This window comes from Enterobacter sp. SCRI0065, assembly GCF_059766475.1.
Genome location: NZ_JCBAJB010000001.1, coordinates 1 through 115,343, shown reverse-complemented (window position 1 = coordinate 115,343; position 115,343 = coordinate 1). Strand labels below are relative to the sequence as shown.

106 protein-coding genes and 2 pseudogenes (1 of these 108 running past the window's edge) are annotated in these 115,343 nt (G+C 51.6%); 46 read left to right on the top strand and 62 right to left on the bottom strand.

Features of this window, described 5'->3' with window-relative positions; all coding sequences use genetic code 11:
* From cyoA to AC6EMZ_RS00515, 6 genes are all read left to right on the top strand, one after another.
* Positions 1–397, top strand: the end of a protein-coding gene (gene cyoA, locus AC6EMZ_RS00540) for a cytochrome o ubiquinol oxidase subunit II (RefSeq protein ID WP_498400426.1). The gene continues 551 nt to the left of window position 1, outside the view; 397 of the gene's 948 nt are visible here — the last part of the coding sequence; its start codon lies off the left edge, out of view; the stop codon is at positions 395–397.
* A gap of 16 nt (positions 398–413) precedes the next feature.
* Entirely contained in the window at positions 414–2,405 is a 1,992-nt protein-coding gene (gene cyoB / locus AC6EMZ_RS00535) for a cytochrome o ubiquinol oxidase subunit I (protein WP_498400424.1), read from the top strand.
* Positions 2,395–3,009, top strand: coding sequence for a cytochrome o ubiquinol oxidase subunit III (locus tag AC6EMZ_RS00530; protein ID WP_498400423.1), 615 nt, complete (start codon positions 2,395–2,397; stop codon positions 3,007–3,009). Before cyoB ends, AC6EMZ_RS00530 begins: the two co-directional genes overlap by 11 nt.
* Positions 3,009–3,335, top strand: a complete 327-nt coding sequence (locus AC6EMZ_RS00525; protein WP_498400422.1) for a cytochrome o ubiquinol oxidase subunit IV — start codon at positions 3,009–3,011, stop codon at positions 3,333–3,335. Before AC6EMZ_RS00530 ends, AC6EMZ_RS00525 begins: the two co-directional genes overlap by 1 nt.
* An 11-nt stretch (positions 3,336–3,346) precedes the next feature.
* A complete protein-coding gene (cyoE, locus tag AC6EMZ_RS00520) occupies positions 3,347–4,234 on the top strand; it encodes a heme o synthase (protein WP_498400420.1) in 888 nt (295 codons plus the stop codon).
* Positions 4,235–4,382: 148 nt separating this feature from the next.
* Positions 4,383–5,744, top strand: a complete 1,362-nt coding sequence (locus tag AC6EMZ_RS00515; RefSeq protein WP_498400419.1) for an MFS transporter — start codon at positions 4,383–4,385, stop codon at positions 5,742–5,744.
* A 32-nt stretch (positions 5,745–5,776) separates the two neighbouring features.
* On the opposite strand, the gene AC6EMZ_RS00510 is transcribed toward AC6EMZ_RS00515, so the two are convergent.
* A complete protein-coding gene (locus AC6EMZ_RS00510; RefSeq protein WP_498400418.1) occupies positions 5,777–6,268 on the bottom strand; it encodes a YajQ family cyclic di-GMP-binding protein in 492 nt (163 codons plus the stop codon).
* A 128-nt stretch (positions 6,269–6,396) separates the two neighbouring features.
* On the opposite strand from AC6EMZ_RS00510, the gene panE reads away from it, so the two are divergent.
* The 5 genes from panE (at position 6,397) to AC6EMZ_RS00485 (ending at position 11,493) form a co-directional block, all read left to right on the top strand.
* The gene (gene panE / locus AC6EMZ_RS00505; RefSeq protein WP_498400417.1) at positions 6,397–7,308 is read left to right on the top strand and encodes a 2-dehydropantoate 2-reductase; all 912 of its coding nucleotides are present in this window, start codon (positions 6,397–6,399) and stop codon (positions 7,306–7,308) included.
* Positions 7,271–7,864, top strand: coding sequence for a protein deglycase YajL (gene yajL, locus AC6EMZ_RS00500; protein WP_498400416.1), 594 nt, complete (start codon positions 7,271–7,273; stop codon positions 7,862–7,864). The genes panE and yajL overlap by 38 nt, the downstream gene beginning before the upstream one ends.
* Before the next feature lie 309 nt (positions 7,865–8,173).
* Positions 8,174–9,442, top strand: coding sequence for a PTS sugar transporter subunit IIC (locus tag AC6EMZ_RS00495; RefSeq protein ID WP_498400415.1), 1,269 nt, complete (start codon positions 8,174–8,176; stop codon positions 9,440–9,442).
* Between the two features lie 12 nt (positions 9,443–9,454).
* Positions 9,455–10,774 (top strand): 6-phospho-beta-glucosidase, encoded by a 1,320-nt coding sequence (locus AC6EMZ_RS00490; protein ID WP_498400414.1) that lies wholly within the window; start codon positions 9,455–9,457, stop codon positions 10,772–10,774.
* Positions 10,771–11,493 carry a glucosamine-6-phosphate deaminase gene (locus AC6EMZ_RS00485; protein WP_498400413.1) on the top strand — a complete coding sequence of 241 codons (723 nt, stop codon included), beginning with the start codon at positions 10,771–10,773 and terminating at the stop codon, positions 11,491–11,493. Before AC6EMZ_RS00490 ends, AC6EMZ_RS00485 begins: the two co-directional genes overlap by 4 nt.
* Before the next feature lie 27 nt (positions 11,494–11,520).
* Here AC6EMZ_RS00485 and AC6EMZ_RS00480 read toward each other — a convergent pair whose 3' ends face one another.
* Positions 11,521–12,255 carry a GntR family transcriptional regulator gene (locus AC6EMZ_RS00480; protein ID WP_498400412.1) on the bottom strand — a complete coding sequence of 245 codons (735 nt, stop codon included), beginning with the start codon at positions 12,253–12,255 and terminating at the stop codon, positions 11,521–11,523.
* 67 nt (positions 12,256–12,322) lie between these two features.
* Positions 12,323–13,771: a tRNA uracil 4-sulfurtransferase ThiI gene (gene thiI, locus AC6EMZ_RS00475; protein ID WP_498401447.1), complete on the bottom strand. Its 1,449-nt coding sequence runs from the start codon at positions 13,769–13,771 to the stop codon at positions 12,323–12,325.
* Between the two features lie 198 nt (positions 13,772–13,969).
* On the opposite strand from thiI, the gene xseB reads away from it, so the two are divergent.
* The 4 genes from xseB (at position 13,970) to AC6EMZ_RS00455 (ending at position 18,039) form a co-directional block, all read left to right on the top strand.
* Positions 13,970–14,212 carry an exodeoxyribonuclease VII small subunit gene (gene xseB, locus AC6EMZ_RS00470; RefSeq protein WP_498400411.1) on the top strand — a complete coding sequence of 81 codons (243 nt, stop codon included), beginning with the start codon at positions 13,970–13,972 and terminating at the stop codon, positions 14,210–14,212.
* Positions 14,213–15,112 (top strand): (2E,6E)-farnesyl diphosphate synthase, encoded by a 900-nt coding sequence (gene ispA, locus AC6EMZ_RS00465; RefSeq protein WP_498400410.1) that lies wholly within the window; start codon positions 14,213–14,215, stop codon positions 15,110–15,112. It abuts the gene before it with no gap.
* Between the two features lie 24 nt (positions 15,113–15,136).
* Positions 15,137–16,999: a 1-deoxy-D-xylulose-5-phosphate synthase gene (gene dxs, locus AC6EMZ_RS00460; RefSeq protein WP_498400409.1), complete on the top strand. Its 1,863-nt coding sequence runs from the start codon at positions 15,137–15,139 to the stop codon at positions 16,997–16,999.
* A gap of 65 nt (positions 17,000–17,064) precedes the next feature.
* Entirely contained in the window at positions 17,065–18,039 is a 975-nt protein-coding gene (locus tag AC6EMZ_RS00455) for an aldo/keto reductase (protein WP_498400408.1), read from the top strand.
* A gap of 31 nt (positions 18,040–18,070) precedes the next feature.
* On the opposite strand, the gene thiL is transcribed toward AC6EMZ_RS00455, so the two are convergent.
* From thiL to nrdR, 5 genes are all read right to left on the bottom strand, one after another.
* Positions 18,071–19,042, bottom strand: a complete 972-nt coding sequence (gene thiL / locus AC6EMZ_RS00450) for a thiamine-phosphate kinase (protein WP_498400407.1) — start codon at positions 19,040–19,042, stop codon at positions 18,071–18,073.
* A 76-nt stretch (positions 19,043–19,118) separates the two neighbouring features.
* Positions 19,119–19,538 (bottom strand): transcription antitermination factor NusB, encoded by a 420-nt coding sequence (gene nusB / locus AC6EMZ_RS00445; RefSeq protein ID WP_498400406.1) that lies wholly within the window; start codon positions 19,536–19,538, stop codon positions 19,119–19,121.
* A gap of 20 nt (positions 19,539–19,558) precedes the next feature.
* Entirely contained in the window at positions 19,559–20,029 is a 471-nt protein-coding gene (ribH, locus tag AC6EMZ_RS00440) for a 6,7-dimethyl-8-ribityllumazine synthase (RefSeq protein WP_498400405.1), read from the bottom strand.
* Positions 20,030–20,116: 87 nt separating this feature from the next.
* On the bottom strand, positions 20,117–21,220 hold the full coding sequence (gene ribD / locus AC6EMZ_RS00435) for a bifunctional diaminohydroxyphosphoribosylaminopyrimidine deaminase/5-amino-6-(5-phosphoribosylamino)uracil reductase RibD (RefSeq protein ID WP_498400403.1): 1,104 nt from the start codon (positions 21,218–21,220) through the stop codon (positions 20,117–20,119).
* Between the two features lie 4 nt (positions 21,221–21,224).
* Positions 21,225–21,674, bottom strand: coding sequence for a transcriptional regulator NrdR (nrdR, locus tag AC6EMZ_RS00430; protein ID WP_498400402.1), 450 nt, complete (start codon positions 21,672–21,674; stop codon positions 21,225–21,227).
* A gap of 154 nt (positions 21,675–21,828) precedes the next feature.
* On the opposite strand from nrdR, the gene AC6EMZ_RS00425 reads away from it, so the two are divergent.
* Both AC6EMZ_RS00425 and AC6EMZ_RS00420 read left to right on the top strand, forming a co-directional pair.
* Positions 21,829–22,368, top strand: a complete 540-nt coding sequence (locus AC6EMZ_RS00425) for a SadB/YajI family lipoprotein (RefSeq protein ID WP_498400401.1) — start codon at positions 21,829–21,831, stop codon at positions 22,366–22,368.
* A gap of 266 nt (positions 22,369–22,634) precedes the next feature.
* A complete protein-coding gene (locus AC6EMZ_RS00420; RefSeq protein ID WP_498400399.1) occupies positions 22,635–23,519 on the top strand; it encodes a nucleoside-specific channel-forming protein Tsx in 885 nt (294 codons plus the stop codon).
* A gap of 49 nt (positions 23,520–23,568) precedes the next feature.
* Here the strand turns inward: AC6EMZ_RS00420 and AC6EMZ_RS00415 are convergent, their stop codons facing one another.
* The 6 genes from AC6EMZ_RS00415 to queA all read right to left on the bottom strand — a co-directional run bounded on the left by AC6EMZ_RS00415 (position 23,569) and on the right by queA (position 30,527).
* Positions 23,569–24,948 carry a M24 family metallopeptidase gene (locus AC6EMZ_RS00415; protein WP_498400398.1) on the bottom strand — a complete coding sequence of 460 codons (1,380 nt, stop codon included), beginning with the start codon at positions 24,946–24,948 and terminating at the stop codon, positions 23,569–23,571.
* Positions 24,949–25,064: 116 nt separating this feature from the next.
* The gene (gene secF, locus AC6EMZ_RS00410) at positions 25,065–26,036 is read right to left on the bottom strand and encodes a protein translocase subunit SecF (protein ID WP_498400397.1); all 972 of its coding nucleotides are present in this window, start codon (positions 26,034–26,036) and stop codon (positions 25,065–25,067) included.
* Between the two features lie 10 nt (positions 26,037–26,046).
* The gene (gene secD, locus AC6EMZ_RS00405; RefSeq protein ID WP_498400396.1) at positions 26,047–27,894 is read right to left on the bottom strand and encodes a protein translocase subunit SecD; all 1,848 of its coding nucleotides are present in this window, start codon (positions 27,892–27,894) and stop codon (positions 26,047–26,049) included.
* Positions 27,895–27,920: 26 nt separating this feature from the next.
* A complete protein-coding gene (gene yajC / locus AC6EMZ_RS00400) occupies positions 27,921–28,253 on the bottom strand; it encodes a preprotein translocase subunit YajC (protein WP_062773927.1) in 333 nt (110 codons plus the stop codon).
* 22 nt (positions 28,254–28,275) lie between these two features.
* Positions 28,276–29,403 (bottom strand): tRNA guanosine(34) transglycosylase Tgt, encoded by a 1,128-nt coding sequence (tgt, locus tag AC6EMZ_RS00395; RefSeq protein ID WP_498400395.1) that lies wholly within the window; start codon positions 29,401–29,403, stop codon positions 28,276–28,278.
* Positions 29,404–29,456: 53 nt separating this feature from the next.
* The gene (gene queA / locus AC6EMZ_RS00390; RefSeq protein ID WP_498400393.1) at positions 29,457–30,527 is read right to left on the bottom strand and encodes a tRNA preQ1(34) S-adenosylmethionine ribosyltransferase-isomerase QueA; all 1,071 of its coding nucleotides are present in this window, start codon (positions 30,525–30,527) and stop codon (positions 29,457–29,459) included.
* 91 nt (positions 30,528–30,618) lie between these two features.
* On the opposite strand from queA, the gene acpH reads away from it, so the two are divergent.
* Entirely contained in the window at positions 30,619–31,200 is a 582-nt protein-coding gene (gene acpH, locus AC6EMZ_RS00385) for an ACP phosphodiesterase (RefSeq protein WP_498400392.1), read from the top strand.
* A gap of 127 nt (positions 31,201–31,327) precedes the next feature.
* Entirely contained in the window at positions 31,328–31,930 is a 603-nt protein-coding gene (locus tag AC6EMZ_RS00380; protein ID WP_498400390.1) for a peroxiredoxin C, read from the top strand.
* 45 nt (positions 31,931–31,975) lie between these two features.
* Here AC6EMZ_RS00380 and AC6EMZ_RS00375 read toward each other — a convergent pair whose 3' ends face one another.
* The 8 genes from AC6EMZ_RS00375 to phoB all read right to left on the bottom strand — a co-directional run bounded on the left by AC6EMZ_RS00375 (position 31,976) and on the right by phoB (position 42,437).
* Positions 31,976–33,844 carry an amidohydrolase gene (locus AC6EMZ_RS00375; protein ID WP_498400389.1) on the bottom strand — a complete coding sequence of 623 codons (1,869 nt, stop codon included), beginning with the start codon at positions 33,842–33,844 and terminating at the stop codon, positions 31,976–31,978.
* Between the two features lie 21 nt (positions 33,845–33,865).
* Complete coding sequence (locus AC6EMZ_RS00370; protein ID WP_498400388.1) at positions 33,866–34,411, bottom strand: antibiotic biosynthesis monooxygenase; 546 nt, start codon at positions 34,409–34,411, stop codon at positions 33,866–33,868.
* Positions 34,412–34,458: 47 nt separating this feature from the next.
* Positions 34,459–35,100 carry a hydrolase gene (locus AC6EMZ_RS00365; RefSeq protein WP_498400387.1) on the bottom strand — a complete coding sequence of 214 codons (642 nt, stop codon included), beginning with the start codon at positions 35,098–35,100 and terminating at the stop codon, positions 34,459–34,461.
* Positions 35,101–35,302: 202 nt separating this feature from the next.
* A complete protein-coding gene (malZ, locus tag AC6EMZ_RS00360; RefSeq protein ID WP_498400386.1) occupies positions 35,303–37,117 on the bottom strand; it encodes a maltodextrin glucosidase in 1,815 nt (604 codons plus the stop codon).
* A 131-nt stretch (positions 37,118–37,248) separates the two neighbouring features.
* The gene (proY, locus tag AC6EMZ_RS00355; RefSeq protein WP_498400385.1) at positions 37,249–38,622 is read right to left on the bottom strand and encodes a proline-specific permease ProY; all 1,374 of its coding nucleotides are present in this window, start codon (positions 38,620–38,622) and stop codon (positions 37,249–37,251) included.
* Positions 38,623–38,701: 79 nt separating this feature from the next.
* Positions 38,702–40,021: a branched-chain amino acid transporter carrier protein BrnQ gene (gene brnQ, locus AC6EMZ_RS00350; RefSeq protein ID WP_498400383.1), complete on the bottom strand. Its 1,320-nt coding sequence runs from the start codon at positions 40,019–40,021 to the stop codon at positions 38,702–38,704.
* A 409-nt stretch (positions 40,022–40,430) separates the two neighbouring features.
* Positions 40,431–41,726 (bottom strand): phosphate regulon sensor histidine kinase PhoR, encoded by a 1,296-nt coding sequence (gene phoR / locus AC6EMZ_RS00345; RefSeq protein WP_498400382.1) that lies wholly within the window; start codon positions 41,724–41,726, stop codon positions 40,431–40,433.
* A gap of 21 nt (positions 41,727–41,747) precedes the next feature.
* Positions 41,748–42,437, bottom strand: a complete 690-nt coding sequence (phoB, locus tag AC6EMZ_RS00340; RefSeq protein ID WP_095280962.1) for a phosphate response regulator transcription factor PhoB — start codon at positions 42,435–42,437, stop codon at positions 41,748–41,750.
* Between the two features lie 182 nt (positions 42,438–42,619).
* On the opposite strand from phoB, the gene sbcD reads away from it, so the two are divergent.
* Both sbcD and sbcC read left to right on the top strand, forming a co-directional pair.
* A complete protein-coding gene (gene sbcD / locus AC6EMZ_RS00335) occupies positions 42,620–43,825 on the top strand; it encodes an exonuclease subunit SbcD (protein WP_498400381.1) in 1,206 nt (401 codons plus the stop codon).
* Positions 43,822–46,959 (top strand): exonuclease subunit SbcC, encoded by a 3,138-nt coding sequence (sbcC, locus tag AC6EMZ_RS00330; RefSeq protein ID WP_498400380.1) that lies wholly within the window; start codon positions 43,822–43,824, stop codon positions 46,957–46,959. Before sbcD ends, sbcC begins: the two co-directional genes overlap by 4 nt.
* 82 nt (positions 46,960–47,041) lie before the next feature.
* Here sbcC and mak read toward each other — a convergent pair whose 3' ends face one another.
* Positions 47,042–47,947, bottom strand: a complete 906-nt coding sequence (gene mak / locus AC6EMZ_RS00325) for a fructokinase (protein WP_498400379.1) — start codon at positions 47,945–47,947, stop codon at positions 47,042–47,044.
* A 123-nt stretch (positions 47,948–48,070) separates the two neighbouring features.
* On the opposite strand from mak, the gene rdgC reads away from it, so the two are divergent.
* Positions 48,071–48,982 carry a recombination-associated protein RdgC gene (gene rdgC, locus AC6EMZ_RS00320; protein ID WP_498400378.1) on the top strand — a complete coding sequence of 304 codons (912 nt, stop codon included), beginning with the start codon at positions 48,071–48,073 and terminating at the stop codon, positions 48,980–48,982.
* 45 nt (positions 48,983–49,027) lie between these two features.
* On the opposite strand, the gene ppnP is transcribed toward rdgC, so the two are convergent.
* From ppnP to AC6EMZ_RS00295, 5 genes are all read right to left on the bottom strand, one after another.
* A complete protein-coding gene (gene ppnP / locus AC6EMZ_RS00315; protein ID WP_498400377.1) occupies positions 49,028–49,315 on the bottom strand; it encodes a pyrimidine/purine nucleoside phosphorylase in 288 nt (95 codons plus the stop codon).
* A 71-nt stretch (positions 49,316–49,386) separates the two neighbouring features.
* Positions 49,387–50,064, bottom strand: a complete 678-nt coding sequence (locus AC6EMZ_RS00310) for an AroM family protein (protein WP_498400376.1) — start codon at positions 50,062–50,064, stop codon at positions 49,387–49,389.
* A 237-nt stretch (positions 50,065–50,301) separates the two neighbouring features.
* Positions 50,302–50,493: a protein YaiA gene (gene yaiA, locus AC6EMZ_RS00305; RefSeq protein WP_498400375.1), complete on the bottom strand. Its 192-nt coding sequence runs from the start codon at positions 50,491–50,493 to the stop codon at positions 50,302–50,304.
* Positions 50,494–50,537: 44 nt separating this feature from the next.
* On the bottom strand, positions 50,538–51,062 hold the full coding sequence (gene aroL, locus AC6EMZ_RS00300) for a shikimate kinase AroL (protein ID WP_498400373.1): 525 nt from the start codon (positions 51,060–51,062) through the stop codon (positions 50,538–50,540).
* 127 nt (positions 51,063–51,189) lie between these two features.
* Positions 51,190–51,651, bottom strand: coding sequence for a YaiI/YqxD family protein (locus AC6EMZ_RS00295; RefSeq protein WP_498400371.1), 462 nt, complete (start codon positions 51,649–51,651; stop codon positions 51,190–51,192).
* 105 nt (positions 51,652–51,756) lie between these two features.
* Here AC6EMZ_RS00295 and proC point away from each other — a divergent pair, with 105 nt between their 5' ends.
* A complete protein-coding gene (proC, locus tag AC6EMZ_RS00290) occupies positions 51,757–52,566 on the top strand; it encodes a pyrroline-5-carboxylate reductase (protein ID WP_498401446.1) in 810 nt (269 codons plus the stop codon).
* A gap of 17 nt (positions 52,567–52,583) precedes the next feature.
* On the opposite strand, the gene adrA is transcribed toward proC, so the two are convergent.
* From adrA to AC6EMZ_RS00260, 6 genes are all read right to left on the bottom strand, one after another.
* Complete coding sequence (adrA, locus tag AC6EMZ_RS00285) at positions 52,584–53,687, bottom strand: diguanylate cyclase AdrA (RefSeq protein WP_498401445.1); 1,104 nt, start codon at positions 53,685–53,687, stop codon at positions 52,584–52,586.
* A 102-nt stretch (positions 53,688–53,789) separates the two neighbouring features.
* Positions 53,790–54,110, bottom strand: coding sequence for a phosphate starvation-inducible protein PsiF (gene psiF, locus AC6EMZ_RS00280; protein ID WP_498400370.1), 321 nt, complete (start codon positions 54,108–54,110; stop codon positions 53,790–53,792).
* Positions 54,111–54,201: 91 nt separating this feature from the next.
* The gene (gene phoA / locus AC6EMZ_RS00275) at positions 54,202–55,617 is read right to left on the bottom strand and encodes an alkaline phosphatase (protein ID WP_498400369.1); all 1,416 of its coding nucleotides are present in this window, start codon (positions 55,615–55,617) and stop codon (positions 54,202–54,204) included.
* A gap of 98 nt (positions 55,618–55,715) precedes the next feature.
* Complete coding sequence (gene iraP, locus AC6EMZ_RS00270; RefSeq protein WP_498400368.1) at positions 55,716–55,976, bottom strand: anti-adapter protein IraP; 261 nt, start codon at positions 55,974–55,976, stop codon at positions 55,716–55,718.
* A 241-nt stretch (positions 55,977–56,217) separates the two neighbouring features.
* Positions 56,218–57,435, bottom strand: coding sequence for a multidrug efflux MFS transporter (locus AC6EMZ_RS00265; RefSeq protein WP_498400367.1), 1,218 nt, complete (start codon positions 57,433–57,435; stop codon positions 56,218–56,220).
* 169 nt (positions 57,436–57,604) lie between these two features.
* Entirely contained in the window at positions 57,605–58,288 is a 684-nt protein-coding gene (locus tag AC6EMZ_RS00260; protein WP_498400366.1) for an extensin-like domain-containing protein, read from the bottom strand.
* A 104-nt stretch (positions 58,289–58,392) separates the two neighbouring features.
* Here AC6EMZ_RS00260 and ddlA point away from each other — a divergent pair, with 104 nt between their 5' ends.
* A complete protein-coding gene (gene ddlA, locus AC6EMZ_RS00255; protein ID WP_498400365.1) occupies positions 58,393–59,493 on the top strand; it encodes a D-alanine--D-alanine ligase in 1,101 nt (366 codons plus the stop codon).
* On the opposite strand, the gene AC6EMZ_RS00250 is transcribed toward ddlA, so the two are convergent.
* On the bottom strand, positions 59,490–59,726 hold the full coding sequence (locus tag AC6EMZ_RS00250) for a DUF2754 domain-containing protein (protein WP_498400364.1): 237 nt from the start codon (positions 59,724–59,726) through the stop codon (positions 59,490–59,492). The two genes, ddlA and AC6EMZ_RS00250, sit on opposite strands and share 4 nt — an antisense overlap.
* Positions 59,727–59,972: 246 nt before the next feature.
* Between AC6EMZ_RS00250 and AC6EMZ_RS00245 the strand changes: the two genes are divergently transcribed.
* The gene (locus AC6EMZ_RS00245; RefSeq protein WP_498400363.1) at positions 59,973–60,275 is read left to right on the top strand and encodes a DUF2755 family protein; all 303 of its coding nucleotides are present in this window, start codon (positions 59,973–59,975) and stop codon (positions 60,273–60,275) included.
* Positions 60,276–60,277: 2 nt separating this feature from the next.
* Here AC6EMZ_RS00245 and AC6EMZ_RS00240 read toward each other — a convergent pair whose 3' ends face one another.
* The 3 genes from AC6EMZ_RS00240 to AC6EMZ_RS00230 all read right to left on the bottom strand — a co-directional run bounded on the left by AC6EMZ_RS00240 (position 60,278) and on the right by AC6EMZ_RS00230 (position 63,261).
* Positions 60,278–61,378: a DUF1615 domain-containing protein gene (locus AC6EMZ_RS00240; protein WP_498400362.1), complete on the bottom strand. Its 1,101-nt coding sequence runs from the start codon at positions 61,376–61,378 to the stop codon at positions 60,278–60,280.
* Between the two features lie 14 nt (positions 61,379–61,392).
* On the bottom strand, positions 61,393–62,613 hold the full coding sequence (gene sbmA / locus AC6EMZ_RS00235; RefSeq protein ID WP_498400361.1) for a peptide antibiotic transporter SbmA: 1,221 nt from the start codon (positions 62,611–62,613) through the stop codon (positions 61,393–61,395).
* Positions 62,614–62,727: 114 nt separating this feature from the next.
* On the bottom strand, positions 62,728–63,261 hold the full coding sequence (locus AC6EMZ_RS00230; RefSeq protein WP_498401444.1) for an isochorismatase family protein: 534 nt from the start codon (positions 63,259–63,261) through the stop codon (positions 62,728–62,730).
* Between the two features lie 202 nt (positions 63,262–63,463).
* Here AC6EMZ_RS00230 and ampH point away from each other — a divergent pair, with 202 nt between their 5' ends.
* Positions 63,464–64,621 (top strand): D-alanyl-D-alanine-carboxypeptidase/endopeptidase AmpH, encoded by a 1,158-nt coding sequence (ampH, locus tag AC6EMZ_RS00225; RefSeq protein WP_498400360.1) that lies wholly within the window; start codon positions 63,464–63,466, stop codon positions 64,619–64,621.
* Between the two features lie 5 nt (positions 64,622–64,626).
* Here ampH and AC6EMZ_RS00220 read toward each other — a convergent pair whose 3' ends face one another.
* Both AC6EMZ_RS00220 and AC6EMZ_RS00215 read right to left on the bottom strand, forming a co-directional pair.
* Positions 64,627–65,253 carry a helix-turn-helix domain-containing protein gene (locus tag AC6EMZ_RS00220; RefSeq protein WP_498400359.1) on the bottom strand — a complete coding sequence of 209 codons (627 nt, stop codon included), beginning with the start codon at positions 65,251–65,253 and terminating at the stop codon, positions 64,627–64,629.
* 94 nt (positions 65,254–65,347) lie between these two features.
* Positions 65,348–68,122, bottom strand: a complete 2,775-nt coding sequence (locus AC6EMZ_RS00215) for an autotransporter YaiT-related protein (protein ID WP_498400358.1) — start codon at positions 68,120–68,122, stop codon at positions 65,348–65,350.
* Positions 68,123–68,565: 443 nt separating this feature from the next.
* On the opposite strand from AC6EMZ_RS00215, the gene hemB reads away from it, so the two are divergent.
* On the top strand, positions 68,566–69,540 hold the full coding sequence (hemB, locus tag AC6EMZ_RS00210) for a porphobilinogen synthase (protein WP_498400357.1): 975 nt from the start codon (positions 68,566–68,568) through the stop codon (positions 69,538–69,540).
* Positions 69,541–69,655: 115 nt separating this feature from the next.
* A complete protein-coding gene (olsF, locus tag AC6EMZ_RS00205; protein ID WP_498400355.1) occupies positions 69,656–71,392 on the top strand; it encodes a bifunctional ornithine lipid synthase OlsF in 1,737 nt (578 codons plus the stop codon).
* On the opposite strand, the gene tauD is transcribed toward olsF, so the two are convergent.
* Genes tauD through tauA form a run of 4 tightly spaced genes read right to left on the bottom strand, consistent with a single transcriptional unit; the run spans position 71,340 to position 74,751 of the window.
* Positions 71,340–72,191, bottom strand: a complete 852-nt coding sequence (tauD, locus tag AC6EMZ_RS00200) for a taurine dioxygenase (RefSeq protein ID WP_498400354.1) — start codon at positions 72,189–72,191, stop codon at positions 71,340–71,342. The two genes, olsF and tauD, sit on opposite strands and share 53 nt — an antisense overlap.
* Positions 72,188–73,015 carry a taurine ABC transporter permease TauC gene (gene tauC, locus AC6EMZ_RS00195; protein WP_498400353.1) on the bottom strand — a complete coding sequence of 276 codons (828 nt, stop codon included), beginning with the start codon at positions 73,013–73,015 and terminating at the stop codon, positions 72,188–72,190. Before tauC ends, tauD begins: the two co-directional genes overlap by 4 nt.
* Positions 73,012–73,779 carry a taurine ABC transporter ATP-binding subunit gene (gene tauB, locus AC6EMZ_RS00190; RefSeq protein ID WP_498400352.1) on the bottom strand — a complete coding sequence of 256 codons (768 nt, stop codon included), beginning with the start codon at positions 73,777–73,779 and terminating at the stop codon, positions 73,012–73,014. The genes tauC and tauB overlap by 4 nt, the downstream gene beginning before the upstream one ends.
* Positions 73,780–73,788: 9 nt before the next feature.
* A complete protein-coding gene (tauA, locus tag AC6EMZ_RS00185) occupies positions 73,789–74,751 on the bottom strand; it encodes a taurine ABC transporter substrate-binding protein (protein ID WP_498400351.1) in 963 nt (320 codons plus the stop codon).
* Between the two features lie 241 nt (positions 74,752–74,992).
* Between tauA and AC6EMZ_RS00180 the strand changes: the two genes are divergently transcribed.
* The 8 genes from AC6EMZ_RS00180 (at position 74,993) to AC6EMZ_RS00145 (ending at position 83,657) form a co-directional block, all read left to right on the top strand.
* Positions 74,993–75,622 (top strand): response regulator, encoded by a 630-nt coding sequence (locus AC6EMZ_RS00180; protein WP_498400349.1) that lies wholly within the window; start codon positions 74,993–74,995, stop codon positions 75,620–75,622.
* On the top strand, positions 75,622–77,163 hold the full coding sequence (locus AC6EMZ_RS00175) for an MASE1 domain-containing sensor histidine kinase (protein WP_498400347.1): 1,542 nt from the start codon (positions 75,622–75,624) through the stop codon (positions 77,161–77,163). The genes AC6EMZ_RS00180 and AC6EMZ_RS00175 overlap by 1 nt, the downstream gene beginning before the upstream one ends.
* 85 nt (positions 77,164–77,248) lie before the next feature.
* Positions 77,249–78,550, top strand: a complete 1,302-nt coding sequence (gene uhpC / locus AC6EMZ_RS00170; RefSeq protein ID WP_498400346.1) for an MFS transporter family glucose-6-phosphate receptor UhpC — start codon at positions 77,249–77,251, stop codon at positions 78,548–78,550.
* Between the two features lie 12 nt (positions 78,551–78,562).
* Complete coding sequence (locus AC6EMZ_RS00165; protein ID WP_498400345.1) at positions 78,563–79,594, top strand: ABC transporter substrate-binding protein; 1,032 nt, start codon at positions 78,563–78,565, stop codon at positions 79,592–79,594.
* Between the two features lie 67 nt (positions 79,595–79,661).
* On the top strand, positions 79,662–81,740 hold the full coding sequence (locus AC6EMZ_RS00160; RefSeq protein WP_498400343.1) for an ABC transporter permease: 2,079 nt from the start codon (positions 79,662–79,664) through the stop codon (positions 81,738–81,740).
* A gap of 4 nt (positions 81,741–81,744) precedes the next feature.
* The gene (gene fbpC, locus AC6EMZ_RS00155) at positions 81,745–82,791 is read left to right on the top strand and encodes a ferric ABC transporter ATP-binding protein (RefSeq protein ID WP_498400342.1); all 1,047 of its coding nucleotides are present in this window, start codon (positions 81,745–81,747) and stop codon (positions 82,789–82,791) included.
* A 105-nt stretch (positions 82,792–82,896) separates the two neighbouring features.
* Positions 82,897–83,250, top strand: a complete 354-nt coding sequence (locus AC6EMZ_RS00150; protein WP_498400341.1) for a hypothetical protein — start codon at positions 82,897–82,899, stop codon at positions 83,248–83,250.
* 11 nt (positions 83,251–83,261) lie between these two features.
* Positions 83,262–83,657 (top strand): hypothetical protein, encoded by a 396-nt coding sequence (locus AC6EMZ_RS00145; protein ID WP_498400340.1) that lies wholly within the window; start codon positions 83,262–83,264, stop codon positions 83,655–83,657.
* 26 nt (positions 83,658–83,683) lie between these two features.
* Here the strand turns inward: AC6EMZ_RS00145 and mmuM are convergent, their stop codons facing one another.
* Positions 83,684–84,619, bottom strand: coding sequence for a homocysteine S-methyltransferase (gene mmuM / locus AC6EMZ_RS00140; protein ID WP_498400339.1), 936 nt, complete (start codon positions 84,617–84,619; stop codon positions 83,684–83,686).
* A complete protein-coding gene (mmuP, locus tag AC6EMZ_RS00135; protein WP_498400338.1) occupies positions 84,606–86,006 on the bottom strand; it encodes an S-methylmethionine permease in 1,401 nt (466 codons plus the stop codon). Before mmuP ends, mmuM begins: the two co-directional genes overlap by 14 nt.
* Before the next feature lie 396 nt (positions 86,007–86,402).
* Here mmuP and AC6EMZ_RS00130 point away from each other — a divergent pair, with 396 nt between their 5' ends.
* From AC6EMZ_RS00130 to AC6EMZ_RS00120, 3 genes are all read left to right on the top strand, one after another.
* Positions 86,403–87,512 (top strand): AI-2E family transporter, encoded by a 1,110-nt coding sequence (locus AC6EMZ_RS00130; protein WP_498400337.1) that lies wholly within the window; start codon positions 86,403–86,405, stop codon positions 87,510–87,512.
* Positions 87,513–87,631: 119 nt separating this feature from the next.
* Positions 87,632–89,416 carry a diguanylate cyclase gene (locus AC6EMZ_RS00125; RefSeq protein WP_498400336.1) on the top strand — a complete coding sequence of 595 codons (1,785 nt, stop codon included), beginning with the start codon at positions 87,632–87,634 and terminating at the stop codon, positions 89,414–89,416.
* Between the two features lie 206 nt (positions 89,417–89,622).
* A complete protein-coding gene (locus AC6EMZ_RS00120) occupies positions 89,623–89,784 on the top strand; it encodes a hypothetical protein (RefSeq protein ID WP_498400335.1) in 162 nt (53 codons plus the stop codon).
* 76 nt (positions 89,785–89,860) lie between these two features.
* Here AC6EMZ_RS00120 and AC6EMZ_RS00115 read toward each other — a convergent pair whose 3' ends face one another.
* On the bottom strand, positions 89,861–91,927 hold the full coding sequence (locus AC6EMZ_RS00115; RefSeq protein WP_498400334.1) for a prolyl oligopeptidase family serine peptidase: 2,067 nt from the start codon (positions 91,925–91,927) through the stop codon (positions 89,861–89,863).
* Between the two features lie 306 nt (positions 91,928–92,233).
* Here AC6EMZ_RS00115 and AC6EMZ_RS00110 point away from each other — a divergent pair, with 306 nt between their 5' ends.
* Positions 92,234–92,767 (top strand): ClbS/DfsB family four-helix bundle protein, encoded by a 534-nt coding sequence (locus AC6EMZ_RS00110; RefSeq protein ID WP_498400333.1) that lies wholly within the window; start codon positions 92,234–92,236, stop codon positions 92,765–92,767.
* 33 nt (positions 92,768–92,800) lie between these two features.
* On the opposite strand, the gene AC6EMZ_RS00105 is transcribed toward AC6EMZ_RS00110, so the two are convergent.
* Positions 92,801–94,354: a peptide MFS transporter gene (locus tag AC6EMZ_RS00105; protein ID WP_498400332.1), complete on the bottom strand. Its 1,554-nt coding sequence runs from the start codon at positions 94,352–94,354 to the stop codon at positions 92,801–92,803.
* A gap of 266 nt (positions 94,355–94,620) precedes the next feature.
* Positions 94,621–95,379, bottom strand: coding sequence for an alpha/beta fold hydrolase (locus AC6EMZ_RS00100; protein WP_498400331.1), 759 nt, complete (start codon positions 95,377–95,379; stop codon positions 94,621–94,623).
* Between the two features lie 130 nt (positions 95,380–95,509).
* Between AC6EMZ_RS00100 and AC6EMZ_RS00095 the strand changes: the two are divergent.
* Positions 95,510–95,701: pseudogene (locus AC6EMZ_RS00095) on the top strand (aldo/keto reductase); the annotation flags it as partial.
* 228 nt (positions 95,702–95,929) lie between these two features.
* Here AC6EMZ_RS00095 and AC6EMZ_RS00090 read toward each other — a convergent pair.
* From AC6EMZ_RS00090 to AC6EMZ_RS00065, 6 genes are all read right to left on the bottom strand, one after another.
* Complete coding sequence (locus AC6EMZ_RS00090; RefSeq protein WP_498400330.1) at positions 95,930–96,880, bottom strand: PfkB family carbohydrate kinase; 951 nt, start codon at positions 96,878–96,880, stop codon at positions 95,930–95,932.
* 115 nt (positions 96,881–96,995) lie between these two features.
* Positions 96,996–98,009, bottom strand: coding sequence for an OmpG porin family protein (locus AC6EMZ_RS00085; RefSeq protein WP_498400328.1), 1,014 nt, complete (start codon positions 98,007–98,009; stop codon positions 96,996–96,998).
* A 12-nt stretch (positions 98,010–98,021) separates the two neighbouring features.
* Positions 98,022–99,515 carry a family 43 glycosylhydrolase gene (locus AC6EMZ_RS00080; RefSeq protein ID WP_498400327.1) on the bottom strand — a complete coding sequence of 498 codons (1,494 nt, stop codon included), beginning with the start codon at positions 99,513–99,515 and terminating at the stop codon, positions 98,022–98,024.
* Between the two features lie 14 nt (positions 99,516–99,529).
* On the bottom strand, positions 99,530–100,756 hold the full coding sequence (locus AC6EMZ_RS00075; RefSeq protein WP_498400326.1) for an OmpG porin family protein: 1,227 nt from the start codon (positions 100,754–100,756) through the stop codon (positions 99,530–99,532).
* A 93-nt stretch (positions 100,757–100,849) separates the two neighbouring features.
* A complete protein-coding gene (locus AC6EMZ_RS00070) occupies positions 100,850–102,286 on the bottom strand; it encodes a glycoside hydrolase family 32 protein (RefSeq protein WP_498400325.1) in 1,437 nt (478 codons plus the stop codon).
* A gap of 19 nt (positions 102,287–102,305) precedes the next feature.
* Positions 102,306–103,544, bottom strand: a complete 1,239-nt coding sequence (locus AC6EMZ_RS00065; RefSeq protein WP_498400324.1) for an MFS transporter — start codon at positions 103,542–103,544, stop codon at positions 102,306–102,308.
* A 241-nt stretch (positions 103,545–103,785) separates the two neighbouring features.
* Here AC6EMZ_RS00065 and AC6EMZ_RS00060 point away from each other — a divergent pair, with 241 nt between their 5' ends.
* Positions 103,786–104,781: a LacI family DNA-binding transcriptional regulator gene (locus AC6EMZ_RS00060; RefSeq protein ID WP_498400323.1), complete on the top strand. Its 996-nt coding sequence runs from the start codon at positions 103,786–103,788 to the stop codon at positions 104,779–104,781.
* A 311-nt stretch (positions 104,782–105,092) separates the two neighbouring features.
* Here the strand turns inward: AC6EMZ_RS00060 and AC6EMZ_RS00055 are convergent.
* Positions 105,093–105,496, bottom strand: a pseudogene (locus AC6EMZ_RS00055) (integrase core domain-containing protein); the annotation flags it as partial.
* A gap of 524 nt (positions 105,497–106,020) precedes the next feature.
* Between AC6EMZ_RS00055 and AC6EMZ_RS00050 the strand changes: the two are divergent.
* The 4 genes from AC6EMZ_RS00050 to AC6EMZ_RS00035 all read left to right on the top strand — a co-directional run bounded on the left by AC6EMZ_RS00050 (position 106,021) and on the right by AC6EMZ_RS00035 (position 110,483).
* Positions 106,021–106,935, top strand: coding sequence for a hypothetical protein (locus tag AC6EMZ_RS00050; RefSeq protein WP_498400322.1), 915 nt, complete (start codon positions 106,021–106,023; stop codon positions 106,933–106,935).
* A 997-nt stretch (positions 106,936–107,932) separates the two neighbouring features.
* Positions 107,933–108,409, top strand: coding sequence for a DUF4231 domain-containing protein (locus AC6EMZ_RS00045; RefSeq protein ID WP_080168610.1), 477 nt, complete (start codon positions 107,933–107,935; stop codon positions 108,407–108,409).
* A complete protein-coding gene (locus AC6EMZ_RS00040) occupies positions 108,406–109,494 on the top strand; it encodes a nucleoid-associated protein (protein ID WP_498400321.1) in 1,089 nt (362 codons plus the stop codon). The genes AC6EMZ_RS00045 and AC6EMZ_RS00040 overlap by 4 nt, the downstream gene beginning before the upstream one ends.
* Positions 109,494–110,483 (top strand): GTP pyrophosphokinase, encoded by a 990-nt coding sequence (locus AC6EMZ_RS00035; RefSeq protein WP_080168608.1) that lies wholly within the window; start codon positions 109,494–109,496, stop codon positions 110,481–110,483. The genes AC6EMZ_RS00040 and AC6EMZ_RS00035 overlap by 1 nt, the downstream gene beginning before the upstream one ends.
* A 55-nt stretch (positions 110,484–110,538) precedes the next feature.
* On the opposite strand, the gene AC6EMZ_RS00030 is transcribed toward AC6EMZ_RS00035, so the two are convergent.
* The 6 genes from AC6EMZ_RS00030 to AC6EMZ_RS00005 form a co-directional block, all read right to left on the bottom strand.
* A complete protein-coding gene (locus AC6EMZ_RS00030; RefSeq protein WP_498400320.1) occupies positions 110,539–112,026 on the bottom strand; it encodes a relaxase/mobilization nuclease domain-containing protein in 1,488 nt (495 codons plus the stop codon).
* Complete coding sequence (locus AC6EMZ_RS00025) at positions 112,023–112,397, bottom strand: plasmid mobilization protein (RefSeq protein ID WP_080168606.1); 375 nt, start codon at positions 112,395–112,397, stop codon at positions 112,023–112,025. Before AC6EMZ_RS00025 ends, AC6EMZ_RS00030 begins: the two co-directional genes overlap by 4 nt.
* A gap of 6 nt (positions 112,398–112,403) precedes the next feature.
* Complete coding sequence (locus AC6EMZ_RS00020) at positions 112,404–112,661, bottom strand: hypothetical protein (RefSeq protein ID WP_097514297.1); 258 nt, start codon at positions 112,659–112,661, stop codon at positions 112,404–112,406.
* Positions 112,662–112,830: 169 nt separating this feature from the next.
* On the bottom strand, positions 112,831–113,205 hold the full coding sequence (locus tag AC6EMZ_RS00015) for a hypothetical protein (RefSeq protein ID WP_498400319.1): 375 nt from the start codon (positions 113,203–113,205) through the stop codon (positions 112,831–112,833).
* A 492-nt stretch (positions 113,206–113,697) separates the two neighbouring features.
* A complete protein-coding gene (locus tag AC6EMZ_RS00010; protein WP_097514316.1) occupies positions 113,698–113,973 on the bottom strand; it encodes a hypothetical protein in 276 nt (91 codons plus the stop codon).
* 3 nt (positions 113,974–113,976) lie between these two features.
* On the bottom strand, positions 113,977–114,264 hold the full coding sequence (locus AC6EMZ_RS00005) for a hypothetical protein (RefSeq protein ID WP_097514317.1): 288 nt from the start codon (positions 114,262–114,264) through the stop codon (positions 113,977–113,979).
* Positions 114,265–115,343 lie beyond the last annotated feature (1,079 nt).

Here is a 115,343-nt window from a genome sequence, read left to right as displayed (position 1 = left end):
CGCGATGGCCGGTATGCAGACTAACCTGCACCTGATCGCGAATGAAGCAGGCATCTTCGATGGTATCTCCGCCAGCTACAGTGGCCCAGGCTTCTCAGGTATGAAGTTCAAAGCTATCGCAACGCCGGACCGTGCCGCCTTCGACCAGTGGGTCGCTAAAGCGAAACAGTCTCCAAACACCATGTCTGACATGGCGGCATTCGATAAAGTGGCGACACCTAGCGAATACAACAAGGTGGAATACTTCTCTAACGTGAAACCTGATTTGTTCAAAGACGTTGTTGGCAAATTTATGGACCACGGCAAGAGCATGAACGTGACCCAACCTGAAGGTGAGCATAGCTCGCACGAAGGAATGGAAGGCATGGACATGAGCCACGCGGAAACCTCTCACTAAGGGGCCGAGGAAGAAAATGTTCGGAAAATTGACACTGGATGCGGTGCCGTACCACGAGCCTATTATCGTGGTCACTATCGCTGCAATTATCATTGGTGGTGCTGCCCTACTGGGCTTGATCACTTACTTCGGTAAGTGGAGCTACCTGTGGAATGAGTGGCTGACCTCGGTTGACCACAAAAAACTTGGCATCATGTACTGCATCGTCGGTATCGTCATGTTAATTCGTGGCTTTGCCGATGCAATCATGATGCGTAGCCAGCAGGTGCTTGCCTCTGCGGGTGAAGCGGGCTTCTTGCCGCCGCACCACTACGATCAGATCTTTACCGCGCACGGCGTGATTATGATCTTCTTCGTGGCAATGCCGCTGGTTATCGGTCTGATGAACGTGGTTGTGCCGCTGCAAATCGGCGCGCGCGACGTGGCGTTCCCGTTCCTGAACAACCTGAGCTTCTGGTTCACGGTTGTCGGTGTAATCCTGGTTAACCTGTCTTTGGGCGTAGGTGAGTTCGCGCAGACTGGTTGGCTGGCTTATCCGCCGCTTTCGGGAATTGAATACAGTCCTGGCGTTGGCGTCGATTACTGGATATGGGCCATTCAGCTCTCCGGTATCGGTACGACCCTGACCGGTATTAACTTCTTTGTGACCATTATCAAGATGCGTGCCCCTGGCATGACCATGTTCAAGATGCCGGTATTTACCTGGGCATCTCTGTGCGCCAACATCCTGATTATTGCATCATTCCCAATCCTGACCGTCACCGTCGCGTTGCTTACCCTGGATCGCTATCTGGGCACCCATTTCTTTACCAATGATATGGGCGGCAACATGATGATGTACATCAACCTGATTTGGGCATGGGGTCACCCGGAAGTGTACATCCTGGTTCTGCCAGTATTCGGTGTGTTCTCTGAAATCGCAGCGACCTTCTCGCGTAAACGCCTGTTTGGCTACACGTCGCTTGTGTGGGCTACCGTGTGTATTACCGTGCTGTCGTTCATCGTTTGGCTGCACCACTTCTTTACGATGGGTGCGGGCGCGAACGTTAACGCCTTCTTCGGTATCACCACGATGATTATCGCCATCCCGACTGGGGTGAAGATCTTCAACTGGCTGTTCACCATGTACCAGGGCCGTATCGTGTTCCACTCAGCAATGCTGTGGACCATTGGTTTCATCGTCACCTTCTCTGTAGGTGGGATGACCGGCGTACTGCTGGCCGTGCCGGGCGCTGACTTTGTACTGCACAACAGTCTGTTCCTGATTGCACACTTCCATAACGTTATCATCGGCGGCGTCGTCTTCGGCTGCTTCGCTGGCGTAACGTACTGGTGGCCAAAAGCGTTCGGCTACACGTTGAACGAAACCTGGGGCAAACGCGCATTCTGGCTTTGGATCGTCGGCTTCTTCGTCGCCTTCATGCCGCTGTACGTACTGGGCTTCATGGGTATGACCCGTCGCCTGAGCCAACAGATTGATCCGCAGTTCCACCCAATGCTGGTTATTGCAGCATGCGGTGCAGTGCTGATTGCCTGTGGTATCGCGTGTCAGCTGATTCAGTTCTACGTCTCTATTCGCGACCGCGAGCAGAACCGTGACCTGACCGGTGACCCGTGGGGTGGCCGTACGCTGGAGTGGGCAACCTCTTCTCCGCCTCCGTTCTATAACTTTGCCATTGTGCCGCAGATCCACGAGCGCGACGCATTCTGGGAAATGAAAGAAAAAGGCGAAGCGTACAAAAAACCTGAGCATTACGAAGAGATCCACATGCCGAAAAACAGCGGTGCGGGCATTGTTATTGCCGCTTTCGCAACGGTATTTGGCTTCGCCATGATCTGGCATATCTGGTGGCTTGCGATCGCTAGCTTCGCTGGCGTGATCATCAGCTGGATTGTGAAGAGCTTTGACGAGGACGTGGACTACTACGTACCAGTCCGTGAAGTTGAAAAACTGGAAAACCAGCATTTCGACGAGATTTCTAAAGCGGGGCTGAAAAATGGCAACTGATACTTTGGCGCACCCAACTGCCCATGCGCATGACCACGCGCACCACGATACAGGACCGATGAAAGTCTTCGGTTTCTGGATCTACCTGATGAGCGACTGCATTCTGTTCTGCTGTCTGTTCGCGACCTATGCCGTTCTGGTGAACGGCACTGCAGGCGGCCCGACCGGTAAAGATATTTTCGAACTGCCGTTCGTTCTGGTCGAAACCGCCCTGCTGCTGTTCAGCTCCATCACCTACGGCATGGCGGCTATCGCCATGTACAAGAACAACAAGAGCCAGGTTGTTTCCTGGCTGGCGTTGACCTTCCTGTTTGGTGCGGGATTTATCGGGATGGAAATCTATGAATTCCATCACCTGATTGCTGAAGGCTTTGGTCCGGATCGCAGTGGCTTCCTGTCAGCGTTCTTCGCGCTGGTCGGTACTCACGGTCTGCATGTGACGTCTGGTTTGATCTGGATGGCAGTGCTGATGTTCCAGGTTTATCGTCGTGGCCTGACTAACACTAACCGTACGCGTATCATGTGCCTGAGCTTGTTCTGGCACTTCCTGGACGTGGTGTGGATCTGTGTGTTCTCGGTTGTCTATCTGATGGGGGCGATGTAATGAGTCATACTAACGATCATGGCGCTTCCCACGGTAGCGTAAAAACCTACATGACAGGTTTCATCCTGTCGATCATCCTGACGGTCATTCCGTTCTGGATGGTGATGAGCGGAACGGCTTCTCACACGGTGATTTTGGGCACTGTCCTTATCTCTGCTGTGGTACAGATTCTGGTGCATCTGGTTTGCTTCCTGCACATGAATACCAAATCCGATGAAGGCTGGAACATGACGGCCTTTGTCTTTACCGTGATTATCATCGCTATCCTGGTAGTCGGTTCCATCTGGATTATGTGGAACCTCAACTACAACATGATGGTTCACTAAGAGCGGCGAGTATGTTTAAGCAATACCTGCAAGTAACGAAACCAGGCATCATTTTTGGCAACCTGATCTCCGTGATCGGAGGGTTCTTGTTGGCCTCTAAGGGCAGCATTGATTACACCCTCTTCGCAAGCACGCTGATCGGTGTGTCACTGGTGGTTGCGTCCGGTTGTGTATTTAACAACTACATCGACATGGATATCGACAGGAAGATGGAAAGGACCAAGAATCGGGTGCTGGTCAAAGGCCTGATATCTCCTGCCGTCTCGCTGGTGTACGCCACCTTGCTGGGCATTGCTGGCTTTATGCTGCTGTGGTTTGGTGCTAACCCTCTGGCCTGCTGGCTAGGGGTGATGGGGTTCGTGGTGTATGTAGGCGTCTACAGCCTGTATATGAAGCGTCACTCCGTCTACGGTACGCTGATTGGTTCACTCTCCGGCGCAGCGCCGCCGGTGATTGGCTACTGCGCTGTCACGAACGATTTCGACAGTGGTGCGCTCATCCTGCTGGCTATCTTTAGCCTGTGGCAGATGCCGCACTCCTACGCCATCGCGATATTCCGCTTTAAGGATTATCAGGCAGCGAATATCCCGGTTCTGCCGGTCGTGAAAGGCATTTCAGTGGCGAAGAACCACATCACGCTGTACATCATTGCCTTCGCCGTTGCGACGCTGATGCTCTCTCTGGGTGGTTACGCTGGATATAAATATCTGGTGGTAGCGGCTGCGGTGAGCGTCTGGTGGCTCGGTATGGCCCTGCGCGGCTACAAGGTGGAAGATGACAAGGTCTGGGCTCGCAAACTGTTTGTGTTCTCGATTGTCGCTATCACGTCGTTGTCCGTCATGATGTCCGTTGATTTCATGGTACCAGATTCACATAGTCTGCTGACCTACGTCTGGTAAGATGCGAGTCGGTTAAAAGGGGTGCTTCGGCACCCCTTTTTATTCATTAAATCTATGAATAAAGCATGTAATATTTGTTAAACAACCCTTTGTTGTCCCCATCCCTTCCCCACACTACACTAGTGCCTGCTTTTGAACTGAGGTGGTAATGAACGATTATAAAATGACACCGGGCGAACTGCGCGCGACCTGGGGTTTAGGGACCGTGTTTTCATTGCGTATGCTCGGCATGTTTATGGTCCTGCCCGTTCTGACCACGTACGGTATGGCGCTACAAGGTGCCAGCGAAGCGTTGATTGGTCTGGCAATTGGAATCTATGGATTAGCACAGGCCGTTTTTCAGATCCCATTTGGATTGCTCTCCGACCGTATCGGTCGGAAGCCGCTGATCGTCGGCGGCCTCCTTATTTTTGTGCTCGGTAGCGTGATTGCCGCCCTCTCCCACTCCATCTGGGGCATTATTCTGGGCCGCGCTTTGCAGGGATCGGGGGCAATTGCCGCCGCCGTAATGGCCCTGCTTTCCGATTTAACCCGTGAACAGAACCGCACGAAAGCGATGGCGTTTATCGGCGTCAGCTTCGGTGTAACCTTTGCGATTGCAATGGTATTAGGCCCCATCATTACCCATAAACTGGGCCTTAATGCGCTGTTCTGGATGATTGCCGTGTTAGCCACCATCGGCATTGCATTGACGATTTGGGTCGTACCGGACAGCAAGAACCATATCCTGAACCGCGAATCGGGTATGGTGAAAGGCTGCTTTAGCAAAGTCATCGTCGAGCCGCGACTGCTCAAATTGAATTTCGGCATCATGTGCCTGCACATCTTGCTGATGTCCACTTTCGTCGCCCTGCCCGGTCAACTGGCGGCTGCCGGATTCCCTGCCGCCGAACACTGGAAGGTCTATCTGGTGACGATGCTTATCTCGTTCGTCTCGGTGGTGCCGTTCATCATCTACGCCGAAGTCAAACGCCGCATGAAACGCGTCTTTCTGACGTGCGTGGCCTTATTGCTGATAGCCGAAATTGTGCTTTGGGGTTCCGGACCACATTTCTGGGAACTGGTTATCGGGGTACAGCTGTTCTTCCTTGCCTTTAATCTGATGGAAGCCTTGCTACCGTCGTTAATTAGCAAAGAATCTCCCGCGGGCTACAAAGGCACGGCGATGGGAATCTACTCCACCAGCCAGTTTCTCGGTGTTGCCATTGGTGGCTCACTCGGTGGCTGGTTAGATGGATATTTCGACTCACAAACGGTATTTCTGGCCGGGGCACTGCTGGCGATGGTATGGCTGCTGGTTGCCAGCACCATGAAAGAACCGCGCTACGTCAGTAGCTTGCGTGTTGAAATTCCGGATGGCGTTGAGATAAGTGATTCGTTGAGGCAACGTCTGGAAGCCAAAGACGGCATCAGCGAAGTATTGATCGTCCCGGAAGAGCGTAGCGCCTATGTCAAAATCGACAGCAAAGTCACGAATCGCTTTGAAGTTGAGCAGGCTCTAAAAGCCTAAAAAATTGCCCGGGAAATCCGGGCAATTTTGTTTTAATCGCGGAAGTTTTTGAACTGGAACGGCTGTCCCAGATCGCCACCGCGAATCAGCGCCATCACGCCTTGCAGGTCATCACGGGATTTGCCAGTGACGCGAATTTCTTCGCCCTGAATCTGCGCCTGCACCTTAAGCTTGCTGTCCTTGATGAGCTTAACGATTTTCTTCTGCATCGCGCTCTCAATACCCTGCTTTAGCTTGGATTCCACAAACCAGGTTTTACCGCTGTGGACGAACTCTTCTGGAACATCAAGGGAAGCCCCCTCAATGCCGCGCTTGAGCAACTTCGCGCGCAAAATATCAAGCAGCTGGTTCACCTGGAAATCGGACTCACTCAGCACTTTGATCGTCTTATTTGCATCGTTAAGCTCAAAAGTCGCTTCAACGCCGCGAAAATCAAAACGAGTTTCTAGCTCGCGGCTTGCATTATCCACCGCGTTACGTACTTCCTGGATATCAACTTCTGAAACAATATCGAAAGATGGCATCTTTTCTTCTCCCTTCACTTTTGTTGCGTTGCATAATACCCGCAACGAGGCATAACTCAACAGAAGCTTAGCCGGCAACACTATACTTATGCTGTAACACCTGGCGCAGTTGCAGGTGAGGAGGAACAATGAAAATTACCGTGCTCGGATGCGGAGCCCTGGGACAACTTTGGCTCACTGCGCTGTGCAAACATGGACACGAGGTCCAGGGCTGGCTACGTGTGCCACAGCCGTATTGCAGTGTAAACCTGATTAGCGAAGATGGAAGTATCTTTAACGAGTCGCTTATCGCTAACGATCCTGATTTTCTGGCACAGAGCGATTTGTTGCTAGTGACGCTAAAGGCGTGGCAGGTCTCCGATGCGGTAAAATCGCTGGCGACGACACTTTCCAGCACATCGCCCATTTTACTGTTGCATAACGGCATGGGCACTATCGACGAACTCAAAAGCGTTGCTCAGCCGCTATTGATGGCGACAACCACTCACGCTGCACGTCGCGATGGCAATGTCATCGTCCATGTCGCCAACGGCGTCACGCACATTGGTCCCGCCAGAGAGCAGGATGGTGACTACAGCTACCTGGCAGATATTTTACAAAACGTACTGCCGGATGTTGCCTGGCATAACAACATACGCCCCCAGCTGTGGCGCAAGCTGGCGGTAAACTGCGTGATCAACCCGCTTACCGCCCTCTGGGATTGTCCAAATGGTGAGCTCAAAAACCATCCTGAAGAAGTTGCCGTCTTATGTGCTGAAGTCGCGGCCGTATTCGAACGTGAGGGCTTACATACTTCAGCCGAGAATGTTCGTTATTACGTCGAACAGATCATTGATAGTACGGCAGAAAATATCTCATCCATGCTACAGGATGTCCGAGCTTTGCGGCATACGGAAATCGATTATATTACCGGCTACTTGCTTAAGCGCGCTCGCGCGCACGGCATTAGCGTGCCGGAAAATGCCCGCCTGTATGACATGGTAAAACGTAAGGAGAGTGAGTATGAGCGCGTCGGCACTGATTTGCCTCGCCCCTGGTAGCGAAGAGACCGAAGCAGTCACCACCATCGATTTGCTGGTGCGCGCAGGCATTAGCGTCACTACCGCCAGCGTCGCCAGCGATGGCGATCGGGTAATCACCTGTTCACGCGGCGTGAAGATTCTGGCGGACGCTCCACTGGTGGAAGTGGCGGATGGCGATTTTGACGTTATCGTCCTGCCTGGCGGACTGAAAGGGGCGGAGTGCTTGCGCGACAGTCCACTTCTGGTGGAAACCGTCAGGCAATTTCATCTTTCTGGACGCATCGTTGCGGCCATTTGCGCGGCGGCAGGTACCGTACTGGTGCCCCATGACATCTTCCCAATCGGTAATATGACCGGCTTTCCGGGGCTTAAAGAGACCATTCCAGAAGATCAGTGGGTAGATAAACGCGTCGTGTGGGATCCGCGTTTCAACCTGCTCACCAGCCAGGGTCCAGGCACGTCGATTGATTTTGCGCTGAAGATTATTGATGTGGTTGTTGGCCGTGAAAAGGCCTATGAGGTCGCCTCGTCGCTGGTGATCGCAGCAGGGATTTATAATTACTACGAAGCCTAAACGTTAGTCCATTCCCCCACCAGGCTGGCTCAATGCCAGCCACTATTTCTGCACCAAATAGTGAGTACCGCTTCACAGTTCTCACCTTTCTTTCGCGTTATCACTCGCCTCAACACCTTCATAAAACCGAAAAACAACATGTAAATCATCAGACTAACCCTCTTTTTCGATAGCTTCACGCCTGTTTGACAGAAAAAAGCATCCATGGAAAACTGACTCAACTGGTATATACCAGTTAAACCTCTGCCTTCTCTCGTCGTGATAATTCAAAAATGGCAGAGCACAGAAATCTCTTCTGGAGTCAGCAATGTGATTACATTTCTTGAGAGCAGAGTCATTCCTGTACTGATTCGAGTTGGCGAAAACAAAATCCTGGTTGCCGTGCGCAACGGCATCGCGCTGACCCTCCCCTTCACCATCACCGGTAGCCTGTTCCTGATCCTCGCTAATTTGCCCATTCCTGGCTGGGTAGAATGGCTTGGCCCCTACGCTGAAAAACTGAGTGCTCCGGTCGCTGTCACGTTTGGTGCCATCGGGCTTATTTCGGCCATTGGTATCAGCTATAACCTTGCGAAGGAATATCAACTCAACGCGATAACCTGCTGCATCGTGACGCTGGTGGTCTTTTTACTGGCACAGTTAAACGATAAATATCAGTTGAACGTAGATAACCTGGGTGCTGCCGGTTTGTTCTCCGCCATTATCCTTGCGATCGTCACCGTTCAAATTGTTCGCTTTTTTATTCATCACAATGTGGTGATTACTTTACCCGACGGCGTTCCACCCGCCGTCGCGCAATCCTTCGCAAGCCTCATTCCTGCGGCGGTCGCGATTATCCTTATTTGGTTTGTTAGGGTCATTCTTAACTTCGATATTAATCAGTTCTTTACGCAAATACTGAGCCCGCTGGTGACTGGGTTAGGATCGCTCCCCGGCATGCTGGTATTGATCTTCCTGATTTCATTATTGTGGTGCTGTGGTATCCATGGCGACAATGTCCTTTCAGGAATTACCAGCCCCATATTTTTGAAGTACATTGCCGAGAATACTCAGGCCTATCTGCACCACCAGCCTATTCCCCATATTACCGCCGATGGTTTTTACATCGTCTTTATGTGCCTTGGTGGAACGGGGGCGACGCTGGGGTTAGTCTTCGCCATGCTGCGATCCCGCAGCAAGCTCTATAAATCAGTGGGTAAACTCTCTTTGCCTTCTGCGCTGTTTTGCATCAACGAGCCGGTGATATTTGGCTGCCCCATCGTATTCAACCCGCTGTTAATGATCCCCTTTACCTTAACGCCAATGCTGCTGTGCATTTCTACCTGGTCCCTCATGTACTTCGACATTATTGGCCGTCCGGTCTTACAAATTCCCTGGACCATGCCTCCCATCCTCGCGGCCTGGTTTGTCACCGGGGGCAATATTCCCGCCGTCATCTGGTCAGTTTGTACCATCGTTATTTCCGCACTGGTTTGGATCCCGTTCTTCAAACTGGCCGAACGTAAACAGCTTGAAATGGAAGCTGCCGAAGAAAATTTACACAGCGAAGCAGAAAAACTCGCAGATCCCATCTTGTAAAAAGGACTCCTGATGAAAAAGCTCAAGATTGTCACTATTGGTGGTGGTTCCAGTTATACGCCGGAACTGATTGATGGTTTTATTAAGCGCTATGACGAACTGCCGGTCACGGATTACTACCTGTTGGATATCGAAGAAGGGAAAGAGAAGCTGGAAATTGTCGGCAGGCTCGCTCAACGCATGGTGGCAGAGGCCGGTATTGCGATGAAGATTCACCTGACGCTGGACAGGGAAGAAGCCCTAAAAGATGCCGATTTCGTGACGACTCAGCTGCGCGTTGGGTTTCTGGATGCGCGCATCAATGATGAAAAAATCCCGCTGAAATACGGCGTGCTCGGCCAAGAGACGACCGGCCCTGGCGGCTTTATGAAGGCTCAAAGAACCATTCCGGTGCTGCTGGATATTTGCAAAGACATGGAAAAATGGTGCCCTGACGCCTGGCTGATTAATTTCACCAACCCGGCAGGAATTGTCACCGAGGCTATTACCCGTCATTCAGCGATTAAAACCATCGGGATTTGCAGCGGTGCCAACAGCATGATGATGGATATCGCCAAAGCCTACGCGGTGAAAAAATCAGACGTCTATGCACGCATCATCGGCCTCAATCATCTCATTTTTGCGGATAAAATTTACCTAAAAGGTGAGGATTACACTGACGATTTTATTGAGAAACTGTCGCAGGGCAGCGCGAATAACTCTCTGAAAAACATCCCGGATATCGGCTTTAGCGCCCGCTTTGCCAAAGCGCTGCACATGTACCCGATCTCTTACCTTAAGTACTACTTTATGACGCGTGAAATGACGGAATCGGCACTGCGCGATGCGAGTGAGAAAGGGACACGCGGCGAGCAGACCCGCGAGATAGAAAGAAAACTGTTTGAGCTCTATCAGGACCCGCATCTCGCTAATAAACCGAAAGAGCTGGAGCAACGCGGCGGTGCCTGGTACTCCGATACGGCCTGCTCGATCATCAGTGCGATCCACAACGACAAAAAAGAGATCCACGTGGTGAACACGGTGAATAACGGCACCACGCCGGACTTGCCCGATCATGTCACGCTGGAAACCAACGCCATGATCGATAAACACGGCGCGCATCCGCTGGCCTACGGCAGATTACCCATCAAAATTCGCGGTTTGATTCAGAGCGTGAAAGCCTATGAAGAACTGACCGTTGAAGCTGCCGTCACGGGCGATTATGACACTGCCCTTCTGGCTCTCAGCATCAACCCCGTAGTGCCATCAGCGATGGTTGCCGAGCAGATCCTCAATGATTATCTGAAGGTCAACCAACGTTATTTACCTCAATACGCTAAGGATGCGAAATGAACGTAGAAATTGTCGAAGACTATCAGGCCCTCAGCGCCGCGGTCGCGCAAACGGTGATTGAAACCGTCGCTCACAAACCTGATGCGCTGATTTGTATCGCCGGTGGCGACACACCGCTGGGTGTCTTTAAAACGTTGGTCAATGCCTGCCAGCAGGGCCAGGTTGATTTTTCACGCACCACGTTTGTTGGCCTGGACGAATGGCTGGGGCTCGGCAAAACCGATAAGGGAAGCTGCCGGGAAATGGTCTGGGGGCATTTTTTTAATCATCTGAACCTGAGAGACGATCAAATCTGCTTTTTTGACGGCTTAAACACCGACCCTTCGCAAGAGTGCCAGCGTGTTGATCGCTTCATCTCTGCACATGGCGGCATCGACATTATCGTGCTGGGAATCGGCATGAACGGACACATTGGGTTCAACGAGCCGGGCGTTGCCACGGATACCCACTGCCACGTTGTCAGTCTCGATGAGGTGACTCAGGCGGTCTCGGTCAAATACTTTGGTAAGCAGCTCAATATCCAACAGGGTATTTCGCTGGGGATGAAGACTATCTTAGACGCCAAATCGGTAGTGTTGATGGCCAGCGGCGAAAAGAAAGCGGAGATTATCGCGAAAACCATTAACACCGAGCCAACGCCTGCTATTCCGGCAACGCTGCTTAAACCGCATCGTCGACTCAACATCATCGTCGATAAGGCGGCGGCTTCCCGACTGTGATCCCGACAACAGGCGCACCCGCGCCTGTTATCTTTCAATACGCATATTCTTGACGCGGAAAATATCTGCCCGGTTGTAGCTGACAGAAAAGTTAAACGCCCTGGCATCACTCAGACGCGTGACCTCGGTGATTTTCAGCATCGGCAGCCCCGGTGCGATATCAAGCAGGCCAGCCAGTTCGTCATCAAACAGATCGGCCTCAATGAGCGAATCGGCATCGCTGATTTTATTACCGGTGAATTCTTCGATATAGCCATACAGCGACCCCTCTTCAAGAATGGACTGAGGGATGGTGGCAATGACCTTAAGTGGAATATTACTGTCCTCGATCAGCACCGGTTTTCCGTCCAGCAGACGGACGCGGCGAATAAACCACACTTCCTCTTCCGGCTCTATTTCAAGGTGCTGTGCCAGAACGGCATCCGCTTTCACGGTAGTAAAGGTCAGCAGGCGACTGGTGACTTTTACGCGCCCCTGAAATTCACGTGAGAATCCAAGAATACTGTCGCTTTTTTCATTGTTTAAAACATAAATGTTATTAGCGGTGTTCTTGAGAACAAACATGCCTTTGCCGTGAATACGCTCGATGTAGCCTTCCTGAACCAGGTTAGCCATGGCTTTCTGAACGGTAACCCGCGTGACGTCATAAATACTGGCAAGCTCGCGCTCCGAGGGGATGCTCTCGCCCTTTTTATATTTCTGTTCGAGAATATCTTTTTTGATTTTCTCTTTTATTTCCCAGTATTTATGCTTCTTCTGCATGTCATCCTCACACCAACAAAAGCACGATACCGTAGGCCCGGTGAGCGAAGCGCCACCGGGCAATGGACTACGGGCGATACACCTTCACGTTGGCAAAGCCCTGCTCGCGCAGATACAGCGCCTGAAGGCGACTCATCACACCGCGCTCACACCACAGCAGATACGTTTTGCTCTGATCCAGATCGCCGAACTTAGTGCTCAACTTATAGAAAGGCAGGGAGACGACTTCAACGCCTTCCACTTTCAATGGGCTCGCATCTTGCTCATCGACGGAACGAATATCCAGAATCGCATCGTTCGCGCCAAAACCGCTGACGGTTTCGACTTCAACCACTTCCTGAGCAGTCTGCTGGGCAATCTCGCGGATATCCACGTTGGTGGCTTCTGAGACAACCTTATCCAGGATAGCGAAATCGAAATTCTGTTCTTCCGCTTCGATCTTCGCCTTCACCGCTTTTACGGTTGGGCTTTTCGAGATAACACCGCAGTATTCCGGCATGGTACGGGCAAAATCTTCAGTACCGATTTCACGCGCCATATCGATAATATGTTCTTTATCGTGAGAAATCAGCGGGCGCAGGATCAGGGTGTCCGATACGTTGTCGATTAGACGCAGGTTGGTCAGCGTCTGGCTGGAGACCTGGCCCAGCGCTTCGCCGGTCACCAGCGCCTGCACGCCGTAGCGTTCAGCAACCTGTGAGGCCGCGCGAACCATCATGCGCTTAAGCACCACGCCCATCTGGCCGTCGTCGACTTTTTCGAGGATTTCGCCCACAACCGGTTCAAAGTTGATCGCCACAAAGCGCACGCGATGGGAACGGCCAAAGCGGTTCCACAGATAATGTGCTACCTGACGAACGCCGATTTCATGTGCCGCGCCGCCCAGATTAAAGAAGCAGTAATGCACGCGACAACCGCGACGCATCAGCATGTAGCTGGACACGCCGGAATCAAAACCACCGGAAATCAGCGACAGCACGTCTTCCTGCGTCCCGATAGGATAACCACCGATACCTTCGTAGCGGCCTTTGACCAGCAGCAGACGATCGTTTTCGATTTCGAGATTGACGGTCACGTCCGGACGAGTCAGCTTCACGCGCGCAGACTCAATGTGCTGGTTGAAACCGCCACCAATGTAGCGTTCGGCTTCGATGGAGGTGAACTCATGTTTACCGCGGCGCTTAACGCGCACGCAGAACGATTTCCCCTCAACCTCGGAGCGGAACTGCTCCAGCGCTTGTTCGAAGATATCGTGAAGCGAGGTGAACGGCACATCTTCAACGTCCAGGATATGATGGATCCCAGGAATACGCGTCAGCTCATCGCGAATTTGCAAACGTTGGTTCTCGTCTTTGGCACGAACTTCAATGTGATCCCAGTGACGAACGATGGCGAGCGTTTCTTCGTAGTTCTTTAATACGTTACGAATGTTTCCGGTCAGTATTTTAATAAAGCGCAAACGCACAGATTGGCTTTTGATAGTGATTTCCGGGAACAATTTAATGATAAACTTCATGGCGGCAATATTTCGTTGGCAAGCCGGTAAAGGCTTGTGATGGAAGAAAGTACAGCAGCCTGCATATCCACCAGGCTGCATCCAGGCGCGCAAGTATACCACCATCGCGCGGCTCCTGTGCACATTGCGCGTTATTTGATAATTGCCCTGAGTCCGTTACCATATCGGGGCCGAATACATGAGAGTCAAAAATTCACTATGCCAAAGAAAAATGACGCACCGGCCAGTTTCGAAACTGCGCTGAGTGAACTGGAGAACATTGTGACACGCCTCGAAAGCGGCGACCTGCCGTTGGAAGATGCGCTCAACGAATTCGAACGCGGCGTACAGCTCGCGCGCCAGGGACAGGTCAAACTGCAACAGGCGGAACAACGCGTGCAGATCCTACTTTCTGATAGCGATGACGCGGCGACCACGCCATTCACCCCGGACGCCGAGTAAATGGACTTCAGCCAAGAGCTTCATGCTCGTGTTGAGCGTGCCAACGAGGCGTTGCGCCGCTTTATCGAGCCGCAGCCTTTTCAGAACACTCCACTGGTTGAGGCCATGCACTATGGCGCACTCTTAGGTGGAAAGCGTCTCCGCCCGTTTCTGGTGTATGCCACAGGCAACATTTTTGGCATCAGCGATACCACACTGGATGCGCCAGCGGCTGCCGTGGAATGCATTCATGCCTATTCGCTGATTCACGATGATTTACCGGCGATGGACGACGACGATCTCCGTCGCGGTCAACCGACCTGCCATATCAAGTTTGGTGAAGCCAACGCCATTCTGGCGGGGGATGCCCTGCAAACGCTGGCGTTTTCTATTTTGAGCGATGCGCCAATGGTTGAAGTGGCCGCAAGCGATCGCCTGGCGATGATCTCTGAACTGGCGATGGCCAGCGGCGTGGCGGGTATGTGCGGTGGACAAGCACTGGATTTAGAAGCCGAAGGGCATCAGGTTAATCTGGAACAGCTTGAGAGAATTCACCGTCATAAAACCGGCGCATTGATTCGCGCAGCCGTTCGTCTGGGCGCGCTGAGCGCTGGCGAGCAAGGGCGTAAAGCCCTGCCAATCCTGGACAGATACGCAGAAAGTATCGGCCTGGCATTCCAGGTTCAGGATGACATTCTGGATGTGGTGGGCGATACTGCAATATTGGGAAAACGTCAGGGTGCCGATCAGCAGCTTGGCAAAAGTACCTACCCCGCCTTGTTGGGCCTCGAGCAAGCCCAACGTAAAGCCCGGGACCTGATTGCTGATGCCCGCCAGTCTTTAAATGAACTGGCCGCACAGTCACTGGACACCTCGGCACTGGAAGCGCTAGCGGACTATATAATCCAGCGTGATAAATAAACACACTATCCCGATGAGCCTTTGATGAGTTTTGATATTGCCAAGTACCCGACGCTGGCGTTGGTTGACACCACCCAGGAGTTACGTCTGTTGCCGAAAGAGAGCCTGCCGAAGCTTTGCGACGAATTACGTCGTTATTTGCTCGACAGCGTCAGTCGTTCCAGCGGACATTTCGCCTCCGGGCTTGGCACGGTAGAGCTGACCGTTGCGCTCCATTACGTCTATAACACCCCGTTCGATCAGTTGATCTGGGACGTGGGCCATCAGGCTTATCCGCACAAAATTCTGACCGGCCGTCGCGATAAAATTGGCACTATTCGCCAGAAAGGCGGCCTGCATCCGTTCCCATGGCGCGGTGAGAGCGAGTTCGATGTTTTAAGCGTCGGCCACTCGTCCACGTCTATTTCCGCAGGTATCGGCATTGCCGTCGCGGCAGGCAAAGAGAACAAACAGCGCCGCACCGTCTGCGTGATTGGCGATGGTGCTATCACCGCTGGCATGGCCTTTGAGGCGATGAACCACGCGGGCGATATCAAGCCGGATATGCTGGTTGTGCTTAACGACAATGAAATGTCGATTTCCGAAAACGTAGGTGCGCTGAATAATCATCTTGCGCAGTTGCTGTCCGGCAAGCTTTATTCAACGCTGCGTGAAGGCGGCAAAAAAGTCTTCTCCGGCGTACCGCCGATTAAAGAGCTGTTAAAACGCACCGAAGAACATATCAAAGGCATGGTCGTGCCTGGCACGCTGTTCGAAGAGCTGGGCTTTAACTATATCGGCCCGGTCGATGGACATGATGTTCTGGGTCTCATCACCACCCTTAAAAACATGCGTGATCTGAAAGGCCCGCAGTTCTTGCATATCATGACCAAGAAAGGTCGTGGCTACGAGCCTGCTGAAAAAGATCCTATTACCTTCCACGCCGTACCGAAATTCGATCCTACCAGTGGTTGCCTGCCAAAAAGCAGCGGCGGGATGCCGAGCTACTCTAAGATTTTTGGCGACTGGTTGTGCGAAACAGCGGCGAAAGATAACAAGTTGATGGCCGTTACGCCTGCCATGCGCGAAGGCTCCGGCATGGTCGAGTTTTCAAAAAAATATCCTGACCAATATTTTGATGTGGCGATTGCCGAGCAGCACGCGGTGACGTTTGCAGCGGGTCTGGCGATCGGCGGTTATAAGCCTATCGTGGCCATCTATTCCACCTTCCTGCAACGCGCGTACGATCAGGTTATTCACGACGTGGCGATCCAGAAGCTGCCGGTGCTGTTTGCTATTGACCGCGCGGGTATCGTGGGTGCCGATGGACAGACGCACCAGGGCGCGTTCGATCTCTCTTTCCTGCGCTGTATCCCGGACATGGTTGTGATGACGCCAAGCGATGAAAATGAATGTCGCCAGATGTTGTTTACCGGCTATCACTACCAGGATGGTCCGTGTGCAGTGCGTTATCCGCGTGGTAACGCCGTTGGCGTCGAGCTGGCTCCACTGGCAAAACTGCCCATCGGCAAAGGTATCGTTAAGCGCCACGGCGAAAAACTGGCGATCCTGAACTTCGGGACATTAATGCCTGAAGCGGTCAAGGTCGCCGAAACGCTTAACGCCACGCTCGTGGATATGCGCTTTGTAAAACCGCTCGATGAAGCGCTGATTCTGGAGATGGCCTCGCGTCACGATTCGCTGGTCACGCTTGAAGAAAACGCCATTATGGGCGGTGCGGGCAGCGGCGTGAACGAAGTGCTGATGGCGAAGCGTAAAGCCGTACCGGTACTCAATCTCGGCCTGCCGGATCGTTTTATCCCGCAAGGCACGCAGGATGAAGCCCGCGCTGAGATTGGCCTTGATGCCGCTGGCATCGAAGCAAAAATCCGCGACTGGCTGGCGTAATCCCTCCTCTTTTCGCTCCTGCTATGCTTAACGGTAACGTTTGACAAAATAGCAGGAGCAAAACCATGCAATACAACATATTAGGTAAAACGGATCTTAAGGTTTCTCGCCTTTGTCTCGGCTGCATGACCTTTGGCGAACCCGATCGGGGAAATCACGCCTGGACGCTGCCGGAAGAGAGCAGCCGTCTCATCATCAAACATGCCCTCGACGGCGGCATTAACTTCTTTGATACCGCGAATAGCTACTCCGATGGCAGCAGCGAAGAGATCGTTGGTCGCGCGCTGCGTGACTTTGCTCGCCGTGAAGAGGTTGTCGTCGCCACGAAAGTCTATTATCCATCAGGCAATCTCACCGAAGGTTTATCCCGGGCGCAAATCCTGCGATCCATTGACGACAGCCTCTCGCGTCTGAATATGGACTACGTCGATCTGCTGCAAATCCACCGCTGGGATTACAACACGCCGATTGAAGAGACGCTGGAAGCGCTGAACGACGTAGTGAAAGCGGGTAAAGCGCGTTATATCGGCGCATCATCGATGCATGCATCTCAGTTTGCCGAAGCGCTGAACCTTCAGGTTCAGAACGGCTGGGCGCGCTTTGTCACCATGCAGGATCATTACAATCTGATTTATCGAGAAGAAGAACGCGAAATGCTGCCGCTGTGTTACCAGGAAGGTGTCGCGGTGATCCCCTGGAGCCCACTGGCACGCGGACGTTTAACCCGCCCATGGGGAGAAACCACCGCTCGTTCAGTTTCCGATGAGGTCGGGAAAAATCTGTATAACGAGGCAGAAGCCAGCGATGCGCTAGTTGCTGAGCGACTGGCGGGTATTGCCGACGACGTTGGTGCCACGCGAGCGCAGGTGGCACTGGCCTGGCTACTCAGCAAACGTGGCGTCGCCGCCCCGATAATCGGCACATCGCGGGAAGAACAATTAGATGAACTGCTCAATGCGGTGGATTTAACGCTGACGCCAGAACAAATAGCCGAACTGGAAACGCCGTATCAACCGCATCCGGTGGTGGGGTTTAAATAGCGCATCAGCCGGGCACATTTGCCCGGCTTTATCACGCGAAATGATCGTACCCTTTCCAGTCGAGCGTCACGGGCGAACCGTCCTGCACAAACTGTAAGCCTTCGCTTTCAGGAAGAATTTGGCCGATGCAGGTAAACGATGCACCTACATGATTCAGCGCCACATCCAACGTCCCACGATTGAGCTCCGGTACGGTGAAGCACAGCTCGTAATCTTCGCCGCCGGACAACGCCCAGCGCAGCGCCTGTTCAGGTTCAACATGTTTTCGCATTTGTTCTGAAAGCGGGAAAGCATCCAAATCAACCCGCGCGCCGACGCCGCTGGCTTTCAGGATATGCCCCAGATCGGAGATCAGCCCATCGGAAAGATCAATCGCCGAGCTGGCGCGATCGCGCAGCGCCTGGCCGTGTAAAATACGCGGGGTCGGACGCAAATGACGCTTCACCAGATAAGCAGCATCATCGACGTCGCTCACGCTTAATCTATTTTGCAAAATCGCCAGCCCTGCCGCACTGTCACCCGGTGTACCGGTGACGTAAATCCAGTCGCCTGGTTTTGCACCAGAGCGCTTTAACGCGCGCCCGACGGGCACATAGCCGTGGATCGCCAGCGTCATCGACAGCGGACCGGCGGTAGTATCGCCGCCAATCAGCTGCATATCGTAATAGTTAAGTTGTTCAAACAACTCGTCACTGAAGGCTTCAAGCCAAGCTTCATCGACATTGGGCAAGGTCAACGCCAGCGTTAACCACGCAGGATCGGCCCCCATCGCAGCCAGATCGCTCACATTTACCGCCAGCGCTTTATAGGCCAAATCGGCAGGATCGATGTCAGGCAGGAAATGACGACCGCTAACCAGCGTATCAGTGCTGATCGCCAGGGTCTGTTTTTCGGGGATATTAAGAAGTGCACAGTCGTCGCCGATACCCGTTTCAACATCAAGACGAGAGGTTCGGACACGATCAAAATAACGGGCAATCAGGGAGAATTCGCCGCAAGCCATACGTTATGCCTCAGCAAAGAAAAGAAAAAACCGGAGCCTACGCTGCTCAAGGCAACGCAGAACTCCGGTTTGCGAATCACTTTTTGCGGGGACGGATCGACGGTGCGGCTTTATCCAGCACGCCATTCACAAATTTGTGGCTATCTTCAGCACCGAAGGTTTTCGCCAGTTCGATAGCTTCGTTAATGGCGACTTTGTACGGCACATCTTCACGTTTAGACAGCTCAAACAGCGCAATACGCAGCACCGCTTTCTCTACCTGACCCAGCTCTTCGAGCAGACGGGACAGATACGGCTTCATCAAACCGTCGAGATACGCGCTATTAGTCGCCACTCCCGACAGCAGTTCACGGAAGTACAGGACATCAACGTCTTTGACGTCTTGTTCCGCCAGGAACTGATATTCGACATCAGAGATGTCGTTCTGGGACAACTGCCAGGAATAAAGTGCCTGGACAGCACATTCACGGGCGCGGCGACGAGCAGCAGGTTTCACGGATTTCCCCTTACAAAAAATCAGGCCTTAATGGCTTTCAATACGTTGATCATTTCAAGCGCGGTCAGTGCAGCTTCTGCACCCTTGTTACCGGCTTTGGTGCCAGCACGTTCGATGGCTTGTTCAATACTTTCGGTGGTCAGTACGCCAAACGCGACAGGGATTTCAGAATCCTGTGCAACGTGCGCCAGACCATTGCTTGCACCGCCCGCAACGTATTCGAAGTGAGCAGTACCGCCACGAATAACTGTACCCAATGCAATCACCGCGTCGTATTTACCGGTTTTTGCCAAAGCGCCCGCTGCCAGAGGCAGTTCGTAAGCACCTGGAACCCAAACAACGGTAATGTTTTCATCTTTTACCTGGCCGATACGTTTCAGGGCGTCAATCGCGCCATCCAGCAGGCTGTCGTTGATAAAGTTGTTGAAACGCGCAATGGTGATGGCGACGCGAGCGTCCGGGGTAGCAACAGCAGCTTCAATAATGTTCATACTCTTCCTTTACGGGTTCATTTAGCCCCGCAGGGGGGCGGATTTTATCATAATAATTTGCGTACTGCTTCCCTATTTCAGAAAGCCTCACACAGGTGTTAAGTGCAGGCACACATCAGGCCCAACCGGGCGTATCTCGCTGAATTTGAATTGCGGTGCATCAGCCAGTTTTTCAAGGCCGGGCAGGACAAACAGACCACGTGCCTCATTACCTAATAGTTTAGGCGCGACGTAGACGAGAAGCTCATCAACTAGCCCCGCCTGCAATAAGGCTCCTGCAAGGTTGGGCCCCGCTTCGACCCAAATACTGTTCACCTGTTGCCTGCCGAGCAGCATCATAAGTACCACTAAATCGAGATGGCCGTTATGTTCAGGCACCATGATGCTGCGCACCCTTTCCGGCCACTCTCGGCTGTCTTCTTTCGTGCGGGCAAACACCGTTTCTCCTGGCTGGTGCACAATACGGTGCTCAGGCGTTACGCGATTCTGACTATCAATCACAATACGCAGAGGCTGGCGCAGATTTTCTTGCGGATAAAGCGCCTGCGTATCTGCGCTCAGCTCATCCCAGCGTACGGTCATGGCTGGGTTGTCTGCCAACACGGTTTCACTGCTGGTGAGAATAGCATGGCTTTGCGCACGCAGACGTTGCACATCGCGCCTTGACTCCGGAGAGGTCACCCACTGGCTTTCACCGTTTGCCATCGCTGTCCGGCCATCGAGCGAAGCACCCAGCTTAAGCTGAATGTACGGAAAACCGGTTCTCATCCGCTTAAGGAACCCTTTATTCAGGGATTCAGTATCCTGCATCATCAGGCCGTGGCTGACATCGATGCCCTCCTGTTGCAGGCGATACAACCCGCGCCCGGCAACCTGCGGATTCGGATCCTGCATCGCGGCGACAACGCGCGAAACGCCCGCAGCAATTAATGCCTCACAGCACGGCGGTGTACGCCCGTGATGGCTGCAAGGTTCCAGGGTGACGTAGGCTGTTGCACCGCGCGCGTTCTCGCCCGCCATACGCAAAGCATGGACTTCCGCGTGGGGTTCCCCGGCGCGATAATGAAAACCTTCGCCGACAATCTCACCGTCTTTAACGATAACGCAGCCGACATTCGGGTTGGGATGGGTCGTAAAACGCCCGCGCTGCGCCAACTTCAGCGCTCGCGCCATGTAAATCTCATCCTGCATGGGCTTAATCCTGTAGGCGGGCGATCTCTTCGCCAAACTCTTTGATATCTTCGAAACTGCGATACACAGAGGCGAAGCGGATATAGGCAACTTTATCGAGCTTTTTCAATTGCTCCATCACCAGATTGCCAATCATTTTACTTGGCACTTCGCGCTCACCGGTGCCACGCAGGTGCGATTTGATATGATTGAGCGCCATTTCGACGTCATCTGCGCTAACTGGCCGTTTTTCCAGTGCTTTTAGCATGCCGCGACGCAGTTTTTCTTCGTTGAATGGCTCGCGTACTTCGTCACTTTTCACGACACGAGGCATCACCAGCTCCGCCACCTCAAACGTGGTGAATCGCTCGTTACACACCAGACACTGACGACGGCGACGTACAGAAGATCCTTCTCCCACGAGACGTGAGTCGATTACTTTGGTATCCACAGCGGAACAGAATGGGCAATGCATACGGTGTCCTGACTATCTGGTTAACTGAACTCTATTTTACCCCGAACTGGGCTGACAACAAAGGAAGAGCGCTTTTTGAGACAAAGGATCTATGCCAGACAGCCTTAGGCTAGCTACCATTATGACGATCCGTTAATTCAAGGAAATAAACGCAATGACAAGACGTTACCTAAGAATTCTGTTGGTGGGAAGTTTCTTCACCCTTAGCGCCTGTGCACAGCAACATGAAGTCCGCGAGATGAAAGAGAGCGTGAGCACGCTCAATACTGCGATGAGCAAGCTGAACCAGGAAACCGTCAAAATTACCCAGCAAAACGCGCTAAATGCCAAATCGAGTAGCGGTGTTTACCTGTTGCCAGGGGCGAATACCCCCGCCCGCTTGAAGAGTCAGGTGGGTACCCTGAAAATGTCACTGGTTAACGTCTCGCCAAACACCGACGGTACGCGCGCGACGCTGCGTATTCAAGGGGAGTCTAACGACCCACTACCTGCTTTTACCGGTACCGTAGAGTGGGGTCAGATCCAGGGGACGACCGAGAGCTACCAGGAAGTGAACGTTAAGAACCAACTTATCAGTGCGCCCGCGAGCGTGCTGGCACCCAGCGATGTGGACATTCCACTGCAACTTAGCGGCATCACCCCAGAGCAGCTAGGTTTTATCCGCATTCACGATATTCAGCCCACCGCGCAGTAATCCTTTTAGCGGAACGTAACTATACGTTCCGCTTTCATCAACATTCCGCAAAGATTCGTAGCATAAATGATTGCCCTGGCATTTTTTGCCGTTTAAAGTACGCAAACGTGAACGCAATCGATTACGTGCATGATAGATATGTGAAACAACACATATTTTTGTGAGCAGGGATTCCTATAATAGGCTCCGCAGAGACACGAAATATTTTGAAACGCAAATCGCGCATTTTTCACTCCCGGAAGGGAATTTCAATCAGTGGCATGATTATGAAAAAAACATTATTAGCAGCCGGTGCAGCACTGGCAATTTCTACTTCTTTCGTTGTTAACGCAGCGGAAAACGATAAACCTGAATATGTTTCAGACTGGTGGCATCAGAGCGTTAACGTGGTGGGCAGTTACCACACCCGTTTTGGACCACAAATCCGTAACGATACTTACCTTGAATACGAAGCCTTCGCTAAGAAAGACTGGTTTGATTTCTACGGCTATATGGACGCCCCTGTCTTCTTTGGTGGTAACACCGATGCTAAAGGTATCTGGAACCACGGTTCTCCATTGTTCATGGAAATCGAACCACGCTTCTCAATCGACAAGCTGACGGGCGCAGACCTGAGCTTCGGTCCATTCAAAGAGTGGTACATTGCGAATAACTACATCTACGACATGGGCCGCAACGCGTCCGGTCGTCAGAGCACGTGGTACATGGGTCTGGGCACCGACATCGACACCGGTCTGCCGATGAGCCTGTCCATGAACGTGTACGCAAAATACCAGTGGCAGAACTATGGTGCCGCAAACGAAAACGAGTGGGATGGCTACCGTTTCAAAGTGAAATACTTTGTACCGATCACCCAGCTGTGGGGCGGCAACCTGAGCTACATCGGCTTCACTAACTTCGACTGGGGCTCAGACCTGGGCGATAACGACTTCAGCGATCTGAATGGCAAGAAAGCGCGTACTAACGACTCGATCGCTTCCAGCCACATTCTGGCGTTGAACTACGATCACTGGCACTACTCAGTTGTTGCTCGTTACTGGCACAACGGTGGTCAATGGAACGACGATGCAAGCCTGAACTTCGGCAACGGCGACTTCAGCGTCCGTTCTACCGGCTGGGGTGGTTACCTGGTCGTGGGTTACAACTTCTAAGCTGTAACCGGCAAAAGAAAGCCAGCTTAAACGCTGGCTTTTTTATTTATCATCGACAGACCAGCGCTCGCGAGTGATCTAACAGCCACGGGCGCAAATAGCCGACGGTATTAGAAAATGGCAGCACGTCTTCAGGCAACCGAATGCCGATCGCACGCTCGATGTAGCCGCGCCGGATGACAATACGCTGCCAAAGCTCAGGATAACGCGCTTCAATGTCATGACGCAGAGCCTCATCCGCCAGCGCCACCGAATCTTCGATACTGGCTCCTGCGTAGCCCGCTCGCGAGGGGATAATATCGATTTGCAGGATCATCCCGCTTTGCAATGTGGCCATCGAACCAGGACCAATGGGCGAGCACAGCCACTCTTCATCTGCCACCAGATGCCCTGGGTTCAGATGCCAGTGATACTCAGCTTTTGGCAGAACGCTCTCAATGAGGGAGTACATCTCACCGCCACGCATACCGATGCGCAGATTCTCAAGCCAGGTCACGACCGCCTGGAAATAGGGCTTTGCCACGACGTCGAGATAGTCAGCCACCGCAGGCGCAAGCTCAGTTTCATTATCAACAACATAAGCAGCGCGACTGCTTAGCCCACCTTTGTAACTGGTCGTCAGTGAAAATTTATCGCCACGCTGGATAACTTTGTCGCTGGGATAAAGATTCGCCTTTGCGAAGCGGTCACCGGTACCGGCAATCATCACCACATTATTGGGCTGCCCTTCTGCCGCCAGCAACGCGCCGATCTGCTTTTCCGTTTTGCCAGGCTCAATGGCGTTGATTGCGGAGAGGATCGCAGTGGATGCCAGATTAGCACCGTATTCGTAGTGCGCCAGCTCATTGGGATTGTTAACGACACGCGCGCCGCTGTCCGGTGCGATAAAAATTCCGGTCGCATTTTGCAGCCTATTACCGCCAGCCTGACGAATCGCATCAACGATGAACGCAGGCAGGTCGAACATCTGCGACGTCTCATCAGCTATGCCCGTAAAAAGCTTCCAGCCTGCGAGCCCAATACGTTTATCCGCAGTAATACCGGCTTCCTGTAGCAGCACCGACAGCGATTTTTGATTATCCATCGGCTGATTCGGTAGCGAAAACCATGGTGCATGCACAACATGATTCTCAAGTCGGGCATGTGCTGCCAGCTTGAGATTCTCGTTGCCTAATACCAGCACGGATTCGCCTTCTTTTTGCAGGATCAGCAGTGCTTCTTCGAAACGGGGAATAAAACCGGTGAGGTACTCGAAGTTGCCGCCGTGTTCTTTATCGGCATAAACAACCAGCGTATCAAGTCCCTGCTGCCGCATCCGGTCGAGTACTTTCGAATGACGCTCACACAAAGTCTCATCGCTCAGCGTAACAGAAAATAAATCGTGCCAGACGGCAGGTTGAGGTACAGCAGAAAGGCTTACAGTAGGCATCGGCATTACTCCATGTCATTTCGATCTATTGACGGAGAGTAACCAAAATTCGGGAATGTGTAATAAAAAAATCCCGACCTTGCGACCGGGATTCCGTTATCAGAATGCTGTTGCCGTTACGGCAGGATGGACGGCTGGTCCGCCCCTTCCTTTTCAACTTTCTGCTGGAGCAAGTGCTCGCGTCTCATACCCAGCTTCAACGCCAGCGCGGACGCGACGTAGATTGAAGACGCCGTACCGATGGAAACACCGATCAACATGGTCAGCGAGAAGCCTTCCAGAATCGGGCCACCGAAGAGGAACAGCATCAGGATAACCATTAAGGTGGTCCCGGATGTGATCAACGTACGGTGCAGCGTTTGGGTCAGTGAAACGTTAAAGATTTCGTACGGCGTACCGCGACGGATCTTACGGAAGTTCTCACGAATACGGTCAGATACCACGATGCTGTCGTTCAGTGAGTAACCGATAACCGACATCAGAGATGCCACGATTGTCAGGTCGACTTCAATGTGGAACAGCGATAGCACACCCATGGTGATGACCACGTCGTGCGCCAGGGCGATAACCACACCCGCCGCCAGACGCCATTCAAAGCGGAAACCAACGTAGACCAGAATGGAGATCAGCGCGGCCAGCAGGGCCATCGCACCGTTCTGCGCCAGATCGGCACCCACGCTTGGACCAACAAACTCGATACGCTTAACCGTTGCGTCCTGGCTGGTCGCCTGGTTAATAACGTTTACGACCTTGCTACCCAACTCCTGGCTGCCGTTGGCATCGTGTACCGGAGGCATACGCACCATGATGTCACGGCTGCTGCCAAAGTTCTGTAACTGCGGCTCTTCAAAGCCCGCCTTTTGCAGTGCCTGACGCATTTGGTCCAGATCGGCCGGTTTTTCCAGGGTAATTTCAATCACCGTACCACCGGTGAAATCCAGACCCCAGTTAAAACCACGGACGCCGATAATCGCGATGGACACAATCAGCAGAAAGCCTGAAATGCCAAACGCCCAGTTGTCCCAGCGCATAAAGTCCCAGACTTTACGGCCGTGGTTCAATTGTTCAACAGTATATTCCTGTGCCACAACGCACTCCTCAGATAGACAGCTTTTTGACGCGCTTGCCGCCATACAGCAGGTTCACGATGGCACGGGTGCCGACAATAGCGGTAAACATTGACGTTGCTACACCGATACCGGTAGTGATAGCAAAGCCTTTGATTGCGCCAGTACCCACTGCATACAGGATCAGAACCTTAATCAGTGTTGTAACGTTCGCATCGAAGATAGAGCTAAATGCGCCTTTATAACCTTCATCAATCGCCTGTTGTACAGAGCGACCGTTGCTCAGTTCTTCTTTGATACGCTCGTTTATCAGTACGTTGGCATCGACCGCAACCGCAAGGGTTAGGACGATACCCGCGATACCCGGCATGGTCAGAGTCGCCCCTGGCAGCAGGGACATAATACCGATGATCAGCACCAGGTTGGCGATAAGCGCACTCGTCGCGATAAGACCGAACTTCTTATAGAAGAAGAGCATAAAGAGGATGGAGACGGCCAGACCTGCCAGGCAGGCTTCCAGACCCTGAGTGATGTTCTGCATACCCAGCGTTGGACCGATGGTACGTTCTTCAACAATCTGAATCGGCGCAATCAGCGCACCGGCACGCAGCAGCAAGGAGAGCTGACGCGCTTCGTTCGGGTTGCTGATACCAGTGATACGGAAGCTGTTACCCAGACGAGACTGGATGTTAGCGACGTTAATCACCTCTTCTTCTTTCACCAGAATCGCACGACCGTTGGCATCTTTCTTGCCGCTGTCTTTGTACTCCACGAACAGGGTCGCCATCGGCTTACCGATGTTGTCCTTAGTGAAGTTAGACATGATGTTACCACCCGCGCTATCCAGCGAGATGTTCACCTGCGGTTGGTTGTATTCGTCCTGATTTGAAGTGGAGTCGGTGATGTGGTCACCGGTCAGAATCACGCGTTTGAACAGCACAACAGGCTGACCTTCACGAGTCTGCTTCACTTCAGAATCACCCGGTACACGGCCAGAAGCCGCAGCAGACTGATCGACGTTGGTATTGACCAGACGGAATTCCAGCGTTGCGGTCGCACCCAAAATCTCTTTGGCACGCGCAGTATCCTGAATACCCGGCAGCTCAACGACGATACGGTCAGCACCCTGACGCTGTACCAGTGGCTCAGCGACACCCAACTGGTTGACACGGTTACGCAGGATATTGATGTTCTGCTGTACCGCATATTCACGCGCTTCACTCAGGCGTGTATCGGTCATCACGGCGCGCAGCTGGTTGCTGCCCTGGCGAGAAATCACCAGATCGCGGTGACGCGTAGTCAGATAATCAACCGCCTGATCGCGAGCGGTACCGTCACGGAACGTGATGCTCATTCCGTAGTTATCTTCCTTACGCACGTTGGTGTAAGGAATGCCTTTTTCGCGCAGATCGCTGCGCAGGCCGTCCATATTCTGTTCCTGCAGCTTACCGAGCGCGGTATCCATATCCACTTCCATCAGGAAGTGAACGCCGCCACGCAGATCGAGACCGAGTTTCATCGGCTCAGCGTTAATGGCAGCTAACCAACGCGGGGTTGCAGGAGCAAGGTTCAACGCCACGACATACTTATCACCCAGCACGCCCATCAGCGCCTCACGGGCGCGAAGCTGCGTATCGGTGGTGTCGAAGCGAGCAAGAATTGCGCCCTCTTCCAGTGCCACAGACTTAGCGGTAATTTTTTCTTGTTGTAAAGTGTTCTGGACCTGGATCAGCGTTTGCTCACTGGCGGCGACACCGCGCGCGCCAGTGATTTGAACAGCCGGATCCTCACCATACAGGTTGGGAAGCGCATACAGCAGGCCGACGACAATCACGACGACCAGCATGACGTACTTCCACAAAGGATAACGGTTTAACACGGCAGTTCCCTTTGGGAAAAGTGGGATTACAGCGCTTTCATAGTGCCTTTAGGCAGTACGGCAGCGACGAAGTCACGCTTGATAACCACTTCGGTGGTGTCGTTCAGCGCGATGGAGATATAGCCAGTCTCAGCAACTTTCGTTACGCGACCCACCAGACCACCATTGGTCAGGACTTCATCGCCTTTCGCGATGGAGCTCATCAGATTTTTGTGTTCTTTAGTACGTTTCTGCTGTGGGCGCAGGATCATGAAGTAGAAAATCAGACCAAACACCACCAGCATCAGAATCAGAGACATTGGGCTGCCCTGCGATGGAGCGCCTGTTGCTGCTACCGCATCAGAAATAAAAAAGCTCATTCAAATTCCCTCATTTATTAAATTAGTCAACGTTCAAAGGTGGAACTTCACGACCCTGACGTTGGTAAAAATCGGTCACGAAGCTCTCTAATTTACCCTCTTCGATAGCCTTACGTAAACCAGCCATTAAGCGCTGATAATAACGAAGATTATGAATGGTGTTGAGACGCGCGCCTAAAATCTCATTGCAACGATCGAGATGATAAAGGTACGCACGAGAATAATGACGACAGGTATAGCAATCACACTCGGCGTCGAGCGTGCTGGTGTCGCTTTTATGCTTCGCATTACGGATTTTCACCACGCCATCGGTAACAAACAGATGCCCGTTACGCGCGTTACGGGTTGGCATGACGCAGTCGAACATATCAATGCCGCGACGTACGCCTTCAACCAGATCTTCTGGTTTGCCAACGCCCATCAGGTATCGTGGTTTATCAGCTGGGATTTGCGGGCAAACATGCTCCAGGATGCGGTGCATGTCTTCCTTTGGCTCACCCACAGCTAAACCGCCGACAGCGTAGCCATCAAAACCTATCTCTACCAGACCTTTAACAGAGATATCACGTAAATCTTCGTAAACGCTGCCCTGAATAATGCCGAACAGCGCATTTTTGTTTTCCAGCGAGTCAAAGCGGTCACGACTACGTTGCGCCCAGCGCAAAGACATCTCCATCGAACGTTTAGCATAATCCCAGTCTGCAGGATAAGGCGTACATTCGTCGAAGATCATGACAATATCGGAACCGAGATCGTATTGAATCTCCATCGACTTTTCTGGATCGAGGAAAATCGGATCGCCGTTAATAGGGTTGCGGAAATGCACGCCTTGTTCGGTGATTTTACGGATATCACCCAGGCTGAAGACCTGGAAGCCGCCGGAATCGGTCAGAATCGGGCCTTTCCACTGCATAAAATCATGCAGGTCGCCGTGCAGTTTCATCACTTCCTGGCCCGGGCGCAGCCACAGGTGGAAGGTGTTACCGAGGATAATTTGCGCGCCAGTGGCTTCGACTTCTTCCGGCGTCATCCCTTTTACGGTGCCGTAGGTGCCCACAGGCATAAACGCAGGCGTTTCAACCACGCCGCGATCAAACACCAGGCGACCGCGACGTGCGCGTCCGTCGGTGGTATCGAGTTCAAATTTCATTATTTCTCCAGCGCCAGAAAAACAGTCCAACGCGATAAATCAGTGTCGCGGACTTATTCCCCGACACGCTCATTCAAAGCCTGCGGATTGTACGTGATAAACATCGCGTCCCCGTAGCTAAAAAAGCGATAATTTTGTTCTACCGCAGCCTTGTAGGCATTCATTGTATGCTGATAACCCGCGAAGGCGGACACCAGCATAATCAAAGTCGATTCAGGCAGATGAAAATTGGTCACCAGCGCATCAATCACTTTGTACTGATAACCTGGGTAAATGAAGATCTGCGTGTCACCAAAGAATGGCTCAATGAGGCCAGCTTTTGCGGCCTGGGCGGCGCTTTCCAGAGAACGCACGGACGTGGTGCCGACGGCAATCACGCGACTACCGCGGGCTTTCGCAGCCAGCACAGCATCGACTACATCCTGCGGCACTTCGGCATATTCGGAGTGCATGATGTGATCTTCGATGGTGTCCACGCGCACAGGCTGGAAGGTCCCAGCGCCCACGTGCAGCGTGACAAACGCCATCTGAATGCCTTTCTCGCGCAGTTTTTCCAGCAGCGGCTCGTCAAAATGCAGACCCGCCGTCGGTGCGGCAACGGCACCCGGTTTCTCGCTGTAGACGGTCTGATAAAGTTCGCGATCGGCTTCTTCATCTGGACGGTCGATATACGGCGGCAGCGGCATGTGGCCGATAGCATTCAGAATATCCAGTACCGGACGTTCGTCGTTAAACTCCACTTCAAACAGCGCGCCGTGGCGGGCAGTCATGGTGGCATTGATGCTCTCGTCATCACCCAGCAGCAGTTCCGCGCCAGGCTTTGGCGCTTTGGACGCGCGAATATGTGCCAGAATACGCTTATCATCGAGCATACGTTCGACCAGCACTTCAATCTTGCCGCCGCTGGCTTTACGGCCAAACAGACGGGCGGGAATCACGCGGGTATTGTTAAAGACCAGCAGATCGCCAGGGTTGAGCTTGTCGAGCAAATCGGTGAAAGTACCGTGCGTCAGCGCGCCCGTCGGCCCGTCCAGGGACAGCAAGCGGCAGCCACTGCGCTCCGGCTGCGGATAGTGGGCAATCAGGGAATCAGGTAATTCAAAAGAGAAATTGGCGACGCGCATGACTTATACTCGTGACTTAAAAACAGGCGGCTTAGTCTAGTGCTCACGCTCCTTTGCTGCAACAACTAGCCGTAATCGGATCTTAAAACGCATGAATTTTCTCGCACACCTGCACCTCGCCCATCTCGCTGACAGCTCCCTTTCGGGTAATTTGCTGGCGGACTTCGTTCGCGGTAACCCGGCAGATGACTATCCTGCCGAGGTCGTGGACGGTATTTTCATGCATCGCCGCATCGATGTGCTGACGGATAACCTGCCTGAAGTCACAGAAGCGAAAGCCTGGTTCCGCCCGGAAACGCGCCGCGTTGCACCCATCACTCTGGATGTCATGTGGGACCACTTTCTTTCGCGTCATTGGGCACAGGTCTCGCCCGAGATGTCATTGCCGGAATTTGTCCGTTATGCCCATTCTCAAGTGGCAACCATTTTGCCGGACTCTCCGCCGCGCTTTATCAATCTGAATGAATACTTGTGGTCCGAACGCTGGTTGGAGCGCTATCGCGAGATGGAATTTATTCAGAACGTGCTGAATGGAATGGCCAGCCGTCGCCCACGCCTGGACGCGTTGCGCGATTCGTGGCAAGACCTGGACACCCATTACGATGCTCTGGAAGCGCGTTTCTGGCAGTTTTACCCGCGAATGATGGCGCAGGCAAAAAATAAAGCGCTTTAGCAGAAATGTGATTGATAGGTAAAAGCTGGCTGAACGATTGCCCGCACCTCTTTGTCATCCTGCCAAACACTCTCTATAATGGCACGCGTTGCGTTCCAAATAACCTTAGTATCTACAGGAGAATCACATGGTTCTGGTAACTCGTCCGGCCCCAGATTTTACGGCAGCAGCTGTTCTGGGCAACGGTGAAATCGTTGATAATTTTAATTTCAAACAGCACACCAATGGTAAAGCTACCGTTCTGTTCTTCTGGCCGATGGACTTCACCTTCGTTTGCCCATCAGAACTGATCGCATTCGACAAGCGTTACGAAGAATTCCAGAAACGCGGCGTTGAAGTTGTTGGCGTTTCTTTCGACTCTGAGTTTGTACACAACGCATGGCGTAACACCCCTGTCGACAAAGGCGGCATCGGTGCAGTGAAATACGCAATGGTTGCGGACATCAAACGTGAAATCCAGCAGGCTTACGGTATCGAACATCCGGACGCTGGCGTTGCACTGCGTGGTTCTTTCCTGATCGACGCTAACGGCATCGTTCGTCACCAGGTAGTGAACGATCTGCCACTGGGTCGTAACGTTGACGAAATGCTGCGCATGGTTGACGCGCTGCAGTTCCACGAAGAGCACGGTGAAGTGTGCCCGGCTCAGTGGGAAAAAGGCAAAGAAGGTATGAACGCGTCTCCGGACGGCGTGGCTAAATACCTGAGCGAAAACGTTTCTAGCCTGTAATTTGGCATAGAGATTAAAAAGGCTCGCTTAGCGAGCCTTTTTTGTTTAGAACGCGAAACAAGAACAGCCTAATACTCCCCAGAATGCCCGATCGTCGGAAACTGGAATTCCGGAATGTCGTGCGATGCCATGCTCATGGCCGTGCACACCACAGCTGCCGATACATTGATGCATTTGCACCACAGCGCCCACCTTCGACGCCACGGGCGGCGCGGACCGGTAATGCCCAGGCACGTTCACTACCGGCGACCACTCCGGCAGTACCGGGATAGGCGGTGGCGACAGTGGACCGAAATGCCCGGCGGCATAGACCACTTTGCCGTCGACGATCGTCAGCACCGATTCAATACCTTTGATCTCCTCCTCCGACACGCTGAAGTAGTCTTTTGACAGCACCACCAGATCGGCAAGCTGCCCTGCCACAATGCGCCCTTTCTTGCCCTGTTCGCTGGAGAACCAGGCGCTGCCTGCGGTCCACAGCTCCAGCGCCACGTCGCGCGGCAATCGGTTACTGTCATCGTACATCGCCAGCCCGCCTACGGTGCGCCCGGATACCAGCCAGTAGAGTGCGGTCCACGGGTTATAACTCGCGACACGAGTGGCGTCCGTCCCCAACCCTACCGGTACCTCCAGCTCCAGCATTTTCGCGACCGGCGGCGTGTGTTTCACCGCATCGTTACCATATCTGTCGACAAAGTACTCCCCCTGGAAGGCCATACGATGCTGCACGGCTATGCCGCCGCCGAGCGCTTTCACACGTTCGATATTGCGCTCGGTGATGGTTTCCGCATGATCGAAGAACCAATGCAGACCGTTGAACGGAATATCGCGGTTCACTTTCTCGAACACATCCAACATCCGACTGATGGATTCATCGTAGGTGGCGTGCAGGCGGAACGGCCAGCGGTTCTCTACCAGATGGCGTACCACGCGCTCCAGTTCGTCTTCCATACCTTCTGGTAGATCCGGGCGCGGTTGCAGGAAATCTTCAAAATCCGCTGCCGAAAAGACCAGCATCTCCCCCGCGCCGTTGGCACGATAGAAATCAGTCCCCTGTCCCGGCTTGAGCATATCGGTCCAGCGCTCAAAATCTTCCAGCTCATGCTGCGGCCGCTGGGTGAAAAGGTTGTAAGCGATGCGGATCGTCATTTGCGATTTAGCGTGCAGCTCGTCGATAATTTCGTAATCTTCCGGGTAGTTCTGGAAACCGCCCCCCGCATCAATGGCGCTGGTGAGCCCTAAGCGATTCAGCTCGCGCATAAACTGACGTGTCGAATTCACCTGCTGCTCCAGCGGCAGCTTCGGCCCTTTAGCCAGCGTTGAGTACAGGATCATGGCATTAGGTTTGGCAATCAGCATCCCGGTTGGGTTGCCGTTATTGTCCCGGACAATTTCGCCACCCGGCGGATTTGGTGTCGCGTTGGTATAGCCAACCGCTTTTAGCGCGGCACGGTTGAGCAACGCGCGGTCATACAAATGCAGCACAAAAACGGGCGTATCCGGCGCAGCCTCGTTCAGTTCTTCAATCGTCGGCATGCGACGCTCGGCAAACTGGAATTCGCTCCAGCCGCCCACCACGCGCACCCACTGCGGCGTTGGCGTCCGATCGGCTTGCACTTTGAGCATCCGTAACGCATCCGCCAGCGACGGTACGCCTTCCCAGCGCAGTTCAAGGTTGTAATTCAGCCCACCACGAATCAAATGCATATGCGAATCATTGAGCCCTGGGATGACCGTACTGCCCTTGAGATCGATGATTTGCGTGCCTTCGGCGGCATAGCTCATGATGCGATCGTGACTGCCGGTCGCGATGATCTTACCGTCTGCAATCGCGACCGCGTCGGTTTGCGGATTTTCACGATCGAGCGTGTGGATCGTACCTTTCGTTAAAATCAGTGTGGCCTTTTGAGACATAACGTACTCCTCGAAGCCGAATCAGGCTTTTTTTAGCCATCCGGCGAACAGGCGGGTCACGATGGGCATCCATAGCCAGACCACCAGCGCAACCACGAAGGCATCATTCAGAAAATGCAGGAATAGAGAACCTTTCAGGCCAGGAAGCAGCGCCCCGGTGATCTTCGGCACCACGTTGGTGCTGGGGAAAATCACCAGTAACGTGAGCAGAAACTGCTTCCACGATTTTGGCTTACGAACGTGTGATTCTGGGGGAGTAAACCAAAATGCCGCCTCGGTACGGACTTCAATTTTGTCGCCTTCGGCCAGCAGCGGTTCGATCTCCTTCACCAGCAGCGCGCGGGTGTCGGACTGCGTCCATGCATAGAGATGCTCAATGGTGTCGAAGCGAATCACCACCGTCCACAGGTTTTGTCCCGCTGGTGGGCGGATAACGTTCGCGCCGAGATGGCCGGGAAATTCTGCCGCAATGGGCATAATTTTGGCCAGCCACTGCTCGTAGCGTTGTTCCTGTCCGGCAAGCAGGGTATGGGTGATCACCAACGTCACATGTGCTGTATGTGCCATGAAGTTTTCCTGATCTTTGAAATGGCGGGACGCGCCCGCCCGGAGAGTTAGGCTTTACGCTCAGGCGCGCCGTGAACCAGGGTGTAGGCGTAATCCACGCCCATACCGTAGGCACCGCTGTGTTCACGCACCAGATCCATCACCGGATCGTAGGTCTCTTTACGTGACCAGTCGCGCTGGTATTCAAGGAGTACCTGCTGCCAGGTGACTGGCACAGCACCAGCCTGCACCATGCGGTCGATAGCACGTTCGTGGGCGTCAACGGAGGTCCCACCGGAGGTATCGGTGACAACATACACCTCGAAACCTTCGTCCAGCGCCATCAGCGCCGGGAAGGTCAGGCAAACTTCGGTCCATAGAGCAGAAATGATGAGTTTTTTGCGGCCCGTTGCTTTCACCGCCGCAACAAACGCATCATCTTCCCATGAGTTCATTGAGGTACGTTCAATCGGTTTGACGTCCGGGTGAACCGCCAGCAGTTCCGGCCAGATATAACCGCTAAAGCTTTTCGTTTCTACCGACGTATAGATAACGGGCACATTAAATATTTTGCCGGCTTTAGCCAGGGCAACCGTATTATTCTTTAATAATTGACGGTCAATATTAGCGACACCAAAGGACATCTGCGGCTGGTGATCGATAAAAATCAACGTGGAGTTAGAGGGGTCAATCAATTCACGAATAGACATAAATATACCTTTTAATCAATACGTTAAAAGTTAATGGTTTTGTGTGCTATATGAGAAAGGGCCCTGACTTATTAAGCAATTTGAGTATAGCGAGAAATGATTTAAGAGATATTGAAGATATTTGTCCGCTCTGTTTAATTTAACAGAACAACGGAGGAGAATATTGGGTAACCGGCGCAAATACGCCGGTTACCTGTCAGTATTAGCCGAACCAAACGGACGCTGAAATCGCAGGTAAAGAGAGCACGCCTTCTTGCAGTTCCCCCTTACCTTCTTTGAGCAGCCAGCGTTCCACGTCCAGTAACGGTGAATCGTCCAGCACCACTTCACACGCCTCACCACGGTTAATCGCCACCAGCACGCGCTGCTGGTTATACACGCGGGCAAACACCACGACGTTATCGTGAGCGTACATCACCTGACAGCCACCGTAGCGTAGCGCCTGGTTTTGCTTACGCAGCTTCGCCAGACGTTGATACAGCGTGAAAAGCACGTTGTCCTGCTTTTCTGCTTCCCATGGGAATGTCTTGCGGCAGAAAGGATCGTTATTGCCATCAAGGCCCACTTCGTCACCGTAGTAAATGCACGGCACGCCGGGCCAGGTAAACAGCCAGGTGACCGCCAATGGCAGGCGGGCCACGTCTTTGCCTAATAATGATTTGAAGCGCGCGGTATCGTGACTATCAAGCTGGTTAAACATCCGTAGCTGCTGCTGATGGGACAGGCTCGCGCGGTAGTTATCCATCCATTTCATGCAGATTTCGGCGTCTATTTGCTGCGGATCGTATGAAATATCGGTGTTCGCCAGAAACCCCCAGAGAGGGAAGGTAAAACCGCGATAGTTCATCGCCGAATCCTCGGCATCTGCCTGTAGCCATTGACGCGCGTCGCCAAAATGCTCGCCAAAAACAAATGCTTCTGGGTTTGCCCTCTTCGCAGACTGGGTAATTCCGCCGACGTGCTGTAGATTATTGCGCGCGCCCCCCGCCTCACCCAACATATGAACCACGTCCAGACGCCAGCCGTCCATGTTCCACGGCGCTTTTAGCCAGTGTTGGACAATGCTGTCCTCGCCGCCGTAGATCTCGTCGACCAGCGAAGATGACTGAAAATCCAGTTTTGGCAGGCTGGCATAGCCGAGCCAGTCCAGCGCACAACCATCGTCGCTAAAGCTGTACCAGTCGCGTTGAGTGGAATCAGGATTGTGGCATGCGCCGCCCATCGTTTGATTATGTCGGTCAAACCAGGCGTGAGAATCCCCGCTGTGGTTGAATACGCCATCCAGAATCAAGCGCATGTCTTCGCGCCGGGTGTTTTCTCGCAGCCGCAGCAAGGCCTCGTCACCGCCAAACTGCTCGTCAACATGACGGTAATCTTCAGTATCGTACTTATGCACGCTAGGCGCTTTGAATACCGGGTTGAGGTACAGCGCCGTCACGCCCAGCGTCTTCAGGTACGGGAGTTTCTCGCTAATCCCGTCCAAATCGCCCCCGTAAAAAGTAGACCCACCGGCCTGCGCCGTTAGCGGTTGATCCCACGCTTTACGGATAATGTCGTGGCCTGCGGCATGGTGATAGTAAACCTTATCCTGCTGAGCGGTTCGTTTCTCACTGCGGGCAAAGCGATCGGGGAAGATTTGATAAAAAACCTGCTCATTCACCCACTGCGGGCCGCTATCGGGGTAATCAACGGCGAATTGCTCCAGCCGAGCAGGAGGAAAACGGCTAAACCCCTGCGGGGTGAACCAAAGCTGACGGTTATTCCATAGCAGCTTAAAGCTATAACGGCGGCGCGGCTGGCCCTGGGTAAGGTCGATGGTCGCTCGCCACGCCGTCACGCCAGGCTTCGGCTGACTGCGCTGTTTGTGCATTACGAGCGTTGTTTCTTCATTATCCACCTCAGCGCGTAGCGTGACGCGCTCGGGCTGATTTTCTCCCGTCAGCCATAATGAGATGACAAGCTTGTCTTTGTTTTGCTTAACAAATGGGGCAACCGGAAGGTGCCAGGCGTTCAACATCACGAATCCCCTTTGATGAATTTGACGTCACCTTGCCATAGGGTGGTTAAGGTTAGCTCATCATGGAACGGTTTATTAGGGGAGGAGGACGGGGGAGGAGGAAAAATGCCCGGAATAACCGGGCACTCAAACTACTGCGCTTCTGCCAGTCGGCGCTCGCGGCGGCGTTTAAACGCCCAACCCACCAGCAGCAGAACGATCCACGCAAAGCCAACGTACAAAGAGATGCGCGTTTCCGGATGGTAACCGATCAGGCCGATGATAAAGACCAGGAAGATAAGTCCAACCACGGTCGTTGGCACACCGCCAGGGACTTTAAACGCCAGTGCTTTGACCTCTTCCGGCGGCAGGCGACGGCGGAAGGCAATCTGTGACATTAGAATCATTATCCACACCCAAACCGTCGCGAAGGTCGCCAGTGAGGCAATCACCAGGAAGACGTTTTCCGGCATGATGTAGTTCAGGTAGACCGAGAACAGCAGCGCGACGGTCATGACCAGCACCGTAACCCACGGCGTACCGCGGCGCGAGGTTTTGGCGAAGACTTTCGGTGCATTGCCCTGCTCGACCATGCCGTGCAGCATGCGCCCTACCCCAAACACATCACTGTTGATGGCCGAGAATGAGGCGGTCAGCACCACAAAGTTGAGGATGCTGGCGGCAAACGCAATACCCAGATGCTGAAAGGTCAGGACAAACGGGCTACCGTTAGTGCCGACCTGGTTCCATGGATAAATGGACATAATCACAAACAGCGTGCCCACGTAGAATACCAGGATACGCATCGGTACGGAGTTGATCGCGCGCGGAATGGATGTCTGCGGATCTTTCGCTTCTCCCGCAGTGATACCGATAATTTCGATACCGCCATAAGCGAACATCACCATTTGCAGCGACATCACCATGCCGAGCCAACCGTTGCTAAAGAAGCCGCCGTTGGTCCACAGGTTATGAATACCGGTCGGCTGTCCGCCGTTGCCAATACCCCAGATAATGATGCCGAAACCCGCGATAATCATGATGATAATGGTGGCGACTTTAAAGAACGAGAACCAGAACTCCAGTTCACCAAAGACTTTGACGCTCATCAGGTTCACGCCGCAGATAATGAGCACGACGCTCAGCACCCAGATCCAGTGCGGCACCAGCGGGAACCAGACGCCCATGTAAATACCGAAGGCGGTGACGTCAGCAATCGCCACTATCAGGATTTCGAAGCAGTAGGTCCAGCCGGTGATGTAACCTGCCAGCGGGCCTAAGTTCTCCTGAGCATAGCGCGAGAAGGAGCTGGCGGAAGGATTGTGTACTGACATCTCCCCCAGCGCACGCATGATGATATAGGCCGCCACGCCGCCGATAATATAGGCAAGCAGGACGCTCGGTCCCGCCATCTTGATAGCATCAGCCGAGCCATAAAACAGGCCAGTACCAATTGCCGAGCCCAATGCCATAAACCGAATATGGCGGGTGCTCAGTCCACGTTTTAGTTTGTTCGTGCTTTCCATTAAAATCTTGCCATTCAACTCAAAAAAAACAAAAAACCACGGGGCCTTAAGCCCCGTGGTTAAACAATTTTATCGTTGATTAATGCGCGCTGGAAGTTACCTGACGCCCTGCTGCACGGTCCCAGACAATCACCAGAACCAGTGCCACAACCGTTGGCATCAGCCAGGCCAAACCTTGTTCGGACAGCGGCAGGCGCTGTGTCCAGGCTGGCAGGACTTCACCGAATGCCGACGCTTTAATCCCGTCAAGAATACCAAAAAGCAGACTGATAAACATCGCTGGCGCAATAATTCGTGACGAATTATTCCACCACGAACGGGTGAAGCTCAGGACAACCAGCACGATACACGGCGGATAAATCGCGGTCAGCACCGGAATAGAGATCTGAATCAGATGGCTCAGGCCCAGGTTCGAGACCGCCATTGAGAAGCCGCCCAGGATAAACACCAACGTACGGTAAGAGAGTGGCAGATACTGCGCGAAGAACTCGGCACACGCACAGGTCAGGCCAACCGCCGTCACCAGACACGCCAGGAAAATCAACGCCGCCAGCAGCATGCTTCCCGCACCGCCAAAGGTATGCTGAACATAAGCATGCAGAATCGCTGCGCCGTTTGCATTTTGATTGACCAGCGTCGCGCTGTCGGAACCCAGGCGGAACAGCGCCAGATACAGCAGCGTCAGGCCAACACCGGCCATCAGACCAGCCCAGATGGTATAGCGAGTCAGCAGACGCGCTTCGGTCACGCCACGAGAACGCGCCGCGTTAACAATCACAATACCGAAGACCATTGCGCCCAGCGTATCCATCGTCAGATAACCGTTCACAAAGCCGTTGGAGAAGGCCGCATTTTTATAGGCGTCCATCGCATCGCTGATAGGGCCTGCTGGCCACACAACCGCAGCGACAGCCAGTACAACCAGCGCAACGATTTTCATCGGTGCCAGGAAGTTACCCACGGTATCGAGCAGTTTGCCCGGATAGAGCGAAACCAGAATAACAATCGCGAAATAAACCAGGCTGTAGATAAACAGCGGCATTGCGCCATCGCCCGTCAGCGGGGCAATGCCCACTTCAAAGGAAACCGTCGCAGTGCGCGGCGTCGCAAACAGCGGGCCAACGGCCAGGTAGCAAACGGTCGCCAGCAGAACGCCAGCCACTTTACCGATTGGCGTACTGAGGCTATCCACCCCACCACCGACTTTCGCCAGCGCGACAACGGTGAGTACCGGTAGACCCACAGCGGTAATCAGGAACCCAAAAGCCGCTGTCCAGACGTGTTCACCCGCCTGCAAGCCAACCATGGGAGGAAAAATGATATTTCCTGCGCCGACGAACAGCGCAAAAGTCATAAAGCCCAGCGCGATGATGTCACGCGATTTTAAATGATGGGTCATAGAACCTTACTGCCTGTGGATGTGGTGTTGTAAACGTTGAAATTTTCGCCATCCCAAAAGGGACAATACGGCGGAAAATTAACTCTATTTCAGCGGGATATGCTCCCATGCTGGCGTGGCGAAGAATAGTTTTTCGATTTACCGCGCAAATACAGTCGGTATGACAGTACATGGGGCGCAATTTAAACGCTTATAACGTTTAAAGGCAAGGTGGGATCGTAAAACCAGAACAATATGCCAGCATGGGAATGAGGTCTGGAACAATACGCTAAGTATAAGAAAAACCCATGGGTAATCATGCGAACAAAAAAGCATCAGCCGTATAAAATTCACGCGCGTTTTTCTTGACTGCAAAGTAAACAGGCCAGCAAAGGCTGGCCTGTGGAAAGGAAATCTGACACCCGCAATATCAGGCGCTTTTTTTGGCAATTAATCGTTCCGGGATGATAAAGCTGAATCGCGTACCTTTGCCCGGCGTGCTCTGAATATCCAGCCGACTTTCGTGATGATTGACGGCGTGCTTCACAATCGCCAGGCCCAATCCGCTTCCGCCAGTTTGTCGGGACCGCGCTTTGTCAACGCGATAGAAACGTTCGGTCAGGCGCGGAATGTGCTCCGCTGCGATACCCGGCCCATTATCTTCTACGCTGAACTCTGCGCCCGTCGGAAGATGCCGCCAACGAACCACAATTTTGGTTCCTTCCGGGGTGTGATTGACCGCGTTGTAGACCAGGTTAGAGATAGCACTGCGCAACTGATCTTCGCTTCCGAGTACTTTCAGCGCGTTATCCACCTCAAACACAATGTCATGTTTTTTGTGACTCAATGTCTGAGCTTCACGCTCCACAACCCGCAACATCATAGGCACATCGATAGTCTCATTCAGCGCCAGCGTCGGTGCCGCTTCGATTTTTGAAAGCGTGAGAAGCTGCTTCACCAGCCCTTCCATACGATGGGTTTGCTCGCGCATGGTGTGCAGCGCTTTCTCGCGCGGCGCGCCTTCCAGCGTTTGCTCCTGCATCATCTCCAGATAGCCCTGAAGCACGGTGAGCGGAGTCCGAAGTTCATGGCTGACGTTGGCAAAGAAGTTGCGTCGCGCGCCTTCAAGCTGGTGCATCTGGGTCACATCTCGCGCCACCATCAGCCATTGCCGATCGCTATAAGGCATCACGCGAATTTCCAGGTGTCGACCGGTGTTTAATATCAAATTATGTGGCCGAGAAAAGTCACGTTTTTTTAGGTAAACCGTGAATTCGGGATAACGCAGGAGGTTAAGGATATTTTGGCCATTATCGTCGGGCCAGCGTAATCCCAGCAGCTGTTGCGCCAGTCCGTTGCACCAAAAAATCGTCCCTTCTTCGGTCGTCAGGATCACGGCATCCGGCAGCGACTCCGCGCCGCTGCGAAAGCGTTTAATCAAACTACCCAGCTCACGACGGCGCTTTTTGTTACGCATTTGCATCTGGTGAAGGCCGTACAGTAAAGGCTCCCAGCTGCCGCTACCGGGGGGCGGCGTCATGCTGCGATCCACCCACAGCCACCAGGATAGTCTCAGTAAATTCCAGAAATGCCAGATCAACAGACTCGTCACTGCCGCCAGTAAAAACCACGGCAAATGACCAAAGATAGCCCCCAAAATGAGGGCCGGAAGACAGCATAAGATCAGTTCAAAAACGAGCCTTTTCCATGACAGACGTTCCAGCACGCGTCACACTCCTGTCATTAATCAGAAACGGGTTGAAAAACGATAACCCGTGCCGCGAACCGTCTGCACCATGCGATCGTGGCCGCTGTGTTCCAGCGCTTTACGCAAGCGGCGAATATGCACATCGACCGTTCGATCCTCGACATAGACGTTAGTTCCCCAGACGTTATTCAGCAACTGCTCTCGGCTGTATACGCGTTCCGGATGAGTCATGAAGAAGTGCAATAATTTGAATTCAGTTGGTCCCATGTCGAGCGGATTTTCACCGGTCATCACACGATGCGAGGTCGGGTCCAGACTCAATCCCTGCATCTCTATCACCTCTTCCACCGCCATCGGTGAAATACGGCGCATCACCGCTTTGATACGCGCCACCAGCTCTTTCGGCGAGAATGGCTTGGTGATGTAATCATCGGCGCCCGTCTCCAGACCGCGTACACGGTCTTCTTCTTCACCGCGCGCCGTCAGCATGACCACTGGAATATCACGCGTCATGGCTTCACGCTTAATATGTTTGATAAATTGCAGTCCAGAGCCGCCTGGCAACATCCAGTCAAGCAGAATCAAATCAGGCCAGGGTTCGTTCAGCTGATTCACCGCGCTGTCATAATCTTCAGCCTCCACCGGCTGAAAACCGTTTTGTTCGAGCACGAAGCACACCATTTCACGAATTGGAGCTTCATCTTCTACGACCAGAATACGTCTCGCCATACTTTGCCCTGTCTTATTTAAGTTAATAGTTTGTAATGCGGCGTCATTATGCGTCAGATTTATGACAGATTTATGAAAAACATCACTACCACAAATGGCAAACTGTTGTTTTGTTACAGCGGTTATTTTCCTGCCTCTGAAAGTTTATAATCCTCTTCACCTTTTTTTGCCACGGATCTGTTATGCGCATACTTCACACCTCGGACTGGCATCTGGGTCAAAATTTTTACAGCAAAAGCCGCGCCGCTGAACATGAAGCCTTCCTGAACTGGCTGCTGGAAACCGCCCAGTCACACGAGGTAGACGCGATTATTGTCGCGGGCGATATTTTTGATACCGGATCGCCACCCAGCTATGCGCGTGAGTTATACAACCGCTTCGTGGTCAATTTGCAGCATACCGGCTGCCATCTGGTGATCGTTGCAGGCAACCATGACTCGGTGGCAACGCTTAATGAGTCTCGCGATATCCTCGCGTTTCTGAATACCACCGTGGTCGCCAACGCCGGTCAAGCTCCGCAAATCATGAAAAAACGCGACGGCACGCCGGGTGCGGTGCTCTGCCCGGTTCCTTTTTTGCGTCCTCGCGACATCGTGCAAAGCCAGGCAGGACTTTCAGGCGGCGAAAAACAGCAACATCTGCTGCAATCCATTACTGAATATTATCAGCAGCAGTATACCGATGCCTGCGCGGTTCGCGGCGACACTCCTCTTCCGGTCATCGCCACCGGACATTTGACCACCGTGGGCGCCAGTAAAAGTGACGCGGTCCGTGAGATCTATATCGGTACTCTGGATGCGTTCCCGGCGCAAAACTTCCCTCCAGCCGATTACATCGCGCTGGGCCATATCCATCGCGCGCAGGTTATTGGCGGGTGCGAGCATATTCGCTACTGCGGCTCACCGATATCACTGAGTTTCGATGAAACAGGTAAGCCTAAAAGCGTCCATCTGGTGAGTTTTTCCGAGGGAAAACTGAGCACCGTCGAGACCCTGCAAGTCCCCGTTACGCAACCGCTGGCGGTGCTAAAAGGCGACCTGGCGAGCATTACCGCGCAGCTCGAACAGTGGCGTGGCGTCGAGCAGGATCCTCCCGTCTGGCTGGATATTGAAATCACCACCGACGATTATCTCCACGATATGCAGCGCAAGATTCAGGCGTTAACCGAAGATTTACCCGTTGAGGTTTTACTGGTGCGCCGTAGCCGCGAGCAACGCGAGAAAATTCTCTTAAGTACGCAGCGCGAAACGCTAAGCGAACTGAAAGTTGAAGAGGTCTTTGAACGTCGACTGGCACAAGAAGAGATCGACGACGCGAAACGCGAAAGAGTGAACGAGCTTTTTACCCATACGCTACACACGCTGAATGATGAGGAAGAAAACGCATGAAAATTTTAAGCCTGCGTTTGAAAAACCTCAATTCTCTGAAGGGTGAATGGAAAATCGACTTTACCGCCGAGCCCTTCGCCAGCAACGGTCTGTTTGCCATCACTGGCGCAACCGGCGCGGGTAAAACGACGCTGCTCGACGCCATCTGCCTGGCGCTGTATCACGAGACGCCGCGCCTCAATACGGTATCTCAATCACAAAATGATTTGATGACCCGCGATACCGCTGAATGTCTCGCTGAAGTCGAGTTTGAGGTGAAAGGCGTCGCCTATCGCGCTTTCTGGAGCCAGAACCGCGCGCGCAATCAGCCAGACGGGAACTTACAGGCACCGCGTGTCGAACTGGCCCAGTGTGAAGATGGCAAAATCCTCGCCGATAAGGTGAAAGATAAACTGGAGCTGACCGCCTCGCTTACCGGGCTAGACTATGGCCGCTTCACCCGTTCGATGTTGCTCTCACAGGGCCAGTTTGCCGCGTTTCTTAATGCCAAACCGAAAGAGCGGGCCGAGCTACTGGAGGAGTTAACGGGAACCGAGATCTACGGTCAAATTTCAGCAAGGGTATTTGAACAACACAAGGCAGCCCGTACAGAACTGGACATTCGCGAAGCGCAGGCAGCGGGTGTTGTATTGTTGAATGATGAGCAACAGCAACAGTTGCAGCAACGTTTGCAGGCGCTCACTGACGAAGAAAAATCGCTGCTGGCCGATCAGTTAAGCCATCAGGCCCGGCATCAATGGCTGGTGCGCAGCGCGGAACTTTCGCAGGAACAACGGCGGACCCAGGAGGCGCATCAGCAGGCGTTACAGGCCCAGACGGATGCTCAACCTGAGCTCGATAAGTTAACGCTGGCGCAACCTGCGCTCGCCCTGCGCCCACTCTGGGACAGACAGCAAGAGCAGACGGCAAGTCTGACCCGAACGCAGCAGCAAATCGAAGAAGTAAACACTCGCTTACTGGAGCGCACGGCGCGGAGAGCGCGGATCCGTAACGGCGCGGTACGTCAGGTTGAACAACTCCAGACTCAACTTAAGCAATTCACGCACTGGCTCGAAGAGAACAGCCGTTTCGGACTGTGGAGCCAACATATTGCGGGCTGGCGGGCACTCTTTACCCAACAGCAGCGCGATAAGACTCAGCACTCTGCGCTGGCTAAACGCGTCGCTGAGCTGCAACAAAAAATAGCGGCGCTGCCGGCCGGGTCGCTCGCCCTTTCCGCTGAAGAGACCACGGCGGTAATGGAGCGTCAGGTGATGCTGCGGCCTGCACGTCAGCGTCTGGCAACCTTGCATGCGCGCTATCACCCGCTGAAAAAGCGCCTGGTTCATAGTCTCGATGCTCAACAAAAAGGACAGGTGGAGCAAAACCGTCTCGACCAGACTTTAGCGACGCGACGCCAGCAGTATAAAGAACGAAACCAGCACTATCTTGACCTGGAAACCTTGTGTAAACAGGAAGAGCTCATCAAGAGTCTTGAAGCGCATCGCGCCAATCTTGAAGCTGGTATGCCGTGCCCGCTGTGCGGCTCCCTTGAGCATCCAGCGGTTGCGCAGTATCAGGCGCTGGAAATGACCGCCAATCAGCGTCGTCGTGATGAACTAAAAAAGGACGTCAAGCAGCTCGAAGAGGAAGGACTGCTGCTGCGCGGACAGCTAAAAGCGCTGGTCGAACGGTTACAAAACGAGGCAACAGAAGCACAGACACTCACTCAGGAAGAGCAGGCGCTTATCAAAGAGTGGCAGGAAGTGTGCGCTTCTTTGAACGTTAGCCTGAATATACAAGATGATATTGCCGCGTGGCTGGACGAGCAGGAGCAGTACGATCGTCAGCTGTATCAACATAGCCAACGACAGGCGTTCCAGATCCAGCTTAACGATCTCGAACAGCAGACTCTGCAAATCCAGCAGCAGATCGATTCACAGCAAAAATCCTTACGTAGCGCCCTGGCCGAACTCGCACTTACCGCCCCGCAAGACGACGACATTCCGGCGTGGTTGGCGCAGCGAGAAGCCGAAGCGCAGGCATGGCAGGAAAAGCAAAAGCACAGCGTCGCTGTCCAGGAACGTATAAGCGCACTCACGCCGCTGCTTGATACGTTACCGGTTTCAGAGAACGAGTCATTAGATGAACCGGTGCCCGAAAGCTGGCGTGAAATCCACAACGAATGTATTTCGCTACAAAGCCAGCTTGCGACCTTACAGCAGCAGGAAAACAACGATCGCGAACGTCTAACCCAGCTGCAAACGCAGTTCGCCACGGCGCTGGCTGAAAGCTGCTTTGCCGATAAGGACGCTTTTCTCGCGGCGCTGCTTGAGGGCGATACCGTCCGCCGTCTGGAGCACCTTAAGCACACGCTGGAACAGCAGATACACCAATCCTCCGCGCTGGCAGCGCAGGCGCAACTGCAATTAAAAGAACACGCCGCGCATCAACCTGCGGATTTGCCTGACGGTCTCGATGTGCCGACGCTTGAAGCTCAGCTCCATCAGCTTACGCAAAGGCTGCGAGAGAACACCACGCATCAGGGTGAAATCCGCCAACAGCTCAAACAGGATAGCGATAACCGCCTGCATCAACAGGCACTGATGCAGCAAATTGAAGAGGCGGCCCGCCTGGCGGACGATTGGGGTTACCTGAATTCACTGATCGGCTCCAAAGAGGGCGACCGATTCCGTAAGTTCGCCCAGGGGCTGACGCTCGATAACCTGGTGTGGCTGGCGAACCAGCAGCTCAACCGCCTGCATGGGCGTTATCTGCTGCAACGAAAAGCCAGCGACGCGCTTGAGCTTGAAGTGGTTGATACCTGGCAGGCCGATGCGGTGCGCGATACCCGCACGCTGTCCGGCGGCGAAAGCTTCCTGGTCAGCCTCGCGCTGGCGTTAGCGCTTTCCGATTTGGTCAGCCATAAGACGCGTATCGACTCGCTGTTCCTCGACGAAGGCTTTGGCACGTTAGACAGCGAAACGCTGGATGCCGCTCTGGATGCGCTGGATGCGCTGAATGCCACCGGGAAAACCATCGGCGTGATTAGCCACGTCGAAGCGATGAAAGAGCGTATCCCGGTCCAGATTAAGGTGAAGAAAATTAACGGGTTGGGGTATAGCAGGCTGGATAAGGTGTTTGCGGTGGAGTGACTGATGCCCTCACTCTGACCCTCTCCCGCGGGGGAGAGGGAAAAGAAACCAATAATGGTAGCTTTGGTTGCCGTTTTGCTTGTTAACTCGGCCAAAGCCACGCGGCGCCGCGCACACCGCTGGAATCGCCATGCACCGCTTTGCGGATTGGGGTTTCGCATTCGCCGCCAAATACCCACTGCTTCACCAGATTCGGCACCGTGTGGTACAGCCGATCCACGTTGCTCATGCCACCGCCCAGTACGATCGCGTCGGGATCGAGAATATTGATAACGTGCGCCAGGGATTTCGCCAGACGCATTTCATAACGACTCAGCGCCAGTTCAGCAATCGGATCCTGTGCGTCGACGAGTCGCATGATCTCATTTCCTTTCAGCGGCTTACTGCTAAGTCGATGATAATCAGTGGCAAACCCGGTGCCGGAAATAAACGTCTCAATACACCCCTGCTTGCCGCAATAACACGGTACTTCAGCGCGATATTTCAGCTCATCCTCATCCATCCACGGCAGCGGATTATGTCCCCACTCGCCCGCCGTACCATTACCGCCGATATGGGCGCGCCCACCGAACGCCACGCCTGCGCCACAACCCGTGCCAATAATCACTGCAAAGACCGTCTGCGCGCCCGCGGCTGCGCCATCAATGGCTTCCGAGACGGCAAGGCAGTTAGCGTCATTCGCGAGGCGTACTTCGCGATTCAGTCGCTTGCTTAAATCCTTATCGAACGGCTGGCCGTTAAGCCAGGTCGAATTCGCATTTTTCACCACGCCAGTGTACGGCGAAATCGAGCCAGGAATGCCCATCCCGACGGTGCCAGTTTGCCCTGTGGCCTGCTCTGCCATTTCCACCAGAGACGCGATGGTCTCAATAGTCTGCGAGTAGTCGTCACGCGGGGTTGGCAGACGGTGGCGGAACATCTGCTCACCCTGTTCGCTCAGTGCAATGACTTCTGTTTTGGTGCCGCCCAAATCAATCCCAATACGCACAGGACACTCCTCATTTTTTTGATTATCAACAGAGTAGAAGTACCCTGCCCGATTAGCAATGCAAGCGCTGCGACAATTCGTTATCATGCCCGCTGATTTAACGACAAGGCCGTGGAAATTATCATGCTGTGGTTCAAAAATTTGATGGTTTACCGTCTCAGCCGCGACGTTTCGCTGCGTGCAGAAGAGATGGAAAAACAGTTAGACGCTTATACCTTTACCCCATGCGGTAGCCAGGACATGGCGAAAACCGGCTGGGTGTCTCCCATGGGTTCGCAAGGCGATGCTCTGACCCACACCACCAATGGTCAAATCATCCTCTGCGCTCGTAAAGAAGAAAAAATCCTGCCGACGCCGGTAGTCAAACAAGCGCTGGAAGCGAAGATCTTCAAGCTTGAGGCCGAACAGGGTCGCAAGCTGAAAAAAACCGAAAAAGATTCCCTGAAAGATGAAGTGCTGCATTCTCTGCTGCCGCGCGCATTTAGCCGCTTCAACCAGACCATGATGTGGATCGATACCGTTAACGATTTGATTATGGTTGACTGCGCCAGTGCCAAGAAAGCGGAAGATACGCTGGCCCTGCTGCGTAAGAGTCTGGGTTCACTGCCGGTGGTTCCGTTGACCCTGGAAAATCCAATCGAACTGACGCTAACCGAATGGGTTCGTAGTGGAAATCCTGCGCAAGGTTTCCAGCTACTGGACGAAGCAGAATTAAAAGCGATCCTTGAGGATGGCGGCGTGATCCGCGCGAAAAAACAGGATCTGGTCTGCGATGAAATCGCCGTGCACATCGAAGCGGGTAAACTGGTGACGAAGCTCGCACTCGACTGGCAGCAGCGTATTCAGTTTGTGATGTGTGACGATGGCTCGATTAAACGTCTGAAGTTTTGCGATGAGCTACGCGATCAAAATGAAGATATTGAGCGCGAAGATGTTGCCGGGCGCTTTGATGCCGACTTTATTCTGATGACGGGCGAGTTAGCGGCGCTTATCAAGAATCTGGTTGAAGGATTAGGCGGCGAAGCGCAACGCTAACCGATGATGCAGTGTGCCCCTCCTCAACAGGAAGGGCACATAAAATCATTTCAAATAACGGCACAGATAAGAGGTAGGCTCTGCAACCTGCAGATGAAACTCGCTGTGGCCAGGTACGTTAAAAACTTCGCCAGCGGTATACACTTTCCACTCAGTCTCATCTGGCAGCAGCACATTCAGCGCACCGCTGACGACCGTCATCTCTTCTGACTCCGCAGTTCCAAATGTGTATTCGCCTTCAGCCATTACCCCGACGCTCGCGCGGCCAGTGCTGCTGCTGGTAAAACCGATGGATTTCACTTTACCGGAAAAGTATTCGTTACTCTGAAGCATAAACTGGCCCTTATGTCTTTGGATAAAAATCCACTATAGGGGCCATCCTCCGTGCCTGTCACGTAAAATCATCAGGCCAATAATTCAGACGCCAGACGCGTCACCAGTACGTTCGAGAGCAGCACGGGGACATCAAGTGCCTTTTGCAGTAAATCGCGGTGGTGCTGATGAAAACCAAGACAATCGAGCATGAGCACATCCGCGCCCTGCTCCAGCAATTCTCGCCCTGCACAGATGAGTTTCTCCTCGCTATCCCAGATGGGATTCGCCAGCGCGAATAAGGGCTGCTTTTGCAGGAGCATCCATTTACTTGCCTGATCGTCGAGAAGTTCTTCAATCGGAACAATAACCCCTACCTGATGCCCATCCACAATCGAGGCCACCAGCGGAGGAATAATGCGCATCGGTTCGAGAAGGATAGAATTGCGTGCCACCAGTCCGGTAATCGGAGCCGTACTCATGAGCAGAATAACGTCGTAACCCTGGTTATCGAGCACCTCGATAACGCTTTGCAGAGCACGTTCGATTTTCTGGCGCGAGACATGCGCCAGTTTACCATCGCTTAATAATGTCGGCAGGGAATCGTCTCCCATTTCAATAGCGTAGTCTTCCATGACCTCATCCCGACTCAACTTACCTAACAGGCTAAGATGTGCGATCTGTTGTTCAGAGACATGCTCCGTTAAGAGCGGTAATACTTCGCTTACAGGGACCACCCCGATGGTGAGGATCGCCAAAGTCGCCTTCATGTTCGTCGCCTTTATTACTACCACTGCGGTATATCAGGCACGGGCTCAATACGCTGCGCGGCTCTTGTTTTAGAGTAAACAGGACAAAAGCGTAGCAGTTGATCTTTGCACCGAAATGTAAAGATCGACCGAGCCTTCCGAATGCGCCTGTAATAACTAGATATTAACTCCTGCTTAACATTCGCGTTGAGTCAAAAGTGTGATTCCGGCAACATTGTTATCGCTTTAAGAATATATTCAGGACTTTTCGGGATCTTCGTAACGCCGTTTCGCGTCCAGGGCTTCCTGCTCGGTCTCATGTTCGCTAATCAGGGAGTTGGGTTTGGGATGATCGGCGCGCAGCTGATACCAGGTCACGGTCTGGTCAGCATTACCTTTCTCGACGGTTTCAATGCGCGCTTCGCGTGGATAGGGAGGTTTGGTCGGCATAGTTCATCCTTTTTTCAGAGTTGAACTATGAGTATAGACCCCTGCTAACTGGCGCGAGCCAGACGCAGGACGGTAACAATATGGTTAACAACTTGATCCGGTGACTGTGAGGCATCGACAACGTGATGAGCCGCTTCGCGGTAAAGTGCATCTCGCTCGGCAAGGATTTCACTGACTTCTTCACTAATCGGCTTTCCGGTGAGCGTCGGCCGCTGCCCTTCTTCAGGAAAGGCCTCAAGACGTTCTACCAGCGTCGACACCGGCGCACAAAGGTAGATAACGACTCCCTTCTCACGCATAAACTGACGATTATAATCAGCCAGGATGATGCCTCCGCCGGTCGCAACAATGGTCGACGGCGCGGTGACGGCTTCCAGCGTCGCGGTTTCACGCGAACGGAAGCTGTCCCAGCCCTCTTTTTCGACTATCTCAGCGATGGAGTGCCCGGCATGCGTCTGTAGCCAGTGGTCGGTATCCACAAACTCGCTTTGACAAGCACGAGCCAGTTCGAGGCCAACGGTGGATTTTCCGCAGCCGCGAGGGCCAACTAAAAAGATGGGTTGGGTCATAACCAGGTGTTCCCCTTGATATCGCGAGGTTGCGGAGTGTGAAGTCGAAAAACGAGCAATAATACCATCAAACTAGTACATAAGGTAACGACAAGTTGCTCTACTGTATCATATTTGGCAATGCTTATCATTTCGCAGTACGGCGCTTCACTTCCAGCAGCCATTTATCCAGCTCAGCGGCAAACATCTGGCGATCGCGTTGAGATAACGTATCTGGCCCGCCGCTTTGCACGCCGCTGGCGCGCAGGGTGTCCATGAAGTCGCGCATAGTGAGCTTCTGGCGGATTGTCGCAGGTGAATAACGTTCGCCGCGCGGGTTCAGCGCTGATGCCCCTTTTTCGAGCACTTCTGCCGCCAGCGGAATATCAGCGGTAATCACCAAATCTTCGGGGCTGCACAAGCGCACGATTTCATTATCCGCAACGTCGAACCCGGCCGGGACGCGCATTGAGCGGATAAACTTTGAGGGCGGCACGCGGATATTCTGGTTCGCCACCAGCGTTAGCGGCATTTCAACACGGTCCGCCGCACGGAATAAAATCTCTTTGATGACATTCGGACAAGCGTCCGCATCAACCCAAATCGTCATATTATCTCCCCTGAATCACAATGGTGGCTATTGTCGCTTGCTTTTCGTTGTTAAGCTATAAAGCTATCAATCAGAGATAACAACGCATAATAACGGAGCGACATGATGGAGAAGAAAATCGGTTTTATTGGCTGTGGAAACATGGGCAAAGCCATTCTCGGCGGTCTGATTGCCAGCGGCCAGGTGCTGCCGGGACAGATTTGGGTGTACACCCCGTCACCGGATAAAGTCGCCGCATTACGCGATGAATATGGCATCAACGCCGCCGAAAGCGCGCAGGAAGTGGCTCAGATCGCGGATATCGTCTTCGGTGCCGTTAAGCCTAATATCATGATTAAAGTTCTGAGCGATATTACCTCCAGCCTGAACAAAGAGACGCTCGTCGTTTCTATTGCCGCAGGTATTACGCTGGATCAGCTGGCGCGCGCGTTGGGTCACGATCGCAAAATTGTTCGAGCCATGCCAAATACCCCATCGCTGGTCAACGCAGGGATGACGTCGGTCACGCCTAACGCGCTGGTTACGCCTGAAGACGTGGCAGATGTGTTGAATATTTTCCGCTGCTTTGGTGAAGCCGAAGCCATTGCCGAGCCGATGATCCATCCGGTGGTGGGCGTCAGCGGTTCTGCGCCGGCCTACGTCTTTATGTTTATCGAAGCCATGGCCGATGCCGCCGTGCTCGGTGGAATGCCGCGTGCACAAGCCTACAAGTTTGCCGCTCAGGCGGTGATGGGTTCTGCCAAAATGGTGCTGGAAACGGGTAAACATCCGGGCGAGCTGAAGGATATGGTGTGTTCACCTGGCGGGACGACGATCGAAGCAGTACGGGTTCTGGAAGAACGCGGATTTCGTTCTGCGGTGATTGAAGCGATGACCAAATGCATGGAAAAATCAGAGAGCCTGAGTAAATCCTGATGCTACCTTGCCGGGCGTCAGGCTGCCACTTCGGTGCGGTTGCGTCCGGCGTTTTTCGCTTTATAAAGCGCGACGTCAGCGGCTTTCAGCCATTCACGGTAGTGCCCAAACTCCGGCGTCCAGGGCGCAACGCCTACGCTGATGCGCATTTTAACCTGAGGCGCGCAAGGGAGCACTAAAGTCGCCAGGCGTTCATGAACGCGCGACATCGCGGCTATCGCACTCTCAGCGGGCGTGCCAACCATCACCACCGCAAATTCATCCCCGCCAAAGCGGCCAATAATATCTCCGGCGCGCAGAGCTAACTGCAACTGACGCGTAATCGCGATGATAGCTTCATCCCCAACATCATGCCCCCATGTATCGTTGATACTTTTAAAATGGTCGATATCGATAATTAAAATCGCCGCCTCACGATGATGGCGTCGACAGCTGTCATATTCATTGCGCAATAACGTTTCCCAATGACGGCGATTAAACACGCCCGTCATTCCATCCCGGGTGCTCATCATTTCAAGGTGGCGTTTATTCTCGGCCAGCCGAATGGCTGTCTGATGGCTTACCCAGGCAAACAGCAACGGATAGAGCACGATAACCGGCAACGCCAGCCATAATTCCAGGGGAGAGAGGGTAAAAGCAGGGGTTATTCCGGTGAGTTGCAACGTGACGATCGCGGTGACGGCGGTCATAATGGCCCCGGCGCAAAATAACCGCAATCCGCCCGCCCCCATCATATTCATGCCTATCATCATCGCCAGTGCTGCCGTTGGCAGAACATTCACGCCAACCAGACCCATCCACACGCCCGCCACAATGGCATCGGCTTTGAGATTATACATTTCACTACTGCGTGGATCGGCAGAACGACACGCCAGTTGCCAGGCAAGATGCGGCCAGATAAATGCCCAACCGACCAGCAGTAACCACCAGCCTCCAGGCGGAGCTTGCGCGACTAGCGCACCTGCAATCGGGAAAAACATCGCAGCCAGGCCAAACATACGCGGCAATCGAGCCTGCCGGGCGAACCGTATGCCGGAACGGTGATGGTCATCCTGAGAAAGGTTTTGATGCCACTCTTCTCGCGTGACGTCTTTATTGTAAAAGTTTTCATCATTCATAATTTTTGGGAACAATCTGAAACATTTTCCCAAATTATAGAGAGGCAACCCGCGGGGAAAGTATGATATTTCGGGTGAGCCGCGACGGCTGCTCACCCATTAGGACTACACTTTTTTCTTGAGACAAGCGCTCATAAACTTGCTGCGATCATCGCCTTTCAGCATTTGGTTGGTGGCTTGCTCGTTGCATTCACGCATCTTTTGCTGCTGAGGCGTCAGGCTTTTCTCGCCAGGTCTGGAGGTCGTATTTTTAAGGCAATCGCTCATATAGGTTTTGCGGGCGTCACCTTTCAACGTCTGAGCCGTAGCCTGCTGGTTGCAGCTCGTCATACGTTGTTGTTGAGGGGTAAGCGTTCTTTCTGCGGCAGTCGCCGAAGACATCAGAAACACGCCTGAGAGCAGGGTAACCAGTAATGTTATTTTCATTGCACCATCCTTATATGAAGGTTCACATTAAGTCTGGTTCGTCGCGGGGAAAAAACCACCCGACGGACGAGGTTTCCGCCGGGTTTTGCTTTTATTTCAGCGAGAGCGCCGACTTCATGGTGTAGAAGAGATCGGTTTGATCGGTCAGGCCTACCACATTCGCCGCATGTGGACCATACGCTGCAATACGCAGTTGCGTTCCGGTATGTTCCATCGACTCCTCTTCGGAGTTGCCGTAGCTCATCACCATTACTGCACCATCTTTGGTATTCAACGCCTGGGTCAGGCCAGGGGCTTTCGCATCTGGGGCAAGGATCTGACTCGCGTGGGCATGGTCTGCCGTCACCACCACCAGGGTATTACCGTCTTTCTTCGCGAACTCCAGTGCTTTTTGCACCGCTTCGTCCAGATCGACCGTTTCACCGATTTGTCCGCATGGATTTGCTGCGTGATCCTGTTTATCGATCGACGCGCCTTCTACCTGCAGGAAGAAGCCCTTCTCGCTTTTGCTCAGCAGTGAAATGGCTTTCTCAGTCATTTGCGCCAGTGTTGGCACACTGTCGTTACGTTTTTGATTTGGGGTACAGGTCACCGCTGGTTTGTCGAGGTTGCCATGATACGAGGCTTTCGGCCCTTCCCAACGGACCGGCATATTGCCTTCGGAGAACAAACCAAGCAGCGGTTTATCCTGGTTGGCTTCCGTTATCCCGGCCAGAGAGGTCGCATCGCTGACCATCTGATATCCACGCGCCTGAGCTTGCTCACGCAGGGTTTTCCCCTGCCAGTCGCCTGCCGTGGCGGTTTCCGCGAAGGTTTTCGCCCCGCCACCTAAGGTAACGTCAGCGCGGGCATTCAGCAGTTGCTCGGTAATTGAACCTTTACCGCCTTTTTCCAACGCGTTCGTTGGGCATTTTTCGCTGGTCATGGAGGGGCCATAGCATTTGCGCGAGGTCACGTGTGCCACTAACGCTGCAGGTGTCGCGTCCTGCAGTTCAGCCGTTGAAACGTTACCCGTTGCCAGGCCAGCCGCTTTTGCCCTCTCCAGGATGGTCTGGTGATCTTTTTCGTGAATATCGACGCCCAGCGCGCCGTTATACGTTTTAACGCCGGTTGACCATGCGGTTGCCGAGGCAGCAGAATCGGTGACGTAATCCGGTTTACCGGTTTTCTTGTCCAGCGCATAGTGGGTATATTGGCCGGTCAGCGGTAACGCATCAATACCTTTGAAAAAACCACCCGCGCCCTCAGCATAATTTCGCGCAGCGGTAATTTCGGAATCACCCATACCGTCGCCAATGAGCAGAATAATATTTTTGGCCGGTTTATCGTTTAACGATGCACGCAGCGCTGCTGTTTGATCTTCCGACAGACGACGTGCTCCGCCAGGCTGAGTGATATCACCCTGAGCCGCACGGTTTTCGAGTACCTGAGTTGGCGTTGTTTCGGCGTAAATTGCAGGGGTAAACATCAACGGGAATAATGCGATGAAAAGTGCGCTCTGTTTCAATTTATTTTCTCCATGTAAAAATACACAAAATAAAAACAGAGCAACTATAGGCATACCACATGACAGCACGATGACAGCTTTTCAGCTGCGGTGACTGATTAGCTTCGGGGATGCCGCAAAAGCTTCTTTACATATTGCTGTAGCATTTCGCTATCCTGAAGCGGCACTTGAGAGTCGGGCCTGGCATCCTCCAGAGCGCATTCGATACTTCGGATAAGCGCCTGCTGGTCATTCTGCGCCATTTGCCGCAGCAGGGCTGTAACGACGATTTCCAATGCTTCAACCTGTGCGACCAACTCTTTCGACTCTTCTTCCTTTTGGGCAAGCTTGACCAACAACTCTGCAATGAGATTTTTCATCGTGTATTTCCTTATCAGGTTTTTGCTGACGTTATCATTACGATGGAATTATGCAAAGAGGCGAAAAGTATTATCTTTATGAAAAAACACGCTATGTCGCAAATACCGATGAATCAGCCTCAGCGAAACGTTTTTCTATTATAAAAACCAATCACAAGGCCGATTAAAATTAGTGAGCGAGCCCTCAATTTCGCCTTCAAAAATTTAAGGCCCAGTTAATACATAATATATTCTTACTTAATTATACCTGGCTTTTTATATTCGAGACCCGTTGCCGACGATGGCGCAATGCCAGCGCGAGCTGAATAACATTCAACAAGACCACCACGGCCGTCGCGGCAAATACCCATCGGAACCCAGCCATCGCGGATACCGATGCCCCCATGAGCGGTCCAACCACGTTACCTAAATACATAAACGACTGGTTATAACCAAAGATTCGCCCGGTTACCCTGTCGCTTGAGTACTTCACCAGCAACGTTTGCACCGCCGGTAACATCGCGCCATCGGCAAAGCCCAGCAAGAAGCGCAACACACCCAACTGCAACGGCGACGTGACGAATGACATAGCAAAAAACAGCACTACGGCAAAGATTAACGTCGCCATCAAGATACGAGCAGTGCCAATACGATCCCCCAGCTTGCCCAGACGCGGCGCTGAAATGAGCGCAGAAACACCCGGCACAGCGGCAATCATCCCGCTTAGAAAAGCAATATTGTTGCTGTTCGGCTCCATTGATTTAATAAAGAGCGCCAGGATCGGCCCAATCGAACCGTTGCAGAGTTGAATAACCATGGTGGTGACAAAAAGGCTGAGCATTAACCCTGGATAAGGCAGCGTGGCAAAAACGGCCTTGCCGCTCAGACGATCGGCTTTGCTCACCGTCGGACGAGCACCTTCTTTGATCAGAAATAGCGTCACCAGAAAACTGACGACCAGCAGCATTGCCGTAATGAAAAAGACGGCGCGCAAACCGACATGGTCGGCCAGATACCCTCCCATTAAAGGGCCGCCGATAACACCGCTAATTTGTGCGGTAGAGAGGGTGCTGATTGCCCAACCGCTCCGCTCACGTGGAACCTGCGAGGCCACCAGCGCCATGGCATTGGGGATGTATCCTGACGTCAGCCCCATCACGCCACGCAATAAAAAGAGCTGCCAAACGTTGGTCGCAAAAGCTTGCAGCAGGATGGCAATCGCCATTCCCAGCGACGCGCGCAGCAGCATCAGTTTGCGCCCTTTCCTGTCCGCCAGGCTTCCCCACATGGGCGAGACAATCGCCGAGACTAAAAAAGTGATGCTGAACGTCAGTCCTGACCACATCGACAACGCTTCGTGCGACGAGACGCCCAACTGAGAAACATACAGGGGCAGGAAGGGTAAAATCTGGCTAATGGCAAGGCCGGTAAAAAAACAGCCAAACCAGACCGATATGAGGTTAACTTTCCACGATTCCATAACAGGCACTATCTTCATTTTTAGGCGAATTCGCCGTCAGATTAGCAAGTTACGCACGTTCTCGTAGCACCAGAGGTGCGACGACGATGACTTTGGTGTTTTATCTCCCCAGTCATCATATTTGTGAAACAAGTCACATTTTATCCACTTTTAGCTGGTGAATTATGCTTTAACGGCACAACCCAAATCCCCGCATCCCGAGGTGAAAGTGGTTAGCGTGCGCGGCATTGTACTCCGGCCCCAGACCATTGCCGTAATAGTCGCAGCTGGCACTTAACAGCGCCCGTAGCCAGGGATAGGTTTTTTCCTCTCGCCAGCCACGCAGCACCGTCACCCTCTGCCCGTTAGCCAGTTGAAATGCACTGATATCGAGGGCGTCAGCGCTGGCATGCTCGCTGCGTCGGGCATCAGGACGATGATAGATATTGCGACAGGCAAAACTGCCGACATGCTCTATTCGCGCCAGCTCACTCCCCATTAAGGTTTGGGTTAATGGGCGAGCCTGCTGATGAACAAACAGTGCCGAACTTAGCGCCAGCGGACAGCTGGCAATGAAACTGCTGCTCAGTGTCACGGGACCAAAATTACGCACGCGGACTACATCCGTCAGCGGGCAATCTCCTGCGCTATCGGCAAGCGTCTGAGTCTGGATAAGCTGCTTTTGATTTGCCTGCGATAGCAGACTTGCACATGCCTCTGGCGTCAGACGACGCAGCTTGTACTGGGTAATTTTTCCCGGCGGATCGTCAAGGTTAAGCGGCACAAAAGGGTTGTAATAAGACGGTAACCAGCGATAACCCATCACGGCGGCTCCCACGATAACGAGTCCAATAAGCAGGCTTTTCCCTCTCACATTATCTCCTCTTTTATGCGTCAAAACATTATGGCAGAAGGCGGCGAATCCCACAGGGCATCGTGGTATGTTATAGGCTTTTAGACAGACTGGAAGAGTGTGAGATGGCGAAGCAGCGGGTAGGAATTGTCTTTGGGGGAAAATCAGCAGAACACGAAGTGTCGCTGCAGTCGGCCAAAAATATCGTTGATGCGATTGATAAGAGCCGTTTTGATGTTGTCCTGCTGGGTATCGATAAGCAAGGCCAATGGCACGTTAACGATGCCAGCCAGTATTTGCTGAACGCGAACGATCCAGCACGCATCGCGCTTAATCCTTCTGAAATCAGCGTCGCGACAGTACCTGGCGTCGTGCAGGGGCAACTGATCGACGCGGGGAGCGCGCAGGCGCTGCCGCAACTCGACGTGGTGTTCCCGATTGTCCACGGTACCCTGGGCGAAGATGGCTCCTTACAGGGTATGCTGCGCATGGCTAATTTGCCGTTTGTCGGCTCCGACGTGCTGGGCTCCGCCGCCTGCATGGATAAAGACGTCACTAAACGCCTGTTGCGCGACGCCGGATTGAACATTGCGCCTTTCGTGACCCTCACCCGTGCCAATCGCGATAAACACAGCTTTGAACACATTGTTTCACAGCTCGGCCTGCCGCTGTTTGTCAAACCAGCGAACCAGGGTTCTTCCGTCGGGGTCAGCAAAGTCACCGACGAAGCGCAGTTCACCCATGCCGTGCGTCTGGCGTTCGAGTTCGATCATAAAGTGGTGGTTGAGCAAGGCATCAAAGGCCGTGAAATTGAATGTGCCGTCTTAGGCAACGATTTCCCACAGGCGAGCACCTGCGGTGAAGTGGTCCTGAACAGTGATTTCTACTCTTACGACACCAAGTACATTGATGACCAGGGTGCGCAAGTTGTGGTTCCTGCCGTGCTGGATCCCGACGTGAATGACAAGATCCGCGCGATCGCTATTGAAGCCTATCAGGCACTCGGCTGCGGCGGCATGGCGCGTGTTGATGTCTTTTTAACGGCAGATAACGAAGTGGTTATTAACGAAATCAACACGCTGCCTGGTTTTACCAATATCAGCATGTACCCTAAACTTTGGCAGGCCAGCGGTATCAGCTATCCGGAATTGATTACACGTCTTATCGAACTGGCGCTGGAGCGACATGCCGCAAACAGCGCCCTGAAAAGCTCCGTAAACGGTTAATCCACTTTCTCTGAGCTCTCCACGTTTTCTGCCGTCGCGTCTTCTGGCCGACGGCGGATAATGAATCCTGCCAGCCAGAAACAAATCACCCACGTTACCAACCCTACCGCATAGGTTTGCCAGCCTTTCGCTTCAAATCCCAGCAGCCCAATAACACCGTTCAGAATAAAAATCAGCCCAATCGCAAAGGCGTAGTAATGCCAGTCACGGCGTAGTTTGGCAGACAGGTTCATGGCAACTCCGGCAGAAAAAAAGATATCCTCTCACAGTTTTAGGATGCGGTCTGTGGTCGATGCGGAAATTCTTAAATGCGAATCAATTTTACTTAAGTCATGAAATTGTGATGTGAAGCAGAAATCGACAATCCAGGAGCATTCCCCAGGCCAAATTACCACGATTCTGATATTGACAAATGCTATGACCTGTCAGACTCACCTTGTACGACTGGCACGTGGCCAGAGTCATTTCGGGAGGTCTTTATGGCTGACTTTACATTGTCTAAGCCGATTTTTGGCGGCAAACAACCCAAAACCTCCGCACCGGGTAATATCGCCTATGCACTGTTTGTGCTGTTCTGTTTCTGGGCCGGTTCGCAGCTTCTGAATATTTTGGTTCACGCACCCGGTGTCTATGAACACCTGATGCAGGTTCAGGATACGGGCCGACCGCGCGTTGAGATTGGTTTTGGGGTAAGCACCATCTTTGGGCTGATTCCTTTCCTGACTGGTTGCGCGCTCCTTGGGATTGTCGCCCTTATTCTTCGCTGGCGGCGCTACCACTAGTATTATTTCAGCGCCATACAGCGTGCCCGACGGTCGTCAACGCGTTTAGCGAACCACGCCGTGGTCAGATTACGCGTGATCTTCGGGCTTTCTAACTGAATGCCCGGCAAGATTTCCTTCGGCAGCGTTTTCCCGCTTTTCTTTTCTGCCAGTGCATAAACCTGCTGGTAAAGTTCCGTTTTCTCGAACGCCAGGCTATCGCCCTTCTCCAGTTGATGGCGTATTTCGCTGTTACTCATATCCAGCTTTATGCCCAATTTGCGAACGGCCTGTTCGGTCGTTCCCGCTTCACGGCTTCCGTAAGCAATCAAATCACCGTCGAGTGCCAGCTTGCTTCCCGTGGCCCTATTGACCGCATTCTGGAACGCAGCATTACGACTGGCGTACCATCCGGCATTAAAATCGGCAAAGCGATACAGCGGTGCGCTGTAATTCGCGGGATAATTCAGCAGATGATAGGTACCAAACCACAGCCCACCGCGTAGGGAGAACACTTCCTGGCGCACCGTTCCGTCAATCTTCCACGGATAACCGCTGGCGTGTTTTTCCGCAAAAGCAATACTGACCTGCATCGGCCCGCCGGTATGCACCGGGTTAAGCGATCCAAATAGCGTCAGCCCCATCGGCACCATATTGATAAAGTCATCAAAAATGGCGCTAAGCTGTTTCTCGGTTTTCACCGTATCGAGCCTGTCGCTGTAGCTTTTGCCATTCGGTGAGGTGATTTTTAGCGCCGTGTGCACCAGGAAGACCGGGATGTGCATTTTCTCTGCCCGACGGTCTATTTCCTTCCAGGCGATTTTATTCAGACCCGGCACGGCAGGATCGGATTGATACATCGACTCCTGCTGCGCCACCGCCAGCACCGAACAGATGTTCTCTTCGCTGGGGGCAATCTTCTGGCTTTCGAACGTCTTCGCCAGCACTATCGCCCAGTCGTCGCGGTCTTTCACGCTGGCGGGCATTTTTTGGCGTACCACACTGGCTACATCAACGGGTTTCTCGCCTTTTTTTAGCGGAGCAGCCCCTTTCTCAGCACAGCCAGCCAACGTTAGAGCAGTCAGCACGGACAATGTTAACGTGCGTGGTACGGCAAACGGCATAGTCTTTCCCTGTTTTAACCTAAGGTATGGGTCACTTCCTGAAGATTCTGGTCGTCCAGCTCACGTTCAAAACTGCGTAAACGTTTGTAGATGGACATCAGTTCAACAAGCGTCGTCCACGAGCTTATCAAATACTGGAATGAACCGCGTACCTGACCGAAAACGTTAGTTATCTGAGTCATCAGACCCAACGTAATCGTACCCGCCACAATCGACGGAAACAGCAAGAACAAACCGAAAACATTATCCACTTGCAGATATAAAATGCGCGCGATGTTGAAATACATGTAATGGAAATAGAGACGGAAATAGTTACGACGTACTGCGCCAAACAGCTCGCGTACGGTGGGCGGTGAGGCTCGATTAGCATCATCTTCACCGTAGACCAGCTCCTTACGGTAGGCGGCCTCAACGCGCTGATTTTTGAACTCCAGTCCTGGAAGCTTGATCCCCACAACCGCCAACAATCCCGTTCCCATCAGCGACCAGACAATCGCCGCAATCACCAGACCATACGGGAGATGACCAATAATCGGCAGTTCAGGCACATGCGCAGAGAGCGTGACCAGAACCGGCAGGAAGGCGATAAGCGTCATGATGGCATTGATAAAACTGACCCCCATATTCTCAAGCGTAGAGGCAAATCGCATGGTGTCTTCCTGCACACGCTGCGCGGCACCCTCAATGTGACGCAACTGCTGCCAGTGCGCCATATAGTGTTCGTTCATCGCCGTACGCCAGCGGAACACATAGTGGCTGACAAAAAAGTTGTTCATCACGCCAATGATCACCGCAATAAGGGCAATCCCAAGGAATATGCCCACTTCATGATAGAACTGATCAATCGTGACTTTATGCGGTGAACTGAGCGCGGTCTGAATCAGATCGTAGAACGGCGCATACCAGGCGTTGACGGCCACACCCACCTCCACCAGGAACCAGGTGACAAAGACGATCAGCGACGTTCCCAGAATCGACCAATATTGCCAGCGATGCGGCGACCAGATGATCCAAAAAACCGCAAAAATGCCCACGCACACAGCGTAATAGGCATAAAAAAGCAGATAGCTCAGCGACCAAAAACGCGCGGCGCTAATGGGCACGTCACCCGTCGCACCGACCAGGCGTTCAACCCACGCCCCGCCACCCGCCTGCCAAAAAATGACGGCAAGCAGCGCCCAAATAAATGCCGAGAGGAAAAAAGGTCCCGGCTTTGGGAAAAAAGACTTAAACATAATGCTTCCTTCTTGTTGTTATGGCTGTTGCTGTGTTCAACACAATATCGTGTGACATACTGCCACGAGCCGCTCACCGGCTCGTGCAAAAAAAATAGACCTGAGCTTTGTAGGTTAGTTCGCTTTCCAGTCTGCAAGAATTGTTTCGGTGGATTTCACAACAGGTGGATTGTCGGGGGCCGTGAAGGTACGCCAGACGTCGTTATAATGATTAATCAATATTTGCGCCTGCGCTGCCGGACGATTTGCCGTGGTGTGCGCGTCTTGCGCGACGGTGATGTGATAGCCTCGGCTAACGCCGTTCTTAAGCGTGGTATCAACGCAATAATCGGTCGCGCAGCCGCAGATGACAAAACGGTCAATCCCTTGCTCGCTGAGCAGCGCTTGCAGCGTGGTGTTATAGAAGGCGTCGCAGGCCGTTTTTATCACATAAAATGCGCCCTCTGGCTGATGCAGTTCGGGCAATAGCGCGAATCCATCACTCCCTTCTTCCAGCCCACCAGCCTCAGTATGCTGAATAAAAATAATGGTATCGGCGGCCTGCGTAAGTTGGTTTATGCGTGAGACGCACTGTTCACGCTGATGACGAGGTGTCGCAAAGACCCCTTGCTGCATATCAATAACCATCACCACTCGCTTTTCTAACATCATTCCTCCAGGGATTGCTCTGCACGAAGGCCTATCATAAGCTTGATGTCACAAAATGGGAGAATGTGAGTAACGAAATTGTTCTTATTTACCCGTGGTTACGTTTTTCCCACTATCGTTATGCAATTCCCCCCATTGCACCACGCCGTTTAGTAGTATAAATACGCATTACTTTATTCATTCAATTTATGGATGCTCTTCGTTGAAACGTTGTCTGTTATCTATTGCCGCGCTGTGTGCGGTGAGCATATCAACGGCTCAGGCCGTCCAACCGCTGACGACCCCCGCTTTCGCTTCTGAGATTGCGGATCGCTATGCCAATCTTATTTATTACGGTAGCGGCGCGACCGGGATGGCAATGGTGGTGATTGATGGTAACCAGCGCGTCTTTCGCAGTTTCGGCGAAACGCGACCTGGCAACAATGTTCATCCCCAGTTGGATTCCGTGGTCCGTATCGCATCGTTAACGAAGCTGATGACCAGTGAAATGCTGGTTAAGATGCTCGATCAGGGTGTGGTTAAACTCAACGATCCGTTAAGCAAATACGCCCCTCCCGGCTCACGCGTCCCGACATATCAGGGCGCGCCGATTACGCTGGTGAATTTAGCGACGCATACCAGCGCCCTACCGCGTGAACAACCCGGCGGAGCGGCACACCGTCCAGTATTCGTCTGGCCCACGCGCGAACAACGATGGAGCTATCTCAGCACGGCGACGCTGAAATCTGCGCCTGGCGCGCAGGCAGCCTATTCGAATCTGGCATTTGATCTGCTGGCCGATGCCTTATCGACAGCGTCGGGCAAACCCTATACCCAACTCTTTGAAGAGCAAATTACCCGACCGCTGGGAATGAAAGACACGACTTTTACGCCTTCACCCGATCAGTGCAAACGCCTGATGGTGGCAGAGAAAGGAGCCAGCCCGTGTAACAATACGCTGGCGGCCGTTGGCAGCGGCGGGGTCTATTCCACGCCTGGCGATATGATGCGCTGGATGCAGCAATTCTTATCTTCGGATTTCCATGCTCGCAGCAACCAGGCCGATCGTATGCAGACGCTTATCTACCAGCGCAGTCAGCTGCATCGCGTTATTGGCATGGATGTGCCGGGCAAAGCCGATGCACTCGGCCTGGGCTGGGTTTATATGGCACCAAAAGAGGGTCGCCCCGGCATTATTCAAAAAACGGGCGGCGGCGGCGGATTCATTACCTATATGGCAATGATCCCCCAGTCGAATGTGGGTGCATTCGTGGTGGTCACTCGTTCTCCAATGACTCGTTTCGTCAATATGAGCGATGGCATCAATAATTTGGTTACCGAATTGAGCGGCAATAAGGCTCAGGTCGTTCCCGCATCCTGAATGGCTTAATATTCCGCGGGCAAACGGTTGATACTCACCAGTTTGCCCCGGTTCATATTAATATAATTCCCCTGTCTTAATGCCGCCAGGACCTCCGCCACAACAGAGCGTGAAATACGCGTACTGCGCTGAATATGATTCATCACGCCAATTTTTGATCGCAATGTTTCGTCCCATTCAGCCATCTCCATTAACATCGCCCGAATCTGGTTATACGAATTATTCCCTACCAGCTGCATATTCCGCTTTTCCATTATTCGGTTAATCCATGAGAGCCAACAAAATGCGTCTCGCCACAGATGATTTTTTTGAATTAAATTTCGAGTGGTGGTGGAAGGGAGGTAAAACCCGGAGCAGGGCGATTGAGCGATCAGCGTATATTCCTGGTGGCTTTCCATCATTCCCGCTGTCAGGCCAAAGATGAAAGGTCCAGGTATAATACTCATGAGTAGATCGTCATGTTGACGATGAATAGCCACAACGCCCGTTTGTAATACAAAGGTGTAATGTTCATTGTCATAGCAGTCACAGGTAATTGCGTGCTGCTGAGAAATTTTAAAAGGGGAACTTTCGGCCTTCAGGCATTGTTCGAGCCGGATAAATTCGGCAAGTGGCTTCTCATCAGGGTTCATGCAGACCTCGAGTCGTCCGTATCTGTCGGTTCTGTTTCATCGTGTTCTTATATATAAAAAAAGCGGGGAGATATTTCTCCCCGCGATTTAAGCACTACCAGGTATATTTCACACCCAGATTCGCGCCCCAGTTCTGGTCAACGTCGCCACCGCCCAGATAGGTTGCATCAGTATAGGTACTGAAGTTCTTGGTGAAGTTGAACTGTGTACCCAGACCTACGCGCACTGCAGAACCTTTGACGCCGTTATCGATGCTGTCACCGTTAACGTCCGCCTCATTACTCGCATCATCATAGACGTATGCCAGTTTGAAGTACGGAGTCAGGGCCTGTTCGCCGCCGTAGTTGAAAGTATAACCAGCGTCGATACCCGCTTCGTAACGCATGCTGTCATAAGACTGACCGTCCATCTGCATGTCGTTGCTCAGCTGGTAGTCATCACCAGACTGGAACAAGCCAGATACGGCTGCATAAGGCGTTACATAGCCAGAAAGATTCGGTTTCCAGTCATAGCCCAGCTTCAGACCAAAGCCCACGGCATCAGTGGTCGTATTGCCATCGACATACTGACCGTTACTCATGGTCGCAGAGAGATCGTTATTGAAGCGGGTGTAGTTCAGAGAGCCATCAACAAAGACATCGTTAGCAAACTTCGCCGAGGTGTAAATCATGGCAGTCTGGCTATCCTGGTCAACCTGACCAGTACGATCGCTGATATCACCTTTCGCAAAGCCCGCTGCACCACCGACGATCCATTTTGCGTTGTTACCGTCAATCTGCGTATCCAGACCAACCATAATTCCGCTCACGTCCTGATCGTAGCTGATCTCGCCGTTATCAGTGTCGAAGTTGCCACCGAAGTAGCTCACCCATGCGCCGCCGTTATCTGCCAGGCCATGACGGCTGTTGGTCAGACGGGTGCTAAGGGTATCCTGCTGCAAGTTCCAGATATTGGTGTTAGCAGAAGGAATGCTCAGCGCCATATTAGCGTAGTCGGTCAGCTCTTCCTGTTGCAGAACAACGGTATCGCCTTTCTGCTGTGCCTGATAGGTATATGCACCTAAATCGGCTTTGTTGGCAGCAGTGAAGCTAGCCTGAGTGTCCGCATTGTTATCATAAACACGGACAATCTCATGGTTGTTGTAGTCAGCAACTGAACCCGCACCGGTCGCATTGTCGATACGCACCTTATAGTTCCCGGCAACATCACCGTTAACCGCCAGATGGCCATCAGAGTTCAGCGCCACGACACCGTAGTCGTAATCTGCTTTGGTGTTATCGTTAGTGATATAGCGTGCATTGTTCAGATCGGAATTCAGCACATAATCGCGGCTGGCCACATTCAGTACGCCACCGTCGGTCAGCACCATGCTGTGTGTGTCTACTTGACCCAGACCCAGTGCTAACTCGGCACCGTTATCCACGGTGATGGTATTTGCATACAGCTCAGCGGTTTCTTCTGTCAGAGCCGCGCGGCTATAGCTGTCCAGATAGAGACTATCCGTTGCCACTGCACCGCTATCACCGATGTTCAGTGTAGAACTATTGGTCAAGCCGATGGAGTCTGCCAGCAGGCCAGAGTTTTCAACATTAACCTGTGACTGATGGTTCACAGCCAGCTTATCAATGTTAGAGACCTTACGGGTATCCCACTCAGAACCGTTATCCAGCGTCACGTTGAACAGGCCGCTCTGATAAACTTCTTCACCCGCGACGTGGCCGTTAGTATCGAAGGTTGAATCAGGCCAGATGCTGTTTGGTGACAAGGTGGACCAGTCGACTTCACTGTATCCCAAACCGTACATTTGCGCGGTGCCAATAGCCTCAACGCTGGACTGCGCTGCGCCTACCCATTTGCTGCCGTTGGTCAGCGTGACATCCAGCTTATCTGTACCATCCCAACCGTTGGTTGTTGGGTTATACACACCATCAGCAGTGGTATCCGTTGCCGGATCGCCATTTTCGAAGAAGTTGTTATCGAAGGTGCTGGTGAACAGAATGTCGCCAGTGACGGTTGAATGATCAAACGTTGCGGTGGTTTGCATAGCGTTATCTGCAGCACTCGCTGCCACGATCAGTGCAGCATCATCCGCGCCGCTGGCATTGGTTTCGCCGTAATCACTCGGCTTAGCACTTTGCCCGTAGAAGCCGTTGGTACCCAGGTCACTGTACGCACCGGACGTCAGAACAGAGTCTTTCACCACCAGCGTATCGGTAAAGACATTGCTGCTATTGGCAACACCCTCAACGCCATCATAAGGCGTGTTATCCAGCTCCTGATAACCCTGCGTCAGGGTGATACCCGCGACATGGGAGTTATTCTGGATGACGATATCGGATTCAACATCCAGCGTAATCGCATTACCCAGTGCGTAAGTGTCTAAATACTGGGTGTCAGTATTATCACCATTAATAACGTCATAAGCATAATGCTCATAAGTATCATTGATGGTGGTATTATCTACCGTCAGGCTAAAACGATCGTACTGTGAATGGGCAGTACCGTCTGTATCCATACCGTCGGAACATGCAGTGGTCACACACTCAGAGGTGATCATCCCATTAATGGTGCTATTGGAAATGCTCAGGGAATTCGCGCGGCCATTAATCCCATCGTCGAGATAGTAGGTTGAGATAACCCCATTGACCGTTGATTTATTGATTACGGGATAAATATCGCCATCGTGTGTGGCATCCGAGTCATCCCAGTCGGAATAGCCATAATACCAAGGCGTAGATGCAGTGTTATCGTATCCAAAAGTATTATAAGTGGTTCCGGAAATATCTTTAGCATTAGCCTGAGAAGCGATAGCCAACGTACAGGCTAATGCAATTTGAGATACAGCGAGTTTCTTTTTCCATGTTTGCATTGAGTCATCCCTCCTCAGGGACGTAGGCAAGTTTGTCCGTCAAAACATAAGTGCAACAAAAAATATTGCGGAGGGAATTATGCAGTCTGCATTCAAAAAGGTTCAATGAATGATTCCATTAAGTCCGATTCCAGACAAATAAACGCTCATTCACTTTAGAATACAACCCCATCTGAATATATATTATAAATACAGAGCGTTAGGATTTATAAATCATCATCACAAGAAATATACAAAACTCATATTGATCACTTGAATTTATATATCAACCTACAAATAGAAATGGCCTAAATATATTAAAACCAAAAAATGCAGACATAATTTCATAAATTTTATCATTACTTCATGGCATTTACAGCCTCTGAAACGACCATTTTCGTAAAACAGCGACCCTCTATTTCAGGTACACTAGCCCTCTTTGTTCCACAAACGTCAGGCATACTATGACCGATTTAATTGCACGTCCCCGTCGCCTGCGCAAGTCTCCGGCACTGCGCGCTATGTTTGAAGAGACAACACTGACCTTAAACGATCTGGTGTTGCCGATTTTTGTCGAAGAAGAGATCGATGATTACAAAGCCATTGAAGCCATGCCGGGCGTCATGCGCATTCCGGAGAAGCATCTGGCTCGTGAGATCGAACGTATCGCCAACGCAGGCATTCGCTCGGTGATGACCTTCGGCATCTCCCACCACACCGATGCCACCGGCAGCGATGCGTTGAAAGAAAACGGCCTGGTGGCGCGCATGTCGCGCATCTGCAAAGACGCCGTGCCGGAGATGATCGTCATGTCCGACACGTGCTTCTGCGAGTACACCTCTCACGGCCACTGCGGCGTATTATGCGACCACGGTGTGGATAACGATGCGACCCTGATAAATCTGGGCAAACAGGCGGTGGTTGCCGCCACTGCCGGAGCAGATTTCATTGCGCCTTCTGCGGCGATGGACGGCCAAGTGCAGGCGATTCGCCAGGCGCTGGACGCCGCGGGCTTCACCGATACCGCCATCATGTCCTACTCCACCAAGTTTGCCTCTTCCTTCTACGGCCCATTCCGTGAAGCGGCAGGCACTGCGCTGAAGGGCGATCGCAAAACCTATCAGATGAACCCGCTGAACCGTCGGGAAGCAATCCGTGAATCGTTGCTCGACGAAGCGCAGGGCGCGGACTGCCTGATGGTGAAACCGGCTGGCGCGTATCTGGATATTCTGCGCGATATCCGCGAGCGCACCGACCTGCCGCTGGGCGCATACCAGGTGAGCGGTGAGTACGCCATGATCAAGTTTGCCGCACTTGCGGGTGCAATTGACGAAGAGAAAGTGATCCTCGAAAGCCTGGGTGCGATCAAGCGCGCGGGTGCCGATCTGATCTTCAGCTATTTTGCGCTGGATCTGGCAGAGAAAAAAATCCTGCGTTAACCCGCATTATGCAGGGTGAGTTCAGCGCTCACCCTGCATCTAAACGTCACCAAACTGCAATCCAAACGACATCTCGCCCTTCTACTGTCTCAGCAAGACGGCAGGAGGAATTACCATGTTTAGTCTCGATAGCGTTCTCGACGACCTTTGGCCTCAGGCGAGGCCCGCACCCTGGCAAAAAAGTCTGTTAAAAAGATTGTTTCACGAAGAAGAATTCCAGCAGTTTGCCGCAGCACACCGCCACCTGAAAGGACTCGATATGGTGGAGCAAATTCTGGAGCACCTCGATATCCTCTGCACTATCCCCGCCCACGATCTTGAACAAATTCCCGAACACGGCCCGCTGGTGATTATTGCGAATCACCCCACCGGCACGCTCGATGGTCTGGCGCTGATGTACGCCGTTTCCCGCGTGCGTCGCGATGTAAAGGTTGTCACGAACCGACTGCTGACGCACCTTGAGCCGCTCAGTTCGCTGTTTATTCCGGTCGATAATATGGGCGGTAAAACGGCTAAAACGTCGCTGGTGCAAATGGAGCAACATCTGCAAAACGCGGGTGTATTGATTTTCTTCCCGGCAGGCGAAGTCTCGCGCCCGACGCGCAAAGGCATCCGCGATAAAAAATGGCACTCCGGATTTATCAAGATGGCGAGCAAACTACGCGCCCCGCTGCTGCCGGTGCATATTCAGGCACATAACAGCCTGCTGTTTTATGCCAGCACGCTGGTTTCACCCACGCTGTCGATGCTGTTATTAATGCAGCAGATGTTTCGACGCCAGCACAGCCGATTGCCGATTAAAATCGGCCAGCAGATCGCCTGGAGCCACTGGTTCAATGCGACACTTTCCCCCCGTGAGATGGCCGAGCGCTGCCGTCAGCACGTGATGCGTCTTGGCAAGGGACTGCCGGGCACGTTCAAGACACAATGTGCCATCGCGCGACCGGAAGACAGGGCTACGCTCAAGCGGGCGCTCGCTCTGGCGGAATGTCTGGGTAAAACCAGCGATGGGAAGACAATTTATCTGTGGCAGCGCAACGGACAAGAAGACGTGCCGATCCTGCGCGAGCTTGGGCGTTTGCGCGAAGTCGCGTTCCGCGCCGTGAACGAAGGCAGCGGCAAGCGCCGGGATACCGATAGCTATGACGACGACTACCTGCATCTGATTTTGTGGGATGACGAGGATCTGGAAATCGTTGGCGCGTATCGTTTTATGCCGACCGCAAAACAGGTTGAAAACCGAGGGCCTGGCGGGTTGTACAGCTACAGCCTGTTCCATTTCGACGACAAAATGGACGGCATACTGGAGCATGGCCTTGAGCTTGGGCGCAGCTTTATTCAGCCGCGCTACTGGGGCCGTCGCGGGCTGGACTATTTGTGGTCGGGCATTGGCGCGTATCTGGCGCGCTACCCGCAGTATCGCTATCTGTTTGGTCCGGTTTCCATTTCTGGCGGACTACCGCCTGCCGCGCGGGATCTGCTGGTGGCGTTTTACCGCCTGTGGTTCCCGGCGAGTCACCCGTTAGCCGTGTCGCGCCAGCCGTATCCAGCCTCGCTTCCCGACGTGCTGGCCCAGTTTGGCGCAGAAGATTACACCGACGATCTCACGAAACTAAAATCGCTGCTTGGCAATCTGGGTTGCGGCATTCCCCCCCTCTACAAACAGTATTCCGAACTGTGCGAGCCAGGCGGCGTACAGTTTATCGATTTCGGCAGCGACCCGGCGTTCAATAACTGCATCGACGGGCTGGTGCTGGTGGATTTGTGCTACCTCAAACGTAACCGTTATGAGCGCTACATTAAGGCGCACGATAAAAAGGCTTATCCCCCAGAATCGTCGCCCGCTGCATAATCCGGCGCTGCGGCAGATAATCCGCGTTGGCGTAATGCTGCGTCACGCGGTTATCCCAAATCGCCAGATCGTTCTCCTGCCAGCGCCAGCGCACCTGGAACTCTGGCTTGGTGATATGCGCAAACAAGAACCCCAGCAGCGCGTCACTCTCCTTCTCGGTCACGTCCACAATGCGGGTGGTGAAGCCTTCGTTCACAAACAGCGCCTGCTTGCCGGTGACCGGATGAGTGCGCACCACCGGATGCAACAGCGGCGGGTGTTTGGCGACCGCGTCCTGCCAGCGGGCGTGCTCTTCTTCGGTTTTGCGATAGTTATATTCCTGGAACGATTTCTTGAAATCGTGCTCGGCACGCAGGCCGCTCAACAGCTGCTTAAACGGCTCAGACAGCGCATCAAACGCCGCAATCCCGCTGGTCCACAGCGTATCACCGCCCGTTTCCGGCAACAGCTTCGCAGCCAGAATCGCCCCTGCGGGCGGCGTCTCGATAAAGGTTACGTCGGTATGCCAGTTGTCGTTATCCGGCGGATTATCGTTGTGGGTATCGAGCACGATAATTTCTTCGACGCCTTCCGCGTGCGGATAGACCGGGTGAATATGCAGATCGCCAAAACGCAGTGCCAGCGCGCGCTGCTGCTGGGGCGTCACCGCCTGGTTGCGCAGAAAGACGACCTGATGGCGCAGCACCGCGTGATACAGCTGTTCGAACTGGTTATCGCTCAGCGGTCGCGTCACGTCGAGATCGGCAATCTGTGCGCCAATGTATGGCCCCAGCGGGGTAATGGTCAGACGTTCACTCATTGTATTTCTCCATGCCAGGGCGTCAGGCGGCGCTGTAGCGCGCGCAGCCCCAGTTCTAAACCAAAGGCAACCACGGCGATCACCATGATCCCTGCCAGCACCACGTCGGTGGCCAAAAACTCGCCCGCCGACTGCACCATAAATCCGAGTCCACGCGTTGCCGCGATAAGTTCTGCCGCCACCAGCGTCGACCAGCCCACGCCTAACCCAATGCGCAGCCCGGTTAAAATTTCCGGCAACGCGCCGGGTAAAATCACAAACCACAGCACCTGTGCGCGACTGGCGCCGAGCGATTGTGCTGCGCGTAGACGCACCTGTTGCGCACTCTTCACGCCTGCCACCGCCGACATCGCTACCGGCGCGAAAATCGCCAGATAGATCAGCAGAATTTTCGAGGTTTCACCAATGCCGAACCAGATAACCATCAGCGGTAGATAAGCCAGCGGCGGCACCGGGCGATAAAGCTCAATCAACGGATCGAGGATCCCACGCACCGTCGGGCTCAGTCCCATCGCGATCCCCACTGGGATCCCGATAATCACCGCCGCCAGCAGCGCCACCAGAATACGCCCCAGGCTTGCCGCCAGGTGCTGCCACAGGGTCGCATCCATAAATCCCTGCGGCCCGGCGATGTCGACGAGTTTTACCAGCACTTTTTCCGGCGATGGCAGGAACAGCGGGCTGACCCACTGCTGCGCCGCCACCGCCCACCACACCGCCAGCAACACCAGCAACGAGCCCGCACTCAGCGTTATCTGACGCGAGAAAGGCCAGCGCAGGGCCAGACGCTTACCGGCTCGTTTTTCACTAAAAACAATGCTCATGAGAACGCCTCCCGCTGCTCAAACACGCGGCTTAACACGTATTCGCGCTGGGCAATAAACTGCGGATCGGACTTGATGCTGCGCGCTGGTTCACCGGCGACGTAGCGTCGGGCAAACTCCAGCGGCAACCGTTCCAGCACGCGGCCCGGCCCCGGTGACAGCAACACCAGTTCGGTCGCCATAAACACCGCTTCTTCTATATCGTGGGTAATCAGCAATACCTGCTTGCCGGTTTCGTGCCACAGGCGCAGGAGCAGGGTTTGCATCTGCTCGCGGGTAAATGCGTCCAACGCGCCGAAAGGTTCATCCAGCAGCAACAGCTGCGGATTTGCCGCCAGCGCACGGGCAATCCCCACACGCTGACGCTGCCCGCCGGAAAGCTGCCAGATAAAGCGTTTCTCTGCCCCTTCCAGTCCCACCTTTTTCAGCATCTGGCGCGCCGTTTCCAGGCGCTGCGCACGCTCTACGCCCGCTAACTGGAGGCCAAAGGCCACGTTTTCCTGCACATTCCGCCAGGGCAGTAAACCCTCGCTCTGGAAGACCACACCGCGCTCAGCGCCCGGCCCCTCCACGCGCTTGCCTTCCAACTGAATGTTGCCGTGCTGATAGGGTACAAACCCGGCGATCAGATTCAGCAACGTGGTTTTACCGCAGCCGGACGGCCCCAGCACCACCAGCAGCTCACCGCTATCCAGCGTCAGATCGATATCTTCCAGCGCAGGTTTCCCGCCATAGCTGGCGGACAGGTTAGTAATATTCAGCATCGTGGCCCCTTATTTCACAAATCGATCGGTCACGAACTGACTGTAATCCGCTGCTACCGCAGGCACTTTGCCCTGCTCCTTCAGGAACCCGGCGGTGTCGATAATCGCTTTATTGACCGGGCCCGACAGCTGTTGTACCTGCTGCGCGGGCGTCAGATAGGTATTGCCCTTCACCAGACCCGGTACATCCGCTTCCGGCACGCCGCTCAGGCGCGAGAGTTTGGCCAGATTGTCGGGTTGCTTCAGCCATTCGTCCGGGTTGGTGATATAGGGCTGCTGCGCGTCAATCGCGCTTTTGGCGAAGGCTTTCACCACCTCAGGATGCTTCTCGGCAAAATCTTTACGCACCACCCACACGTCAAGCGTTGGCGCGCCCCACTCGCCCACTTTGGCGGAGTCGGTCAGCACCGTGCCGTCTTTCTCCAGCTCGTTGACCGCGGGTGCCCAAACGTACGCGCCGTCGATATCGCCACGCTGCCAGGCGGCAATAATCGCCGGTGGTTGCAGATTCAGGATTTGCACCTGACCTGGCTTTATCCCCCAGTGTTTGAGCGCCGCCAGCAGGCTGTAGTGCGTAGTGGAGATAAACGGCACCGCGATACGCTTGCCAATCAAGTCTTCAGGTTTGGTGATATTTTTCTTCACCACCAGCGCTTCGGAATTCCCAAGCTGCGAGGCGAGAAGAAACACCTCAATCGGCACCTGCTGGCTGGCGGCTACCGCCAGCGGGCTTGAGCCGAGATTGCCAATCTGCACGTCGCCAGAAGCCAGCGCCCGCACAATGGCCGCGCCGCTGTCGAACTTGCGCCAGTCAACCTTCGCGCCGCTCTCTTTGGCAAAGGTATTATCCGCCTGCGCAACTTTCGCCGGTTCAGCAGAGGTTTGATACGCGACGGTGACATCGACCGCCTGCGCCTGAAATGCCCACAGCGCCAGAGCGCCGAATAGTGTAATACGCGATGAAATTGCCATGTTGTCTGCTCCCCTCTTTTGTTATGGGAGCAGTATTTCCGGCGCGAGAATTTTGATAAAGGAATTAAAAAGCATCGTTAATGCCGAATCGTTTTTAGAAAAAAAGCGGCAAAGGATAGTTAAAAAACGGATGGGAATAATATTGCAATTTTGTTACATCCATTACATAACCGTAGCCGCACAATTGCCAGACAACCATTGACAGGCATCATAGCCGGATAACTTCGCAAAGGACTCTGAGATGATCAAAGTGGTGCTGGTGGACGACCACGTGGTGGTACGTTCCGGGTTCGCCCAGCTGTTAAATCTGGAAGACGATCTGGTGGTCGAAGGCCAGTACGGCAGTGCCGCTGAGGCGTGGCCTGCACTGTCGCGTAACGACATCGACGTGGCGGTGATGGACGTGGCGATGCCCGATGAAAACGGCCTCAGCCTGCTAAAGCGCCTGCGCCAGCAGCGCCCCGGCTTTCGCGCCATTATTTTGAGCATTTACGATACCCCGGCGTTTGTGCAAAGCGCGCTCGACGCCGGGGCCAGCGGCTATCTCACCAAGCGCTGCGGTCCGGAAGAACTGGTACAGGCGGTGCGCTCGGTAGGGATGGGCGGCCATTATCTGTGCGCCGACGCGGTTAAGGCCCTGCGCGGCGGCCAGATCGTTTCAAAAGTCCTCGACGTTCTCACCCCGCGCGAGCGGGAGGTGTTCAACCTGCTGGTGAAGGGCGAAAGCGTCAAAGCTATCGCCTTTACGCTCGAACTAAGCCATAAAACGGTACACGTGCATCGCGCCAACGTGCTGGGAAAATTACAGTGCAGCAGTACCATTGAGCTGGTGCATTTTGCGCTCGACCATCAGTTGCTAACGGGCCACTGATGCGGTGCTCCGTGCGGCACCTTATTCTCTCTCTGTTTATCATGCTGGCGTGGGGTACCGGCTGGCTAATGCTGTGGACGCTCAGCTTTTACCTGACCCATAACGGTCAGCAGGCGGTGCTGTTTTTGCCACAGGGCGTCTATCTGGCGCTGCTCATTCTGCTGTCGCGACGCTTTTGGCCTGCGCTGATTGTACCCACCCTCGCCGCCCTTCTCTGGCTACACGCCGAACAGCTTTTAATCCGCCAGGTCATACTGACGGCTCCGCTGATTGGCACGATCGCCGCCTGGCTGACGCAGCGCTACTGGCACCGTTTTCCGCTCTACTGGCAGCGTCTTTCCCTCCTGATTGCCGCAGTTACGCTTAACGCGCTGCTGCAAACTCTGCTGCTGTCGCCGTTTCTGGAAAGCCCAACCATGCTCCTGCTGCTGGCCTCCTTTACGGGCGGCGTGCTGCTGACCCCTTTCGTCTATCTGGTGTTCGAGTTTCTACGCCAGCAGCATCGCTATCATCTGCTGGGGCTGGACACCAGCAACCCGCCGCTGCGCACCTCGTTGATTATCTGGTGCAGCCTGTTTTTTATTATTGGCATTGCTACCCAGATGGTGCTCTCCCCTGCCCTTGAGCGCCTGCTGCTGATCGTGGTGTTCCTGCCGAACGTCGTGATGGCGTGGAAGTTTGGCTGGCAGGGCGGCGTGCTGTCGGGGCTGCTGGGCAGCATGATGATTACTATTGCGCGCCAGGTCGGCGTGGGGTTCAGCGACCTGCTGGAGCTGGAAATTTTCCTCGCCACCCAGTCGCTGCTCGGCATTGGCCTGGGGATCGCAATCAGCCGCCAGCAGCAGTTGGCGCGGAATCTGGACCACTACCGGCGCAGGCTGGAGACCGAACTTCAGGCGCGGCGAGCGCTCACAGAAAAGCTGATCCACACCGAAGAAGACACCCGCAAGCATCTGGCCCGCGAACTGCACGACGAGATCGGCCAGAACATTACCGCCATTCAGATCCAGTCCCAACTGGTGAAACGCGCGGGTGATACGCCGCTCGCCGTTGAAGCCGCCGGACAAATCAACGAGCTGGCGCGCCGTATTCACCAGTCGACCCGCCAGCTGTTGCGCCAATTACGCCCGCCCGTGCTGGACGAGCTGTCGCTGAAAGAGGCGTTGCACCATCTGGTCAACGAGTTTGCCTTTGCCGAGCGTGGGATTACCTGTCGGTTTGCCTATCAACTGGATGCGCCGCCGCAAAACGAAACGCTGGTTTTCACCCTGTATCGCCTGTTGCAGGAGCTACTGAACAACGTCGCGAAACACGCCGATGCCAGCGAGGTGACGATTGTTCTTCGCCAACACAATAACCGGCTGCATCTGGAAGTGGCGGACAACGGCAGCGGCATCAGTGCGGAAAAAACGTCCGGCTTTGGCATCCAGGGAATGCGCGAGCGCGTTCACGCCCTCGGCGGCGAGTTCACGCTGGAATCCCGTTCCGGCACCCGCGTAATTGTTAACCTGCCCACAACTTTGCAACAAACACATCACTAACCAGGAAAAAGTCTTAGTCACTCCAGACTTTCTCTCATCCCTTTTTCGTCGCGCTTTCATACAGTCATCTCAAATGGAGAACGCCATGCACGCACCGTCTGCTGAACAGGTTACTCAACGCTATCGGGCCATTCGCCCACGGTTGCTGCTGTGCATGGCGATTGGCTACGCCGCGTTTTACCTGACACGCAAAAGCGTGAACTACGTGTTACCTGCGCTGCAAATGGATTTGGGGCTGAGTAAAGGCGACATCGGGCTTATCGGTTCGCTGTTTTACCTGAGCTACGGACTGTCGAAATTTGCCGCCGGACTGTGGCACGACAGCCACGGGCAACGGGCGTTTATGGGCATCGGCCTGCTGGCGACCGGCGTGCTGAACGTGTTGTTTACGTTTAGCGACTCGTTCCCGCTGCTGCTGTTCATCTGGACGCTGAACGGCTTCTTTCAGGGATGGGGATGGCCGCCGTGCGCCAGATTGCTCACCCACTGGTATTCGCGCAACGAGCGCGGCTTCTGGTGGGGCTGCTGGAATACCTCCATCAATATTGGTGGCGCGATTATTCCGTTGATATGTGCCTTTGCCGCCCACCTTTGGGGCTGGCAGGCAGCGATGCTGACACCGGGGATTATCAGCATTGTGCTCGGTCTTTGGCTAACCACGCAGCTGCGGGGAACACCGCAGGAAGAGGGTCTGCCGACGGTAGGGGAGTGGCGCAACGATCCGCTGGAACTGCGCCAGGAACAACACAGCCCGCCGATGGGCCTGTGGCAGATGTTACGCACCACCATGCTGCAAAACCCGATGATCTGGCTGCTCGGGGCATCGTACGTGCTGGTGTATCTGATCCGCATTGCGCTGAACGACTGGGGCAATATCTGGCTGTCAGAAAGCCACGGCGTCAATCTGCTGAGCGCCAACGCCACGGTGATGCTGTTTGAGGTCGGCGGCCTGCTCGGTGCGCTGTTTGCCGGATGGGGATCGGATCTGCTGTTTAGCGGCCAGCGTGCGCCGATGATTTTGCTGTTCACGCTGGGGCTGATGGTCTCCGTCGCCGCCCTGTGGCTTGCACCGGTTCATCACTATGCCCTGCTGGCGATCTGTTTTTTTGCCGTGGGATTTTTTGTCTTTGGTCCGCAAATGCTGATCGGCCTCGCCGCAGTGGAGTGCGGACACAAGCAGGCGGCAGGCTCGATTACCGGTTTTCTCGGCGTGTTTGCCTATCTGGGGGCGGCGCTGGCAGGGTGGCCGCTGTCGTTGATTATCGAACGGTATGGTTGGTCAGGCATGTTCAGTTTGCTGTCAATCGCCGCCGTACTGATGGGTTTATTACTGATGCCGCTGCTGATGTCGGGCATCACCGCGTCTCGCCGTCACATAACGTCATAAAAAGGCTGAATAATGAAAACAACGCTCCTCTCTACTCTTGTTGCTACTGGGATCGCGCTGGCGACCTTAACCGGTGCCGCGCAGGCGAAAGGCCGTCTGGTGGTGTATTGCAGCGCCACCAACGAAATGTGCGAAACCGAAACCAAAGCGTTTGGTGATAAGTACGACGTCAAGACCTCGTTTATCCGCAACGGCTCTGGCAGCACGCTGGCAAAAGTGGACGCCGAGAAGAAAAACCCGCAGGCCGACGTCTGGTACGGCGGCACGCTGGATCCGCAGTCTCAGGCCGGTGAAATGGGGCTGTTGCAACCTTATAAATCGAAAAATCTTGAGCAGATCATGGAGAACTTCCGCGATCCGGCCAAAGTAAAAGGCAACCTGTCTTCAGCGGTGTACGTCGGGATTTTAGGCTTTGGCGTCAACACCCAGCGCCTGAAAGAGAAAAACCTGCCGGTGCCGAAGTGCTGGAAGGATCTGACCAAGCCGGAATACAAAGGCGAGATCCAGATTGCCGATCCGCAAAGCTCCGGTACCGCCTACACCGCGCTCGCCACCTTTGTGCAGCTGTGGGGCGAAGACCAGGCTTTCGATTACCTGAAACAGCTGAACAGCAACGTATCGCAGTACACCAAATCCGGCATTGCCCCGGCGCGTAACGCCGCGCGCGGTGAAACCGCCATCGGGATTGGCTTCCTGCACGACTACTCGCTGGAAAAAGAACAAGGCGCACCGCTGGAGCTGATTTCGCCGTGTGAAGGCACCGGGTATGAAATCGGCGGTGTGAGCATTCTGAAAGGCGCGCGCAACGAAGAGAACGCGAAGCTGTTCGTCGACTGGGTGCTGTCGAAAGAGGCTCAGGAACTGGCGTGGAAGAAAGGCAAATCCTACCAGATCCTGACCAACACCACGGCGGAGACCTCGCCGAACTCGCTGAAGCTCGACGACCTTAAGCTCATCAGCTACGACATGGACAAGTACGGCTCAACGGACGTGCGCAAAGCGCTGATTAACAAATGGGTCAGCGATGTGAAGATGGGTAAATAAGCCCACTATTGCGAACATTTGCCGGGTGGTGGCTGCACCTCACCCGGCCTACAACACCGGAAAATTTATGTCACAGACACTCGCTCTTCATCCCGTGAATAAACGGGATGCGGTTTTCCTTTGGGTTTTGCTTGGCTGGCTGGCGTTTGCCCTGCTGCCGAGCTGGAGCCTGGATTACGGCCTGCTGGAGTCGACGCGCGAGGAGATCCTCGACGCCTACGGTTGGTCCCACTTTAACGTGAGCTGGCTGTGGTACCTGTTGCCGAGCCTGCTGCTGGTGCGCCCCTTCACCTCCGCCCGCCGCGAGCAGCGCAGCCGCCACTATTTTGACGCGGGCTGGGCGCTGCTGTGCATGGCGTTTATCGTCATCAGCGCGACCGTCGAGGAACGTGGCTTAGGTTACGCCTCTATCGTGCTGTTTATTGCCCTGGGGGCGATTATGGCGCTGGCGCTGACCCGCCTGGAATGGCTGGGTGGCGACCGCTTTGTCATTGCCTCGCTGATCGCCATTGTGGCGCTGATCGGCATCTTTATCGTCTGGCCGAGCATTGCCATTTTCATCCCGATGTTCAGCAACGACGCGGGCGAGTTCGCCCCGCTGGCCTTTATGGCGGTGCTGTCGCAGGCGCACATTGTGCAGGTGATTATCAACTCGATCCTGCTGTCGATCGCCGTCGGCATCGGCTGTACCTTCTTCGGGCTGGTACTGGCGATCTACACCACCCGCATCGCTAAACGCAGCGCCATTATTGGCCGAATCTTCTCGATCCTGCCGATCGTCACTCCGCCGTTCGTGGTGGGCCTGGGCGTGACGCTGATGATGGGCCGCTCCGGTTACCTCACCGAGCTGATGGTCGACTGGTTTGGGCTAACCAACACCAACTGGCTGTACGGCTTCACCGGCATCTGGCTGGCTCAGGTGCTGGCCTTCACCCCGATGGCGTTTATGATCCTCGACGGGGCGATTAAAACCATCCATCCGTCGCTGGAAGAGGCGTCATACACCCTGCGCGCCAGCCGCTGGCAGACCTTTAACGGCGTGTTCGTGCCGCTGCTGAAACCGGCGCTGGCGAACGCCTTCCTGATTGTGATCGTGCAGTCGCTGGCCGACTTCAGTAACCCGCTGGTGCTGGGCGGGAACTTCGACGTGCTCGCCACCCAAATCTACTTCTATATCACCGGCTCGCAACTGGACTATCAGGCCGCCAGCACCCTCGGCGCGTTCCTGCTGGTGTTCTCGTTACTGGTGTTCTGCATTCAGTACATGTGGATCGGTAAACGCTCGTACGTGACCGTTTCCGGCAAATCCTATCGCGGCGACGTGCAGCCCCTGCCGGTGACGCTGGTGTGGACCGTGGTGGCGCTGTTGACGGTATGGATAGCCTTTAACGCCCTGCTCTACGGCAGCATTTTCTACGGCAGCTTTACCGTCAACTGGGGCGTGGATTACACCCTGACGCTGGATAACTTTATCAAGCTGTTCGGCCAGGGCATGAGCGACGGCGCATGGCCTTCGCTGCTCGATACCCTGCTGTACGCCGGGATCGCCGCGCCAATCACGGCGGGCTTTGGGCTGCTGATCGCCTGGGTGGTGGTGCGCCAGCAGTTCCGCGGTAAAAAGACCATCGAGTTCACCACCATGCTGTGCTTCGCGGTGCCGGGCACCGTGGCGGGCGTATCGTACATTCTGGCGTTTAACAGCGCACCGGTGTACCTGACCGGAACGGCGGCGATTGTGATTATTTCGATGGTGATGCGTAACGTGCCGGTGGGTATTCGCGCCGGGATTGCGGGGCTTGGGCAGATCGATAAGTCGCTGGACGAAGCCTCGCTCAGCCTGCGCGCGGGCTCGCTACGAACCATCACGCACATCCTGCTGCCACTGCTACGCCCGGCGATTCTGTCGGCGCTGATATACAGCTTCGTGCGCGCCATTACCACCGTCAGCGCGATTGTCTTCCTCGTCACGCCAGATAACCGCGTGGCAACGGCCTACATTCTGAACCGCGTAGAAGACGGCGAATACGGCGTGGCAATTGCCTACGGCTCGATCTTAATTGTGGTCATGTTGGCGATCATTTTCCTCTTTGACTGGCTGATCGGTGAGTCTCGTACTTCCCGTTCAAAAGCCAAAAACCAGGCGTAACACTATGACTCAGAAACCTTTCGTTGAACTGCGCAACGTGACCAAGCGCTTTGGCAATAACACGGTCATCGACAATATTAATCTCGTCATTCCGCAGGGGCAGATGGTGACGCTGCTCGGCCCGTCCGGCTGCGGCAAAACCACGGTACTGCGTCTGGTGGCGGGGCTGGAAAAACCGACCGAAGGGCAGATCCTCATTGACGGCGAGGACGTGACTCACCGCTCCATTCAGCAGCGCGATATCTGCATGGTGTTCCAGTCCTACGCCCTTTTCCCGCACATGTCGCTGGGCGAGAACGTGGGTTACGGCCTGAAGATGCTCGGCGTACCGCGCAGCGAGCTCAAAACCCGCGTCAAAGAGGCGCTGGCGATGGTGGATCTGGATGGCTTTGAAGACCGCTACGTCGATCAGATCTCCGGCGGCCAGCAGCAGCGCGTGGCACTGGCTCGCGCGCTGATCCTCAAACCGAAAGTGCTGCTGTTTGACGAGCCGCTGAGCAACCTCGACGCCAATCTCAGGCGCAGCATGCGCGATAAAATTCGCGAGCTGCAAAAGCAGTTTAATATCACCTCGCTGTACGTGACCCACGATCAGAGCGAGGCCTTTGCGGTGTCCGACACTGTGCTGGTGATGAACAAAGGCAACATCATGCAGATTGGCTCCCCACAGGATCTGTATCGCCAGCCCGCCTCGCGCTTTATGGCGAGCTTTATGGGCGATGCCAACCTGTTCCCGGCGAGCTTTAACAGCGATTATGTGGAGATCCACGGCTATCGCCTGCCGCGTCCGATGCACTTTGCCAGCACTGGAGAAGGCTCCGTGGGCGTGCGCCCGGAAGCCATCACCCTGAGCGAGCGCGGCGAGGAAAGCCAGCGCTGCGTCATCCAACACGTGGCCTATATGGGCCCGCAGTACGAGGTGGTGGTTGACTGGCACGGGCAGGAGATTTTGTTGCAGGTCAACGCCACACGCCTGCAACCAAACGAAGGGGAACAGTATTACCTGGAGATCCACCCGTACGGGATGTTTGTGCTGGCGGATGTAGCATAAAGCGTAGCGGGACGGCAACTTTAGCGAGACCATATTGAATCTATATAGATAACGTCCCGCTACTGCTATATACTTTTCATATAGTCATACGAAGAGAGGTAAATCATGACTTCTACCACTGCAACTAAAGTCATCGAGACCGCTAATCGCCGTCCACGCGCCGTTAAGAGCAAAGCGGGATCCCCTGCCCCCGCAGCACCGAAGAAATTCCTTATCCAGCTTCGTGCTCGTGACAACGAATATGGCGTAAGCGAAGAAACCTTTACTCGCCTCATGGAAACGCTCGCCCTTAATCAGACGGAGCTTGTCCATAAAGCGCTGCGCTACCTTGCGCAAGATGTACTGCCAGCCTACGAACTGGATAACGGGCCGCTGACCGACGAACAGCACGCCGCTATTACCAAAATGTCCGGCATGGAAATCACGGACGACGATTTGGATTCGCCATTATTTAAATAAGCAGGGAGCCTATGGCATACGACTTTACGCCCTTACCGGCGGCCGGAGACATTCTCTGGTGTAAGTTTCCTCACGACGAGAGTCTGGGCAACCCGGGGCCTTATCCTCGCCCCGGTCTCGTGTTGAACGTTTTCGCGGATATTCACGCAGTACTCATTACCTATGGGACGTCGCAAATCGGTAAAGTCTACAATGGGGAGTTTGTTATTGATGCTCAACTTGATACCGCTGGACTCAGTGCCCCGACGAAATTTGACCTGAACAGGCTTCAAAAACTGCCTTTTAACGATGTGTGGTTCGAATCCTACCCAGGGGTAACCGTCACCGTACCGTTGCCTAAAATGGGTGTCATTCCTCCCATTTTTATGCCACCGATGCGCGCCGCATGGACCATTCGAAAAAAGTAAGTCAGCCCCGTTTCCACGGGGCTTTTTTACGTACGCTGCGCGTTCAGCTCCGCAATATCCTTCGGCGTGGTGCGACAGCAGCCGCCAATCAGCTTCGCGCCCGCCGCTCGCCACTGCGGCAGATATCCCGCCAGCGTTTCGCAGGCTTCGCCATGGTGATGCCAGGTTTTGGTCACCGCATCGTAGTGCTCGCCCGAATTCGGGTAGACCACCAGCGGCAAGGCGGTGAGGCTTTGCAGATGCTCAAGCGCCGTCGTGGTGTTTTCGAGCGCGATACAGTTAATACCCAACGCCACAATCTGCGGATACCCGGCCAACGCTGACACCACTTCACGTAGCGGCGTGCCGTCGCTCAGATGCTCCGCATCGCGAAGGGTAAACGAGAACCACGCGCGAGCGCGGGGATAGTCGGCTAACAGCGCCGCCAGCGCCTTGATCTCGTCGAATGCGGGAAGCGTTTCGCAGGCCAGCAGGTCGGCCCCGGCATCCAGCAGCGCTTCCACGCGCGGACGGTGAAACGCGGTAAATTCATCGGCGCTTCGCACGTAATCGCCGCGATACTCCGATCCATCCGCCAGATATGCGCCGTAAGGCCCGACGGAACCGGCCACCAGCAGCGTGCCCGCGTGCGGGTTTTCGGCCAGATACGCCTCGCGCGCCTTACGGGCCAGCTCCACGCTTTTGCCAATCAACGCCCGCGACTGCGCCTCGTCAATGCCACGCGCGGCAAAGCCTGCCGGTGTCGCCTGATAGCTGGCGGTGATCGCCACCTGCGCTCCGGCGCGAAAATAGTCGAGATGCACATCGCGGATCACATCGGGGTTTTCAACCAGCACCTTCGCAGACCACAGGCTGTCGGCCAGGTTACACCCGCGCGCTTCCAGCTCCGTGGCCATCGCCCCATCCAGCACGATAAACGGCTGTTTTTCAAGGAGAGTGGTAAGCGGGTTATTCTGCGACATGTTCAGGCTCCTGCGTTTTAGCATGTTGAGTGAGGTAATACGCACCATAGCACAGGGCCACAAACGGGATCCCGCAGTACAGGGCAATACGCTGGCTCGGATCGAAGGCCAGCCCGATACAGGCCACCAGGCACAGGACAAAACCCAGCACCGGCACCAGCGGATACCACGGCGCGCGGTACTGTAAATCGGTCAGCGGTTTGCCTGCCTGCAGATGACGACGGCGGAACATAAAGTGCGAGGCGCAGATGCTTATCCACACCGCCACCACCGCAAAGCCGGAAATTGCCGACAGCGCGACAAACACCGTATCGGGGGCGATAACGCTGGAGAACAGCGCTAACACGCCGCCCAGCATTGACACTGAAATCGCCGTAAGCGGCACGCCGTTTTTGTTCACGCGGGCAAAGCAGCGCGGCAGCGTTTTTTCGTTAGAGAGCGACCACAGCATCCGGCCTGAGGCGTAAAGCCCCGAGTTCGCCGCCGAGAGGATCGCCGTCAGGATCACAAAGTTAAAGATATCCGCCGCATACGGAATACCGACCTTTTCAAACACCAGCACAAACGGGCTTTTCTCCACGCCCGCCTGCTGCATTGGAATCAGCGCCGCCAGTACAAACACGGTGCCAATAAAGAACAGGATCAGACGCGCAATGGTGGTGCGGATTGCCACCGGGATAACCTTGTGCGGGTTTTCGGTCTCACCCGCCGCGATACCAATAAGTTCGGTGCCGGAGAAGGCAAAGTTCACCGCCACCATGGTCATCAGGATCGGCAGGCCGCCGTGTGGGAACCAGCCATCGGCGGTAATATTCGACAGACCGGGTGCGGGAGAACCGTCCTGCATCGGGATAAAGCCAAAGATGGCTGCACCGCCCAGGATGATAAAGGCAATAATGGTGATGACCTTCACCAGCGAGAACCAGAACTCCCCTTCGGCGAAGAAGCGCGTCGAGATAATGTTGAGGGCAAAAATCACCGCGCAGAACACCACGCACCATGCCCAGACGGGCACCTGCGGGAACCAGTACTGCATGCAGAATCCGGCGGCGGTGAAGCTCGATCCGAGCGCCACCGTCCAGGTTAGCCAGTAGAGCCACGCCACGGTGTAGCCGGTCGCTGGCCCAAGATAGCGGGTAGCGTAGACGTGAAATGCGCCGGTTTCGGGCATCGCGACGGAGAGCTCACCCAGGCACTGCATCACCAGCCAGACCACCAACGCGCCGATCGCATACGCCAGCAGCGTGCCCGCCGCGCCAGTGGTGGAAATGATATAGCCCGTATTGAAGAATAACCCTGTGCCAATCACGCCACCCAGCGAGAGCATAATCAGGTGGCGGGTTTTCATGGTGCGCTTTAGCTGCCCATTTTCGTGTTCTGTTTGCATGTTACCTTCTAAACGTATGGACATCTAAACATCCAAAGAAGGTTCGTTATACCGCGATTGTTAACAAAAAGCTAGCCGTGGACCAGACGTAGGCGGGCGCGGCGCGCGCTGAGCCGGGGTTGATTGGTCAGGATCACAGTGAGAATCGGACGCCAGGCCATAAGCACCTCCGTAAAGCAGATGCTTTCAGCATGGCGTCGCGCACAAGCATTTTCGCTCAGTCGAAAGGGGGATGTCCCCTATGACGCCTCACACGAAAAGGTGTCCTGCGCTAATCCAGCGCGATCGCCCCCTCCTTTGTTCTTAAGCAACTTATTGGTGTAGTAGCCCACCAGTTGGTAATTCCGCCAAACCCTTCTATAGTCCTCAGTGTTTCTCAGTGACCAGGACTCCCTAATGCGCTTTAACGGACTGACTAAAGGCTTTTTCATTCTTATTCTCGCCCTCGTAACGTGGGCCTTCTTTGACGTGCTGTCGCCCTACTTCTCTGCGATTTTGTGGGCTGCGATCCTGACCATCATCTTTAACCCGGTAAAAAACAAAATCCGTACCGCGCTGGGCGATCGCAACGGGCTGGCGTCGTTTCTGACGCTCTGCATTATCTGCCTGATCGTCTTTATCCCCTTGATGGTGATCCTCTCGTCGCTCGCCATCGAACTGAACGTGGTCTACACCAAGCTTCAGCAAAACAACACCCAGTTCCCTGAGATCGTGGCCGGCATATTTAACCGCCTGCCCGGCTGGGCGAGCGGGTTCCTGGCGGACCATAATCTGGATAACGCGGCGCAAATACAGAAAAAACTGTCCGACTTTGCCCTGCAGGGCGGTCAGTATCTGGCGGGCAGCGCATTCCTGATCGGCAAAGGCACCTTTGGCTTTGCGATTAGCTTCGGCATCATGCTTTACCTGCTGTTCTTCCTTTTGAAGGACGGGCCGTATCTGGTGCGCCAGATTATGGACTCACTGCCGCTGACCGATTTCGCCAAGCAGCACCTGTTCGCCAAATTTGTTGGCGTATCCCGGGCGACGGTAAAAGGCACCGCTGTGGTCGCCGTAGTGCAGGGTACGCTCGGCGGTATCGCATTTGCGATTGCCGGTATCGACGGCAGCGTGCTCTGGGGCGCGCTGATGGCGTTCCTCTCGCTGGTGCCTGCGGTGGGCTCTGCCATTATCTGGGTTCCGGCGGCGATTTACCTGTTCGCCACGCACCAGCTATGGCAAGGGCTGTTTATCGTCGGCTTCTTCGTCATTATCGTCGGGCTGGTGGACAACATTCTGCGTCCGCTGCTGGTCGGCAAAGATACCAAGATGCCGGACTACCTGATTTTGATTTCCACCCTGGGCGGCATGGAGCTGTACGGCATTAACGGTTTTGTCATTGGTCCGCTGATTGCCGCACTGTTTATCGCCTGCTGGAATCTGTTCTCCGGACGCGATCACGAAGGTAACGCCGAAGAGCTCGACGCAGAATTTATCGAAGAAGGAAGAAATCCTCCAGATTTGTGAATTCGTGACGATAAGTAACAGACCAGGCGGCCATTGGCCGCCTTTTTTTAAACGCAAAATCAGGCGTTTACTATAATTTCAAAAAGACATTCCAGTCATGGCCTAAAAGGATCCAACAGGTGCGTATCGCGACCATAACAAACTGGGCTTACGGTGCTACGGTGTGCCTGACCCTCGCCTCTGGCGTGGTGATGCTAATGGCCTCCAACGCCGATAATGTGGAACGTCAGGCCGTAGAACAACGACAGATTTTCGATCGGCTGACCGAAGAAGTGGAGATGGACGCCTGGGTGCAGTCTGACCTGGCGCGCCTGTACATCATCAATAAAGATCCCGAGTCGTTGAACGAATATCGGCAAAAAGAAGCCTTGCTGAAGAACGTTGAGCATCGGCTGGTCAAACTCAAAGACAATGGCGCATCGAGCGAAGAGCTGGCGCTGCTGCTTGAGGGTTTGAAAATTGTTGATGAGCTACAGGACGAGCAGCAGGCCGCGCTATCCAGCGTGGCGCGGGGAGAGGAGCCACAGGCGATTGCCCTGCTTTACGGCAAGACCTACGAACAGGAACTCGAACGTGCGCAAAACCAGATAGACCATTTTCGTCAGATGCTGGACAAGCGGGCGCAAACCGCCATTGAAGAAGCCACGCATGCATCGCGTCTTCTGCGAACCCTGTCTGAGGTCATGGTCGGTCTGACCGCCCTGCTATTTTTATTTGTTCTCGGCTTTATTTTAAAACGCCGCGTATTGCGCCCGGTGGTACGCCTGAGTGATGTGGTCCATCGTCTGGCATCGCAGGATTACGCGGTAGAAACGCCAAACTTTAATCAAATCGATGAGATCGGCGATATGGCGCAAGCCATTCATATTTTTCGCGAAAACGGCCTGGTACGCCAACGTCTGGAAAAAGAGCGCGACGCCGACTGGGCGATTCGCGAACTGCTGGCACGCATGACTCAGCGCCTGCAAGGCTGCGAGAATTTCGCTGACGTTATCAACGTCGCACAGCTTTTTGCACCCAATATTGCTCCCGACATTTCGGGAAGATTATATATTCTCGACCGCGATCCGTGGCAAATGCGCTGCGTCGCCGAATGGCTGTCGCCAGAAGGTAAACAGGAACCGTTCCATCCCGACGAGTGCTGGGCGGTACGACGCGGGCAAAGCCACCCGCCGGTGAATGGCGAACCCGATATCGCCTGCTATCACCTACCTGAATCGAGGGCGAACCAATCGTTGTGTGTTCCGCTGATCGCCCAGGGCGAAGCCATTGGCCTGCTCTCATTCCAGAATATCACCCCGGAAACGGCGCCTTCCCGCGCCTATCTTGAACTGATGGCCGAGGCGCTGGGACTCGCCCTGGCTAACCAGCGCCTGCGCGACGCACTGCTGGAAAAAGCGCTGTACGATCCGTTAACCGGCCTGCGTAATCGTCATCATCTTGAAGACACTATGCGCACTCAAATCAGCCAGGCGATACGCAACAACGAACCCGTAAGCTGCCTGATGATCGATATCGATCACTTCAAAAACATTAACGATCGCTTTGGTCACGAGGCTGGCGACCGGGTAATCAAAAGCGTCGCAGCCATTGTTCAGCGCGCCGCTCACGACAACGGCGTCGCCTTCCGCTACGGCGGCGAGGAGTTCCTGGCGCTGCTGACAGGCCAGGACGAAGCAGGGGCTCACGCCTGCGCAACGGAGATTTACAACGGCGTGCATGGCCTGGCGCTGCGTTACGGATTGTCGGACATTGGCCCGGTGGATGTGTCTATCGGCATCGCCAGCTATCCGCAGCACGTGCAGAGCGACAACCTGCTGCGCGCGGCAGACGTGGCGCTGTATCGCGCAAAAGAGCTGGGAAGAGCGCGGATTGTCAGCTTTGGGATGCTGGATAAGGGGTAAGCGCTGTTCGGCCAGGAACGGCTTTTGGTCATTTTTGGCTAAATGCCGACGGTCTCCATGCGCAGAGGGTAGCTTCTGCGCCTTGCTGATAACTGTGACGCATTGATTCAAATCAAATTATTTGTCATAATTATATAAAGATGGTCAAATATTTTGAAGTGCCACAGGGATGCATGTGGCGCATTACCCGAAATTACGGAGCTAGAATGAAGTTTGTATTTGCCTTTATGTTAAGCATGACGCTATCAGGATGTACGGCGAGCGACTGGATTGATGCCGCAGGCGGAATCATGCAGGCCCAGGATAAACACGAAAAAGACTCCAGAAATAAGCGCATTAAAGCTGCCAATAAAGCCGCCGGATATTAGTTCCAGCCGCCTTTAATGATTAAGTCCTGCCTTTATCTTACGCCGTTATAATGAAATCGGTACGGGTCAACTATGATCATTGGATTGGATGTTGACCCGTTGTTATCCAGAAGAAGAAACTCACCGTATCAATGAATTTTGCATCAGCATCGGCATAGGTGCTGGCATTATGCCCGCCATTTTTATCGGCCAGTACCAGCACCGGAATGTTCCACCGTTGGTTAATCTCTTGCAGGCGGGCTGCGAACTTCGCCGTCTGCCATGGCGACACACGTTGATCGTGGAGGCCAACGGTCAACAGCACGGGAGGATATCGAGTGCCTGCATGAAGATGTTCGTAGGCATCTATGTTCAACAAATCACGCTTCCCCTGGGGAGTGAAAGGCGACCCGATCTCCTCAAAATTCATCGACCCTATCGGAATTTTATCCAGCCTGCTGGTATTCAACATACCAACATCTATCGCCACGGCAGAAAAAAGCTCAGGACGAAGAGTCATTGCCATGCCAATAACAATTCCGCCCGCGCTCTCACCGCTGATAACCAGCTTTGAGGGCGATGTGTATTTGTTTTCAATCAGATATTCAGCACAACGGATAAAATCATTAATTGAATTTTTTTTATTTCCCGCTCTGCCCCCATCATGCCACGCCGGCCCAAGCTCTCCCCCTCCCCGAACGTGAGCAATCGCGATGGCTCCCCCCTGCTCAAGCCAAATCAGCCGCGAAGTATCGAAGTCAGGAAATATACTGACGCCATACGCCCCATAAGCTGTCAGCCAGGTTGGCATCGTTCCATCCCGCTTAAGGCCTTTGCGATGAATAAGGGTCAGGGGGATTCGCACATTATCTTTTGTGGTCACCCATCGTTCTTCAACCTCGTAATCTGAAAATGAAACCTTGGTTTGAGCGATCAATCCCGTATTAGTGAGGCTCCGATTATGAGGGGTAAAGCGATAAATAGTCGGTGGCGTCAGCCAGCCCTGCTGAGTGAACAATATATCTTCTCGGTCGTTGCTGGGGAATACCGCACTCACCTCCTCATCAGATGGGATGTCTATATTTTGGTGTTGATTGATATCTTCAAATGGAATACGCACGAATTTATGCACGCCAGTATCATGGTAAGTGATATAAAGCGAATCTCGGCTGGTGCTGAGCCCGGTCAGCTCGCCATTTGACCAGCTGATCATTTTTGTTCTGGCCTCTTTAGGCGCATCGAGATTCAATCGGGAGATGTCATATCCCGACGATGAATTATAGCCAGCCAGATATAGCCATTTCCCTGCATAAACAAAACTCGAAATATTCTCGTGCACATCGATGATTTTTCGCCAGTGTAACCCTTCCACGTTCCCAGGATTTTTTTTAGCTAAAAACAGATCCCCACCATAGCCACCAATCGATCTGGAGACATAGACAAGCAGATAATGGGAATTAGCCGAGGAGTACAAATTGATATTTTCACAGGATAGCTGTTTGAGTTCATCAATGCTTTGCCAGTCGAATACACTGACATCATTTCCTTCGCCCAAACGATGAAGATAGACCTTACCACAGGTTTGCCGCCCCTTACTTTCGGCAGCATCATTCAGGCTATAATAAAATGACTGATTATCCTCAGCCCAAACAACATTAGGATATCGAACCTGAGGAATGCTGTCTTTCAAAACCACACCGTCAGACACCCTAATTATCTTTATGTCCGTACTTTCAAATCCGTTTTTCGATAACCCGTAAGAAATATACTTCCCATCAGGAGATGGGCTAAAGAAATTGATGCCGTAGCCAACAAGAGGGTCAATAATCAGTCGCTCAGGGTCATTCTTATACTTTATAAAAAGCCGCTGATAAGCATATTCCGGCGTCGAACGTAAGTAAAAACGATTGTCGCCCGCATCGTAAATATCAGAGATTGTGGGGCCGCCATTATCTAATGAGCTTAACCTCTTTGCGAATACCTTTCTCCAGGGCAGCGAATGAATAATGTTAGCCGACGGGATGGACTGACGATTTAGCCATTCTGCGGTTTGTGAACGATCGGTTTCCATCCAGCGGTAGCGGTCCATATGATCCTCACGTTTGTTCGTGTCAACATTCGCGTGAACGGAAAAGACGCAGCCAATAACAAAGACAGGCACCATTGATAAAATCCCGCGAGTGGATTTTGAAAATACGTCATCACAATGTGTCATGCGGTACACTGTCCAGATTGTTGTATTGATGGTTGATTTTTAAATTATCAAAAAATTAAAAACCAAATTTAAATATTTCTAGCGACAACCAGCAGCATGATACACAAACTTAAAAAATGGAATTCATTTAATGGATAACTATTATAATTTTCTTATCTTATGATTTTTGATCTAGCTCTACGTTTAATATTGAATTTGTGTTATTAAGACATCGCATCTATGTGGCATATATCTTGTAGTGCGAGGCAACCGTTGATGAATGTTCCACAAACAAAATTGGAATTACTTGCAGCCATTAATAAAAACTTCAATACATTACTGCGTTATCTGCACTCGATCCCCTTAGAAGCGACGTCAGACAACTCAATGGTTGGGCACGCCAAGGGCACGGAAATGAGCGTTCACGACCTGGTTTCCTATCTGCTGGGGTGGAACGCCCTGGTCGTAAAATGGATCGCGGCTGACGAGAAAGGCTTGCCTGTTGATTTCCCTGACACCGGTTTTAAGTGGAACCAACTTGGCCTTCTGGCTCAAAAATTTTACGCAGACTATAAAGACTTAAGCTACGTCTCGCTACTCGCTGAGCTCGAGGCGGTACAAGTTGAAATCGTAAAATGCATTGAAAAACACAGTGACGACAATTTGTATGGTCACCCCTGGTACTCAAAATGGACCATGGGACGAATGATCTCATTGAATACCTCCTCACCCTATGCCAATGCTGCTGCCAGATTAAGAAAGTGGGCAAAAATGAAGAATATCAGCTTAAATAAAAACCGGCGCATTTAGCGCCGGTCTGTTCAAGGTAAACGCCGTTAACCATCAGGCATGGGTGACGGGTTTGTCCTCCGTTTTCACCTGTGCATTTTCCAGCATACGGCGCACCGGCACGATCAGCACGGCCAGCACCGCGGCGCAAATCAGCAGCGCGATAGAACAGCGAGCAAAGAGATCCGGCAGCATATCGAGCTGATCGGCTTTGACGTGACCGCCAATCAAGCCCGCCGCCAGGTTACCCAGTGCGCTGGCGCAGAACCACAGCCCCATCATCTGACCACGCATTCTTTCCGGGGCCAGCAGCGTCATGGTCGCCAGACCAATCGGACTCAGGCACAGTTCGCCCAACGTCAGCATTAAGATACTGCCCACCAGCCACAGCGGCGATACGCCTGCTCCACCGCTGCTCAGCACGTTCTGTGCCGCCAGCATCATCACACCAAAGCCCGCCGCCGCGCACAAAATACCGATAACGAATTTGGTGATACTGCTCAGGCGCACGTTGTTGCGGGCCAGCATCGGCCAGGCCCAGCTAAATACCGGTGCCAGCAGAATGATGAACAGAGCATTGATCGACTGGAACCACACGGCAGGAATTTCAAAATCACCGATCATACGGTTGGTGTAGTCGTTCGCGAACAGGTTAAACGACGTTGGTTTTTGCTCAAACGCGGACCAGAAGAAGGCCGCAGAAACCAGCAAGATAAAGCAGACCAGCAGTCTGGCACGCTCTTTACGGTTCAGCCCGGCAAAGACGAACAGATAGATGAAGTAGAGAATGACCGAGGCCGCAATGACGTAAACCAGCGTGCTGGCAACGGCGACCGGATTTATCACGATAACACCCTGCGCAATCAGCGTGATAACGATAGCGACACCGACCGCCAATACCAACAGCCATGCGCCAACGCCTTTTTTCTTCGCCACTGGATTGTTCCAGGTGGAATCCAGGCCGACTTCGCTGTCGTAGCGTTTCATTGCCGGTACGGCAAACACGCGGAAGATAACTAAAGCGACCAGCATCCCGATACCGCCGATGCCAAAGCCCCAGTGCCAGCCGTGGGTTTTAATCAGCCAGCCGGAGATGAGCGGCGCGATAAACGACCCCATGTTGATACCCATGTAGAACAGCGAGAATCCGCCGTCACGACGGGCGTCGCCTTTTTTATATAGCGTCCCGACCATAACCGAGATACAGGTCTTGAACAGGCCAGAGCCGAGCACGATAAACATCAGGCCAATAAAGAACAGGTTGTCGCCCATCACGGCAGACAGCGCAATGGACAGGTGGCCGATCGCAATCAGAATCGAACCGTACCAGACCGCCCTCTGCTGCCCGAGCCAGTTATCCGCCAGCCAACCACCCGGCAGTGCGGCCAGATACATGCTGCCCGCAAAGATACCGACGATGGCAGAGGCGTTTTCGCGCGCCAGTCCCATGCCACCGTCGTAAACGGTCGCGGCCATAAACAGGATTAATAATGGGCGAATGCCGTAAAACGAGAACCGCTCCCACATTTCAGTGAAGAACAGTGAGCCGAGCGGGTATGGATGGCCGAAGAAGGTTCGGCTTTCTTTTTGATTAACAGAGGATTGCATAATTCTCCCGAAAAGGTCTGTCATGTTGCTTGCAAACACTGGCATGCATGTCGGCCCTTTATGCTACCGGCCGATCTTTTACATCCAGTGAAATATTATTTAACCATTTGATAACCGGACGGTGGTTTTGTCTAGTGCCGGGGGGTGGACTTTAAGACGAAAATTCGACTAATGTCTAGTTTTACAGATTTTTTGTTGGCTGCACGGGGATAATGATTGACTTAAAGACAGCGTAGATCCACGGTTATTTTATTGAGTTAAAACAATTAATTAACGTCAAATTCCTTATGTAACACCCCGGCTAATGCCGTAGGATTTTCCCAGGACATAGAGTGTCCTGCCTGTGGCACTATTGCTACTGATATGCCCTTATTACTGACGTACTGAAAGTCATTGTCCGGTAATGATTGCTCGCCAAAAATCAGTGCGCGTGAACAGGACAGACTGAGGAAGGTTTCCATCCATGAGGGTGAAGCGCCATCAATCAGGCTTTTGGCTCCCCGCCACATTGCCCAAGGAGCAGCATTTTGAGCCGAACCTTTCCAGGGAGAGGTGTGATTTGCCAGTATATTGTCATACGCTTGCGAAATGAATTCGGCTTCCGGCTTCTCCACTAATAGTCGGCTATATATGCCGCCGCCTGCATGAAAGTTAGGTTCCGACACCACCAGTTTACCCATCCGTTCACGCAATCGATCAGCCGCTTCAATCGCAATACTTCCCCCCATACTATGACCATAAATATGGCAAAGAGGGAGCCTCAATGCGTTTATTACCTCGATAACCACTTCGGCCTGATGAGCAATGCTGTAATCATAATCACGCGGTTTATCACTAAAACCATATCCTGGAAGATCAATCAGTATGGCGCGCCGCCCGCCAAATGCCGGATCGGCCACAATGCGTGGATACTCATATGAAGAAGCGCACCCCAGTCCGTGAACAAACACAACAGGAGTCCCTTTCCCCGGTAAATCATGCCAACGAACGTCAGCACCTGCGGTTAACGAAAATAAACTCTGCATATTGTGTCCCTCTGTCTATGCGGGCAGTCGAATGACTTAATAAGCTGAATACTAACAGTTCAGCGAACAACCTCTCCGCTTTTTTATTAACTCCCATTACGGCTGAAGGATAACGACACGATACTCGTCAGATGTTGCGGGAAGGGTGAAAGACCTGATTGCTGAAGACAAGGTCAAACATTTCGGTCTGTCCGAAGCGGGTGCGCAAACCATTCGTCGTGCGCATGCTGTACAACCGGTCACGGCCCTGCAAAGCGAATACTCCATGTGTTGGCGCGAGCCTGAGCAGGAGATTCAGCCGCTGCTGGAGGAGCTGGGTATTGATGCACCGATAATTTTGCAGCCCGTAATGTGTGCAGAAAGAGAAGACAGGGTTTCTCAATGACGTTCAAGCCCTTAGGTTTATTTATACAGAGATCTCAGTGTGAAAAAAGCCCCGCAATCCAATGAGAAGGCGGGGTAACTCTGTATTGCTTCCACCAGGGACAGGTTGATGTTGGCTTAGTGCCACCTATCTCCGCCCACATAAACAGTGCCTGTAGCTATATCATTAGAGGTTTTTCACCTCGTAGTCCGGTAGAGAGAATTGAGTAATAAAAGCATTGAGTGCATTGGTATCCGGCAGTGCGGTCAGTGCCCCTTTGCGAGTTGTCGCAAGGGCACCACAGGCGCTGGCCTGAGCAATTGACTGGCATAGATCCTCAACGCTCTGCGGCATTCCATTATGGGCAATCCAGGCGAGCAAACCTGCAACAAAAGCGTCGCCAGCCCCGGTCGTATCGACACTGTTGACGGTATAGCCATCGAAATGGATGACGCTATCGCGCCAAAGCACCATGGCTCCTTGCTCGCCGTAGGTCACCACTTTGAATTGAGCGGGCAGAGTTTTTAGGGCGTCAAGCGCATGGGTAAAATCGGGGGTACCTGTTATCCAGTGCCATTCTTCTTCCGAAAGTTTAAGAATATCGGCCTGTGCGGCAAAATGGCGCACCGTCTCAAGCATTTCATGCTTATCGGGCCACATTTGCTCCCGTAAATTCACATCGAAGCTCAGTAATCCCCCGCGCTGTTTCACTTTGCTGATGGCGGAGACGAGTGTGTTACGACACGTCTCGGCGACCAGGGCCAAAGAGCAGAAGTGCAAAATGTCATCACTAAAGTCAGGAAGGGCATCAGACGTTAAAAATTGATCCGCGGAGGGATTGGTTAAAAACGTAAATCCGCGCTCTCCAGAGCGACTCAGAGAGACCAATACCGTGCTGGTTCTGCGCTGGTTATCCAACTGGAGACTGACTGTCGAGACGCATGAGTCTGACAGCGTTTTTTTTAGAAAATGACCAAAGTCATCGTCACCCACCCGGCCAATAAACCCACTCTGGCTGCCTAAATGCGCGGTGCCAATGGCTACATTGAATGGGGCTCCCCCTGCGCAGGCCTGATATTGCATGTCTGACAGTGGTAAAAGATCCACCACTGCGTCGCCAAGAGTCCAGATATTCATGACATTTCCTCAATGATAATTAACTGATTTTTTCAAATGTGACCTACGGGACGGTCATATTTTTTGATAGTTTTTAGCCATGTTCATGCGCCGCGCATTATCCAGGCGTATTTTTTTAAAAGTTATAATCCAGCATCAACTTATATTCGGTGGTAATAGCATCACCGTTAGTGACCCAACTTCCATCCTGTTTTATCAACGAGCCAGTAACCTCTCCAGATACGGTGAAACGATTGGTCAAAGGATAATTAGCCGACACCTTCAGGAAGCGATTCCGGGTACTCTGGAATACTTCACCATCTTCGGGCTGTGCATTGTTTTTCTTATAATGGCCATACCCGCCACTCAACGTTGTGGATAATTTCCCCCAGTTGCGCCAAACGCCGACCGAAGTGGTCCAGCTTTTTTCATCAATATCGCCCCACTGCGCGCGATCTAAAGTGGCAGACGCAAATTGCTGGCGAAACCAGACTCCGGTGGTGTTATTGATAATATATTGAATGCCAGGTTCTATCTGGAATGAACGAACGTCACGGTCATTTTGTGACCCACCACTGCGGCGGTGATCAATTTGCTGATACAGATAATTAAAGAATGAGAGATTGTCCGTCACACGCAGATCCGTAAAAAACTTAACGCGTCCTTGCCAACGATCCTCGATTGACGAACTTCCACCCATAACATCCCAGCCATAGCGCAGACGTTTGTAGAAATATTCATGGCCGATAATCAACTGAGTCCATTGATTCTGGCTGAGGTAAGACTGATTTTCCCACGTCCCGTTATAGTTGGTGGTTCTGCCTTCAGAGAAAGCCAGATACCAACCGGGTAATGCATCGTGACGCATAACCCCTTGCACAAACGTCAGCGAATCATTCCCACTGTGGAAATGGCTGTTACGCCAGTTATTATCCTCAATGGCATATTTCATTTTAAGTTGACCATGAACGCGACCCCCAGCAGGATTGGAGGAACGAGTTGAGGTCCACATAACATCTTCATCCAGATATGACCACGGATCCACGGCAACGACCTTTCCCGACGAATCCTTCATGATGCTCATGCTCGCATTCGCCAGCGCTGGAAAAAGAAGAACAAAAATAACAGACAGGGCATGATGTTTTTTCATAATAATATCCCGTTAAATCATTTCTTTTATTTTCAACGTCGCGTGAAAATTATCGTTTTGAGGAAGGCTAATACTCCACGGCTTATCCTGCATGGAATACATCCGGGTACTAAATGCCGCTTTATTGTTTATATAAAAGACGGCAATTGAGTCTTGAATAAGTACGCGTAACTCAATTTTTTCTCCGAGCGGAACATCTACCCAGGATTCCGCGTTAGCCTGGTGAATCGACGCGAGCGGCGCGTTGAAAAAATAGACTTTTCCCTTGCTCTTATTGAACACAACGTTAAGCATCGCCTCACTTACTCTGTCGCCACTCAGACCAAAGCTCATCACCATTCCGGCAGAAGGAACCTCTATAGTTGCGCTCAACTCACCTCGTTTAGGCAGGGCTGGATACAGGGCCGACTGTAAGGGGCCGAACGGCGTTGCCGTTTTAAGCGTTTTATGACTGGTTAAGGTAGTTACCGGACCAGGGTTATTACTGATGGCCTTCTGAAGTTCTTGAGGGAGGATGCTGTTGAGCTGCCCCTGGTCATCTGCGGTTAGCTCATGAGCAACCAGATTGCCTGCCCAGTCAATGTTGCCACTGTCCTGGTGGCCTGCTTTGGTCGGGATCCACCCAAAAACAAACAGGCGATCGTCTTTGAGTACCAGTTTACCCGCGTAAAAACCCGAGCCATCGACCACATAATTGTCCATTTTTCGCCATGGCCCATCTGGATTGTCCGCAACCCGATACTGTGTCAGGCGTAACGGCCATTGGTCGCTAAAGCTGAGATACCAGTGTCCGTTGAAGTGAATGAGTGTCGGGCATTCGAGGTTGGCATTACTGGTGATAGTGTCGTTATCAAAAAACACGCCGCGGTCTTCCCAGTTCTTTAGATCCGTTGAACTGTACCGGGCAATAACTCCACGACCATTACTGCGAGTGGTAATTAACATCCAGTATTCTTTCTTTTCCTCAACCCAAACGACATGTGGGTCCCGGAAGTCATTACCCCGATAATTACCGCCAGGTAAAATAGTGTCCTGCGGATGTTTCACCCAATTAAGGCGGTCTTTACTGGTCGCGTGCATAATAGACTCAACCGGGAATACATTTTCATTGTGTGCGGTGTACCAGGCATGCCAGGTATCACCGACTTTAATAATAGAACCGGTTCCTATTAGCAGTTCAGGATCGTCAACGTCGTTAACATAGGGGATCACTTCCGAGTGATTCTGATAATCATACAAATTGGTACTCGACAGCAGGTGAATGGCGTGTACTCCCAAATCGCTGCCGCCACGAACATCATTAAGATAATAAATATCAAATTCGCCATTGTTAAATACAGGCATCGGGTCGCCAACAAATGAACCCTCCACTCGTGGGAAAAATCCATTAATATGGCTAATACTTTTATTCTTTACTGTCTCTTTAGAAGGCTGAGACCAGGCCGGAGTATTTCCAAGCGAAAACGCGAGCAGAGCGACAAATGCCGCAAACGTTAATTTTTTCATGCTACACCTGAATGTCAGAAGTTATAATTCACGCCAACCACAGTAAAGGGATTCCATGAGTGACCGGTCGATGTCCAAAGTCCAGTCTCTTTCGTAAATTGCGCTTTGAATTCACCGTATAATCGCACTTCACCAAATACCGGATAGCTAACGGTGCCGCCAACAAATTTATACCGGCCGTCATAGAAAACTTCACTGGTATTACTGGCGTTATATACTTTGTCCTGTCCGAACCCAACATACAGGGAGGTTAATAAAGGATACCAGTTTCGCCAAAGCCCAGCCGTGACTTTCCATTCTTCTTCTAAGATGTCGCCCCAGCTTTGACGCTCCTGACGGTTATAGTAATAATATGGCCGCAAATACAGACCGAGGTCCGGATTCAGACGGTACTGAATGGCAGGCTCAATTTCGAAAATGTACTGATTAAGATCGCCATTCCCCGGCTCATTTCCCTGAGGCTGATATTCACCATAAGCATATCCGGCCAGGCTCCATTTGTTGGTCAGGCGAAGGTCCTGCCAGACTTTGAACCTGCTTTTCCAGCGTTTTGTTGCAGTTTCGGAACCGACCATGACTTCCGTACCGATATTACCTCGCCAGGTCTCAAATATATGACCCACAAAAAACTCATTGATGGTATTGGTCCCTTGGTAATCCTGATTACTGAATTGTCCTTTATAACTGTCTTCCCTGGCATTCCAGAAACCGAAATACCAGTTAGGTATTTCATCGTGCCTTAAAAATGCCTGAATGGTGGCGAGTTTGAACTTACCGCCGTTTTTCTTATTATCACTCCAGCGAACATCATCAATTTCTATCTGAGAACCAATGTTTCCATGCAGGCCGCCGACTTCCATATTACGACCGATACTGTTCCAGTGAACCGGCGGATCTTCTTGCCTTAAACGCAACAAACTGACGTCTGCCGGGCTATCCACTTTATTATTCTTTTTCACTTCATTTTTTTCACCTGCAACAACAAGTGACGATGACGCACTGAGGGACGATGGTTCATTTCCTTTATTCGTGGGAGATGCACTCGTTCCTTCGGTGTTAGATTCATCCTGAAAATAGCTTTGATAGCTTCCTGAATAGCTTACGGGCTGTTCTGTAGATTCTTCAGCAATAGCAGGAAATGCCGCTAATGTCACCATTAATGCCAGCGTCTGTTTTCCTGGAACGAATATGCTTTTATCTATCGAGTTAATGCGATCTTGAGGTGTTAATATTTGATCCATTGTTCTCTCTCACTATCCCAGACAATAACATGCCAGCCAGAGACTGGCAGAAATAAAATACGCACAATGTAAGAAACAGGTCGCAACTGAGAATTATTTATCCAAAGACCAGTATCCGGCATCGAGTAATGAGGCAACACCCTGATTGGCAAACAGTGAAATATCGCGCTGGCCTGGCTGCGGATAAATTCGGCTGCTTAAGCAAGCGTCACCATCGTTAACAAATACTTCTACTGATGAGCGATCAATAAAAATTCGCAGTGACAGAACGTTGTCTGCTGGCAGCGGAATACTGCGAACACCTTCCAGCAAATATTCTGGATAACGACGCTCCACCATCAGACGTCCGGCCTGATCGTCGACGTAAATTCTCAGTCCGTCGCCCAACGCAATACCAAATTGTTCAGCCGTAGACGCGCTCAGATCCCATGCCAGCTGCACTTCGACCGCTTCGGCATCTGCCGCGATAAGGACTTTCTTATTATTCAGGCTGCGGACGGGCGCTGGATAATAGCTGCCACGCAGCGCAGTGACTTCCTCAGCAGGTTTCATCCTCACACGTTGGCCATCGGCAAGGCTTAATTCGCGCGGAAGCGAGAGCATACCGGCCCAGCCATCCTGCTGTTCGGGCATCGATGATTCCCACATATCCAACCACCCGATGACGATGCGTCGGCCATCCGGGGTCAAGAAACTCTGCGGTGCATAAAAGTCGTGACCGTGGTCCAACTCAATAAATTGTCCATTGTGGGTGAACGGTTGGCCTGGCTGCCAGTCCCCGAGTAAATAGCCACTCTGGAACAGGTTGCGATTGTGATACCCTTCCGCCGCCATACCCTGTGGCGAGAACATCAGGACGCGCTTCCCTCCCAGGGTGAAGAAATCCGGGCATTCCCACATAAAGCCCATGCCTTCATCGGCCTCGGCGAAAATTCCTTCGTCATGCCATTCGCGAAGAGTAGTGGAACGGTACAGACGCACCTGCCCAGTATTTTCCACGCGTGAACCGACAACCATGTACCAGAACTCACCTTCGCGCCACACCTTTGGATCGCGAAAATGATGCAGTCCGGGCGGCGTATCAATCACCCTGTCATGCCGTTCAAAATGGATGCCGTCACGACTGGTCGCCAGACATTGCACCTGGTAAAGGTTGTCGTCTGTGTCCGCCGGGCCGTGAAATTTATGTCCGGTATAAATCAGCGCCAGCGTATCGCCGTCCACCACGGCGGATCCGGAGAAACAGCCGTCTTTGTCCGCCGGGCCCTCTGGCGCGAGCGCGACAGGCAGATGTTCCCAATGCACCATATCTTTACTTCGGGCGTGCCCCCAGTGCATCGGGCCCCATTGAGTGGAATAGGGGTGATGTTGATAAAATGCGTGATACCAGCCGTCAAACCATACCAGGCCGTTAGGATCATTCATCCAGCCTGCGCGGGCAGCAAGGTGATAGCGCGGATACCAGCGCGGATTAATCCCGGATTGTGCTTTTTCAAGCACCTGTTCAGCCTGTTCTAATAAGGATGTCATCGTCTTTACTCTCAGTGCATTACACAGCGTTTTGCTGCAGAAAAGATGGCTCAGATGAGGATTTATTTGAGCGCAAAAGGAAAATGGAAATGAACGTGGTGCTGAACACCATGATGCCCATGATCAGATAGGATTGGGCGAAGCCAAATTTCTCATAGCTAAAGCCTGCCAGCGGGGATAATACGGTGCCAATAATTGAGCTGGTGCAGGCGAATCCCACCAGATAAATCGTGGAGGAGAGACGTTTGTCGAAATTCAGACTGTTGTATTTAAATATAGCGACGAGCAATATTGGTAATTCGACAGCATGAAGCAGTTTGGTAATGGAGATGAGCAATGGCCCTTCCACCAGCCCGGACGCGATCATGCGCAGTGCCATCACCATTCCTGCGAATATCAGGCCATTTTTAGCGCCAATGCGATTAACCAGCCAGGGCGCGCAAAACATACCCGCAGCCTCAAGGAAAACCTGGAAAGAGTTTAAATAGCCAAACATCTCGTTCCCTTCTCTTAATGTCGGGAACTGTGAAGAGAAATAAACCGGGAATTGCTGATCGTAGACACCGTAAATACAGGTTCCGACCACGAAGAATATCAGTGCCCAGAAGCGCGGCAGAGTGAGCAGACGCAGAGCGTCTTCCAGAGAGATTTTTTTAGTCCCTATTTCGAGTTTCTCCATGCTTGCCGGCGCGGCAACTTTTAAGCGGGCCAGCAAACAGAAAAAGATTAACCCTGAACACGAGGCCACCAGGAAGTTAAGGTCAGGGTTGATATTAAACAGTAGCCCGGCAAAGAACGTGGCGACAGCCCAACCCAGAGATCCCCACATGCGTGCCCGTCCAAATTCAAAGGTACTCTGACGTGCTACGCGCTCGGTATAGGACTCCAGAACGCCGATACCGCCATTAAACGTCAACCCGAGGAATAAGCCGCCAAATACACTACCCAGCAAAATATGAATACTCAGCAAATAGCTAAATAACAGATAAGCAGGGCCGGAGAGGATCAGCAATGCCGTGATAAACCATAACAAATGCTTACGCAGACCAAGCCGGTCCTGGATAAAACCGTAACAAACCTGAGCGAAGAGCGCGGAGACGGATAAAACGGAATAGATAATGCCGGTTTCCGACGCTTTTAACCCTACTCGCTGATGAAGCCAGATCGAAAGAAGTGAACTTGATGAGGACCAGGTCACAAAGAAAAAGAACAGCAGAGCGCTGAGCAACAGGTAGCTTTGAGAAGGCCTTTTTTTCATCTACGTAATCTCACAAGAATGATATGCCAGAATGGTAACGTTAACATTTTTAGCATACACTCGATTTTGACTTAATAGTCGATGTTAATCACATAAGTTAACGTTAACATTTATGTGTTGAGATCAAGTTCAAATTTTTTATTGTGACTTGCCTAATCTCAGGTTCCGGTGCCTAAAATAGGACATTCGCATTTGCTCACAACACTTTGCCTGGTCGAATGTATTCAGATAATGGAAAACTATGGCGTCTTTAAAAGATGTGGCCAAACTGGCCAATGTATCGCTAATGACTGTTTCACGGGTACTGAATGACCCGAAACGCGTAAAGCCTGAAACCCTGTCCCGCGTGCAGGAGGCTATCTTACAGTTAAACTATGTTCCGGACCTCTCTGCCCGGCAGGTACGCCGTGTAGGCTCCATGAATAAAACGATTGGCGTGCTAGCGCTGGATACCGTCACCACTCCTTTTTCCGTCGACATTACGCTCTCTATCGAGGAAACCGCGCGCGCGTATGGCTGGAATAGCTTCGTGGTTAACCTGTTTACCGATGATAACCCTGACGATATTGTCGATCTGCTCCTCGCCCACCGACCTGGGGGGATAATTTTCACCACCATGGGGCTGCGAGAAGTGAACATCCCTGCCCGGTTACTGGAACACCCTTGCGTACTGGCCAATTGCGAGAACAACGGAGAACCGGTTGCCAGCTATATACCTGACGATGAACAAGGCCAGTATACCGCTGTGCAGGCACTGTTAGCGGCGGGATACAGTCGCCCCCTTTGCCTGCATTTACCTGTTAACCATCTGGCGACGCTTCGCCGCCGTCGGGGGCTAGATCGCGCATGCCATGAAGCCAATATCAATCCTGATACGCTTGAGCACTGCTACATGCAGTACGGCGATGAGCACTACCGTGATATTCCCGATATGTTGCTAGCGCATATCGACCAGGGGAAGCCGCGATTTGACTCTGTCATCTGTGGTAATGACCGTATTGCATTTATGGTATATCAGACGCTGTTGACCCAAGGGATCCGGATTCCACAGGATATTGCCGTGATTGGCTACGATAATCTCGTCGGGATCGGTAATTTGTTTTTACCCGGGCTATCCACGGTACAGTTACCGCATTATGAGATTGGTCGCTTAAGTACATTGCATATTATCAATGGCGACAACCACCGGGAGAAAGTGCTGGTTGAGAGTCCCTGGCTCATGCGCGAATCATTTTGAAAAAGTGACTCCGCCATTTTTAACACCATGACCCACCAGGCTAGCATCTTAAATGGATATTTTGCGTCCATTTAAGATGCGGGCTACATGGTTATTTAGTTGATTGTTAGTATGGCTTTGATGCCTGACTGGCGTGTTTAATGTTATCAATAAACGCCAATTTTTCTTTTGGTTGAACGTTCCACAAATCAATAGCTGAAATGACCAATCACACCTGGTTTACTATAGCCACAGATTTTCGATCCTCAATCTCTCTGGCAACGCGGCATTGAGGGCTGCGATAAGATGAGCGGGAAATGAAAATTTCCGATTCAATGATTTACGACATACCTGTGTAAGTATACCCGTTTTAGTTCCAAGCAACTTTTTGAGATTACTGGGTTTTCGGCCATCAGCCTGTACTCTTCCGGCGTCATTTTATGATGGGATTAATGAGACCACTCGCTGTTTTATTCAGCCAGTAAGTGCTCTGTGATTTCCCGTGCTTCATTAAGTGTTCTGAACAGATAAATTCCAGTATTTTTGTCCATTACGTCCGGTTAAACCGTTCTATAAAGGCATTCTGCGTCGGCTTACCCAGTGTAATAAACCCCAGTATCACCGCATACTCTAGCCATCGAGCAAGAACCTGTGAGAGTAATTCTGGTCCATTATACATCCGCAACTTCAGCAGATAACCACGGTTTGCCACTATCCTGTCTAGCACTCTGACTAACGTTTTTATTTCTACTTTCACGAACACGGCGATATTAACTATATGTTGCATACAACAGACAAAGATGCCTGACACTTAGAACTTTTCTAATAAAGTTCACGCGGCTTCATGCTGCGTAATTTTAACCTTTCGTCAAAGAAATCAGCACTCGATCAAATTTTGAATTTTTTTTCTTAATTATTGACATGACGTCCAGGCCTTATGGTACGAGGACTTGGCCTTTTTTACGCTTTGACAACCTCAATTTAACGTCAAAATCAACTCTTGTACTGAAAAGAATCTTTACTAGAATACTCAGCATGTAGTGCAAGCTTTTAATTCAAGCACTACATATTGTATTCATGCCTAGATTATATGCATAAAAAAACCGGGCGCACTTATGTGAACCCGGTCTATGAAGCACGACCACCATGAGTCTGCAAACTCATAACGATTGTTAGCCTCGACATCATTCTTGACGGTCTGATTGTGCCCGGCTTGGTTGGTTGTGTAAACCTTAAGTTAATACAGAAAAGGTATAACCAATGCTTATTCAGAAGAAACGGGTTAGAAACATTGATAACTACATTGCTCCTTTTGATAGTAGAAGTGTTTTTATCGCTCATCCATTACCGAGCCAGCAAAAAAGTGAATTGATCGGGTTCACCTCCAGTCAGTCACCTGGAGAAGAAGTTCTTCCTCACATCGTTGGTGCAATAACTCGCTTCAACGCCAACGGGAAATCAGTGCCAGACAAAACTTTGCCTAAAGAAACGGCTTATCGACAGGTATCATGGACCTGGAAAAAATGGGTTGGTAGAGGCGAGACTGAAGAGGTCACTGAAACTCGAGAAATGGAGTATCAACGTTACCAGAGAATTTTCACTCCCCCACCAAGTATCGAGTTGAAAATTGTTGAGAACTTGAATGGTCAAAAGTTAGTGATTTCACCTAAGTTGACTTTGACAGAAGAAAACAAAGATCTTGTAACACATTGCGTTAACTTGTTTTTAGAGTTATTTGGTCTTTGCGAAGTTGTTGACGAGGATCTCAACACTATCGTTACGACACAATCTATAAAACTAAACTGGAGTCTCCTCCCTCAAGGGCAATATCCTTGGACCACAATTGGTTCGCAAATAATGTCCGCTATCAAACCCAGAGGAAAAGGAAATGCTGCTGTTGTAGAGGGTAGACTTGAACTCATTAACAGTAAGCAACCTGATTTTGTCGCTGTCGGAAGAGCTGGTTTCCAAGGATATGTAATCTTTGGATTCGGTAATCACAATACTTACGTATTGGAAAGCTCGCAATGTAACAACGCAACCTATATTTTTAACAACAATTGGCAACAATTATCCCAGCTAACTAAAGCTGAGATCTTAGATGGAAATTTGCACCGCGCCAGAGTAATTCATCGAAGAAACTGGGCTGCTGAAATCCTCAGATACTTACCTTAACAGCCATGAGTGCGGGAGCTATGTCTCCCGCACTTTTCCTAATGATATCCATGTAACTTCAGACAATAGAAACCATAAAGCCCCGTTAGTGGTACAAGCAACAAGCGGAGCGTAGCGACTTCATCAGATTGTCAGAAGGTTCACACCTTATCAGGATGCTCGTGTACCTTTCGGAGAGTGAGCGAAGCGCTGGCAGAGCCTGCATGTCGTGTGCAGGTCAACCACTATTCACCTGTTTACGTGGCTCATGAGGCCACACATCGGGCTTAAATGCGTGTGATCAACCTGTTTCGGGATGGTTTAGAGACGTTGGCAGCGTCATCAGCTTCGAGTTGATAGCGGTTCGTGGGGACTGTTATCCGGTTCGATAATCAGCAGGTTACAAACCTGCGATAAAGATTAGCGAATGAACCAATGGTTCACTGAGCATCGGCCCCGTTCACGCTTTGTACCTGTTCGAGCTTTACAACTACAGGCCGCTACGTGCCAACATCCCTGAATAGCCACTATTAACCATAGCGGCAACTGTTGGTCATAGAATCCCTTAAAAAAAGATCGTAGCTTGAGAGCGAAAAACTCTGGAACTTATTTTTTTAATGGGATTTTTGTGTTGGTGCGATAATAGGAGTAAAATGCGTTATTCATGCTATTGATTTTTATATCAATAACTGCATTTCATCTTTTATATACCCCCAAAAGTACCCCCATTATTCTAATTGTCTCGCTCACGGGAAATCAACCTGACTTTAGACTATCGTGAAATCCATATGTCATCATATGGGAACACATTTGCAAATAGTAACAAATAGGCACTATATCCATTTGTATTATTACTGCCTTAACTATTAGCTCTATTGAAAAGAGCAACGTTAATAAAAACATAAGCAATAGTGATGTTCGAGGCAAAATAATATGAAAAGAATTGACATTTTCAATCAAATCAATAAATTGCTATATAAATTAGATTAATATACTTTCATTTTTCTGGTTAGACTACATGACAAGCAATACAGCAAGAACCATACTTATGGAAATGGTTGACACTAAAATAACCACCATCAAAGCTAAATGCAGAAGAAATAAGCGTTTTTTCCAATTTTTTACAGCTGGCTCTATCATTTTAAGTGCATCGATTACCGTTATAGTTGGTTTAGAATGGCCTAATCATGCTGCTGTTCAAAAGAACATTGCTCTTATAATGGGTGTTTCATTAACTCTCATTAATGGTTGGGTAGCTATTTTTGATTTTAAAAAACTCTGGATGAGACAAAAAAATACACTTTTCGGTTTATATCTTATAGAAAACGAATTAAAAATCCTCACTGATAGTGATGAAGATAAGTTGAGAGTTAAAGAACTTTTCCAAGCTTATCAGGCGGTTTGGGAAAAAGACGGCAGTGAGTGGGCAAATATTTTCAGTTCCGACATTGATTCATCGAAAATAACACCAAACATCAAAGAGTTGCAATCATGAACTTCGTGCATTTAAAAGTAGATAAAATAGCTATTCATCAGATCTTTCCAAGAGGAGAGGATGGGAAGGAAGTCTTACCGGGCAAAGGCACGGAGTTAATCAATTTTGATGAAGATGCTTTGAGCGATTTTAAACAAAGAATTTATAACTCTCTTGGACATGATTCTTCTGCTGTAGAAATGGTGATAACAAACGAAAAGACAGAAAGCACTCCGTTTTACGTAAACATTCTACATGGTTGTAGTGATGCGGAATTTATAAATAACAGTTATGAAATTGCTAAAAATTTATCACAAGCACAAACACGTAGAGGCATGTCCGGAGGTATACTTGTTGTTTTCAGCGCCACTTATCAATATAACAAGCTTCCTTTTGTGGGCATCATCAAAGCTGACTTATACAGTGGATACGAGAAATGGCAAGATAAAAAAACAGGCATTATTTCTTTAAAGCATGTGAAAGAGCTACTACTTACACCTTCTACCAAGCTTTATAAGTCTGCCGGATTTTTTAAACATGAAAATGCGAAAAATGTTAGCACCTTAAGTGAACAATGGGCCGTACATATTTCTGATTATCAAATTGATAAATCTGATGGTAAAGCTGCTGCTCAGTATTTTTATCAAACTTTCCTCGGTTGTGATTACCCAGCAACCAGTGCCAGAACAACAAAACGCTATTTTGAAATAGCATGTGATTTTATAAATCATATGGATATTGATGAAGAAGAGCGAACCCACTTACATAACGTCTTATACGCAGACTTAAAAGCAGGGAAATCACAAAAAGTTGATCCTATGGCATTTGCTGGCTCATATATGTCAACAGCGGATGTAGATAATTTTAGGAACTTTTTGGATGATTATGACTTTCCGGTTGGTCCATTCATAAAAGATACGCAGTATATATCTAGTAAATTAAAGAATAGACGTTTAAAATTTAGTAAAAACATTCGAATCAGCGCACCATCAGAAATCTTTGAAGAGTTTGTTTCTATTGAAACTGTAGAAGGTGATGCAGGTCAAGATGGTTATAGACCAACTTGGACAAAAATTCTTGTTAAAGACAGGATAGTAGATCAATAATGACTGAGACTGAATTCCTCAAGCAATGGCATTCCGAGAAGGCGATGTATGGCGCTTGGGGGCAGTTTATTGTTAATTCGATATCAGATGCGCTTACTAAATCTCTTAAGGTAGATCTTAATAGTTATCTTAAAATACCAGTAAATCACAGAGTTAAGGATGATGGGTCTTTAGTCGATAAAGCCTTATATCGGAATAAGGCATACAAAAATCCTTATAGTGATATTGAAGATAAGGTAGGTGTTCGCTTTGTCGTAATGCTCCAAACTGATGTTGAAAAAGTATGTGAGGTTATTAAACAAGTTGCGGCTCAAGAAGGTTGGGATGCTACGCAGTGTAGAAACTATAATGAGGAGCGTAGAGAATCGCCAATGCTCTTCACCTATCAATCCCATCATTTTATCATCCGAAATAGTAGAGCATTTACACATGCAGGTATTCTCATTCATGAAAATACCCCTTGTGAGGTTCAGGTAAGATCTCTTCTTCAGCATGCATATGCTGAATTAACCCATGATGCTATCTACAAGAAAAAAACAATTATAGAACCTGATGTTGTTCGTACTGTTGCTAAAACAATGGCTTTTATCGAAACAGCAGATGAATTTTTTCAAAAGGTTGTGGATAGAACAGAGTCGGAAAATATTCTCAAAAACGAGTCATTTCTGGATACTCTCTTTGAGAAGATTACAGGTATACAACCTATAAAACAAAACTCATCTGTTATTATATATGATACCTTTGAGTATATTATTAATGATGACTTTGAAGAGGAGATCATTAAATTTATTGGAAAAAATCCCGAACTTGGTGAAACCATAAAGGAAAAAATGGCCACCAATAAATTTTATCAACAGAGCGTTGTTTTATTTGTTTATTGGTTAATTCGGAGGAGAAAAAGCACCCTTGAATCTGAATGGCCATTACCATGGGGAATAGTTAGTGATATGGCAATGGATATTGGCGTAGCGCTTAGTAGAATGACTTAATTGCGTCAATGAATACTAAAGACGCATATATGTTTTTAACGCAAATCCATTATTTTCATCGTAGCTTAAAACCACGGGGATTTAAATTCCGTTCGTCTTCCTGCTGCGTTATTGTTTGTTTTTGTGTTTGTGCTTTCTTGAAATTTTCTTTTAACTTCGATTTAAATCTATTTTCATAACCAAACATATATGATGGTTTTTCCTTTATTTCTTCTTTGACGAGTTTTTCTTTGTTTTTTGGCTGAATAACTGTTTTATTTATACCTAACCTTTCTCTTATCTCTTCGATCTTAGTTGCTCTACTATTGAAACTGCTACGGCCTTTGAGTCTAAATTGATTGGTGGCTGCGTTTGCTGTTTCTGCGTGATCAAGTATCCTACAGATAGAACTGCCGCTAAATGTATTGCTCCCACGATTAAAGCTACTTTTATTATAAGTTTTGATTGGTTCTTTATGGTATTGTTTTTTAACTCTGTTGAGTATTTGTGCAGCTTTTTGTGTTGTTCTTCTAACTTTATGGCTTGCTGGTCTATTATATTTTTCGCTGAGTTTAAAGCGGTTGTTGTTGCTTCTAATGAGTTGTTCACTCTGGTTAGTGTCTGTTGCGTCTGATTTAATGCCGTGCTGACTGATTCCGAAAGAATCATCATTGATTCCGTCAGAGGTTCTACCGTCATTGATATTTGATTCAACAAATGATCGTCCAACACTATTTGGTTCATCATCTTTTCTTGCTGAGAAGCTCCTAATGAGTTCATCATCTCTATTTTTGTCATATTTCACCTTGTTTTTTATATTGTTCCAACTAAATTTTTTACCCAGCTGTGAGCCTTTAAAATAAATATTTTTTTCATTATTTTTGATACCAAATGACACTCCGGCGACGTTGCCAGTAGAAGCAACGTTAAAGGCCGGATCGATGCCTACGGCCTGCAGACGTTCCAAGAACGTAGACAAATCAGGCTTACCGACTAAAGCCGCTTGTAGTGCGTTCTGTAGCACTAAACGGGCTGGTTTCTCACCTGTCCTCAAGGCTTGCTCTATCTCGTTCTTGGTTGGTGCTGATACCTCTGATTTTTGACCTTTAAGCCCCTGTGTAATGGTTAAGCCGTGCTTTATCTCAAGACGTTCACAAGCTGCTATTGTGTTAAATGCTGAGTGCTGCCCAAGCCATACAGAACCGTCTAAACCTATGCGGTTGGCTACAATATGGATATGTTCTTTATCTGTATCGTTATGACACACACAAATATATTGATGCTTTTCTATATCAATATTCATTTCTTTCAAATAGTCTTTTGCTATCTCTTGCCATTGTTCATCTGTCAGCTTCTCATCTTTTGGAAGAGATAAAAACGCATGAAAAACAGGTTTTTTTATATCCTGTCTAAAGCTGCTTACAGCTTTAAACTCATCAGTTAAATCACTAACGTTATTTTTATCTGCTGACATATTGCTACAAATAAAACTGTGATCATCTTTTAATATATAATCGATTCTATTTTTAAATGATTTTCCAGTCTTAGCTACGCTTCCCTTCATATATACCCAAGATCCTTATTTATTTCTATTATCCTTCTGCTGGTTTGCTTTATATTAAAATTAAGCTTATCAACTTCATTTTTATCAAAATAGTCATTGCCATTTAACTTTTTAACAGCCTGATTTATATTGTTTCCTATGGCTGAAAGTTGTATATAGGTCTTCTGATTTACTTCCGGCATTTTTCTTTTTATAACTGGTTCAGAGTTTAAAATCTCTTTTCTAATGTAATGACCTCTTTCTAAACCAGAAGCCAGAACAAGCTCTTTTAAATATTCAAACTCTGCTTTATTTAATCTAAACTGTATAGATATATCTCTGCGTTCTTCGTGATTTAATTCTATACGTCCTCTCTTTCTATCTGTATCCATATTTTATTATCCACCTGTAAACATATAATCTCTTATAGCTTTTATATAGTCTTCATCATTTTCATCAATCAACGATTTCAGAAGGTCATTAGCTTTATTTTCTTGTATATACCTATGAGCCACAAAATAGCACAGCCTTTGTTCATCACTATTTATTTCACAAAAAGGTATATCTTTATCTTGTTCTATGTAATAAAAAAACCTTGCTAATAACTCAAACTTCATTTTTAAACTTATCTGTTTCTCTATGTCATCATCAATCATATTCTATTATTCCTCTTATATTTAATCAGTGCTTTTTTATCGATTATTTTTCTAACATCTGATATTGCTTGTTTTGCTTCGCTTGATGTGTTTGTCTTACCAATACAACTACGGATCATAAACGCACCAAGAAGAATACAAAGAAGCATCATTCCCACCGATACAATCATCATAATATTTTTTTCTCCCTGCTTAAAAATCTAAATAGTGTATTATAAGAACCTACTAATGAAATATCTTCAAACCACAATATAATATGTTCAGCTAAAGCAAATTTAGCCCTATTTGATAATTTATTGATTATCTCCACGGCTTCGTATAAATCTTTTATTTCAACATCTCTATTTGCTTCATCTCTTGCTTCACCTAAAAAATAGATACTTGCTTCAAGATAATACCTTAAGTAATCCAAGTCATAATGTTCATATTTCACAAATTCTTTTTTTGTATCCTCATCACCCAATATAGCATTAGTTAAATATTGATAATGCTCTAATAAAATCTTACCATCTATGTTATTTATAAAACCTAAGTCATCATTCATTTTAAACACTCCTATAATATAATATTAAACTGTATGGTTTACCGCCTCCCCTTTAAAGGGGAATAGGCGGAAGGGTAGATCTTTTTCAACCTTGCGAGTGAAACGAGACAAGGCAATCCGATAGGATTGGGTAAAATAGCGGATACGCTATTACACCTTGCTTCAGTTTCCGAAAAACTAAAAATAAAGCTGAACTCAACCTATATTTAAAGAAATAACCGTTCTAAAAAACTAGTCAATAGCGGATACATAAATAAATACACTGCACAACAAATAAAATGCAAATAAAGATAAGGTAAATAAAATATTGTCTTTAGGTAGCTTTGCGTAAAATTTGCAGCGAGGTCAAATAGTCAAGTAATAGATCGCGGGGTCCCGCTGACGGATTTTATGTCAGTGGGTTCCGATTTATTACTTGATGACGAAATGAAAGAAATAAACTTTAGATAGGTGATGGTTCGCACTGCGAGCCATCACCTTAGAAGGCGTGTTTTACATTCTTCTTCTAAAAACAATATTATCAGAGAATATCGCCTTGCCAGCTATAAACCCAACAGCCGCAATTATTGGTAGGCTGATAGTAGCTCCCGCCATTCCAGTGGACATTCCGATCAAGATGGAGAGTCCGAAGGACAATATAATAATCACGAAAGCATACCAGCCGGGGTAGGTTCCATACAAAACAGTCGCCATACAGCCTGTGCAGACGTGAACACCTTTCCGGCTTTCTTTTAGACAGTAGGGGCATTGAATAGTATTGTTTTCCATTTTCTAATCCTTCTTAAAGATCGCACCTTGGTAAACGACGCCATCTTTAACTTTTTCGATTTTAAAAGTCCAAGTGCCTAGATCTTTGTTTTGTGTTCTAGCGATATAAACAGGCTTTTGGCTTTCATCCCAGCCTTTAACAGTAAAAACGCCATTTCTGAACTTGATTACATCTTTCTGAATATCAAGCCTGACACCGTATTGTTGATTAACGTAGTTGCCATAAATCCCATCATCGCCACAACCTGAAAGCAGGACGGCGAGGCCTGCCACCATCATAAGTTTACGCATACCTTTTCCTTCATTGGTAAGACACAGGCCACCGCTTGGCCTGTAAACGTCCTAGAATTCAATTATTTTGATGGTTCGTCATATCGTTTGTACCGATCGAAAACCACACCATGATAGTCACCGCCTATCACAATAAAGCAATCGATCGTTTATACCAATTAAAAACCGATCGATCCAACACCATTTGATTGACAAAACCTATCAATATTTAATTATCGATCTTTTATACCGATGCTTTCTGTTTAGGATTCGGATCTTGAAGGGAGAACAGCGGGCAAAGCTCTATAGTGGGATATCTGGCGCGGGAAATATTTTAATATTTTTTGATCTAGTTTTACTCTTATTTTTATTTTTTGTACTAGTAGTACTAGAATTTTTCAGCTTAGGTTCTGGGGTTTTAGATGGCGACTTTCAGTCGTAGTAGTTTTCCGTTAGGAAAACTTAGTTTTTCTTGGAGCATTTCCCCCCCTCCCCCCATGCGAAAATAAAAATCGCTAAAGAGATAGAGAAAGGAAAAAAGAATGCTCATTGCGCTTTGATTACTCAAAAAGTATTCAAACCGTTTCCAGTCTGATACTCCCCCCCGCGACCCGCGCAAACCTTACCATGATCTTTTAAGCGCTTCTCGTTTTACTAAAGAAGCTATAACGCTTTATAAATTTTAGGTAAGGCGATTCAGGCTGACAACATCGCTCCCGGTTAACCGCTGTCTACAATAACTCGATCTTCACCATCACTTGAGGGACCTTCGTATGATCGCACCTGATACAATAGGTTTTAACGTTATTGTTTTTGAGAACTAAAATAGATTCTGGAAGTGGTATTTAAAAGACTTGTAAAAAGCTAAGGTTTAGATTTGACAAATATGAAAAGATTATTTAATACTTTATTATATTTGTAATCATGTTGTTCCTCTAACTGATTACAAGACTTAAAAAAGTCAGCGAAAACTTTTTTAGTCCTTAAAAAGTCAGATTTAATATCTGGCTTTTTTTGTATCTTTACTTTTTATAGATCTTATATTTTAATAGTCAATAGGAAGAGAGGAAATATTTCACAAAATCATTATTGATTAATGA

What these genes read in the sequence shown, in the direction of transcription:
- cyoB (WP_498400424.1), top strand. Translation starts at nt 414, where the DNA reads ATGTTCGGAAAATTGACACTGGATGCGGTGCCGTACCACGAGCCTATT.
- AC6EMZ_RS00530 (WP_498400423.1), top strand. Translation starts at nt 2,395, where the DNA reads ATGGCAACTGATACTTTGGCGCACCCAACTGCCCATGCGCATGACCAC.
- AC6EMZ_RS00525 (WP_498400422.1), top strand. Translation starts at nt 3,009, where the DNA reads ATGAGTCATACTAACGATCATGGCGCTTCCCACGGTAGCGTAAAAACC.
- cyoE (WP_498400420.1), top strand. Translation starts at nt 3,347, where the DNA reads ATGTTTAAGCAATACCTGCAAGTAACGAAACCAGGCATCATTTTTGGC.
- AC6EMZ_RS00515 (WP_498400419.1), top strand. Translation starts at nt 4,383, where the DNA reads ATGAACGATTATAAAATGACACCGGGCGAACTGCGCGCGACCTGGGGT.
- AC6EMZ_RS00510 (WP_498400418.1), bottom strand. Translation starts at nt 6,268, where the DNA reads ATGCCATCTTTCGATATTGTTTCAGAAGTTGATATCCAGGAAGTACGT.
- panE (WP_498400417.1), top strand. Translation starts at nt 6,397, where the DNA reads ATGAAAATTACCGTGCTCGGATGCGGAGCCCTGGGACAACTTTGGCTC.
- yajL (WP_498400416.1), top strand. Translation starts at nt 7,271, where the DNA reads ATGAGCGCGTCGGCACTGATTTGCCTCGCCCCTGGTAGCGAAGAGACC.
- AC6EMZ_RS00490 (WP_498400414.1), top strand. Translation starts at nt 9,455, where the DNA reads ATGAAAAAGCTCAAGATTGTCACTATTGGTGGTGGTTCCAGTTATACG.
- AC6EMZ_RS00485 (WP_498400413.1), top strand. Translation starts at nt 10,771, where the DNA reads ATGAACGTAGAAATTGTCGAAGACTATCAGGCCCTCAGCGCCGCGGTC.
- AC6EMZ_RS00480 (WP_498400412.1), bottom strand. Translation starts at nt 12,255, where the DNA reads ATGCAGAAGAAGCATAAATACTGGGAAATAAAAGAGAAAATCAAAAAA.
- thiI (WP_498401447.1), bottom strand. Translation starts at nt 13,771, where the DNA reads ATGAAGTTTATCATTAAATTGTTCCCGGAAATCACTATCAAAAGCCAA.
- xseB (WP_498400411.1), top strand. Translation starts at nt 13,970, where the DNA reads ATGCCAAAGAAAAATGACGCACCGGCCAGTTTCGAAACTGCGCTGAGT.
- ispA (WP_498400410.1), top strand. Translation starts at nt 14,213, where the DNA reads ATGGACTTCAGCCAAGAGCTTCATGCTCGTGTTGAGCGTGCCAACGAG.
- dxs (WP_498400409.1), top strand. Translation starts at nt 15,137, where the DNA reads ATGAGTTTTGATATTGCCAAGTACCCGACGCTGGCGTTGGTTGACACC.
- AC6EMZ_RS00455 (WP_498400408.1), top strand. Translation starts at nt 17,065, where the DNA reads ATGCAATACAACATATTAGGTAAAACGGATCTTAAGGTTTCTCGCCTT.
- thiL (WP_498400407.1), bottom strand. Translation starts at nt 19,042, where the DNA reads ATGGCTTGCGGCGAATTCTCCCTGATTGCCCGTTATTTTGATCGTGTC.
- ribH (WP_498400405.1), bottom strand. Translation starts at nt 20,029, where the DNA reads ATGAACATTATTGAAGCTGCTGTTGCTACCCCGGACGCTCGCGTCGCC.
- ribD (WP_498400403.1), bottom strand. Translation starts at nt 21,220, where the DNA reads ATGCAGGATGAGATTTACATGGCGCGAGCGCTGAAGTTGGCGCAGCGC.
- nrdR (WP_498400402.1), bottom strand. Translation starts at nt 21,674, where the DNA reads ATGCATTGCCCATTCTGTTCCGCTGTGGATACCAAAGTAATCGACTCA.
- AC6EMZ_RS00425 (WP_498400401.1), top strand. Translation starts at nt 21,829, where the DNA reads ATGACAAGACGTTACCTAAGAATTCTGTTGGTGGGAAGTTTCTTCACC.
- AC6EMZ_RS00420 (WP_498400399.1), top strand. Translation starts at nt 22,635, where the DNA reads ATGAAAAAAACATTATTAGCAGCCGGTGCAGCACTGGCAATTTCTACT.
- AC6EMZ_RS00415 (WP_498400398.1), bottom strand. Translation starts at nt 24,948, where the DNA reads ATGCCTACTGTAAGCCTTTCTGCTGTACCTCAACCTGCCGTCTGGCAC.
- yajC (WP_062773927.1), bottom strand. Translation starts at nt 28,253, where the DNA reads ATGAGCTTTTTTATTTCTGATGCGGTAGCAGCAACAGGCGCTCCATCG.
- tgt (WP_498400395.1), bottom strand. Translation starts at nt 29,403, where the DNA reads ATGAAATTTGAACTCGATACCACCGACGGACGCGCACGTCGCGGTCGC.
- queA (WP_498400393.1), bottom strand. Translation starts at nt 30,527, where the DNA reads ATGCGCGTCGCCAATTTCTCTTTTGAATTACCTGATTCCCTGATTGCC.
- acpH (WP_498400392.1), top strand. Translation starts at nt 30,619, where the DNA reads ATGAATTTTCTCGCACACCTGCACCTCGCCCATCTCGCTGACAGCTCC.
- AC6EMZ_RS00380 (WP_498400390.1), top strand. Translation starts at nt 31,328, where the DNA reads ATGGTTCTGGTAACTCGTCCGGCCCCAGATTTTACGGCAGCAGCTGTT.
- AC6EMZ_RS00375 (WP_498400389.1), bottom strand. Translation starts at nt 33,844, where the DNA reads ATGTCTCAAAAGGCCACACTGATTTTAACGAAAGGTACGATCCACACG.
- AC6EMZ_RS00370 (WP_498400388.1), bottom strand. Translation starts at nt 34,411, where the DNA reads ATGGCACATACAGCACATGTGACGTTGGTGATCACCCATACCCTGCTT.
- AC6EMZ_RS00365 (WP_498400387.1), bottom strand. Translation starts at nt 35,100, where the DNA reads ATGTCTATTCGTGAATTGATTGACCCCTCTAACTCCACGTTGATTTTT.
- malZ (WP_498400386.1), bottom strand. Translation starts at nt 37,117, where the DNA reads ATGTTGAACGCCTGGCACCTTCCGGTTGCCCCATTTGTTAAGCAAAAC.
- proY (WP_498400385.1), bottom strand. Translation starts at nt 38,622, where the DNA reads ATGGAAAGCACGAACAAACTAAAACGTGGACTGAGCACCCGCCATATT.
- brnQ (WP_498400383.1), bottom strand. Translation starts at nt 40,021, where the DNA reads ATGACCCATCATTTAAAATCGCGTGACATCATCGCGCTGGGCTTTATG.
- phoB (WP_095280962.1), bottom strand. Translation starts at nt 42,437, where the DNA reads ATGGCGAGACGTATTCTGGTCGTAGAAGATGAAGCTCCAATTCGTGAA.
- sbcD (WP_498400381.1), top strand. Translation starts at nt 42,620, where the DNA reads ATGCGCATACTTCACACCTCGGACTGGCATCTGGGTCAAAATTTTTAC.
- sbcC (WP_498400380.1), top strand. Translation starts at nt 43,822, where the DNA reads ATGAAAATTTTAAGCCTGCGTTTGAAAAACCTCAATTCTCTGAAGGGT.
- rdgC (WP_498400378.1), top strand. Translation starts at nt 48,071, where the DNA reads ATGCTGTGGTTCAAAAATTTGATGGTTTACCGTCTCAGCCGCGACGTT.
- ppnP (WP_498400377.1), bottom strand. Translation starts at nt 49,315, where the DNA reads ATGCTTCAGAGTAACGAATACTTTTCCGGTAAAGTGAAATCCATCGGT.
- AC6EMZ_RS00310 (WP_498400376.1), bottom strand. Translation starts at nt 50,064, where the DNA reads ATGAAGGCGACTTTGGCGATCCTCACCATCGGGGTGGTCCCTGTAAGC.
- yaiA (WP_498400375.1), bottom strand. Translation starts at nt 50,493, where the DNA reads ATGCCGACCAAACCTCCCTATCCACGCGAAGCGCGCATTGAAACCGTC.
- aroL (WP_498400373.1), bottom strand. Translation starts at nt 51,062, where the DNA reads ATGACCCAACCCATCTTTTTAGTTGGCCCTCGCGGCTGCGGAAAATCC.
- AC6EMZ_RS00295 (WP_498400371.1), bottom strand. Translation starts at nt 51,651, where the DNA reads ATGACGATTTGGGTTGATGCGGACGCTTGTCCGAATGTCATCAAAGAG.
- proC (WP_498401446.1), top strand. Translation starts at nt 51,757, where the DNA reads ATGGAGAAGAAAATCGGTTTTATTGGCTGTGGAAACATGGGCAAAGCC.
- psiF (WP_498400370.1), bottom strand. Translation starts at nt 54,110, where the DNA reads ATGAAAATAACATTACTGGTTACCCTGCTCTCAGGCGTGTTTCTGATG.
- iraP (WP_498400368.1), bottom strand. Translation starts at nt 55,976, where the DNA reads ATGAAAAATCTCATTGCAGAGTTGTTGGTCAAGCTTGCCCAAAAGGAA.
- AC6EMZ_RS00265 (WP_498400367.1), bottom strand. Translation starts at nt 57,435, where the DNA reads ATGGAATCGTGGAAAGTTAACCTCATATCGGTCTGGTTTGGCTGTTTT.
- ddlA (WP_498400365.1), top strand. Translation starts at nt 58,393, where the DNA reads ATGGCGAAGCAGCGGGTAGGAATTGTCTTTGGGGGAAAATCAGCAGAA.
- AC6EMZ_RS00250 (WP_498400364.1), bottom strand. Translation starts at nt 59,726, where the DNA reads ATGAACCTGTCTGCCAAACTACGCCGTGACTGGCATTACTACGCCTTT.
- AC6EMZ_RS00245 (WP_498400363.1), top strand. Translation starts at nt 59,973, where the DNA reads ATGGCTGACTTTACATTGTCTAAGCCGATTTTTGGCGGCAAACAACCC.
- AC6EMZ_RS00240 (WP_498400362.1), bottom strand. Translation starts at nt 61,378, where the DNA reads ATGCCGTTTGCCGTACCACGCACGTTAACATTGTCCGTGCTGACTGCT.
- sbmA (WP_498400361.1), bottom strand. Translation starts at nt 62,613, where the DNA reads ATGTTTAAGTCTTTTTTCCCAAAGCCGGGACCTTTTTTCCTCTCGGCA.
- AC6EMZ_RS00230 (WP_498401444.1), bottom strand. Translation starts at nt 63,261, where the DNA reads ATGTTAGAAAAGCGAGTGGTGATGGTTATTGATATGCAGCAAGGGGTC.
- AC6EMZ_RS00220 (WP_498400359.1), bottom strand. Translation starts at nt 65,253, where the DNA reads ATGAACCCTGATGAGAAGCCACTTGCCGAATTTATCCGGCTCGAACAA.
- AC6EMZ_RS00215 (WP_498400358.1), bottom strand. Translation starts at nt 68,122, where the DNA reads ATGCAAACATGGAAAAAGAAACTCGCTGTATCTCAAATTGCATTAGCC.
- hemB (WP_498400357.1), top strand. Translation starts at nt 68,566, where the DNA reads ATGACCGATTTAATTGCACGTCCCCGTCGCCTGCGCAAGTCTCCGGCA.
- olsF (WP_498400355.1), top strand. Translation starts at nt 69,656, where the DNA reads ATGTTTAGTCTCGATAGCGTTCTCGACGACCTTTGGCCTCAGGCGAGG.
- tauD (WP_498400354.1), bottom strand. Translation starts at nt 72,191, where the DNA reads ATGAGTGAACGTCTGACCATTACCCCGCTGGGGCCATACATTGGCGCA.
- tauC (WP_498400353.1), bottom strand. Translation starts at nt 73,015, where the DNA reads ATGAGCATTGTTTTTAGTGAAAAACGAGCCGGTAAGCGTCTGGCCCTG.
- tauB (WP_498400352.1), bottom strand. Translation starts at nt 73,779, where the DNA reads ATGCTGAATATTACTAACCTGTCCGCCAGCTATGGCGGGAAACCTGCG.
- tauA (WP_498400351.1), bottom strand. Translation starts at nt 74,751, where the DNA reads ATGGCAATTTCATCGCGTATTACACTATTCGGCGCTCTGGCGCTGTGG.
- AC6EMZ_RS00180 (WP_498400349.1), top strand. Translation starts at nt 74,993, where the DNA reads ATGATCAAAGTGGTGCTGGTGGACGACCACGTGGTGGTACGTTCCGGG.
- AC6EMZ_RS00175 (WP_498400347.1), top strand. Translation starts at nt 75,622, where the DNA reads ATGCGGTGCTCCGTGCGGCACCTTATTCTCTCTCTGTTTATCATGCTG.
- uhpC (WP_498400346.1), top strand. Translation starts at nt 77,249, where the DNA reads ATGCACGCACCGTCTGCTGAACAGGTTACTCAACGCTATCGGGCCATT.
- AC6EMZ_RS00165 (WP_498400345.1), top strand. Translation starts at nt 78,563, where the DNA reads ATGAAAACAACGCTCCTCTCTACTCTTGTTGCTACTGGGATCGCGCTG.
- AC6EMZ_RS00160 (WP_498400343.1), top strand. Translation starts at nt 79,662, where the DNA reads ATGTCACAGACACTCGCTCTTCATCCCGTGAATAAACGGGATGCGGTT.
- fbpC (WP_498400342.1), top strand. Translation starts at nt 81,745, where the DNA reads ATGACTCAGAAACCTTTCGTTGAACTGCGCAACGTGACCAAGCGCTTT.
- AC6EMZ_RS00150 (WP_498400341.1), top strand. Translation starts at nt 82,897, where the DNA reads ATGACTTCTACCACTGCAACTAAAGTCATCGAGACCGCTAATCGCCGT.
- AC6EMZ_RS00145 (WP_498400340.1), top strand. Translation starts at nt 83,262, where the DNA reads ATGGCATACGACTTTACGCCCTTACCGGCGGCCGGAGACATTCTCTGG.
- mmuM (WP_498400339.1), bottom strand. Translation starts at nt 84,619, where the DNA reads ATGTCGCAGAATAACCCGCTTACCACTCTCCTTGAAAAACAGCCGTTT.
- mmuP (WP_498400338.1), bottom strand. Translation starts at nt 86,006, where the DNA reads ATGCAAACAGAACACGAAAATGGGCAGCTAAAGCGCACCATGAAAACC.
- AC6EMZ_RS00130 (WP_498400337.1), top strand. Translation starts at nt 86,403, where the DNA reads ATGCGCTTTAACGGACTGACTAAAGGCTTTTTCATTCTTATTCTCGCC.
- AC6EMZ_RS00120 (WP_498400335.1), top strand. Translation starts at nt 89,623, where the DNA reads ATGAAGTTTGTATTTGCCTTTATGTTAAGCATGACGCTATCAGGATGT.
- AC6EMZ_RS00115 (WP_498400334.1), bottom strand. Translation starts at nt 91,927, where the DNA reads ATGGTGCCTGTCTTTGTTATTGGCTGCGTCTTTTCCGTTCACGCGAAT.
- AC6EMZ_RS00110 (WP_498400333.1), top strand. Translation starts at nt 92,234, where the DNA reads ATGAATGTTCCACAAACAAAATTGGAATTACTTGCAGCCATTAATAAA.
- AC6EMZ_RS00105 (WP_498400332.1), bottom strand. Translation starts at nt 94,354, where the DNA reads ATGCAATCCTCTGTTAATCAAAAAGAAAGCCGAACCTTCTTCGGCCAT.
- AC6EMZ_RS00100 (WP_498400331.1), bottom strand. Translation starts at nt 95,379, where the DNA reads ATGCAGAGTTTATTTTCGTTAACCGCAGGTGCTGACGTTCGTTGGCAT.
- AC6EMZ_RS00090 (WP_498400330.1), bottom strand. Translation starts at nt 96,880, where the DNA reads ATGAATATCTGGACTCTTGGCGACGCAGTGGTGGATCTTTTACCACTG.
- AC6EMZ_RS00085 (WP_498400328.1), bottom strand. Translation starts at nt 98,009, where the DNA reads ATGAAAAAACATCATGCCCTGTCTGTTATTTTTGTTCTTCTTTTTCCA.
- AC6EMZ_RS00080 (WP_498400327.1), bottom strand. Translation starts at nt 99,515, where the DNA reads ATGAAAAAATTAACGTTTGCGGCATTTGTCGCTCTGCTCGCGTTTTCG.
- AC6EMZ_RS00075 (WP_498400326.1), bottom strand. Translation starts at nt 100,756, where the DNA reads ATGGATCAAATATTAACACCTCAAGATCGCATTAACTCGATAGATAAA.
- AC6EMZ_RS00070 (WP_498400325.1), bottom strand. Translation starts at nt 102,286, where the DNA reads ATGACATCCTTATTAGAACAGGCTGAACAGGTGCTTGAAAAAGCACAA.
- AC6EMZ_RS00065 (WP_498400324.1), bottom strand. Translation starts at nt 103,544, where the DNA reads ATGAAAAAAAGGCCTTCTCAAAGCTACCTGTTGCTCAGCGCTCTGCTG.
- AC6EMZ_RS00060 (WP_498400323.1), top strand. Translation starts at nt 103,786, where the DNA reads ATGGCGTCTTTAAAAGATGTGGCCAAACTGGCCAATGTATCGCTAATG.
- AC6EMZ_RS00050 (WP_498400322.1), top strand. Translation starts at nt 106,021, where the DNA reads ATGCTTATTCAGAAGAAACGGGTTAGAAACATTGATAACTACATTGCT.
- AC6EMZ_RS00045 (WP_080168610.1), top strand. Translation starts at nt 107,933, where the DNA reads ATGACAAGCAATACAGCAAGAACCATACTTATGGAAATGGTTGACACT.
- AC6EMZ_RS00040 (WP_498400321.1), top strand. Translation starts at nt 108,406, where the DNA reads ATGAACTTCGTGCATTTAAAAGTAGATAAAATAGCTATTCATCAGATC.
- AC6EMZ_RS00035 (WP_080168608.1), top strand. Translation starts at nt 109,494, where the DNA reads ATGACTGAGACTGAATTCCTCAAGCAATGGCATTCCGAGAAGGCGATG.
- AC6EMZ_RS00030 (WP_498400320.1), bottom strand. Translation starts at nt 112,026, where the DNA reads ATGAAGGGAAGCGTAGCTAAGACTGGAAAATCATTTAAAAATAGAATC.
- AC6EMZ_RS00025 (WP_080168606.1), bottom strand. Translation starts at nt 112,397, where the DNA reads ATGGATACAGATAGAAAGAGAGGACGTATAGAATTAAATCACGAAGAA.
- AC6EMZ_RS00020 (WP_097514297.1), bottom strand. Translation starts at nt 112,661, where the DNA reads ATGATTGATGATGACATAGAGAAACAGATAAGTTTAAAAATGAAGTTT.
- AC6EMZ_RS00015 (WP_498400319.1), bottom strand. Translation starts at nt 113,205, where the DNA reads ATGAATGATGACTTAGGTTTTATAAATAACATAGATGGTAAGATTTTA.
- AC6EMZ_RS00010 (WP_097514316.1), bottom strand. Translation starts at nt 113,973, where the DNA reads ATGGAAAACAATACTATTCAATGCCCCTACTGTCTAAAAGAAAGCCGG.
- AC6EMZ_RS00005 (WP_097514317.1), bottom strand. Translation starts at nt 114,264, where the DNA reads ATGCGTAAACTTATGATGGTGGCAGGCCTCGCCGTCCTGCTTTCAGGT.